This is a genomic window from Granulicella pectinivorans, from assembly GCF_900114625.1.
GTDB lineage: Bacteria > Acidobacteriota > Terriglobia > Terriglobales > Acidobacteriaceae > Edaphobacter > Edaphobacter pectinivorans.
The window spans coordinates 2,646,607-2,761,949 of record NZ_FOZL01000001.1 but is presented as its reverse complement, the minus strand read 5'-3'; the positions used below and the strand labels follow the sequence as shown (position 1 = coordinate 2,761,949).

Sequence of the window (115,343 nt, the reverse complement as noted above, 5' to 3'; positions counted from 1 at the left end):
CTTTGCATGCGGGATGCAGCATCGGGCAGCGGACGGAAGGCGTTATCTCTATGCGTATAACTGCAGCTCTACATGCGATGAGTTGTATGACCTCGAGAGCGTCGATGCAGTCAACCTGATCGATAGCCCATCCCACGCGACGGTGCGCAAGGAACTCATCAACCGCCTTGGCACTGCGTTGCAGGCCGATCCGCGCTGGGTTGGTTTTTGGGCGGAGTTTCGTCTGGCTCGTTTTGCCGACCTGCCCCAAGCAAAAGGCGATATGCAGCTCTTTACCGCACCGGTCTGATTCTCCCCTCCTTTGGAGCGCCTCCTATGACGTTGAAACACTTTGCGCCGGTTGCGCTTCTTCTGCTGGTGACGTGCAGTTTGCAGGCTAGGGTGAAGCGGGGTTCCTGGGGAACGATGGATGATGGACGTCCTATCGCGCTGTATACGCTCGAGGACGGACATATACGCGTGCAGCTTACCGACTATGGCGCAAGGATCGTGAGCATCGAGGCCCCGGATCGAGAGGGGCAGCGCACGGACGTGGTGCTCGGGTTCCACAACGCGGCGCAGTATCTGGCGGACCCGAAGGCGTACTTCGGAGCGACGATCGGGCGGTACGCGAACCGCCTTGCGGGTGGCACATTTGAGATAGACGGGCAGACCTGGCATGTGCCGATCAACAATAACGCCAACGCGATGCATGGTGGGCCTGAGGGCTTCAGCCGCAAACTATGGAAGGGCAAGGCCAACGGCAAGGGGAGCGTGGAATTCACGCTGCTGAGTCCCGATGGAGAGATGGGCTTTCCGGGCGCTCTGACCGTCCACGTACGTTACACGCTCATGGGTGGATCTCTGCGGATCGACTATACGGCGACGACGAGCAGGGCGACGGTAATCAACCTGACGAATCACACGTACTTCAACCTGGGCGGCGAGGCGAGTGGCAATGTTCTGGATGAGGAGCTTCAACTCAACGCCGACCGCTATACGCCGATTGGCACCGGGCTGATTCCCACGGGCGAAGTGCTTCGCGTGGACCAGACTCCTTTTGATTTCCGGGCAATGACGCCGATCGGAAGACGCATGGGAGGGCATCACGCTCAACTGGATTTGGCAGGTGGATATGACCACAACTTCGTCCTGCAGCCTGCCGGTGGGAAGCTGCGTAGGGCTGCGGAGGTGTTCGATCCCGGCAGTGGACGCACCTTGCAGGTATCGACCACGGAACCCGCGGTGCAGTTCTACTCCGGCAACTTCCTGAACGGATCGGTGAAGGGCTATAGCGGCAAGCCCTATGAGAAGCACGCCGGGTTTTGCCTGGAGACGCAGCACTATCCGGATTCACCGCACCATGCCAACTTTCCGACCACCACACTGCGGCCGGGAGAGGTGTTCCGATCGACGACGGTGTTCACGTTTGGGATACGGCCGAGATAGGCTTTGCCGCAGGAGACTTAGAGGCAATGACCACAGCGACCGACACGATCACGATGCCCATCCCCACCCACTCAACGCCGTGGAGAGTCTCGTGGAGCAGGAGCCAGCCAAGCAACACAGCGACGATGGGATTGATATAGGCGTAGGTCGCGGCAGCCGAGAGTCTTACATGGCGAAGAAGAAACATGTACGAGGTATAGCCCGCAATGGAGCCAAAGATGGCGAGGTAGAGCATCGCCAGCCATGCACCCCGCGTCCACTGCGAGGACCTCATGCCACCGGCGGCTATCCCGATCAACATGTTGATCGCACCGGCGATCAGCATCTGCCAGGAACTGAGAAGCAGGGGTGACGCAGACATCGGCATGCGGCGGGCGATGACCGAACCGACGGCCCAGGCGAACGCCGCAAGCAGAAGCGCGAGACACGCCAGTGTCGTCTCACTGGTAAGCGGTTGTCCGCGCATGCCGTGGCTGGTAAGGAGGGCGAGACCGGCAAATCCGGTAAGTGTGCCAATCCAGCCGCGGGCGTTCATGGTGCTCCCACCGGGCAGTAAGGCCTCCAACGCTGCCAGGAAGAGCGGGATAGAGGCGACAAACAAAGCCGTGAGACCGGCTGAGAGGACACGTCCGCCATAGCTGACGAGCGTGGTGTTGATGGTGAACATAAGCAGGCCGAGGAGCGTAACCTGACCCCACTCACGACCGGAGAGGGCTACTGAACGTCGGCGAAGAAGCAGGTATGCCATCGAGAGAACACCCGCGATCATATAGCGCAGTCCCGAGACAAAGGCTGGATGCAGGAGTTGCGTGACATACCGGATCGCGACGAAGGTGGATCCCCAGAGGATGTACACAGATCCAAACGCGAGAGAGATCTGAAGCCGCCTGCCTGTAAGCATGGATCATGATAACGGCAGGTTGGGCAGTTGACGGACGGCGCGGTATGCTGAAAGGGAAAGGCCTCTTTTGATGATTCTCCTTGACAGACGATGTTGCGAAGGCCGATAGTTCATTCGCCGCAATGTAATGCATTACAAGACTCACTCCCTGAGTTGATCGCAGGCCGAATGAAGACATCGGGCTAGCGGCGCACAGGGTTGAGTGCAGTCAGTAATGAAATGCATTACATCGCGAATGAATAAGGGATCGCTTCACTCCCCTCACGGCATGTGCAACCCGTTTTGGGCCCTCGATAGGCCATTTGATCTGGAGGATCGTATGCATCTGAAGAAACAGCTCATCTCCCTCGTACTGACCATCCTGCTCGCGATCTGCCCGGCCGTCCTCAGCGCTCAGAGCGGCACCTCATCCATTCAGGGCACTGTCGTCGACACCTCCGGCGCTGTGATTCCGGATGCCAGCGTCAGCCTGGTGAACACCTCGACCGGCGTAAAGCTGCAATCGACGTCGGACGCTTCGGGCAGCTACTCCTTCCCTTCCATCCCCCCGGGGCTCTACTCCATCGAGGTAGCCAGGGGTGGCTTCGCCTCGTACAAGGTGTCGAGCTTCAACGTGACGGTCGGACAGCACGCAACGCAGAACGCGAAGCTCGCAATTGCCTCTTCATCCGCGACCGTGGAGGTCGATGCCAGCGGTCTCGCGAACCTGCTGGATACGGAATCGAACGACCTTGGTACAGTGATCGGACCGCAGAGCGTGGAGCAGCTTCCTCTGAACGGACGTAACTTCCTGCAGCTTGGCCTGCTCTCAGGGGCCGCGCAGTCGAATGCGGGCGCTGCGAATGGTTCGGTCGCGCAGACCGGCCACCCGGGGATGTCGATCAACATCGCTGGCAATGAGCCGGACTACACGATGTACGTGGTCAACGGCCTGGAGACCGTGGGCAGTCGTGCAGGCAATACTTCGCTGAACCTGTCGACGGGATCCATCGATCAGTTCGAGGTGCACTATGGCTTCTTTATGCCGGATATGGGACCGAACCCCGGCATCGTCGATGTTGTAACAAAATCCGGCACAAACCACTATCACGGCGAGTTGTATGAGTTTGTTCGCACCAACCAGATGCAGGCTCGCAACTACTTTGGCATCACCTCGGCGGGCGTGCCCATTGCGCCAGGCAAGTATCACCAGAACCAGTTCGGCTTCGACTTCGGCGGACCCATCCTGAAGGGCAAGCTCTTCTTCTTCACCAACTACGAGGGCTACCGCCAGAACCAACAGGTACTGATCAACGCGCAGACACCGACGGCAGCGATGTTCGGCGGGGACTTTTCGGCGCTCTCCACACCGATCTTCGATCCCACCACGCTGAACACCACGACGGGCCAGCGCATGCAGTTCGCCGGCAACAAGATTCCCGCATCGCGCATCACCAGCACAGCGACGGGCCTGCTGAAGTACTATCTGCCGGGTGCCGGTCCGGTGCCTGCGGCCAACAATGTCGGTGGCAATGCTCCGTATCAGTTGAACTCCGACCAGTTCATGGGACGCATCGACTACAACGTGAATGAAAGGAACCAGGTCTTCGCACAGGGTAACTGGCTAAACTCGCCCGTCACCTCTCCGGGGCTCTTCCCCGGACAGGGTACGGCCTTCCCCCTCGATACGGAGTTGGTGAATCTGGGCTGGAATTGGTCGCTCAGTTCCAACAAGGTCAACGAGCTTCGCATGGGCGTGATTCGCGACTCCGTTTACGATCAGGGCATCTCCGTCAACGGCCTGCAGAACGCGCTGAACATTACCGGCACCGCCGACCAGAACGGTGTCCCCGGCATCGCGCTCGCCAACGGCTATTCCGGCTTCGGCACCTCCACCGGGCTCATCGGCAACATCGACAACGTGTACCAGATCCATGACGGGTTCAACTGGCTGCACGGGAAACACCAGATCAAGTTCGGATTCCAGATTGCTTACCTGCGCACGATCCAGTCGAGCGCCAATGCGAATGCGCGTGGCGTCTTCAACTTCAACGGCAACTTCACCGCGCAGACCAAGTCCAACGGCAGCGGCGGATTTGCAGTCGATTCGAGCATCGCCGCTGGCAATTCGTTTGCCGACTTCCTGCTTGGCGACCTGGCCAGCGGACAGTCCATCGGCATGCCGCGCACGCACTTCCGCTGGACGACGGCAGAGCCTTACATCCAGGACACCTGGAAGATCATGCCGAACTTCACCGCGAATATTGCGCTTGCCTGGTATGGGGCCACGCCACCCAACCCCAGCGGTCCCGACAAGAACCTGATCCACGGCTTCAACTTCACCGCAGGCCTCCCCACCTTCGCGGCACTCGGCCAGGTAAACCCCGAAGTCTTCCCCATGACCATGACAAACTGGGCTCCGCGCGCCGGATTCAGTTGGCAACCGCAGATGTTGAAGAACACCGTCCTTCGTGCCGGGTTCGGGCTTTACTACACGACACAGCAGGATGTGAACGCGCAGTACGCAATTGTGTCGCAGGTCATCACCATCAACAATGCAGTCTCGAACACGCAGCCTTACCCAACCTATGTGCTGGGAACCAATGCGCTTCCTTCGGTGACAGTCGGGCAGATCACGCAGACCCAGGCCAACGCCATCACCGGCCCGATCCAATACCTCAGCCAGACCCAGCGTTCTCCTTATGTCGAGCAGTGGAACGTCGATATCCAGCACACCTTCGGCAAGTATTTGATCGATGCGGCTTACCTGGGCAATGTCTCGCACCACCTTGCGCTCAACTACAACCCCTTCGACTGCTCCGCACCGGGGTCGCAGTACTGCCGCGATGCGAATAACCCGTATAACGGCAAGTACAGCTACATGCAGGAAGTCGACAGCATTGGCTACGGCAACTACAACGCGCTTCTGGTGAAGTTCCAAAGGCAGTTCTCGAAGGGCCTCAGCATCCTGGCAAACTACACGTACGAGAAGGCGATGGCCGCCGCGCAGCAGGGTTCGAACGGTACGGTTAACCAGCGTCGCAGTTGCCTGATCGCATGCGACTACGGCCTCACCACCTCGAATGTGCCGCAGTCGCTGGTTGTGAGCGCCGTGTGGGAACTGCCCGTAGGACGTGGACGTCACTTCGGCAGCAACATCAACCCGGTTCTGAATGCCGTCGTCGGAGGATGGGATATCGATGCCATCACCACGATGCAGAAGGGCAATCCATTCACAGTAAGCGCACCGAACAATACGGCATGGTCGCCTGGGCTGATTCGTGCGAACCAGTACTGCGGGGGAAGTGACCGGGCCAGCGGAAGCGTTCGCACCAATGGCCACTACTGGCTCACGCCTCTGGTCGCGGATGTGACGCAGAACTGCTATCGCGATCCCTCGACCGATCCCGTGAACCTCGTCAACGGCGCTCTGCCCGCTGGAGCACGTGCGGCCTTCGGCAACGCGGCCTTCGACAGCCTGACGGGGCCCGGACTCAACAACTGGGATGCCGGGATACACAAGTCGTTCTCGTTGTACCGCGAAACCAGGTTCACAATCCGCGGCGAATTCTTCAACGCATGGAACCATGCACAGTTCGCGAACCCCAACTCGAGCGTCTCGGCCGGCGCTTCCTTCGGAAAGATCACGGCAACGCAGCGCGATAACCGCGAGATCCAGCTCGGCGGAACGCTCAACTTCTGACGTTTCCTGAACAACACTCGAAACCAGGGGTGAGCCATGGCTCACCCCTTATCTTCTTGGGGGGACGACAGCGGTCGATTTGCGCACGATCAGCGTAGGGTGGACGACGTCGGAGTTCGCAACCATCCCATCACGCGTGGCCTGCAGCAGGCTGGCGAACGCATAGGCCGCAATCTCGCGCCGGGGAAGCTGAATGGTGGTCAACGGCGGCATCACCATACTGGCAATGGGAAGATCGTCGAAGCCGATGATCGACACGTCGGTAGGCACCGAGAGACCAGCATGCGAGGCAGCCTGCAGAGCCCCTACGGCCATCAGGTCGTTCGAGGTCAGCACCGCAGTCGGGCGCTCCTCGAGTGCCATCAGCTCCGCCATCGCACGCTCGCCCCCTTCCATGCGCATGTCTCCGGTGATCACCCACCCCTTGCGCACCGGAAGCTTCAAACGTTTCATCGCGAGACTCCATTCCTCACGTCGCCGCTTGGCTGAGCTAAGCGTAGAAGGCCCGGAGATGAAGCCGATGTCGGTATGGCCAAGTTCACGAAGATGCTCAAGAGCTTCGCGGAAGCCGGTTGCGTACTCCACAGGCACATTGCGGTAGCGGTCCTTGAATGCGGGCTGGTTCATCAGCACCAGAGGAACCCGCTCCGGAGCCATCTGGAGCGCTTCCAGATCGACCTCCGAGGTCATGACGGCGATGCCATCCACGCTGCGCTCCACCATGCGCCGGATACAGCTTTGCAGACGCTTGGGATCGTAGTTCGTGTGCATGAAGATGACATCGATTCCCTGCTGCGCGGCAAGAGCCTCGAAGGCATCGATCAGCTCGGGGAAGAATGGATTGTTGATGTCCGAGACGATCAACCCATACATGCGGGCTCTGCCAACACGCAGGCTTCGCGCGTGCGTGTTCGGCACATAGTTCATCTCGGCGATGACGTTGCGCACATGGGCCGATGTCTTCTCGCGCACACTGGGTGAATCGTTCAGCACACGGGACACCGTCGCTGTGGAGACCTTGGCGCGCTTGGCAACTTGTCGAATATCCATAAGGAGACAGGGACGGCTCCCCCAGTATAGAGCCCTCTTTAAACGATCGTTTCGGAGATCACCACGCGGTTTCTTCCCTCCTGCTTCGCTCGATATAGCATCCGGTCAGCCTCGCCGATGAGTACCTCCGGAACGAGGACGCGTTCGCTGTGTTCCGCGACCGTCGCACCGATGCTGATCGCGATTGCGAGAGAGCGTCCGCGCACCTGAATCGGCGTGGACGCAATGGTGGTCCGTACGCGTTCCGCGGCCTCGACGACCAGCAGATGGTCGCAATTGCGCAGCACGACAAGGAACTCTTCTCCACCGTAGCGACCGACGACATCGCCCGGGCGTACCGCGTTGTGCAGCCTGTCCGCAACCTCCCTGAGCACATCGTCTCCCACCAAGTGCCCGTAGGAATCGTTGACCGACTTGAAGTGATCGACATCGCACAGCAGCACCGCCACCGAACTCTGTTCACGATGCAGACGGCGCAGTTCGTAGCTCAAGGCAGCCTGCACGGCTCCACGATTCCACAAGCCGGTCAGCATATCGTGGGTCGCTTTGAAGCGCATCTCTTCCCGCGCCTCCACCAGCTTGTCTTCGAGCAGGAGAATGCGGTGGCCGGTCCGGAGTCGTGCCTTGAGTTCGCCGGCGTTACACGGCTTGGTCAGAAAGTCGTCCGCACCGGCCTCCAACGCCATCACAAGATCTTCTTTCGAGTCCTTGGAGGTCAGAAGCACAATGTAGATATAGGGGCGGTCGGCGTCTTTCCGGAGTTCGCGACAAACCTCAGGACCGTCCAGCTCTGGCATCATCCAATCCAGCAAAGCAAGCCGGGGGCCGTCGGGCGACTGCAGGTGCTGCATGGCATCATGCCCGTTGTCCGCAACCACGACTTCATATCCGGCGAGTACCAAAATCCGTTCCATCATCCGCACGGACATCAGGTCGTCGTCCGCGATCAAAATTCTCACGATTCAGGCTCCACACACAGAGCGTCCAAGGCTACCACGATCTTCTCAATCTCCATCTCCAGTTTACGCGCCGTCCCTTCGGCCTGCTCCAGGCTACCGGCGGTCGCCGCCTCTTCAATCTCGGTGGCGAGTTCCCTGCCGCGCGGCGCGGCCAGATTTGCCAGAGTTCCTTTCACCGTATGCGCGACACGCATCACGGCTTCAATCTGCCCCTGTGCAATCGCTTCGCGCAGCAGTCGCATCTGCTTCGGATAATCGTTTCGGAAGACCTGCACCAGTTCGGCCAGGAACTCACGATCATCGCCGATTCGCCCCATCAACTCCGATTCTTCCACCGTCTCCATCGCATCCTCCATAACAGCGGGCGCCGCAGGGCTGCTCACCATCCGCTTCTCCGCATAGCGGTCCAACAGCATGTCGAGTTCCTGGGGGCGGATCGGCTTCGAGAGATAGCCATCCATCCCCACCTCAATGCAGCGTTCCTGATCTTCTTTCATCACCATCGCCGTAAGAGCAACGATGGGCTGATGGCGACCGGTCGCCTGCTCCCCCGCACGAACCGCGACCGTGGCCTCGAACCCGCTCATCTCGGGCATCTGCAGGTCCATCAACACTAGGTCGTAGGAATTCTTCTGCAACGCTTCGACCGCGGCCCGACCGTTGCCGACCACCGTGACCGTATGACCGCGCCGTTCCAGCAGACGAACCGCAAGCCGCTGATTGACCTCGTTGTCTTCGGCGATTAACACGTTCATGCTTGCACGGGGGTCGCGGTCCTGCTGCAAGGTCTCGCGCGTAAGCACCGGTGGAGCGGCGATCTTTTCCACGGGAGCAAGCACACGCGTGATGGCCTGCTTGAGCTCAATCTGACGGATCGGCTTCAGCAGATACGCGGCGACTCCAAGCTGCTCGCAACGGACGACATCGCCCTTCTGGCCGCCGGAGGACAACATCATGATCGTAGCCGCCGAGCGGCTGTCCTCATGGATCTTCGTGATGAGGTCGAACCCATCCATCCTCGGCATGTGCATGTCGGTCAGGATGAGGTCGTACGACATGCCAAATCCCTGCGCCTCAGAGAGCTTGATCAACGCCTGCTCCGCATCTTCCGCAAGAGCGGTCCGCATACCCCAGTTGGTCAGAAGTCCATCGAGGATCCTGCGGTTCGTCCTGTTATCGTCGACCACCAACACACGCTTGCCGCGAAGAACATCCATAACGGACTCAGTCGACGCACGCACGGCCGCTGCCTCCGCGATGCCCAGCGTGACGACGAAGTGAAACTTCGAGCCCTTGCCAACCTCGCTCTCGACCCATATCTTTCCGCCCATCATCTCCACAAGGCGGCGCGAGATAGTCAGTCCCAGCCCCGTCCCGCCATACTCACGCGTGGTCGAGGTGTCGGCCTGGCTAAAGGATTCGAAGATCTTCTCTCGCTTCTCTTCGGGAATACCGATGCCGGTGTCGACCACCACGAAGTGCAGCTTGACCGTACCCTCCTGCGGGCCCTCTCCAGCGATCCGGGCGGAGACGGCCACCTCGCCCTTCGGCGTGAACTTGATCGCATTCCCCACCAGATTGATGAGCACCTGGCGAAGCCTTCCGGAATCGCCGAGATAGATCTCGGAGACTCCCTGTTCCACCTCGGAGAGGAGTTCCACGCCTTTCTCTTCAGCCTGGAGAACGAGCGTTCTCAGGGCAGACTCCATGCACTCGCGCAGATCGAACGCCACCGTCTCCAGCTCGACCTTTCCGGCTTCGATCTTCGAGAAGTCGAGCGTGTCGTTGATGACATTGAGCAAAGCGTCGGCGGAGTACTTCACGGTCTGCAGATACTCCCTCTGCTCCCGGGTCAGTTCCGTTTCAAGCGCCAGATCGGTCATACCGATCACACCGTTCAGCGGGGTGCGAATCTCGTGGCTCATATTGGCCAGAAACTCACTCTTGGCGCGATTCGCGGACTCGGCAGCCAGCTTCGCGGCCTCGCGCTCCTTCTCGACCACCTTGCGTGTGGTCACATCCTGCACAAAGGCGGAGAAGCGTTTCTCCTCGCCCCACAGGATGGGCGAAACAGCCATCTCCGCAGGAAACTCGCTTCCATCCTTCCGCAACCCGACGACCTCCACCCGGCCGAGATCCGTCTGCGTATCGCTCCAACGAAGGCGTTCCCTCAGTGGAAGCTCACCCGGGCCAACTGGCGTATCGAGCCGCAGGAACTCCTGCAACGAGCGCCCCAGGGCATCGCTCAGGGAGCAATGAAACGTCAGCTCCGACTGCGCGTTCCAGTTGGTGACGACAAAGTTCGTATCGAAGCCGATGAACGCATCGAAGGCTGTCTCCACGATCATGCGATACCGCTGTTCGCTCCGCTTCAAATGCAGGGACTGCGTATCGAACTTACGGTCCACAAACGCCGTGACAAAGACCAGCCCCAGCATGATAAGCGCAGTAAAAATAATGGCGACAAGCCCAAGGTCCGAGATGTTGATGGCGTGCTCGAACGAACGTAACGGCTCCTCCATGGGGGTAAACGTCACGGCTGCCATGCCGACGTAGTGCATCACAGGAATCGCGGCTCCCATGGCGAGCGCGCTCATGGTCTTACGTGTGCTGAACGAGCGTTTATACTCCCGCTGGGCAAAGGTCAGACGCAGGGCAACAAATGAGATAACGACCGCGAGCAGGATGCTGAGAAGGACGATCGCCAGGTTGTAGTGGTGCATCCCGGGCAAACGCATGGCGTCCATCCCGATATAGTGCATCCCCGCGATCCCGCTGCCCATGACAATGGCCCCGGAGATAGCCCCGATATTCCCCATGGACTCACGGCTGACCACCAGCAGCGCCACCCCCGAAGCAAACACCGCAGCCAGCAGCGAGAGCACCACCGTCGGCCAGTCGTACAGAACCGGCACCGGCAGGATGAAGGCCAGCATGCCCACGTAATGCATGGTCCATATCCCCATGCCCATCGCCATGGCGCCGCCACTTAGCCACGCCAGCCGCACCAAGCCACGCGAGGACGTCACACGGCCCGCGAGATCGAGGGCCGCATAGGCAGAGAGAATTGCGATCAAGACCGATACGGTCACCAAACGATAGTCGTAATGACCGACCATGGAACAGCCTCCAAACACCTTCGTGAAGGTTACTTTTGCTCGTCGCCGGCGGGAGTCATCCCGCATCCCGTGAGTGACCACACGGCACAATCCGTAAGGAGAATCTTCTCCTCATCTTTTGTACGAATCGGGGAATCGAACGCTGGGAAGAGAGTTCACGCGATGCAGAGGCCGGATATCCTGATTCCGACACTGCAAAGGTTACCAGAGTTACATCAGTTTGCGTAGAGAGTTTCTTTCACCCCATCGCCTAAGGAACGGGGCAGTCCTTCCGCCCTGTATCGGCCACGCTCGCGATCAACCATATACCGTCCTTGCGGACCATGTTGAACAGATCCGTTCCGCAATGATCCACCTTGCCGTCCACCAGAAACACGAAGGGCGCCCACACCACTGCCAGATCGTTGTCGATCCGCACAAGCGGATCATGGATGCGTTCTTCGATATGCGTGCTCCCCGGCTTTCCCACCCTCTCGGCGAAGGACTCGATCGTCATCTGGGTCGGTTTGCCATCGCGCATCAGCACCACCATCGCACCGGGAAGAGCCGTCTCCCTGATGGCCTCCGCGTCGCGCTTGCTCATCCCCTCGAACAGCGCCTTGACTGGCGCCAGCACCGCGTTTTCGCCCGGAACAGCCGCTTGCATGGGAATGGCCGCAAGGCCAATTGAAACTGCGCAGGAAAGAAGAAAACAAGAGAGGGAAGAAGAAGTCGTGGCCATCGCTCCAGATTGTAATTGAGCTCGGGGTCCATCTCCTGCAAATGTCGTCAGCCCGACAGATACACCCCCTGATGCACCTCACTATGGCTCGTATGTCGATGCCGCGAGCAAATCGTACCTGCGACCTATCTCATATTTAATCCAAATATTATTCATAAATAAATCCTCCGCGAAACGTACTCTCAAGTCGACACGGCACCAGATCCATCAAAAACATTGCACTCATATTTCCGTCTGTGCAAGGATGGTAGTCGCTTTGGCAAGGCTTACGCTGGCTGCACTGCCTGGCCTAGCCGTGATGATTAGTTCTTCTTCGTACAGAATGAGCCACGGACCGCAGTGAACGAGTAAGTTAGGAGAATCTCCATGCCGGAAGACAAGGCTCAGCCCATTAGCCCTCTGCGCAACTCACGCCGCAGGTTCTTGAAGAGCACCGTGGCCGCAGCCGCGACCGTTGGCTTCCCCACCATCCTGCCGTCTTACCTCTTTGGCCAGAACGCGCCATCGAACCGCATCAACATCGGCGCGATCGGGGTGGGACGCATCTCGCGCGGGCACGATCTCCCGGGAACATGGAAGTTCGATCAGGCCCAAATCATGGCGGTCTGCGACCTCGATGAAGGCCGAGTCGCCGCAGGCAGGACGTTACTAAACGGGGTCTACGCGAAGAAGACCGGCAAACCCTACACCGGCACAGCAGGCTACAGCGATTATCGCGAGTTGCTGGCGAACAAGGACATCGATGCGGTCATCATCTCCACGCCGGATCATCAGCATGCCCGTCTCGCCGTCGCCGCCGTGCACGCCGGCAAAGACGTCTACCTGCAGAAGCCCGCATCGCTGACCATCGCCGAAGGACGCGCCATGGTAAACGCCGTGCAGAAATCCGGGCGCATCCTCCAGATCGGCTCGCAGCAGCGATCCTGGAAGCAGTTCCGGCGCGCCTGCGAACTCGTCCGCAACGGTCGCATCGGGGAGATCACCCATGTGGAGATTGGCCTGCCGGGTGATCCTTCCGGGGGCGACCCAACCCCGATGCCCGTGCCGTATGGCTTCAACTACGACGCGTGGCTGGGCTCCACACCGGAGGTTCCCTACACGCTCGACCGCGTGATGCCAGTCAAGGGTTTCGACCGTCCTGGATGGCTTCGCTGCGAGCAGTTCGGTGCCGGCATGATCACCGGCTGGGGCGCTCACCACGTAGACACCGCGCACTGGGGAATGAATACAGAGCTGACCGGACCCGTCGAGGTATGGGGCGAGGCCGAGTTCCCGAAGAGTGGCCTGTGGGACGTGCATGGAGCCTTCAAAACGCATGCCATCTACGCCAACGGCATGACCATGACGATCAGTGGCGAGTTCCAGAACGGCATCAAGTTCTACGGGACCAAAGGATGGATCTTCGTCTGCCGCGATGAGCAGGCCACACCAACGGCCGCCGCGGGTCAAGCAGCCGCAGTCGTGCCCCTGGTCGCGAGCGATCCGAAGATCCTCGACAGCGTGATCGGCCCCAACGAGATTCATCTGTATTACAGCGAGGACCAGCACGGCAACTGGCTGGACTGCATCCGGTCGCGCAAGGAACCGATTGCGCCGGCAGAGATAGGACATCGCGCCTGCTCGACGTGCCTGATCCATCACATCGCGATGAAGACGAAACGCCGTCTTCACTGGGATCCCGCTGCGGAGCGATTCAAAAACGACGACGACGCCAACAGCCGCTTGAGCCGTCCGCAAAGAGTCCCCTACATCCTGCCTGTCTAGCGCGTCGGACTTTGCCTCTGATAGCCGGTGTGCCGCTGCAGCACGACGGCGGCAGCACCGAGCAGTCGTGCCGATTCCCCGTCGTTCAGCGCAACGATCTTCGGTGGAGCTCCCGTCAGCATGCGCTTCTTCACCTCTTCTTCAATGATGCGTCCCATCAGCTCCCAGCGGAGCGTGATGTCTCCCGCGAAGAGGATGATCTCGGGATTGAACGCAGCCGTGACCATGCGAAGTCCACGACCGATGGCGCGAGCCTGTGTCTCCATGGCCTTCTGCGCCTTCTCATTGCCACTGGCTTCCATGTTCATCAACTGCTCCACGGTGGGCACGGTCTCATGGGGAGAGCTCTCGTGGAAATAGCGCAGAGCGGCCCGTGAGGAGGCATACATCTCCCAGCAGCCCACCTCACCGCATGCGCACTTCGGTCCGGACTCCGAGATGGAGATATGGCCAAGTTCCCCCGCGCTCCCATTGGCTCCTTCCACCAGCGCGCCATTGAGCATCAGCGCTGCCCCTACGCCTTCCGAGATGGTGATGAGCACCGCGTTCCGCACGCCCTCCAGGCGACCGAACCACACCTCCGAGAGCATGCAGGCATTCGCAGCGTTCTCAAGCTCGATCTGGAGTTGCAGCTTCTTCTGCAACGCAGCGCGAATGTCGAAGCCGGCCCACGGCAGGTTGGGTGCTAGAGAGAGCTTCTGGGTCTTGCGGTCCACACGCCCGGGAAGACTGAGACCAACTCCCTCGCACGTCTTGTCCGGAAACTGCGCCCGTAGCTTCAGCATGCCTTCGGCGATTGCGTCGACGCCACGCTTCGGATCGCTGATCAGCGGAATGACAGTCCTGCTCAGAAAGCGTCCGTTGAGATCCACAATTGCCAGGATCGCGCGTGTTGGCCTCACGTCCGCTACCAGGATGACGAGATCGTCGTTCATCGAAAGCATCGTAGGCCGGCGACCGCGCGCTGTCTTCACAATCGAGCCTTCACGAATCCACCCTTCGGCGATCAGACGTTCGATAATGGAGGAGATCGTGGAGCGCTGCAACCCCGACCTGCGTGCGATCGCCACGCGTGAGATAGGCTGGTTGCGGCGCAAGACCTCCAGTACCAGGTCGCGGTTGTTGTCGCGGGAAGGTCCATTCTCGGTTACGGCGCGTGGTGCGGTCGATCTCTTCTTCATAGGAACGTTTGCCCAAAATCAGGGATGTGCATTCAAAGACTTCTATTTATTTCATATCTCAGACATAAATAGAAATCAATTTTCGGATTTACTCTGGATGCAGTGTTTTTTGGGCAGAAGGGACATGTGGCCGTGGTGCTTGCAGGGATGAAGGCGGTTGTCGTTGGAGGAACCTCCGGGATCGGGAAGGCTCTATCGCTAGGATTGGCAAGGGCCGGAGCGGATGTTGCCGCCACCTCCCGATCGCAGGAAGCAGTCGATGCGACGGCCGCCGAGATCTCCGCAACAGGTGTATCGGCGTTGCGGGTGGCAAGCGACATCTCCGACCGGCAGTCGCTGTTACGTCTCCGGGAACATGTTCTCGTGGAATTTGGATCGGTCGACATCCTAATTAATTCTGCAGGAATGACGAAGCGGATTCCAACCCTCGACATCGACGAAACACTCTGGCGTCAGATCATGGACGTCAATCTGACCGGTCCGCTGCGTACCTGCCAGATCTTCGGCGAGACGATGATCGAACAGGGCTTCGGCCGCATCATCAACATTGCATCGCTGGCCAGCACCGTCGCCTTCCAGGAGGTCGCAGCGTACGGAGCCAGCAAAGCTGGCCTTGCTGCGCTCACTCGATCGCTCGCCACCGAATGGGCGGAGTACGGCGTCACCGTCAATGCCATCGCACCGGGAATCTTCCCCACGGAATTGAACCGCAAGATCATCGACAGTCCACGCGGGCAGGAGTTGCTGATGCGTACTCCCATGAAACGCTTTGGCGACACCGACGAACTGATCTCGACCGCGGTCTATCTCGCCAGCCGCGAAACCAGCTTCACCACAGGCCAGGTCATCGCAGTCGACGGAGGTTTTCTGGCCAGCGGCGTCAATCAATAGGACCTATGAAGATCACATCCGCAAAACTCATCCTCTGCTCCCCAGACCGCAACTTCGTCACGCTGAAGATCGTGACGGACGAAGGCATCCATGGCCTTGGCGATGCGACGCTGAATGGCCGCGAACTGGCCGTGGCGTCCTACCTCACCGAACACGTCATCCCCTGCCTCATCGGACGCGATCCGTTCGACATCGAAGATATCTGGCAGTATCTCTACCGCGGCGCATACTGGCGGCGAGGGCCGGTCACGATGAGCGCCATCGCCGCGGTCGATGTCGCCCTGTGGGACATCAAGGCCAAGGCCCTGAACACACCTCTCTACAACCTGCTGGGTGGCAAGAGCCGGAACGGCGTGCTCGTCTACGCGCATGCCAACGGTGGCGACATCGCCGAGGCGGTTGATAGCGTGCAGAAGCACGTCGACCTCGGCTACCTCGCAGTGCGCGCCCAGAGCGGTGTGCCCGGCGTCGCCTCCAGCTACGGCGTGCCCAAGGCAGGCAAGCCATATGAGCCGGCCGAGCGTGGCCTGCCCAGCGAGAGTCTATGGTCCTCCGAGCGCTATCTCAACTTCGCGCCGAAGCTCTTCCAGGCCGTGCGCGACGCGTGCGGCGAAGACCTGCATCTGCTGCACGATGTCCATCACCGCCTTACCCCCATCGAAGCGGCACGGCTGGGCAAATCGCTCGAGCCCTACCATCTCTTCTGGATGGAAGACCCCACACCCGCGGAGAATCAGGACGCCTTTCGCCTCATCCGCGAACACACCGTAACACCCATCGCCACGGGAGAGGTCTTCAGCTCGTTCTGGGATGCGCATGACCTCATCCGCAACCAGTGGATTGACTATCTGCGTATGACCATCGTGCATGGAGGCGGCATCACGGCACTCAAGAAAGCCGCCGACTTCGCAGCCGTCTACCAGGTAAGAACTGGCTTCCACGGCGCCACCGATCTCTCACCCGTGACGATGGCGGCCGCCCTCCACTTCGGCCTCGCCATCGCGAACTTCGGCATCCAGGAACACATGCCGCACACCGCGCTCACCGATGAGGTTTTTCCCCACGCATACACCTTCCAGGCCGGCTACATGTACCCCGGCGATGGCCCCGGCCTCGGGGTGGAGATCGACGAAGAACTCGCCGCAAAGTATCCCTATCAGAGAGCCTATCTGCCCATCGCCCGCAAGCTCGACGGAACACTTACTGACTGGTAACTTCGCTCGTCTGGCCCAGACGCGGGACGAGCAGGTGCATGATGCCGAGCGCGATCAGATAGACCATGCTCGCCATCAGAAACACGAACAGTGGGTGGAGCGAGAAGCTGCGTTTGATGATCGCGGTGAAGATCGCTCCCCCCGCAGCGCCCATCGCTCCGCCGAAGCCGACAACCGTCGACACCGCGTTCGAAGGAAACATGTCTCCCGTGGTCGAAAAGAGGTTTGCCGACCATCCTTGGTGTGCAGCCGCCGCGAACGCGATCAGCAACGTAGCCGGCCATGGATTCGCGGGAAACAACGTTCCCAGATGTGGCACCAGCATGATCGGCATCACGCACACCGCCATGCCGAGCATCGTGAACTTGCGCGCTGCGTTGATGCTGAAGCCGCGATGCATCAGCACACCCGAGAGTCCGCCCCCGAAGATGGATCCGAACGATGAGATCACATAAACCGTCACCAGGAACCAGTACTGCGCGTGGAGTTCGAGGCCATAGGTCCGGTTGAGAAACTGCGGCAGGTAGAAGAGATAGAACCACCACACGCCATCGGTCAATCCCTTCCCGGTCGCGAAGGCCCACGCCTTCCGGCTGACGAGAAGCGCGAGGAAGCTCTGCTTCTCAACCGGCAGCGCGACGCGCTGTTGCGTGCGGAGGCTGGACTCCCTGCGTAGCCGCTGGTACGGAAAGAGCAGCCAGACGACCAGCCACATCACCCCAAAAGATCCCGTCGCCACAAAGGCGTAGCGCCAGCCGAACCTCGCCGTCACCCATGCGACCAGCAGAGGCGCAACCAAATAGGAAAAGTTGGAGCCCGAGTTGAAGATGCCCGTCGCGAGCGCGCGCTCCTCGGTTGGAAACCACTCAGACGTCGCCTTGATCGCGGCAGGAAAGTTTCCCGCCTCACCCAGCCCCAGGCAGATACGTGCAACGAAGAATCCCATGACGGACGTGACCAGCGAATGGCCGATCGACGCCGCAGCCCAGATCAGGATCGCAAGCGCGTACCCCTTCTTCGTGCCAAGCCGGTCGATCACCCGCCCCGACACGAGCAAACCGATACCGTACGCCAGTTGAAAGCAGATGACGATATTGCCGAAGTTATTGTCGAACACCGGCTGATGAAACCGGTCCGCCAGCGGGCTCCACCCCATGAAGGCAACGCCGTGCAGAGCGGGCTCCAGCAGAGAAAAGACGGAGCGATCCATGTAATTGGCCGTAGTCGCCAGAAAAAGCAGAAAGCAGACCACCCAGCGCATGCTTGAGGGGTCGCGAAGCTCACTGCCGAGAGAACGCGTGCGGTTGATCACCTGGTTCCTTTTGTGGTGCTTCTGCGTGCTAAGACTCGACGTCGTTTCAAACCGTCGAAATCGGAGATTCGTGTATTGGAACGTTCGAATCTATTTAGTTCGAATAGCACTCATAAATAAGATCGAGTGACGAAATTAGCTTCCATTATTCGTACTTATATACGTTTTTCGGCAAAATATATTCTTCCGGCAGGACGATCTTATTTCCTTGACAAGGATTTTTACAATCTCTATAGTTCGGCACGATTACAAATAGACCTGCCAGATGTAGCAGTCCTGAACGCCACCTTGACAACTGACACCACTTGGAGAGAACAGTGATGAATCCATTCCCAACGAACGCACGAAGCGGGTGGTCATACTATCCCACTCTGGCATTGCTTCTCCTTTCCCTCGTCTTTTCCGCCTCTACGGCCCATGCCCAGGCGCTCTACGGCTCCGTCACCGGAACCATCACCGACGCCAGCGGAGCAGTCATTCCCAATGCCGCCATCGTCCTGACCAACCAGGGCACCTCGGCGGTGCAGACCGTAACCACCGACGCGCAGGGCCTCTATACGGTCCGCAACCTGCTACCGGGAAGCTACTCCATCTCGCTGGCCCGAACCGGCAGCTTCGCCGGCTACCTGCAAAGAGATATTGCGATTGAGATCAACCGCGAGTCGCGCATCGATATCACGCTCCAGGCCGCATCCGTCACCACGGAGATCTCCGTCGGCACGTCTGCTCCCATGCTCCAAACCGAGACCGCGGAGGTCAACCACGAGATCTCCCAAACCCAGATCGCGGAGTTGCCTATCACCTCCACGCAGGGCCGCAACTATCAGGCGCTCTACACCCTTCTGCCCGGCGCGTCGGCCGTCGGCGAACAGAACTCTACCGCCTCCAATCCCTCGCGCGCCATGTCGGTCAACATGAATGGTGTCTCGTACAACACGAACACGACCCGCATCGACGGTGCGGTCAACTACTACGGCTGGCTGGCTTACCTGATCGCCTACGTCCCTCCCGCGGACTCCATCCAAAGCGTCAACATCGTGACCAACTCGTTCAACGCCGAGCAGGGCGTCGCGGGTGGCGCGTCCATTAACATCAGCATCAAGACCGGCACCCGCCAGTTCCACGGCGGTGCGTGGGAGTACAACCAGCTCTTCAACACCAACGCCCGCCCCTACACCACCAACACCGGCCAGGTTCCCAAGAACATCTTCAACCAGTTCGGCTTCTCGGTCGGAGGCCCGGTCTATCTGCCCAGGATCCTGACCGGCAAGAAAAAGCTCTTCTTCTTCGAAGCCTTCGAGCGCACCACCCGCCGCCAGTTGATCACCGGGCTCCAGAGCGTGCCCACGGTCGCCATGCTCAACGGCGACTTCTCCGCCATCGCGGGTAGCTTTCCGCTCCTCGCAGATCCTCAGCCCGGCGGCACCGGCGCCTATCTCGCCTCCGGATCCCGCCCGACCTTCCAGTCCGAGTACGGCTGCAACTGCATCCCCGCCTCCCGTCAGTCCGTCGCAGCCAAGACCATGCTCGCTCTTCTGCAGCCCATCTCGGCAACAATCACCAATCCCAACTACGCGAACCAGTTGAACAACGACTATACCGGTAGCGGAACGCTCGCCTATAACCGCAATACCAACGACACCAAGGTCACCTACATCCCCACCGAGAACACCAGCATCTTCGGTCGTTACTCCATCGAGCCCTTCACCGTCACCGACCCCCAGGAGCTCGGAGCCGCTGGAGGCGGAACCTTCGACGGTGGCCAGCCCGGGGCCGCGGCAGGACGCGTCCAGAACGTCGGACTCGGCATGAGCCACGTCATCACCCCGCATCTCCTCGTCGACGCCGACGCCGGATACACCCGCCAGGTCACCGGCGCGCAGTCCTCCATCGACATCGCCGCCGGCGACTACGGCACCGACAAACTCGGCATCCCCGGAACGAACGGATTCGGAATCAACTACGTCGGCCAGCCCTCCTTCACGCCGTCCGGCGGTTCCCAGTTCTCCGGCCTCGGCAACACCAACGGTGCAAATCCCTTCCTCTTCCGCGACAACCAGTTCACCGCCGATGTAAACGTGAGCTGGACCCTGGGTAAGCACGCCATGAAGGCCGGCGGCACCTGGTACCACTTCGATCTCAACCACTTCCAACCCAACGTCAATCCGCGCGGCGCCTTCACCTTCCTCGGCGGCATGACCACCAACACCAGCGGCGTCAACGCGTATGAGGCACTCGCCGACATGCTCCTCGGTCTGCCCAACAATGGCATCGGCACCGCCATCACCAAGGGCAATCAGCTCTTCAACCCCAATGCCGTCCGTTGGACCGAGACCGGGGTCTACGCGCAGGACCAGTGGGATGTCACTCCCAAGCTCACCCTCTCCTATGGTGCCCGGTACGAGTACTACCCAGTTCCCTACCGCGATAAGACCGGCATCTTCCGTCTCGATCCCAACCTCCCGCAGAGTGCCAACGTCATCATCGGCGGCCTCGGCGGTAACGCAAAAAGCACCGGCGTCGATGTAGGCTGGGGCCAGATCGTTCCCCGTGTCGGAGCCGTCTACCGTGTCAACGACAAACTCGTCGTCCGTTCCGGCTTCGGCATCACCACGGACCCTGAGAACCTGCGCTTCCTCCGCGACACCTACCCCATGGTTCTCATCCCCGCCTACATCGGCACTGGAACCAACACCATTGCGGTCGATTCGAACAACAACCCGCTGCCGCTCACGGTCGGTATCCCTGCGCTGGTCACGCCCAGCATCTCCAGCGGCTTCGTCTCGCTGCCCGTCACCACCACCACAAACACCATTCCCACCGTCATTCATCGCGGCTACATCGAGAGCTGGAACCTTTTCGTCCAGCACGATCTCGGTCGTGAGTTCGTCATGAATATCGGTTACGTCGGCACCCAGTCGGTCCGCCAGTTCACCAACTACACCCTGAACGCCGCGCCTCTGCCGGATGGCACCACCACCTGCATGGCCAATGGCCAGTACAACCCATCGTCGGTGTTCTACACCCATGGGCTGGGTTCGAACCCCTGCAACTTTGCCGCCAACCAGCTTCTCAACCAGCAGCACTGCACCACGGTCACCGCCGGCCCCACCTGCTACAACACCGCCGGCATCACCATGAACCGCCCGGTCGGCAGCTCGAACTACAACGGCCTGCAGGCCCAGCTAACCCGCAACGCCGGCCGTCTCGCGCAGTTCGGCGTCGTCTACACCTGGTCGCATGCCTTCGCCTTCGCCGAAAATGGTGCCGGCACAGGAAGCACCGGTCCTGCCTTCAGCTATCCCGGCTACTGGCAGCAGAACCGGGCCACAGCCAGCTACGACCGCACCAACAACTTCCAGTTCTGGAGCATCTATCACCTGCCCTTCGGCCGGGGACAGATGCTTGCCAGCCACGGAATCGCCAGCGCCATCCTCGGCGGCTTCCAGTTGAATGGGCAGCTCAGCCACGTCAGCGGAGCCCCCTTCTCGGTCAGCGCCAACTCCAACGTCCTCAACTCCAACGGCCAGCCCGAGTACGCCGACCTCATCGCCCCCTACAAGCAGCTCGGCGGCCACGCACGCCTCGCCGGCAGCCCGGTCGGCGGCCAGGCCTGGTTCGATCCAGCCTCCTTCGCAAGTCCGGTCGAGCCCACCAGCACCGTCAACCCCGCCACGGCGCTCCCGTCGCAGATCGTCGCTCCGCACTTCGGCAATACCCACCGCAACCAGTTCCGCGGACCGGGCGTCACCACCATCAACGCCAGCGTCTTCCGCTCCTTCCACGTCTACCACGAGAGCGACTTCCAGGTCCGCGTGGAAGCCTTCAACCTGCCCAACCATCCGCAGCTCACCACCAATCCCAACGCCACCGTCAACTCCGCAACCCCGGGTGTCCCCGCCACCACGGGCAACTTCGGCTATATCACCAGCTTCGGCAACACTCGCACCCTGCAGTTCAGCGGCCGCATCAGCTTCTAAACCAACCAACCACCCGGCCGGCAGTGCGCTTCCTGCGTGCTGCCGGCCTTTTGCATTCCAATCACCATCTCCCGGTAGACTGTTGCCCATGTCTTCCCGTCGCGATTTTCTCAAGCAGTCTCTCCTGCTCTCCTCCGCCGCTGCCATACCCCTGTCCATTCAGCGCGCCTTCGCCATCGCGCCCACGCCCGGCACCAGCTATCTCGACGCGGAACACATCGTCATCCTCATGCAGGAGAACCGCTCCTTCGACCACACCTTCGGCACTCTGCAGGGCGTGCGCGGCTTCAACGATCCGCGCGCCCTGCGCCTGCCCAACGGCAACTCCGTCTTCCTGCAATCGAACGCCGCCGGCGAAACCTACGCACCCTGGCGGCTCGACATCAACGACACCAAAGCCACCTGGACCGGCTCCCTGCCCCACAGCCGCGAAAGCCAGGTCGACGCATGGAACAACGGACACCACGACCGCTGGCTCGACGCCAAGCGCCCCCAACGCGAGTACGCCCACCTACCCTTCACCATGGGCCACTACACCCGCCAGGACCTGCCCTTCTACTACGCGCTCGCCGACGCCTTCACGATCTGTGACCAGAACTACTGCAGCGCCTCCACCAGCACCACCCCCAATCGTCTCGTCTTCTGGACAGGCACCATCCGCGACCCGAAGTCCAACGCTGCCTGCATCCGCAACTCCGAAGCCGACTTCGGAACGCTAAGCTGGACCACCTTCCCCGAACGCCTGCAACAGGCCGGTATCCCCTGGAAGGTCTACCAGAACGACCTCTCCGCCGCGGGCGGCAAGACCGGCGAAGAAGAGTCGTGGCTCGCCAACTTCACCGACAATCCCCTCGAGTTCTTCGCGCAGTACAACGTCCATCTCCACCCGAAGTACCCGCTCGCGCTCGAGGCCGAACTGGCCAGCCTTCACGAGAAGCCCGATCCCAAGGATGCCGCCCGCATCGCCCACCTCCAGTCCGAGTTGCGACGCACCCGGGAGAAGTTTTCGGACCTCCCCTCACCCGCACAGGACCTTCATCGACGCGCCTTCGCCAGCAACCCCGAGAATCAGCACCTGGAGACCGTCTCCTGCAACGAAGGCGGTGCCACCGAGCACATCACCGTCCCCGCAGGAGACGTCCTCAAGAACTTCCGCGACGACGTCCACTCCGGCAACCTGCCGCCCATCTCCTGGCTCGTCGCCCCCGAAAACTTCTCCGACCACCCCTCCGCCCCCTGGTACGGAGCCTGGTACGTGTCGGAGATCGTGGACATCCTCACAAAGAATCCCGAGGTCTGGCGCAAGACCATCTTCATCCTCACCTACGACGAAAACGACGGCTACTTCGACCACGCCCCGTCCTACGTCGCCGCCGATCCGAAGCGCCCGGAGACCGGTGGTGCCTCATCCGGCATCGACACCGGCTCCGAGTACATCCACGCCGCCGACGAGATCGCCCTCGGCGTCGACCCTGCCCATGCCCGCACCGGTCCCATCGGCCTCGGCTTTCGCGTCCCCATGATCGTCGCCTCGCCCTGGACGCGGGGTGGCTTCGTCAACTCGCAGCTCTTCGACCACACCTCCACCCTTCAGCTCCTCGAAAACTTCGTCCAGCACAAATACAACAAAACCGTCCGTGAGACCAACATCTCTCCATGGCGACGCGCTCTCTGCGGAGACCTCTCCTCCGTCTTCCGCCCCTACGACGCCGCTCCCTCCACCCTCCCGTTCCTAGCCCGCGATCCCTTCGTCGCCTCCATCCAGCGAGCCAGGGTGAAGCCCACGCCCACCGGCTACCGCTCCCTCAGCCCCGCTGAAATCGCCCACCCCACCGCGCATATCCCCCCGCAGGAGCCCGGCATCCGGCCCGCCTGCGCCATCCCCTACGACCTGCACGCGGAAGCCGTCCCCACCCCGGACCACATCACCCTCATCCTCCGCGCACACGCCGCCGGAGCCCCCTTTAATGTCTATCTCTACAACACGCACGACGGCATGGTAGCCGCCACCTACGCCGTCCAGTCCGGCACAAGCGTAACGAAATCCATCCCCCTTGCGCAGTTCCCCGGCGGAGCCTACGACATCGAGGTCCACGCCCCCAACGGCTTTCACCGCGCCTTCCGGGGCACCCCCAACAGCCCGAAGCTTACCGTCTCGTGCCGTCCCACCCATGGCAATCTGGAGCTCCATCTCCAGGGCACCAACCTCAGGATCACCGACAACGCCTACGGCACCCCGCCCCAAACCCTCAACAGCTCATCCCACCCCATAGTCCTCGACCTGAGCAAACAGCATGGCTGGTACGACCTCACCATCCAGTCCGGAGACACCATCCAAACCCTCGCAGGTCACATCGAGACCGGCAAACCGAGCTTCACCGATCCCCAGATGGGCAGATCCGTCTAACCCGTGCACGACGCAAAAAAGCGCCCACGGCCAGGCCGTGGGCACTTTCGTTTCTACAAGACGAAACTACTTCACTAGCTCTCCGGTAGGCGTCCGCACTTCGATCGGCCCAAGGTTCGTATCTTTCAGTCCCTGTTCGATCTTCGCCTTGTCGCCAACGGCCACGATGATGAGGTTAATCGGATGCACATCTTCCTTCGCCACCCGGATCACATCGGCCGCCGTCACCTTGCTGTACTTCTCCGGCAGCGTCGTGTAGTAGTCCAGCGGACGGTTGTAGAGAAAGATGCTCCCAAGAGCCCCAGCCGTCGCGGAGGTCGTCTCGAAGAGCGCCGGAATCGCATGCACGCGCGCATCCTTCGCCATCGTCAGCTCGGCGTCGGTCGGAGGAGCCGTCGGGAAGCGCGAGATCTCGTACATCAGCTCCTTCGCCGCAGGCCCGGTAATGTCCGTTCGGACCAGTCCACCCGCTAGGAACCCACCACCCTGCGCATAAAGCTGGTAGGCTGACTGCGCTCCGTACGTGTACCCATGCTCCTCACGCAGGTTCATATTGATGCGGCTGCCAAAGCTTCCGCCCAGCGTGTAGTTCATCACCTGGATCGCCTGCAGATCCGGCGTCGTGATCGGCACGCCCTGCCCGAACGCGAACAGTGCAGTCTGCGGAGCCCCCGGCTTGTCCACAATCACGATGTGCCGCTGCGGAGCAGCCGGTGCCGGAGCAAGCTTCACCCCAGCCCTCGCCGTACCCGTCCAGCCGCCGAAGTACTTCTCCGCCAGCCGCTTGGCCTCCGCCTCATTCACGTCGCCAACCAGCGTCAGGGCAGCATCGGCAGGCCCGTAGTGCTGCTTGTAGAACTCCACCAGGTCAGCCTTGCTCAGCGCCTTCACACTATCCAGCGTGCCCGTCGCAGAAGCCCCATACGGATGCTCGCCGTAGATCAACAGGGGTCCAACCCGCTGCGCGATCGCCTGTGGCGAATCCGCCACCTGCGAAATCGCCACCAAACGCTGCTTCTGCATACGGTCGAAGTCCTTGTCCGCGAACGCGGGATGCTGCATCACATCGGCCAGCAGTTCCAACCCCTGGTCCGCGTTGTTCGTCGTAACCGTCAGCGCGGCATCCATGCCGTCCATCGTGGTGCCAAGGTTGATCCGCGTGCCGATCTTCTCCTGCGCCTCCGCCAACTGCGTCAGGTCGCGCGTCGTCGTCGCCTCGCCCATCGTCGCGCCGGTCAGGCTGGCCAGCCCGGCCTTGGCGAACGGAGTGTTCTCGCTGCCCGCCCGCACCTCCACCTGCGCCGAAAGCACCGGCAGATTCTTATCCTCGACGAAGTAGACCTTCAGCCCATTCTTCAGCGTGAACGTCTTCGGCACCGGCAAGTGGAAGCTCAGTGCCGGCCCCGGAGCCGGAGGCGTCTTCCGCCACGCCTGCTCCGTCTCAAACGCCTCGCTGTACGGATTCACGATCTTCACATCCGCATCCGTATCCCCCGGGCTGCGCGGCACGTCGTTCAACTCCTTCTTGCCCGCCACCGTGTACACCACCACAGCCGAGTCCTTCGTAAAGTACTTCGCCGCCGCCGCCTTCGCACCCGACGCCGTCACCGCCTGCTGACTCGCGACATCCTTCACCAGATACCCCGGATCACCCGTGTACTGGTTGTACTGGTTCAGCGTGTCGGCCACTCCGCCAAAGCCGCCCAGCCGCTGTAACCCGGTAATCTTCCGCGTAAGGTGTACCGCCTTCGCCGCCGTCACCTCTTCCTCGGTCGGCCCGTCCGCCTGCAGCTTCGCAATCTCCGACCAGACCGTCGCCTCCAGATCCTCAAGCTTCACGCCCGGCTTCGCAATCACGTCGCACTCAGCGATGCCGGCCAGCTTCTCCGCATCCAACTGGCACGTCACCCGCTGCGCCACCTGTGTCTTGTAGACCAACGCCTGGTCCAGACGGCTTGCCTTCGCGCCGCCCAACGCAAACATAGCCACGTCCGCCTCATCCGATCCCGGCTGGAAAACACCCGGCGTCAGCCACGCAATGGTCAGCTCCGGCAGCTTCACCGTATCCGTTACCACGGCGCGCCTCTGGGCCGTAATCGCCGGAGTCTCTACATTCACCGGCGCCACGGCAGGCCCCTTCGGAATCGGCCCAAAGTACTTCGTCAGCAAAGCCTTCAGCTTCACCGGATCGAAGTCGCCCGCAATCGCGATGCTGGCATTATTCGGCGTGTAGAACTGCTGATGAAAGTCGCGAATATCGGCAATCCGCGCCGCTTCAATATCCGCGTGCGATCCGATCACATCCGCGTAGTACGGATGCTCCTTCGGGAACAGAAGCTGATACATCTTCTCGTTCGCGAGTTCATACGGCTGCCCCTCGCCCTGCCTCCGCTCATTGCGGACCACGTCGCGCTGGTTCGCCAACTTCACGCGGTCCAACCCCTCCATCAGGAACCCCATCCGGTCCGACTCCAGCCACAATCCCAGCTCCAACTGGTTCGCCGGAAGCGTCTCGAAGTAGTTCGTCCTGTCGAAGCTCGTCGTGCCGTTCACATCCGTAGCACCCGCGCCCTGCACAAACTTGATATGCGCCTTCTCCCCCACATGCTCCGACCCTTCGAACATCATGTGTTCAAACAGGTGTGCGAAACCTGTCCGGCCAGCCCTCTCGTTCAGCGGCCCCACGTGGTACCAGAGGTCGACCGCCACCAGCGGCAGACGATGATCTTCATGTGTAATGACGGTCAGCCCATTCGGCAGCGTGTACTTCTCAAACTTGATCTCAGGCAGCTTCAGCGGCTTCCCGGCCGGGGGAGCAGCCAAAACGATGGGAACCAGCGATACCGCCATCAACGCGGCAAGGAACGGACGAATCGTCATCAAAAACACCTCAGAAAAAGTTACGGGGACAGTCTCAGCATTCTAGATCAAGCGCCGTCGAATAAACATCCGACGCGATCGGGTCTCGAGCCACACACGACGCCCAGCATCCTTCCCGGAACCGAACGCATATATCGTAGGAAGTACATGAACGACCTCAAGCCGATCTCCCCCAGCGATCAACCGAAGCGCGTAGCCTCCTGGCTCGTCAGCCTCACCAGCATCGTCTTCATCGTTCTGCAAAGCGCATGTACCTTCGTCATGGCCGTCAGCGGCGTGCGCGTCATCATCGGCCTCAGCGCACTCGCCGCAGCCGCGGGCCTTCATCGTCCCGCGTGGGGCTTTCATCGCGATGCCGTGCGCATTCCCATGATGATCGTCGCGCTCCTGGGCTCGCTCATCAACCTCTATGTACTATGGCGCGTGCGCAGCCTGCGTACGCGGTCGTCGTCACAGTGGCGCATCGCACCCATCACCACGAAGCAGAAGTGGTCGGAGAGGCTTCAGATCACCCTCGCCATCATCACCCTCATCCTGGTCGCCGCCGAGTACACCACACACCTCATCATTCACGGCGCCTGAGAAACCTCACCATCCTCCGGCGCTGCCTCGTGCAACGCGAGCTCAAGCCGCGCATGCAGCCGCTCGCTATACCCCATCGGCAGTTCAAAGACGCGGTCGTCCGCCGTCAGGATCAGAATGTTGCGCGTTGAATCCAGAATCGCGGAACAGATCTCGCAATGCTCGAGATGCTTCTGCACACGCTCCCGCACCTCAGGGTCCAGCGTTCCATCCAGATAGTCGGAGATGTACGTCCAGACGTGCTTGCATGCTATGACCACTGGAACCACCTCCGCTTCGGATTCATCTGTTTCAACTGCGGTGCAAGCATCTTCTGCATCATCATCCTGGCCCGATGCAATCGGACCTTCGCCAGCGAAACGCTGATCTTCAGCAATTCCGCCACCTCTCCCGTATTCAGTTCCTCCACCTCTCGCAGCAGAAGCACCTCCCGATATGCCGCCGGCAGCGCGGCAATCGCATTCTGCAACACCAGCTTCAACTCCCCACGTTCCAACTCCTCCGAAGGAATCTCGCGCCAATCCCGCAGCAACGCCGGCGATACATGACCATCTTCATCCGCAGGCGTATCCAGCGACTCCGTCGGTGCCGCCTTGTTGCGGCGCAGCCGGCTCCGAGCCTCGTTCAGCGTGATGCTGATCAGCCAAGTCCCGAACTTTGCCTCACCACGAAAGGCGCTGAGATTGCGGAAGGCCTTCAGAAAGGCCTCCTGCGCGACGTCCTCCGCATCCGCTTCGTTATGCACGAACGACAGCGCCATGACATAGACACTGCGTTCGTACGGCCGGATCAGCCCATGAAAGAGCTGTGTCTGGCCGGCGAGGATCTGCGCGATCATGCGCTTTTCCTCCTGCAAGTCGGGGTGTTCTGCCATGGCTAAACAGCCTGCTCCTTCAACCAACGCTTCACGATCAAGGCATCCAGCGAAAACAAGCCGGCGCCAAAAATAAGTATAATGATCGAGGCAAAAAGAAACGTAAAGGGATCGGCTACATAAAACTTGCCCGGATCCGAAAAGATGGAAATGAGCGCTTCACGATCTGCCGTCCAGTACGCAACCATCATGTTCCCGACCATCAACACGCTGACGAGACGCGACCCCAGTCCAAGAAGAAGCAGGATGCCGCCGAAGAACTCCAGTCCCGCAACGAAGTGTGCGTTGAAGGCGGGAAATGGGATATTGAGGCTGGTGAAGAACCCCGTGATCTTCTCAAGGCTATGCAGTTTGCCCCAACCCGTCTGCGCGAACTGCCATCCCCAATAAAGCCGTATCGCAAGCAGCAGCGGCGACTGCAGACGCGAGGCAAATGCCACGAAACGTTCATACCCCTTGAGTAGTACTTCCATAAAACCTCTTTGCGCAGAATCTGCAGCGTTGCGAACGCTCATTAGAGGCTCGCGCCACACAAACGTTACAGCAAGAAAAACGGATCGTCGGAACGGCGAACGAACCCGCAATATCTGTAACCGGTTGTCGCTCTCCGCGTCCCATGTGCAGCCCGGAGGTCACGGCAATGCAATCGATTTGGCAACACAGTCTTCTCTCTCTCGTACTGGCGCAGATGCTCTCACTCGGCCTCCCCGCCCAGACCGCGACGCCACCACCACTCCTCGTCGAACTCTTCACCTCCGAAGGATGCTCAAGCTGTCCACCCGCCGATGCCCTGCTCCGCGAGATCAACGGCACACGAACTTCATCGGGGCAGTTGATCGTTGGCATCAGCGAACATGTCACCTACTGGAACTCCCTCGGTTGGGCTGATCCCTTCTCTGCATCGGTCTTCACCGAACGCCAGAATGCCTACGGCAACAAGTTCGGCCTCGACAGCGTCTACACACCGCAGATGGTCGTGAACGGTGCTCAACAGGTCGTCGGCAGCGATCGCAACGGACTCGCTCGCATCTTCAAGAAGGAGCTGGATCAGCCCATCCAACTCCAGGTTCACATCCTCTCGGCAAAGATCGTCGGCAACGCCGTGCTGGTCAGGTTTTCAACCACAGCGGAAGCACCAAATCCCAAGGGAGACATCGTCGCTGTACTGGCCGACGACACAGCCCGCTCCAGCGTAGCGCGCGGCGAGAACTCCGGACGCAACCTCACCCATGTCGCCGTGGCCCGCTCGATCACGCGCGTGTCCATGGCGAAGTCCACCGGCGAACAGGAGGTTCGTATCCCTCTTCCCTCTTCCTTTCGAGACTCCGAACAACATCATGTCATTCTCTTTGCGCAGGCTCCCGCACACGGTCGCGTGCTTGGCGTCGACTCCGCATCACTCGCTCGCCTCGACTGAGGAAGCTGACCTCAAACTTCGATCTCTCCGCTCCGCTCTCATCGCATGCATGAGGCGAGCGGAGAGCCCCCGGGCTCGTCAACTCCATCACCATGCATATGGTCGCGACACCATCCTCATACTCCGTTCGTCGCTGCCTCATAAAATTCTTTTCCACACCGTTTTAGTCTGTAACCAAACACCGCATTGCTGCTCCAACGTGCAGTCCGGTTAGGCTAAGAAAGACACGCTGACTTGTTGCAATGCAGTCCGCAACAAGGCAGCGTCTCCCGGATACGGAAGAGACTCGTAGCGACCCATCAACGTCCGGTGCACAGCGTGCGCGGCCCAACTCTAGAAAGGTTCATCTCCATGAAGAACTCCACAAAGTCTTTCGCTCTGGCCGCCGCATTCGCAGGCCTTCTCGGCGGCACCGCTGTCCGCGTGAACGCTCAGCCCACCCAGCCCACCAGCTCCACCGTTTCGGCTGGTGTCATGGTCGCACAGACTGCTCCGGACACCACCAAGCACTCCTGCAAGGGCAAGAACGATTGCAAGGGTCAGGGCGGCGGCGATGCCAAGCACGCTGGCAAAAATAGCTGCAAAGGCAAGGGCGCATGCGCCACCGACGGCTCCAAGAAGGCTTAGTCGTACCCACGGATGGAGGAGGCTTGAAGAGCGACTTCAAGCCTCCTCGCTTTGCCCTTCAGCATCAGTTCCGGAGACCACCATGCCTGCCAACCGATTCAATGGATTCACCGACTACGGGGTGGGCATTGGCCTCCGCGTTCCACACTACGATCACATCTTCCAGGAGAAACCCGTCGTCGACTGGTTCGAGATCATCTCCGAAAACTACATGGTCGATGGTGGCCGTCCGCTCAAGGTTCTCGATCGCATCCTCGAGCAATACCGCGTCGTGCAGCATGGCGTCTCCATGTACTTCGGCTCCGCGCAACCACTCGATCGCGAGCATCTCCGCCGCCTGAAAGACCTCACCAAACGCACCCGGACTCCATGGCTCTCCGACCATCTCTGCTGGGGCAGCGTCGATGGCCGCTACACCCACGATCTTCTACCGCTGCCCTACACCTGGGAGGCAGTCGAGACCACCGCGCAGCGCATCCGCGAGGTGCAGGACTACCTCGAGATCCCCATCGCCGTCGAGAACGTCAGCAGCTACGCGGAGTTCCACGAGTCTCAGATGTCCGAGTGGGAGTTTCTCAACGAAGTCGTCCACAAAGCCGACTGCGGCATCCTGCTCGACGTCAACAACATCTACGTCTCCTCAGAAAATCACGGCTTCGATCCCATGGACTACATCAACGCCGTCTCCGCCGATCGCGTCGCGCAGATCCACATGGCAGGCCACTCGAAGTTCGAAAAATACACGCTCGATACGCACGATCATCCCGTCCTCGATCCCGTATGGAACATGTACGCCCGCGCCCTGGAGCGCACTGGACCCACCGCCACGCTCCTTGAGTGGGACGACAACATCCCATCGTTCGAGGAGGTTCACAACGAAGCGCTCAAAGCCAATCGCTATCTCGATCCAACCAGCTCCTCCGCCACCATCCCCGCTTCGCAGCCCTTCGACGAGGCACGCACATGACTCTCCTCGAACTCCAACGCCGCATGTCCGCCGATGTTTGCCGTCCCCTGACCCCGCACATGGACATGCAGGCTGTCACCGCGGATGGAGCATCCGTCACGGCCATCGCACAGAGCTACATCAAGCCCAACGACCGGCTCACGTCCTTTGAGCGCCTGGAAATCTACAACCGCCAATACTGGTTCCGCGTCATCGCCGCTGTCTCGGAAGACTTCCCTGCGTTAGAGGCTGTCCTCGGCAGAAAGAAGTTCGACGTCCTCGTACTGGCCTACCTCAGGGAGAACCCCTCCACCTCCTTCACCTTGCGCAACCTCGGTGCCAGGCTACCGGCATGGCTGGCGGTGCATCCTGAGTTCGCTCCGCGCCGGCATGCGCTGATGGTCGACGTGGCAAAGCTCGAATGGGCCTACGTCGAATCGTACGATCGCGCCTCGCTCTCCCCACTGGTCGAGGAAGACTTCCGCGAACTCGACGACGACTCCACGCTCATGTTGCAGCCTCATCTTCAACTGCTGGAACTGAACTACCCCGTCGACGAGCTCGTCCTAGCCGTTCACAAGGCAACGCCCGAGTCCGACATCGTCAGCAACGCGGTCGCTGAACGCAGGGAATCCACGCGCATCCGCCTGCCGAAGATGCTGCGGTCGAAGGTCTATCTCGCAGTGCATCGCTTCGATAACTCCATCTACTATCGCCGCATCGAACGCGAGGCCTTCCTCATCCTCTCGGCTCTCTATGCGCAGGTGCCGCTGGGCGAAGCCCTCGCAAACGCATTCGAAGCCACCACGCTCTCTCCCGAGGAACAGGCGCAGAAAATTCAGGACTGCTTCGCCCATGCCGCGCAACTCGGCTGGTTCTGCCGTGAGCTCTACGACCGATCCAGGTCGGCCTGAGCAGGCATACGCCACCACTCACCCCTGGTTCGTTCCCATCTGTAAAGTGGCTGCGAGCGTGCCGCCCCCATCACGCGGCGGCGACGACCCCCACCTCATTCCCATCTACTTCCAGTACGGCCGCTACATGCTCATCGCCAGCTCCCGCCCCGGCATGCTCGCCGCAAACCTGCAAGGCATCTGGAACGAGTCCGTCGATCCGCCCTGGGGCTCCAAGTACACCATCAACATCAACACCCAGATGAACTACTGGCTCGCCAACCGCGCTAACCTGGCTGACCTCCACGCGCCCCTCTTCGATCTCCTCGAATCGACACAACAAGCCGGCGCCACCACCGCGCAAAAGTACTCTCCGGCTGCCACCCGTCTGCTGGCACGCAATGGACACACCCCACCCTCGAAAGCCAGGACCAAATCCACCGACGAACCGCTCGTCCCCACCAACGAAGCCGGCTGACATACCGGCCCACGGGTGCCCCACGCTTCGGCCTCATCGAAACGTGGATCGTAAAATTGGGATCAGGTACCTGATCCCATGCCCAAGCCGCCGCACCCGTTTCTCCTCGAGGCCCTTGATTCGCTCCACCCGCGCGTCAAGCCGATGTTCAGCGGCTATGCAATCTACATCGGAGAAAAGCTCGTAGCCTTCCTCCGCGATAAACCCCAATATCCCGAAGACAACGGCCTCTGGCTCGTCAGCTCTGACCACGATCTCCCCAGCCTCCGGGAAGAGTTTCCCATTCTGCGCCCCATCGCCCTGCTTGGAGGGAAGATCACCCACTGGGAGGTTCTCCCCCAGGACTCGACCGACTTCGAAGAATCGGCACTCCGCGCCGTCGAACTCATCCTCCGGCGCGACCCGCGCATAGGGAAAATTCCGCATCGACCCTCCAAAACACCGGCTAAATCGCGCGTCAAGCCCCCAGGATAGACATCCTCCACAAAACAAAGGAAATAGAGATGACCTACCAGTTCGACCTCAAAGCCTATACTGGAGCCATCGCACCAGAAAGAACGCATGGCACTCTGGACTTCCAACCGAAGTCCAAACCTAAACCGTGATCCAAGAATACTTTAGCCAAAAGGGGGGAGGGTCACGGCCCATCATGCGGTGCTCAGGAAAGTCCTAAGGCATCGAGGCCTCCTCGGCAATCCGTCCCTTCGCCATCCGCACCGCCATCCACATCGCGGCCTGCATGTTCTGGCTGTCCGCCTTGCCTTTACCCGCGATGTCGAACGCCGTGCCGTGATCCACCGACGTGCGAATGATCGGTATCCCCAGTGAGATGTTCACCGTCTTCTCAAAGTCGATCAGCTTCATCGGGATGTGCCCCTGGTCGTGATACATCGCCACAATCAGGTCGAACTCCTTCCGCACCCCGCGGATAAAGATCGCGTCCGGCGAGTGCGGCCCCGAACAATCGAAGCCCAACGCACGTGCCTCCTCCACCGCCGGAGCAATCACCTCCGAATCCTGCCGGCCAAACATGGTGTGCTCTCCCGCATGGGGATTCAGCCCACACACCCCAATCCGAGGCTCCCGCCCAAGCATCCACCGCACCGCCTCCGCACCCAGCTCAATCGTCCTGACGATCCTGTCCTTCTCCACCTTGCACGCCTGCTCCAGCGCAATATGCGTCGACACATGCACCGTGGCCAGCCGTTCGCTCGCCAGCAGCATGCGCGACTCCGTCGCCCCGCATAGTTGAGCAATAAACTCCGTATGGCCGGAAAACACCATGCCCGACATGCTCACCGCCTCTTTGTTCAGCGGCGCCGTCACCATCGCATCCGCCTCACCACTCAGACACATCCGCGTCGCACGCCTCACATAGTCGAGCGCAGCCAACCCATACTCTGCCCGGATCGCACCAAACGCAATCGCCTGCCCCGCCTCCAGCGACGTGCCATCGAGAAACGTCACACGCGGATCGACCACATCGCGATAGGCCATATCGACCGCTTCAAGCGCACCCGCATCCCCGACCACCATCCAGTCCGCCGCGTCCACCAGCTCCGGATCACGCAACGCCTTCAACGTAATCTCCGCGCCCACACCCGCCGGATCGCCAATCGTCACCACAATCCTAGGCCGTCTCATGCTGTCTCCTCTCACAAAACGCAAACGCATCCGCCAAGGAATCGCGATCCCCAAAGCCACCCGACTTCGTCACCACAAGGCATCCATCCGCAACGCCGCCTTCGATCACGCCCCAGGGAATGCCATCGCTCACAGCGCCGCCCAGCACCAGCCGCGACGCCCCCAGCACACGCAGCACAAAGGCCGCCGTGTCGCCACCCGTCAAAATCATCGCACCCGTATCCGTCTCGAAGAAGCAAGCCCTCACCGCATGCTCCGACCGCTCCTCGAACGTCAAATGATGCACCCATCGCCCGGGCGCGAGCTCTTCCTCGGCCAACCGAGCCACCTGCATCGCCGTCACCGGATGCTCGGTTCCAACAAACAACAACACCCTCCCAACACGCCCCGAAGGCACAGCAGACACACCACGCCGCAACCCCGCCAAAGCCTTCGCCAACCCCATCGAACCGCACCACAAGACAGCAGCATCGACACGCCGCCCAGCGCACACCAGACGCTCCAGATCTTCCTGCGTCACAGCGTCACAAAGCAGCAGCTTCATCCCCTCACCCACCGCAGCCGCAATCTGCCGGGCCATCTCATCGACAGCATCCACCCGCAACACACCAATGGCATGCCCCGGCGCAAACAACCCCTTCACCTCAATCTCCGTATCCTGCCCGGCAAAGTCCGTGACACGCAGGACACCGTCACGCACAACCCGCCCCGCCCCTGGAAACGAAGGAGCCACCAAAGCCACCGAAGCCCGTGAAGTCTCGAGCGCAGCCACGATCTCCGCACCAAACGCGCCGCGCCCCGCCGAATCGACCTTCTTGAACACCTTTCGTCCAGCACGCGATACAGCCTCGCGCACCACACGCATCGCCTCGTCCGATGCAAAATTCCGCGTCTCCGTCGAGAACGCCACGACATCGGCGCTCTCCACCGGCAAACCATCCAACGCCACGACAACACGTAATCCAGCCGCCGCGAACGCAGCACCGCTATCGCAGGCACCGGTCAGGTCATCCGCAACAATCGCCATCGGCTCCCGGGCCTCTGTGGTCACCGGGCACCCCGCCCATCATGCTCATCCAGAAACGACAGATACTGCTCCCAATCAAACGCCGTCACGTCATGCACGCCCGATCGCACGTGATACCCCACATCGCTTCCCCATGCATGCACCGCTACATCCACCGCCGGCATCTCCGTGACCGCCAGCCCTTGGTGACCAAGCAACGCGTACACCCTGCTCGCGCTCACCGCCGACAGAAACTCCCCCTTCGGATCCGACCACTCATCGCCCGCCGCACTCGCCACATACACCGGCCTCGGAGCCATCAGAGCCAACATGAGATTCCCATCTGCAGGAATCTCCTGATCCTTCCCCACCCACTGCGCATAGTTCGCACAGAACCAGTACGGAAACGAGTGTTGCAGGTGCTCCACCGACTCCCCAATCCCTCTCCGCTCCAGCGACTGACCACCCTTGCCCGACTCCGTCGAAAGCAACACCGCGATCCTCATATCCTGCGCCGCCGCCCAGTCCGCCGCCTTACCCAGACGGCTATGCCCCGTCACCGCAATCCTCTTCGCATCGACCGCCTTGTCCGAAATCAGATAGTCCACCGCCCTGCTCAAGCCCCACGCCCAGGCCCCGAGCGCACCCCAGTCATCTGCCGCAAACTCCGTCTGAAACAACCTCCGCACGCTGTACGCATCCGCATCCTTGAAGTCCGGCTCCAAATCCCCGTAGTAAGCGGTGGCGAGGCCATACCCGCGCTCCAGAATCATCCTCACCTGCCACTCCTTCATCTGGCTCCCGCGCGTCTTCTCCTCTGGAACAACATGCTCCAGCTTCAGCGCGGGCTTCGCCTTCACCCACACCATCGTCGGCTGAATCCCCGCATCATCGATCACCGTCTGGTTCCCACCGAAGTTCAGCCCAAGCACCACCGGCACCGGTCCCTTGGCATGCGACGGCAGATACACCAGCAACCGCATCTTCGGACCCGCATCCCCTTGTTCGCTGAAGTAGAGGTCCACCTGCTTCCGCACCGCAAGCCCACCCAGCGCATGAGCGTCCATCTCGATCACCTTCGCTCGCAACGGTACCTTCGCACTTTTCGGTGTCTTGCCGAAGACATTCTCCTCAAACAGTCCAACGATCTCCCTGCGCCGCACCCCCCACTGCGCCGCCGTCTTGACCGGTGTCCCATCCAGCATCACCAGCGGGTCCAGCATCGTGTAGGGAGGAATCTTCGCCTCGTCATAGTTATACCCAGGAACATGCTGCGCTCCCGCCGACAACACATATCCCAACAACAAAACTCCTGTCAGCACCTTCATCGCAGTCCTCCCGGCTTCACGCTATACCGTACATGCCACCACACCGGAAAGTCACCCACGCTCTCCGCCCGTCCGTCGTACCCGGTCTGTACCATGAAAGCCGGAGAAATCGTATTCTCCGCGACACGACACCGGCGCACACGATACTTTGATAACCATGTTCCGTCACATCCTGGCACTCTCCCTCCTGTCCATCGCCGCCTCCGCACAACAGCCCCTGACCACCGCGCAATGGATCCAGGCGCCTTTCAGCACCCCACGCGACGGAGCCGAACTCGACGGCTCGCACCCCATGCCCGTCTTCCGCCGCGCCTTCACAACCACGGGCACCGAAGCCACCCTCCACATCGCCGGTCTTGGCCAGTTCCAGGCCAGCATCGACGGCGTCCCCATCGGCCCCACCGGCCTCCACGAAGCCTGGACCGACTACCGCAAGACCATCCCCTACGAGACCTATCGCCTCTCCCTCAAGCCCGGCCCCCACACCCTCACAGTGCTCCTCGGCAACGGCATGTACAACGTGCAGAAGACCAGGGGCCGTTACACCAAGTTCGACGCCACCTTCGGCCCGCCAAAACTCATCGCCGAGTTGGTCGTTCGTACGAAAGACGGCCCCCAAACCATCCCAACCGACACCACCTGGCAAGCCGCACCCGGCCCCATCACCTTCAACTCCACCTACGGCGGCGAAGACTACGACGCCCGCATCACACCCACGGCATGGGCGGCCGCCGCCCTCACCGAATCCCCCGGGGGCGTCCTCATCGCAGCCCTTGCCCCGGAGGTCATCGTCCAGCACCGCTACGCCACCCCAACCGTTACCCACCCCACCCCCAACAAAACCGTCTACGACCTCGGCCAGAACATCGCCGGATGGCCTCACATCCAGGTCGAGGGTCCCGCCGGAGCCACCCTCCGCCTCACCCCCGGTGAACTTCTCAACCCCGACGGCACCGTATCCCAGCAAAGTTCCGGCTCACCCCAGTGGTACACCTACACCCTCCGTGGCGGCGCGCCCGAGGACTGGTCCCCCCGCTTCAGCTACTACGGCTTCCGCTACGTCCAGGCCGAATGGATCACCCACCCCGAAGCCCGCATCCTCCACCTCTCCGGCGAACAACTCAGCTCCAACTCACCCGTCACCGGCGCCTTCACCACCTCCGACCCGACCCTCAACGCCATCCACCACATCATCGTCGAGGCCATGCACAACAACGAGGCCACCGTCTTCACCGACTGCCCGCATCGTGAAAAACTAGGCTGGCTCGAAGAGACCCACCTCGTCTCCCCCGGTCTCCTCTTCAACAACGACGTCCATGCCCTCATGCGCGCCACCAGCCGCAACATGGCCGACGCCCAGAAACCCGACGGCATGGTCCCCACCATCGCCCCCGAGTACGTCGTCTTCGGCGAACATGGCTACGGCGTCTTCGACGACTCGCCCGAGTGGGGCTCCGCCTCCATCCTCGCCCCCTGGGTGACCTACCGCTTCTACGGCGACACCAACGACCTCGCCACTGCCTACCCCACCATGCAGGCCTACCTCAAATTCCTGCAGTCGAAGGCCGTCGACGGCATCGTCGCCTACGGCCTCGGCGACTGGTACGACATCGGCCCCGGAGGACCGGGTTTCGGGAAACAGACCACCCTCGGCGTCACCGGCACCCTGATGCTCTACGAAGACGCCGCCGTCATGCAGAAGATCGCGACCCTGCTCCACCACCCCGAAGACGCCGCCACCTACGCCGCGCTCGCCGAACGCGAGAAGCAAGCCTTCAACAAACGCTTCTGGAACGACCAGACCCAAACCTACGATCAGGGCAGCCAGACCGCCAACGCCATGCCGCTCGCTCTCGGCATCGTTCCCGAGGAGAAGCGCGCCGCTGTCCTCGCACACATCATCGCCGACATCCACGCTCACAACGATCACGTCACCACGGGTGAAGTCGGCTATCCCTACATGATGCGCGCCCTCATGCAAGCCAATCGCAGCGATGTCCTTCTCGCCATGCTCCTCCGCAAAGACGCCCCCAGCTACGCGTCGCAACTAGCCGCAGGCGCCACCGCCCTCACCGAGGCCTGGGACGCCAATCCCAAGTCCAGCCAGGATCACTTCATGCTCGGCGGTGCCGAGGAGTTCTTCTACCGCGGTCTCGCCGGCATCGACATCGATCTCTCCCGCCCGGAAAAGCTCATCCTTCACCCAGCCCTCCTCGCAGGCCTCAACGAGGTCACCGCAACCTACCTCTCTCCCATGGGCAGGATCGCCAGCACATGGAAGCGCACTCCCACACAAACCACGCTCACCGTCACCGTCCCCATCGCAACCACCGTCATCGTTCCCGCCCCGGAATCTGCCAACATCCACGCCCCTAAGGCAGACCTGATTCACCGCGAAGCCACTCAGGCCACGTATAAGGTCCAACCCGGCACCTACACCTTCCTCATCGCCCACTAAACAGAGTGCCCCGCACGGCAAGCGATACAGAGGCTCGCAGCCGTGCGTTTACAACCTACTTGACGCTCACAGTCAGTTGATAGGTCGCTGTGTGGGTGACGGTGCCGTCCGTCGCCGAGATGGTATACGTGTACGTGCCGGGGTAAGTCGGGCTCGCGTTCCTGTCGGGGAGCTTGCCGCTGCATCCAAGGTTCGCCGCCCCGAGAACGATCAGGAAGGCGAGCAGCAGCGGCAGCGTGCGCGCTTTGCGACGGCGCAAGAAAATCGATCCCGTAGAGAGCAATCCAAGCAGCAGAGAGCCCCCGTAGCCGATGACCGTGTACTGAGAAGTCGTCGTAATCGCCAGTGGCATGGTCGTCGCCGACGCAAGCGTAAGCGGCGTGGTCTGGGGCGTGCAGTTCGAGCCACCGGCGGTCGTAGTGCAGCCGAGAGCGATCTGGGCGGAGAAGCCACCAATCGGCGTCAGAGTAAGGGTGGGCGAGATGCCGTCGCCCGCGATGACGGAGCCCGAGGTAGGGGTGATGGCGATCGAAAAATCAACGCCATTCCCAGTCAGAGCGACAGTAAGAACGGGGTACTTGGTGTCGTTGGTGTCGATCGTAAGGCTTCCCGTGCGGACGCCGGTCGTCGTCGGGGTAAACGTAACGGAGACAATGCAGGTACTCGATCCGGCGATGATCGCCGCGCAGGTCGTGGTGTAGGCGAAGTCGCTGGTGATCTGCGTTGCCGTCAGAGAGATGGCCGCCGCCGTATAGTTCGTGACCGTGAAAGTCTGTGCGGCGGAGGTTGCGCCAAGGTCGACGTTGCCGAAGCTCAGCGAAGAGACAGAGGCCTCGACGTCCGCCACGCCGCGTCCAGAGAGCGTTGCGGTCAGGGTCGGGTTCGCGGAACTCGTCGACACGACACTGACGCTACCGGAGAGCGTGCCAAGGGCGGTCGGGGTGAACGTAACCGAGACGACGCAACTGCTGTTCGCCGCGATGGAGCCGGCGCAGGTGGTCGCGGAGACAGTAAAGTTGCCCGTTGTCGAAACCTTCGAAACGGTAAGTGGGATCGCGCTGGTGTTCGTCCAGGTGAAGCTCTGCGCCGCGGACGCGTTGCCAACGATTGTGTTCGGGTACGTGGCCGTGCTGGGCGAGAACGTCGCCGTGGTGGGCAGCCCCGTCCCGGTGAGGGCTGCCGTCAGGGTGGGGTTCGCAGTTGAGGAATCGGTCACAGTCAGGGCCCCCGTAAGGGTGCCGCTGCTGAGTGGCGCAAAGGCGACGGAGATCGTGCAGCTTGCTCCCGCGGCGAGCGTGGCCGGGCACGTGTTGGTCTGGGAGAAGTTGCCCGTGACCGCGATGGACTTGGTCGCGATCGCGATCGCGCTGGTGTTGGTGAAGGTAAAGGTCTTTGCCGTCGATGTGCCGCCGCCCGCATACACGCTGCCGAAGTCGGCGGACGCCGGGGTAAGAGTCGCGGTCGTGTCGACGCCATCTCCGGTGAGCGATACAGTGAGGGTCGGGTTGCTGGTGGAGTCGTTCGTGACGGTGAGGGTCGCCGTACGAGTACCGATCGCACTTGGCGTAAACGTCACCGAAATCGTGCAGGTCTGGCCCATCGCGACCGAGGTGCAGGGCGAAGTCTGGGTGAAGTCCCCGGCGTTCGTGCCGGAGACGGCGATGTTCGAGATCGTGACCGTGGAGGTGAAGGTCGTCGTGTTCGTAAAGTTAACTGTTTGTGTAGCAGAACCACCAAGATCGACATCGCCGAAGTGGATGGATGTGGGCGAGATCGAAGCCGTCGTCGGAACGGGCGGGATGAGGAACGCGACGACGAAGCCGTCATGCGGCGTAAGGCCCGCAGGCGTGCTGGAGCTGTTGGTGTTGATGGCAGCGAAGTCCGTGGTGAAGTGCGGCTGCGTGACGGTGGAGACATAGCTCGCCAGCGAGGCGCTTGCGGTCGAGTGATCGGTGACAGTGGCCGAGGCAAGAATGTGCTCGTAGACGACCGCATCGCCGCGCTCAATGAAGTTATAGCGCGAGGTCGCGGGGACAGACGTCACAAAGTCGGTAAGAGCTCCCGTCGTCTTAGTCGCAGAAGAAAGGCTGACGGCTGAAGCTGCCGCAGGCGACCCATCGACGATCCCGGTGACATCCACATAGCCGTCGTTGTACTCAAACGCATTCAGATTGCCGCTGACGATCACGTTCTGCCCAGCGGTCTGGTACGTCTGCACAAGGGCCGACAGATCGGCAGCCTGCGCAGCGCGGTGGGCCCGAATATCGGGGCCAAGTGTCGCGTCGCCGATGGTATCGCGCGGGGTAAAGTGAACGTTGATCACCGTAACGGGATAATTCTTGCCAACGCGCACAAACTCCGCCTGCAGCACCAGCGGAGGACGCTCCCAGAGCGTGGCCGACCCACCCGACGCTGTGGTGTAGGTAGAGGACTTCTCCACTTGTGTCACAGAATCCGTGACAAGTGTCGTAGCGTTGACGAGGAAGCCAAGGTTCAGGCTGTTCGCGTCGTTCCCCTGCACAAGATAGGGCTGATAGCTGACGCTGCCGAGCGTGTTGACCGAGGCTGCCAGGTCGGAGAGCGTCGTAAGATCCTGCACCTCCTGCACGGCGAGAATGTCGGGCTTGCCCAGCGAGTTGACGATGGCAAGCGACGCCTTCGCAAGCCTTCTCGAATAAGCCGGCGAGGTAAGTGCGACCGAGCCCGTGGTTGCTCCGGTAGTCGAATAGAAGCGGTTCAGGTCCAGCGTGCCGACATGGAAGTGCGTCGCATCCGCCGTAGCCGAGGTCGTCGTCGCCACCGTGCCGTTCACCGTGCAGACGCTGGTGGGAAAGATGAGCAGACGAGCATAGCCAAGCGTGTAGTCGATCAGCCCGATCCCGGCGGTCGCGCCAACCGTGATATTCGATCCCGTGGTGCAGGTGATGCTCTGCCCCACGGTAATGTCGACCGGCGATCCGCCAAAGGTGGTCGTGTCGATGAGAACACGCTGCGGGTTACCGGCCCAGGTGGCGACCGTCGCAGGGGCGGTCGAAGGCACATACTCGTCCCCTGCGATCCCGGCCGAACGGAAGATGTGATTGTTCGTCGTGGTGTTGGCGCTCAACGTCGCCCAGAACTGGCCATTGGATGTCTCCGTCGCGGAAGCCTCGGCCAGCGTTCCCGTCGCGGGTGCAATAGCGTAGAACGTAGCGCTCGTGGTCATCCCCGTGTACTTCAACGCATCGCCAAAGGCCGTCAGCACGCTCGAAACCGAGATGCTCTGGGTCATCGTGCCGCTGGTTGAGGTTACCGTGCATGACGTAGGCAGAATACCGGTACCGGGCGTCCCAGCGGCCGTAATGTCCGTCGCGACCACCGAGTTCGACAGCACCACCTGGCCCACGACGGTTACGGTCGCGCCAACCACGGCGCAGGCGGGGTTCAGACTCTTCATCCCGAACACAGGCATGCCCTCCGCGGTCAGGACAATCGAATCCCACGAGCCGCTCGGCTCCGAGATATAGACCGTGCCGGCGAAGTCGCCCGTACTCATCACGCCAACGACAATACCCGAGACTGAGACATTCTGCCCCGAGTAGGGCGAGTACGGCAGTGTCTTCGTCGTCGCCGTTCCGACCACGGGATTGCTGCCCGCCACCATGATGTCGTGAATCTGCACAGACGTCTGAGCATCGATGCCCGGAACGAGCATGCCCGCGCTCAGCAGCATAAAGAACGGAATGGCGATGCGGGCAGCAGGGTAAACGAGCGGCAAAATCCTTCCAAACTTCATGGGGCATTTCCTCAAACCGAGGGAGCGTCGGCGCAGTGGCGATGGTGTGGTTGCACCGGGGAAGACGCGGGAAAGCCTGAATCGGGGTTACAGGGGATGCGATTGTCCCATCGGCCGAACCCGGCACCGGAGAACAAGTCCGCGCAGGGCACCGTCCGGCAGGGCACTTCCTTCTTTCCTTGAGAAAAGATGTAACCCAAATCTCCATGAGTCCGCGTCCTTTGCTGCGAACATGCAAATCGCCATGGATGCATCTACTATTTATCCGGGATACCGGGTGACGATCATCAATGAACTCGACGACATCGACGCCCTGGTAGCGCAGTATTGGCCGAGGATCTTCCGCTACGTCTCGTTCTCGATCAACGACGCGGATCTCGCTCAGACCATTACGCAGGACTGTTTCCTCAAGGCCTTCAACGCGCGCACCTCGTTTCGCGGCGACTGCTCCGTGAATACGTGGCTGATCTCCATTGCGAACAACCTCATCCGCGATCAGGTGCGGCTGAAGAAGTTCCAGTTCTGGCGCAAGGCGCAGAACACCGCGCTGGACGTCACCGAGCTCGGCTCATTCCTCCCCTCGGGTGAGAGCTCAGCGGAGTCGCGGCTTCTGGCCAGGGAGCGCATGGAGCAGGTAAAGGTGGCCATCGACCAACTCTCCGTCAACCAGAGACGCGTCTTTTTGCTCCGCTTCTTTGAAGGAATGAATCTCGAGGAGATCTCGCAGTCGACCGGCATGCCCGTGAATACCGTGAAGACGCATCTTCTGCGCGGAACAAGCGCCGTTCGAGCGAAACTGGGAGGAAAGCTATGACGAACGCGACCCAACATCTGACCGACGAGCAGTTCGCCGAGTGCCTCTCCGGCGAGCCGCCAAGCCGCGAGACGCAATCTCACCTGGCCATGTGCGACGCCTGCCGGGGCGAGGTCGAGATCTTCTACGGAGCCGTCGGCGATTTCAGCGAAGCCGCTCTCGACTGGAGCAAATCCCAGCCCTCGGTCAGTCCGCGCGCGGTCGCTTCGCGCCCCTCCATGGCCGCTCCCCTGCGCTGGGCTCTCGCCGCCGTGCTGTTGCTGGCGGTTGGCGTGCCTGCGGCGCTGCACCGAGAACATGCCGAAACGGAGTCCGCCCCCGGCGACTCGCCCGCCCAGATTGCCCAGGACAACACCCTGCTGCAGTCCGTGGACGTCGCCCTCGCGGACAGCGATCCGTCCCCTTTTCGTGAGTACGGCATCGCGGACACGCCTCAGAAGAACTCGAAATCCCGGTTAGAATCGAGGAATCGATGAAATCCCGTCTCGCCCATCTCGCGCTGTGTTGCTCGGTGCTCCTGTCCGCCGGGACATGCGCCCATGCACAGGCTCCGGGTGGGGGACATCCACCGGGAGGCCCTCCCCCGGGCACGCGTCCACCGGGACCTCCTCCCGGTGCTCCACCCCCAGGCGGCAACGCCCCCGGATCAAATGCGCAGGGCTCCAATAATTCCGGCGCAGGCGCGTCTCCCCGGGCACAAAGCGTCACCAGCGGAAGCGGCGTGAAGCTCGGGCCTCCGGGACGCTGGTGGGACGACAAGACCGTGGTCCAGAACGTGGGCTTGAGCCGCATGCAGCAGAAGAAAATGGACGCCATCTTCAATGCGAACCGCGACGCGATCGTGCAGGCCTATCAGGCTTTCCAGAAGCAGCAGGCCGCGCTGAACACGCTTAGCAAGTCTCCCCAGGTCGACAAGGCTCAGATGTTCGCGGCGATCGACGCCGTGAATCAGGCGCGCGCCACCCTCGCGAAGGCCAACACGGAGATGTTGTTACAGATTCGGCAGCAGCTCGACCCGGCGCAGATCACGAAGCTCGAGAGCCTGCCTTAGTCGGTCGGCTTCGGGATCGGCTTGCCAAACTCCGCCTCACGCATGGCCCGGTCGATCAGCGAGTCCTTGTGCCGAACCGGAAATCCCTTCCAGACAAAGGTCACGCCCGTCGATACCGTATCGAGATGCAGCCGCAGACTGCGGTTGTACGAGCCCGACAATACCAGGTGAGAGGTCAACGGCATGTACAGCGACGTCGTAAAGCCGTTGTCTTCGGTCACCTTCCTCCCACTCACCACAGTTCGCGGCGGACCCCCCGGACGCGTAAGCGTCGTGTAGGTCTTCTGGTCGCCGATCGGAAGCTGTTCGTACGCCACGGACTGGAGCGAAATACTCCGCGGCAACCACGTAAGAAAGCCAACCTGAAACTGCGCCAGCGGCCCAAGCGAGCTATCGTCCTCCGTCACCAGGCGGTTGACGAGCCCCGCCGAGTCGCCTCCGCCGACATCGACCAGCAGCCCCGTCTGCCCGAAGTAGCGCTCGATCCGGTTGTCGACGTTGAAGGTGGCGCGTCCCGTACCCAGGCCGTCCGTATGATTCCCCGTCGGCAGGGTAAGCGCGATGGTGGCGATGTCTCGTACCGGCCCGGGGCTGAAGGTCGCATGGCCCTCAACCAGCATGTCGCCAAGATCCCCGTGTGTCGGCAACAGCCGATTGCTCGCCGTGGCGGTCGTGCTTTGGTTCGGCGTAAGCCGATAGGGGTAGATCGACATGCTCGCATCGGCCGAGTAGCGCGGCGTAAACGAGTAGCTGACCGCCGGCGTAGCCACGCTGTACCAGCCCGTAGAGGAGTCGTGTACCGCCGAAAAAGTAAGCCCCGCGTTCAATCCGGTCAGGATGTTCCCATAGGCCGAGACGTGCGATTGCGGGTCGATGCCCGGGGCACGCGCCGGAGGCTTGAGCGCAGACGTGTCGGTCTCCTGCCCCTGCAGCACGGGGACAGTGGCCACAGAAAGCGCCAGGCAAACGGAACACAGAAAAGCTGAAGCCAAACCCAGGTCTCCAGTGTCCAAGTTTACCCTCTGCGAGCCATCGAGATGAGGTCGCGCAAACGTATAAGATCACAGTGGCCGTACCTGCAAGACCATGAAGATCAGCCCAGCCCATCTCGCGTTCGAGACCAGCCTCTCGCAGGAGGCTTACCTGCGCATCCGCGACAAGATCCTCCGCGGCGAGATCCCCATGGGAGGCGTCCTCTCACGGCGCCAACTCGCGCAGGAGCTGGGCATGAGCTTTCTACCGGTCAACGAAGCCGTGCAACGCCTCGAAAGCGAAGGCCTCGTCGAGAGCCGTCCGCGCGTCGGCACACGCGTCCGCATCCCCACACCGGGCGACATCCGCGAGCGCTACATCATCCGCGAAGCGCTCGAAACCCAGTCCGCCCGGCTCTTCTGTCAGCGCGCCAGCGAGATCGAACGTAATAGCCTCATGGACATGGCGAAGCGCCTCGACGAAGAGGCCGCACGCGTCTCCCCCGACGCACAGGCCCAGTACGCCTTCCAGTCTTTCCATCTGCAGTTCCACATGCAAATCGCACACTGGGCCGGCAGCGAGCTTCTCTGCGAGATGCTCGAGCGCAACCAGCTTCTCGTCTTCAACTGGCTCTTCGACATCAATGCGGAGTCGTCCATGCCGCAGGGTTGGCACGTCGAGTTGACCGAGGTGTTGGTCGGGCACGATCCGGATGCGGCAAGCCTCGCCATGGGACGTCACATCCGCACCGGGATGAGCGATATCCAGGTAGCCATCACACGCCGCTTCAGCCCGAATCTCCCGCCGATCGGAAGGCTCGCACGCCCGGCACCTGCAAAGCCAGACGCCCGGCGTGCGAAGACCTAAGGCTTCGGCACAGGCTGAATGAAGTTCAGCAACCACACCCGATTGGGGTCCTCACTCTGCACGGCGAAACAAAGAGTGTGCGTCCCATGAACGGCCGCGAGCGGCTCTGCCGTAAGCGTCGTCACGCCATCCTTGCCGTAAGCGGGCGCAAGCCGAATCCGGGTAAGAAGATCTCCCTTGCAGCTATCCAGCCGCACCTCCAGCAGGCCATTCTCGGGATGTGCAACGGTAGGCATCACCATCGGCCTCTGTTGCGAACGGAAGATGTAGGGAATGCTTCCCACGCCAACCGATAAGCCCGCAAAACGGTCCAGCTCCGCGTCGCGATAGAGCCAGCAGGGGTGCGAGTACACAACGCGAAAGACCGGCCGTTCCGCATTGCGCGGCGGATCCTGCTCCATCTGGATCCCGGCCGAGCCATTGCAAGCATCGAGTTCGCGGCTATCCCGTCGCAGCGTGCTGGCCAGCGTAATGTGTCGTTCGATCGCCGTGCCCAGCGGCGTCGCGCCATCGAACGCCTGTGCACGCAGCGTAATCGGAAGCGCCAGCTGCTGCGCCCCACTCCACGCGGGCGAGGCCGTCGAAACCGGCTTCCCATCCAGCGTATAGCGAATGACGCCGATGCCGCCCTGCGTGGTGAGGTCGAGCGACGCCTTCTCCCCCACGGGCCGCGCCTTGTCGCGCACCTCGAAGACGCTCTGTGCGGGCACGACACCAAAGGCCTGGCTGCGTGCCATGTCGGCGGGCAGCCGATGCAGAAAGTCCGCAAAGTTCTTCCGCCCCGCAGGCGACCATCCAACCTCGGCCACAGCCGCCGCCCGCGGAAACAGCATGTGTTGGATACGATCCTCGGTCAAAATGTACTCGCTCCAGATCGATCCCTGAAGCCCCAGGATGTGCCCCTGCTCCTCGGCGGTCAGCGTACCCGGCGCAGGCTCGAAGTTGTAGACATCCGCAAGCGAATTCACCGGGTCCCGCCCCGGCGTTTCGTCCGTCGCATCGCTCTGCCTGTAGTTGAAGTAGAGCGGGCGGTTCGGCGTCAGGATCGCATCGTGCCCCAGATGCGCAGCCGAGACAGCGCCCTGCGTCCCCCTCCAGCTCATCACCGTGGCATCGGGAGAAAGTCCGCCCTCCAGAATCTCATCCCACCCCGCAAGCTTGCGCCCATGCGCGTTCAGAAACGTCTCGATGCGCTTCGTGAACCAGCTCTGCATCTCGTTCTCATCCTTCAGCCCAAGCTCCCTCATCTTCGCCTGCACCGCCGGATTCGACTTCCACTGCTCCTTCACAGCCTCATCGCCACCCACATGGATGTACTGGCTGGGAAACAGCTCCATCACCTCCGTCAGCACATTCTCGAGAAACGCAAACGTCGCATCGTTCACATGGAAGAGGTTCGGATAGATCCCCCAACCCACCGGCGTATCCTGCAACGGCGCGCCACTCCCAAACTCCGGATACGCCGCCAGCGCCGCCGAAGCGTGCCCCGGCATCTCGATCTCCGGCACAATCGTAATGCTGCGATCCCGCGCATAAGCCACAATGTGCCTGATCTGTTCCTGCGTAAAGAATCCGCCGTACCTTCCCGTGGGTGTCTTCGAACCCGGCTCCAGCGAAGGCATCGTCTGCTCGCGGAAGCCACCCACCGTGGTCAGTCGCGGATACCGCTTGATCTCCACCCGCCACCCCTGGTCGTCCGTCAGATGCCAGTGGAAGACATTCAGCTTGTGCCGCGCCATCTCATCGATCACCCGCAGAATGGCATCCTCGCTCTGCAGATGCCGCGCCGAATCGAGCATCAAACCACGCCACCGAAACCGCGGGCCATCCTCGATCTTCACCGCCGGAAGCACGCCATGGTCGCTATCGAGCATCTGCCACAGGCTCACCGTGCCATAAAAGAAACCCGCCTGACTCGCCGCTTCGATCCGGATGCGATGCGCATCGATATCGAGCGCGTAGCTCTCATCCGGCAAGCTGCCGTGTGCCGGACGCGTGGCGAACACAAGCGTCTCCTTGCCCTCCGCCACATGCCGCAGCGCAGGCCCATGCGTCTTCGCCAGCAGTTGCTCAAGGTACGCCACCGCCTCACGCGAGCCGTCATCCGTCAGCGCCGCGCTCACCGACAAGCCACGCGATACATTCAACGATCCCGCATGCAGGCTCACCTTGGCAGGTGCCGGAATAATCGGCAGCGTCGTCTGCCCAAGCAAAGGCTGAAACGACAACAGGGCAAGCGAGAGACGCACGATGCGATCGATCATCTTGATAGGTTCTCCTCGGATTCTTGCTGCATCACACGTCCACGCACCATCACGTCCTGCACCTGCAACGTGGTGTCGCCGGACCTCCAGCGAAACGTAATCAGATCGGCATCCGCACCCACGCGCAGCACGCCCCGCGCCCTCACGAACGCCCCGGGGTTCGACGTCGCCATCGTCAGTGCAGTCCCCAAAGAGAGCTCTGCGGCAACACGCGCCACGCCGTCCTTCAGCACAATCCCCGAACCGGCCAGCAGGTTGGAGCCACGCAGACGAATCGCTCCATCCGGACCGATGACCACCTCGCCTCCAACATCAGCCCGGTAAGCCCCCTCCGGACTTCCCGCCAGCGCCACCGCATCGGAGACAAGCACGCATCGCTCAAACCCCTTCGCACGCATCATGGCGCGCATCGTCGCAGCCGAGAGATGCGCTCCATCGGCAATGAAGCATGCCGACAGCCGATCTTCCGCAAGCTGCTCCCAGAGCGGGTTCGGATGCCTCGGCAGCTCCGCCGCAATGCCATTTCCCAGATGCGTCGAGAGCCGCGCTCCCGCCTCCGCAGCCGCACGAATCTGCTCACCCGTCGCATGCGTGTGCCCCAGCGAGACCACGATTCCCTGCCCCACCAACGCCCGCACGAACTCCGCCGAGCCCACCCAGTGCGGCGACAGCGTGACCATCCCGATCAGGTTGCCGCAACCCGCCTGCAGCAACGCGAACTCCTCTATCGATGGCGGACGAACATGCTCCACCGCATGCGCCCCGCGATAACCATCGAGCGGCGAGATGTGCGGCCCTTCCAGATGCACACACGGAATCGCATGACGCACCATCGCGTCGGCCGCCCGCGCCTCGGCAATCGTCTTCAAGCACGCAGCCATCTTCGCAACCGGAGCGGTAATGATCGTCGGCAGAAACGTGGTCGTTCCCAAACAAGCAAGCCGCCGCACCAACAGGCAAACGTCATGCACCGTACAGGCTTCGCTGTTCAGGTCGATGCCACTGTACCCATTCACCTGCAGATCCACGAGACCCGGTGCAATCCAGACATCCGCGTCGCACACCCCATGGCGAATGCCCGTCACGACACCCTCCGCGACCAGAATCTCCAACATCGCACCCGAGGCAGGATCGCGCCCGCAGATCGTCTCCATGACCGCTCTATTCCAATCCTGCGGCGGAGTCCGCGTCAAGATAAAGCCGGCACGAAGGATGCTTGCGAAGGATGGACGCAGGCGAATCCACCGCCACATCCCCCGTCAGCGCCCGCTGCACCGCGTCTCGCTTCAACGCCCCCGGCACGCAGCAGAAGAGGCTCGCGGCCCGCAGCAAACGAGGAATGGTCAACGTGATCGCATGCGTGGGCACATCGTCGATCGTTGCAAACAGCCCATCGTCCACCTGCTGCTGACGGCTTGCACGGTGCAACTCCACAACCTTCGCATCCAGAGACTCTGAGAATTCCGCCGGAGGATCGTTGAACGCAAGGTGGCCATTCGCCCCAATGCCCAGGCAAACAATATCCACCGGCTTCTCCGCCAGTAGCGCCGCATACGCCACCGCATCCTGCTGCGGATCGCTGCCCGGTTCCATCAACACCAACGAGCCGATCGGCACACGTTCGAAGAACGAACGGCGCAGCCAGTTGCCGAAGCGCTGCGGTGCATCTTCACGCAGGCCGATGTACTCATCCATATGGAACGCCTCAACGCGAGTCCAATCGACACCGTCGGCAGCGGCCAGCGCATCCAGCATCTCACCCTGGCTCGGCGCGGCTGCGAAGATCATGCGAACGGATGGCTGCGTACCGAGAAGCCTGCGCAGCTCCTCCGCGACCTGTGCGCCGGCGAGTGCGCCGAGCTCTGCGCGTGTGGGAAGAATATGCAGCATCTGGGACGGAAAGGCGGTAGTCATGGTGTAGTGGAAATCTCCTCGGAGGATAAGGGATAGGAGCCTTCGCTCGCCGCCATCGCGGTGAACAGCTCACGCGCACGCGGGCTCCGTGCAGGCCGTAAAAGCCCAACAACGACATAGGTGAAAAACGACAGGCACACGGGCCCGCCGACAGTGAACGCGAGACTCACGCCACCCGAAAAACGTTTTGTAACTGCAAACGTCACAATTCCAGCGATCCACGAAGCCATCGCGGCCGCTGCACCCGAGCGGCGAAACAGCGGAAGCATCCCCAGCAGCATCGGCACCGCGATCGGTCCGACCAGCGCGCCATACCAAAGCAGGATAAGACCCAGCACACCGCCCATATGGTTCGCAAACAACGCAATCACCATGCTGCCCGCAAGAAAGCTGAACGTACACAGCCGCGCGGCAAGCAGTTGGCGACGCTCGCCCTCCGTCCACCGCGCCGGCAGCAGGACAGGCGCAATGTCACGAATCACCACGGCAGCAATCGCGTTCGCATCCGACGAGGTCATCGCCATGGAGTGCGCGAACAAACCAGCCAGCACAAGCCCCACCATCCCTGCGGGAAGATAGCTCTGCGCCAGCAGCGCATAGCTGTTCGAGGGGTCCGCAAGATGCGGCAGAAGAATCGGCGCCGCCCACATCGGATAAAACAGCACCAGCGGCCACACCAGGTAGAGCGCCGCCGAAAGCTGCGCGGAACGCCGTGCCGAGGTCTCATCCGGAGAAGCAAGAAAACGCTGCGCCAGGCTCCACGTGCCGCCGTTGTACGAGAGCAGATTGATCAACAAATACGCACCCGCGAACGCAGGGGTATACGGCCCGTGAAACAGTTGATGATGGCTCGCCGGCAGCCACGCCCACATGCTTCCCAGCGCACCGGCACCACCCAGATGCGCAAGCACCACCACAAACATCGCAATCCCAGAGACCAGTTGAATCACGAACTGGCTCAGGTCCGTCGCCGCATCCGCCCACAGACCACCCATCACGGAGTACACCAGCGTCACACCGCCGGTTAGCAGCACGCCCCACCGCAGATCCACATGCGCGAACATCTGCAGCAGCAGCGCCGACGCCGTCCACTTCGCACCCACGTCGAAGATCTTCAGCAGCGAACCGCTGCACGCAAGACACATCTGCGTCGGCACGTTGTAACGCGCGGCCAGGTACTCAAGCGGCGAGATCATCCCCGTCCGCACTCGCAGCCGCACCCAGCGCGGAGCAAACACAAACGACCCCAGCAGCAGCGACACCACGATCGTGCACGCCCACCAGATATAGAGACTGAAGCCCTCCGTGTACGCAAGCGCCGCGTACCCCACAAAGACCGCCGAGCTGTATCCGGACATATGGTGCGAGATACCCGCCAGCCACCACGGCATCTTGCCGCCAGCTGTAAAAAAATCCCGCGCGTTATGCACCCGCCGCCGGATCACAAACCCGACAACGAGCATCAGCAGGAAGTACGCCGAGATGGCCAGCCAGTCGAGGAGATGCACGTTCTTCCTTGTCAACGAGGTCTGTTGCGTGATCGTTCAGGGATCGTCCACATACTGATATAGCAGTACAAATCAATTCGCGCAACAGACATACCGCAAAAAAAGGCGTGAAAAGAGAGTAGTCCCCCTTTCAACGCCTCGGTTGGAAGCTCAACCCTCCCTCGTCAATCAGTCGCAGCGCTGAACTCCACGTAGTCCACGCCGGCATACTCGCGATAGTCCCGGCTCTGCCTGCTCCGCGTATCCAAAGCCCCAGGATCTGCCGCCTGCAATCCTCCGGCGTGCAACTCCTCGCGCATATCCGGCACACCACGCAACGTCATCACATCGCCCGGCCTGACAGCCACCCCATGGACCGTGAACCGCGTGGACGTCTGTCCATCCAGGTTGGGATCGAACTGCGCCGGCGGCAACTGATCGTCGGCCTTCCACGACGCAACCACCACATCATGGATCGAAAGCTCGAATCGCGACACCCCCTTCCAGGTATCGAAATACTGCACCGCGATATCGTAGCGTCCCTGCCTCTGCGTCAGCGTGCTGCGTAGCGTGCATCCCTCCGCCACATGGCACACCATCGCCTTGCCACCAGACGCCGTCTCCCACGGCGTCACGTCCTGGCTCACATACCCGGTCGCCGTCATCGCCTCAGCTTCAATCCGCCCCGGATGATGCCCCACGCGGCCAGCCGCGTCGGCGATGCCCGAGATCCGATGAAACCAGTCGTCGATCGCGTCCCGCCACACAATCGCATGCCCCGCCTGAAACGCAAACAGCCTGCTCACCTGTGCAAACCGCTCATCGTCCACGCGGCCCTTCAGCGTGTCCCAACGCGCTCCATACATTCCAGCTTCCCGCGCAGCCGCATAGTGCGTGTCATAGATCGATTGAATCAGCGTCTTGCCGCTATGCAGCCTGTAATCATAGGGAACATGATGGAAGAAAAGCAGCAGCTCATCCGGGCATGTCGCCAGCGACTCATAGTGTTCCGCAAGCGCCTTCGGATACTGCTGAAGATAGCCCGAGCCCGCTGCCGTGCGATCCATGCCGATTCCGTCCTTCTCCCCACGAAACCACTGCCCCCATCCATTGCGCTCCGCAGACTCGATCCCAGGCCCAAAGTGATAGCCAAGAATATTCGTCAGCGTCCCCATGCCATTGGGCCCGGTGTATCCCTCATACACCTGCCAGCTTCCCAACTGCAGCGCGTCGATCACGCCATCCACCTTAGGATCGTTACCCCACGTTAGCCGCGTCCAGCCATCGATGATCTCCGCCAGCGGCTCATCGGGATTCCACGCCAGCTTGCCGAACCCATACAGGTTCGCCATGGCCATCGGATGGTGCAGCCAGTTCTCCTCCATCCCCACGTTCGTCACTGAGATGAAGCCTCCCGGACGAGGCCTCCCATCCGCCAGCGGAAAGCTGCGCCCCGTCACGATCTCCTTCACCGGAGTGTGCCGATCATCCGCACGCATATCCGTGTCCAGTACCCACTTCCACATGCTCGGCAGCCACACCATGTGCCTCTGCTGCCCCGTATACTCCTGTGCCGTCTGCAACTCAATGGCTACGTTCGTATGGTGCAGCGCCGCGAACAAAGGGCTCACCGGCTCCCGCGCCTGAAAGTCGATCGGCCCTTCCTTGATCTGGATGATGACGTTGCCGTCGAACTGTCCATCGAACTTCGAGAAGTTATCGACACCAGCCCGAGCCCGATCCGCTTTGGGATCGCGCCAGTCCAGATGGTTGTTATAAACAAACCCCCGGTACAACACCACACCGTGGTGTGGCGCCAGCGCGCGAGCCAGCATATTCGCCGCATCGGCAGGTGCACGCCCATACTGCGAAGGCCCCTTCCGCCCCTCTGAATCCGCCTTGACCGTAAAGCCCCCAAGATCGGGAATCGCGGCATAGAGCTCATCGACCTTGGCCTTCCACCACGCGATCACCAGAGGATCGAGCGGGTCGAACGTAGCAAGTCCACCCACCGTCTGCGGAGCCGTCAGGTCGACACTCAACGCAAGCTTCACCCCCCACGGACGAAACGCATCCGCCAAACGAGCGAACTCACGAATATGCTCCGTAGTCAGCAGATCGAGATCCGCGTTGACGTTGTTGACATTGCAACCGTTGATCCCAACCGAAGCAAGAATGCGCGCATACGCAGCAGCTTTCGTCAGATCCGCACGCACATGCCCGCTCTCAAAGAAGATCGACGGCCCCGCATACCCGCGCTCGATCGTGCCGTTCATGTTGTCCCACTCATCGCTCCAGCGAATCGGAGAGGACGCACTCTGCACCTCGCGCGACGGAATCGCACGCTCGATCCCCACCTCTTCCAGCAGATGAAACACGCCATACATCTCCGCCTGCACCGTATCGCCTTCAATCGACACGCCACCCGAAGAGGAGGTGATGCGGTAGCGGTCCACGCCGTCGCTCGAGGCCGAGCGCGAAATCACAATGGCACCGCCGCTCGCCCGCCCCACAGCGCCAGCAGACACCGTAAATGGCCGCCCAAGCATCGACGACAACCCACGCCGCAGCTCCTCGCCCGCCGTCTTCTCCACCAGCGAGTCCCCCGTCACCACAATCTTGGATGGCAGCCGCTGATACTGCGCCCCGGAGACGGGAGCATAGCGCAGCCACGCCGCGGATCCATCCTCTGCAACGCACAGACTCGACCCCATCAAAAGCAGTGCCAGACATCCTTGACCGACGCGTGCGAACATCCAGCGGCTCCTTGTCATCATCCAAAACTCGTCCTGGCAGCCCACTATCTCTGTTTGGAAAACAGCGGCAGCGGAACCGCCTCACCCATACGCGCATAACCCGCCGGTCCCGGATGAAGATGGTCCCCACTATCGAACGCAGGCGCAAGATGCCCCGCACGCGCCGGATCGGACACAGCAGCATCGAAGTCGATGACGCCATCAAAAGCCTGCGAGGTGCGTATCCATTGATTCAGAGCCACGCGATCCGCCTCGGCCCGCGCATCGGGGTGATAATAGTCCGATCCCAGGTAAGGCGTCAAAGTGCCCCCGTAAACACGAATGCCATGCGCATGGGCCCGCGTAATCATCTGTAAAAATGCGCCCTCCAGCTCCTCCACAAGGCTCACATGACGCGAAACCGGCTGCGGATCTTCACGCGACAGCGTGCCAAGATCGTTGATCCCCTCAAGCAGAATCAGCGAACGAACGCCAGCCACACTCAGCACATCGCGGTCGAAGCGCGAAAGCGCGCTCGGCCCAAGTCCATCCGCGAGAATCCGATTCCCCCCAATCCCCTCGTTCACCACCCCAAACCCAAGCGGAGCCAGCCTGTGCGCCAACACATCCGGCCATCGATCGTTCGCGTCATCCGTCGCTCCATGCCCATCCGTGATGGAGTCCCCCAGCACCACCACCGCGCCACGCGATCCATGAGTCGCCACCTCCACGCCCGCCAGGAAATACCAGTGCACAAACGTGCGCGGACTCGGCAGTCGCACATCCCCGGCATGCTCGCCCGCCGCAAGAAAAGACGTAGCCCGCGCTCCCGCATGAAATGTAACCGATTCTGGAGCATATTCGATCAGCATCGTCACCACCACATCCGACAGCGGCTTCAGCGGCATCGCAATCGCATCGGACACATACTCCGCCCCCGCCGGAATCGAGATCGTCGTCGCCCCATGGCACCGCACAACCTCGTTCGACCCCGACACAATCGTCCCAGGCCCAACACCCGCCCGCGCAACCGACACCGACTGCAACACCAGAGGCCTCTCCCCAAAGACATTCGAGAGACGAAGCCGGAACCTCTCTCCACCCAGCGAAACATGCACAACCTGCCTGAGCGTCGCATGGTCCATCGCATGACTGGGAAAAAGATCGGCCCCCACCGGCTTCAACTGCGACGATCCCCACGTCGTCACCCACTGCTCCGGCGCAGCCGCGTCCGCAGGTGCCCCCATCGCAACCAGCACGAGAACCACAACGGCGCAAGCATAGAGTGTCTTACCGCCCATGACGTCCCCCCGTATACAAGACAACGCGATAAATCCTGGTCTGGTGAGCGGCCATGCTAAGCTGCCGCCCCTGGTTGCTCTGGTCCCCGTTGAGCCTGCGCTGCACCATCCATTTGCCATCCACCAGCCCAACCTCCTCGATGCTGCCAAGGCCCGCGATGCGGTCGTCCACATCCGGATCCCGCGTGAACGTCACCGTCAGCCCGCGCCCCGCGATGAAGAACTCCGTAGCCGAAGACTGGACCACAATCATCGCACCGTCTTCCGTCAGCAGGCGCATAGAAGTCCATCGCCGGTGCCGCCGCAACATACACCTGCAAAGAATACGGATGGAAGTCGCGGGGTCGTAGATCGTCGTGCCCGTCGACGAAAAATCCCCGCTACGCATCGCCATCGTCGGCAGCGAAAGTGTTCCGTTGATCGCCCGAAGGGGATCTGCTGTTGCAGTTGCCTGTCTCTATCCGTCTTTCATCTCTACGATCCCCAATCCTCGCCCTCGAAACCCAGTCCCAAAAACCATAAAAGCAAAACACTCCATCGATTCACCATCCCAATGTCCACGTTTTCCAGACAAAAACCCACGTTCTACGCTCCCAAAAGTTCCTGGTGAATCATTGGCTTTTTCGCATCGCCCACCCCTAACCCCTTTAGAACACCACGATACGGACGCAACGGAAATTGCACCCAAAATGGGCACACCCGGCCACTTCTCAAGAGCAGAGGTCCAACCTCTCACCAAAGCCAGACAAGCCTCACTCTGCGCATCCCACAGCGCAACCCATCCACACCCGGCCTCCGGTCACGAATCGCCCCACCCAGCCTCCTCACCTGCATAGAGAAACGTTTCGCTTAATCCAACCGACAACGCCCCACCCCGAATCCCAGAGCCAGAAAACCTAAACAGCGCCCATCCAAACCATCTCACTCAACGAAACGTTTTTATATTCGGTTGACGATCGAGAGCAGCCCTCCTTATAGTCAGGTCGAGCCTCGTCCCTATCTCGAAGTCCCCATCGGAGCACCGTGACCCCTCGAATCCTGCCCATCCTCGCCTTCGCCTTCTCCACCCTCTACGCGCAGGACACCCGTCACGTCACCGAACCTGTCATCCCAACCGTCTGCACCGTCCTCAAGGCGCAGCTCCAAGCCCAATCCAACGCCCTGGCGGACGCCGATGAAGCCAAACTCGACAGCGAGCGCATTCAAAAGGCGATGGACGCCTGCGAACCGGGCAAAGCCGTGGCCCTCCGCCCCGACGGCCCGAACAACGCCTTCCTCAGCGGCCCCCTCGAACTCCGCGCCGGCGTCACCCTCCTCGTCGAAAAGGGTGTCACCCTTTACGCCTCGCGCGACCCCAAACTCTTCGACACCACCCCCGGCGGCTGCGGAACCTCCGGCCCCGAAAGTCGTCCCTGCCGCCCCCTCATCAGCGCCAAAGACGTCAAAAACGCAGCCATCATGGGCGACGGCACCATCGACGGACGAGGCGGCAGCCAACTCATCGGCAAATCCTATAGCTGGTGGCAGCAGTCCCGTGCCGCCGAGCCCACCAACACCAAATACTCCGCCCCGCGCCTCCTCGTTGCCTCCCACGCCGACGGCCTCACCCTCTATCGCATCCGCCTCCACAACTCGCCCAACTTCCACGTCGCCGTCAACACCACCGACGGCTTCACCGTCTGGGGCGTCCATCTCCTCACCCCCACCGTCCGCGGCACCGATGCCCGCAACACCGACGGCATCGATCCCGGCTCCTCCCAGAACATCACCATCACCAGGAGCTGGATCGACAACGGCGACGACAACATCGCCATCAAGGCATCCGTCCATCACATGAGTGTCCTCGACAACCACTTCTACAGCGGACACGGCATGTCCATGGGCTCCGAGGCCCGCGACGAAGGCGACATCCTCGTCGACACCCTCACCCTCGACCACACCACCAGCGGCATCCGCATCAAGAGCAACGTGCAGCGCGGCGGTATCGTCCTCAACATCACCTACCGCAACCTCTGCATGCGCGACGTGGCCGTCCCCCTCTCCATCAGCCCCTTCTACAACGGCCAGACCACCGACGGCATCGACGACCTCGGCATGAAGGGCACCTTCACCCCCGACTACAAGGGCATTCACCTCGAAAATATCCTGAGCCTCACGCCCGGCATCGTCCAGATCGCCGGCCTCGACGCCGATCACCCCACCGAGATCTCCCTCGACGGTGTCGAAATTCGCGGCATCACCCCCGCTCAGGTCCACGCCCGCAACAGCATCGTCACGGTCGGCCCCAAAGGCGCAAACTTCACCTTCCAGGGCCCCGGAGTCACCGCTCCCGCGAACGCCAAGCTCCACACCACCTTCACCTGCAGCCCCAAACTCTTCGTCCCGTATCAGGACTAGGCAGTTGTTTTTGCCGTTGCTTCTAGGTACCCCAAGCCTTCAGCCTTGGGTCTCACAACGAGCCACAATCGGCAGAGGATTCGTCAACACGATCCAAAGGATTCCTATGCGAACCGCTCTCCTCATCACCGTCCTCTCCACCGCCACCCTCGCCCAACAGCCCCTCAAACGGATCACTGTGGGGCCCAGGGCCGACTTCCAAACGATGCAGCAGGCCATCGCGCACGCCCCCGCCGAGGGCGCAATTCTCCGCATCGCCCCAGGCACCTATCGGGAAAAGCTCCACATCTCCACACCCAACATCCATCTCGTCGGTACCGGCAAGACCCCGCAAGACGTAGTCCTCAGTTGGAACGACTCCGCCCGCTCGGCGGGTGGCACCGGCAAATCCGGCTCCGTCACCGTCGACGCCGACGGCTTCCAGGCCGAGAACCTCACCATCGAAAACACCTGGGAGAAGGAGAACACCCGCTCCGAAGAGGGTTCGCAGGCCGTAGCCCTCCTCATGAGTTCCGACCGCGCCATCCTCGACCGGGTCCGCCTTCTCGCCGCACAGGACACCCTCTACGCCAACAGCCGCACCTGCCACGACGCCCTCCCCAAAGACGGCACCGCACCCCCGGCCGGCCAGCCGCCCTGTGACGCCTCCCGCGAATACTTCCGCGACTGCTACATCGAGGGCCACGTCGACTACATCTTCGGCGACGCCAAGGCTGTCTTCGACCACACCGAACTCCACCCCATCCAGAACAACAACGTCATGTTCACGGCCCAAAGCAGGCACTTCCCCGAGGAGGATTCCGGCTACTTCTTCCTCCACACCCGCATCACCGGACAGCTCAAGGACGCCAAAATCATCTTCGGCCGCCCCTGGCGCGACTTCTCCACCGTCCTCTTCTACGACACTGAGATCGAGCCCACCATCAGCCCCGACGGCTGGTCCGAGTGGGGCGGCCGCCTCAAGACCGCCGACTACCGCGAATACAAGTCGCACGGTCCAGGCGTCAACGGAGGCCATCGCATCGTCGCCTACCCTGCCCTCTCCCCCGCGGACGAGAAGCGCCTGACGCCCGCAACCCTCCTCGCCGGCCACGACGGATGGAACCCGGTCGCCGAAGCCGACGCCCTGCGCCGTCTCGTCTCGACGCGATAAACGCACACACCTGTGGAAAAATCCGCCAACTGGTCCATCCAGTGACACACCGCCGCACGCCAGAAAACCCCGCCAATTTCAAACGAGAGCAGCAGAAAGGAGTGCGTGGCGCTCCTTTCCGCCCCACCGAATTGGCCCAAATCAGCATCTGCACATGTGTCTCAGAGACCTCTCCAGCCTTCGGAATGAACGCCGGAAAAGGAAAATAAAAAGCGAATCTACCGCCGGAATTTTCCATCTTTTATCGAAACGCTTCGATAGATAAGAAAACCCGCCTTTACTCAAAAAAATCCCAGATATTCACACACGTCAGCGAACCGTTTCTTACGTTTTACAGGGAAAAAGAAACGTTGAAAATTACCTATTGACGATGCTGTTTTTCAGCCGCTACTATTCGGCCACTCTCAACTCATGAGGCCGATCCGCACGGGCGCACCTCTCCCCGACGCTTTTGCCCAAGAGCAGTGGTCTTACCTGTCAACTTCTTAGGAGTCCTTATGACGTTTCGCAAATCCATCTTCAGCATCCTGCTCACCGCCGGCTTAACCCGGCGCGCGGCACAGTGCTCCATGCTTCTTGCGCTTGCCGCAGTCAGCGCGACCGCTGGCGCGCAGTTGTCCGGAAAGGGCACCATCAACGGTCGTGTCCTTGACTCCACCGGCGCCGCCCTCCCCGATTCGGTCGTCACCATTACCGACAACTCCACGAACAAGAAGCTCACCATCAAGTCCAGCGGTGCCGGCGACTACACCTTCTCGCTCGACCCGGGCAAGTACACCATCACCGCCTCGCACGATGGCTTCAAGACCGTCGTGCAGGACAACGTGAACGTAAACGCGCTCCAGACCTTCTCGGTGGACGTCACGCTCCCCAACGGCGCGACGACCGAGGAAGTCACCGTCACCGACGCTCCTCCCAGCCTTGAGACCTCGAACGCCACCCTCGGCGTCACCATCGAGCAGGAGCAGTACGCAGCCCTCCCGCTCATCCAGGATGGCGGCGGACAGCGCCGTGCCACCGATTTCGCCTCGCTTCTGCCTGGCGTCAGTTCGCAGACCACCAACGGCAACCAGACCACCAACGCCGGCATCGTCAACGGCGGCGGCAGCCGTGGTGCCGTCTCGGCCATTTACATCAACGGCGTCCCCATCACCTCGGTCGCCGGCGAAGGCGATCCCCGCTTCGTCTGGAGCTCGATGGCCGTCGACGCAATTGAACAGTTCCAGGTTCAGACGGTCGGTTACTCCGCCATCTACGAGGGCCAGGGCGTTCAGAACTACGTCGTCAAGCGCGGGACCAACAAGATCCACGGCACCGTCTACGACTACTTCCGCGATACCGGCCTTGATACCTGGGGCTTCCAGAAGGCGACCAATCCCGTCTCCGGACTTCCGCAGAAGCCCATGGAGCACCAGCATGAGTACGGACTCTTCGTCGGTCTTCCCATCATCAAGGACAAGCTCTTCGTCTTCGGTGGATACGAAGGCTACCGCTTCTCCCGCCAGGTCCCCTATGCGCTGATGACCATTCCCACCCTGCGCATGCGTACGGGCGACTTTGGAGAAACGGGCGTCCCCCTCATCTACGATCCCAACTCGACGCTTCTTTCCGCCAACGGCAAGGCCTACACCCGGACGGCATTTATGAACAACGTCATCCCGGCCTCGCGCCTCTCCGCAGCGGCCTTGAAGATGGAGTCGTATCTTCCGCAGCCGATCAACAACCTCATCAGCAACAACTACCTGGTGAACTACAAGACCGGTCTCAGCAACTGGACGACCACCAACCGGGTCGACTACACCATCAACCAGAAGCAGGCTCTCTCAGTCGTCCTTGCCTGGGGACGCCAGGCAACCACAGCTCCTGCGGCCGTCAGCATCTCTTCGACCAGCAACGGCATGCCGCCCCCGTACATCTCCACCCAGCAGTTCTCGCCGAAGACCAAGGTCTTCCTCATCGAGCACACGTACTCCATCACCTCCCGCCTGACCAACCAGTTGAAGTACGGTTATGGCCGCTATGACGGTCCGGGTTACAACCAGGACATCGGTCCGAACTTTGGCGCTGCCGCCAACGGCATCTCCGGCCTTCCCGCCGGACAGGCTCAGACGTCCTTCCCAACCGTCACCTTCACCGGCAACACCAACATCAATCGCTGGGGTGGATACTCCAGCAACCGTCCCGTCGCAAGCGGCTACGTCCTCGTCGACAACCTGCAGTGGGTCAAGGGTAGCCACTCCTTTACCTTCGGCGGCCAGGTCGCCTGGATGCAGTACAACTACCTCGTCAATGCCACTGGCGTAAATCCTCTGCAGTTGACGTTCAACAGCACGGCAACTGCCACGTTCAACGCCGGCACCACAACCGCCACCCCCACCACTGGTCAGGCCTACGCGAGCTATATGCTCGGCGCCGTCCAGAGTGGCGGCTTCACCCTCTCTTCGGTTCCTGAGACCGGTGGACGCTTCCGTCCCATCTCGCCCTACGTGCAGGACAACTGGAAGGTCAACTCCAAGCTCACGCTCGATCTCGGTCTCCGCTACGACTATTACCCCTCCTACCGCGAGGTGAAGAACCGCTTCTCCTACTTCGACCCCAATGCCACCAACCCTCTCACCGGCTCCAAGGGTGCGGTTGCTTTCGGCGGCTCCGGTGCCGGAACCTGCAATTGCAGCAGTCCGGTCAACGGCAGCGCTTCCTGGAAGGAACTCAGCCCGCGCATCGGCTTTGCCTTCACCCCCGATCCGAAGACGGTCGTACGCGGCAGCTACAGCATTCTCTCCACCCACGGAAATGCCAATGGCGGCTCGGCCACATCCCGCCAGGGATCCGGCCTGCAGGGCTACAGCACTACCCCTGGCACCAGCTTCATTCAGCCGACCGCGGGCCAGGTGGGTTCTCAGTATTGGAGCCTCGATACCCCCTACCCGGCCTACGCTGCTCCGCCAAACCTCGACCCCGGCATCGGCACCTACTACACCACCGCTGCCTCGACCGCTGCTCAGACCCCCACCTTCGCCGATCCCAACCTCGGCAAGCGGGCACCGCAGTTCATCAACTGGAACCTGGGCATCCAGCGCGAGTTGAGCCCGAGCACAACCCTCACCATGAGCTACGTTGGTTCGCAGGGCCATTTCCTGCAGCCTGACAGCCTCAACGGCCGTGGCTACTACACCAACGCCCTCGATCCGAAGTACCTCACCCTCGGCACCCAGCTCAGCAACCCGGCAACCGGAGGATCGGGCCCGGCCAACCTTGCTGCTGCCGGCATCACCAGCCTTCCCTACGCCACCTTCGGCGGCGTGGGCAACCCCAGCATCTCGCAGTTGCTCAGGCCCTTCCCGCAGTATTCGAGCATCAGCGACGCTTACGGCTTCGTCGGCAACACCCGTTTCCACGCCCTGCAGATCTACGTCACCAAGCGTCTGACCAACGGGCTCACCTTCATGACCAACTATCAGTGGGCCCGCTCCATCGACAACAACGGGAGCTTCCGCTCAGGCTACGACATCCCTGCTGCGGCCTCGGCCGATGGAAAGTTCCACGCAGCACGTTCGCTCGACAAGAGCCTCTCGCTTGGCGATCAGCGTCATAAGTTCGTCGTAACGGGTGCTTATAACCTGCCCTTCGGCACCGGAAAGCTCGGTGGCGGAAACCGTTACACCCGCGCAGCCTTCGGCGGCTTCAAGCTGTCGGGCATCTTCAACGCCTATTCCGGAGCTCCTCTCTCCATCGTGATGAACTCCTGCAATACCAACCCGGCGCAGAACGTCTGCTACCCGATCCGCAATCCCAACTACGTTGGCAACGGTCGCGTGCTCGGTGCAAGCAACCGGCCACGCACCGCTGCTGAGTCCGGTTCCGTTCAGTTTCTGGATCCGAACGCTTTCCTGTCGACGGCACAGACCCCGAACTACGTCTTCAGCACCACCGCTCGCACCGCGGCCTACTCGGGCCTCTTCCAGCCGCCAAACTACAAGCTGGATATGAGCCTGCGTCGCGCCTTTGCCATTCCCACCGGTGGCCTTCACGAAGGAACCAGGTTCGTGATCGAAGCCGACTATTTCAACGTCACCAACCACACGCACTTCGTCTACAGCCAGGCCAACGCCGTGATCAGCAGCTTTGGCACCTCCAGCTACGGAACGATGTCGCCCGATACCAACGCGCCCACCAACCGCGCCTTGCAGCTCGCGGCACGCATCGAGTTCTAACTCAAACCACAACCCCAAAAGCCGCCGGCGATCCTGCCGGCGGCTTTTCCTTCCCCTGAACTATTCGCTCACCGCAGCCTGAACAACTCTTCCCCGGAGAAAAAGCACGATGAATCGTCGGTCCTTCCTCAGCAGCAGTGCCCTTCTCAGCGCTTCGTGCGCCCTCAACACCGCGCCCCTCGCCGCCGAGGCCACCGACGCACCTCTGCTGACCTCCACCACGCGTAGCGTGCGCTACAGCGACACAGAGATGCTCATCCCCGACGAGGGATGGCACCTCTGGCCCGACCGCGCCGCCACCTGGAAGGACGACACCATCTACCTGCCCGAGGACGTCCAACTCGCCACGCTTCCAGTGAATCCTCCCACCGGCGGATGGTCAGCCCTTGCGCCGTCGCAAGGCCTCGACGTCACCCTCCCAGCCACGGTCGAGCAGTTCTTCTGGGGCATCAACGGCTTCTTCCCCTTCAAGGACGAGTACAAGTTCGAGACCACCGACCACGAGGTCAAGAACGGCGCCTACTACGGTGTGTCCTGGTGGTGGCGCGACATCACCCTGCCGAAGACCTTCTCCGGTAAGCGCACTCTTCTGCACATCCGCGGAGCCCGCCAGCGCGCCGAGGTCTACCTCAATCAGAAGCTCGTCGGCTATTCCATCATGGAGGAGCTTCCCTTCGAGTGCGATCTCACCGCCGCCATTCTCCCGGGACAGCGCAACCAGCTCGCCATCCGCATCACCAACCCCGGCGGCCGTCTCGACTGGGTCGACGGCAATCGTCTCGCCTGGGGCGGCATCGAGTTCCAGAAGAGTCATGGCTTCGGCGGCATTGATCGCGGCATGGTCCTCAGCGCGCACAACGACCTCCGCATCGCCGATAGCTGGGCCCTGAACACCCCCACCCCGCGCCAGATCACCGCACACGCCTCCCTTGAAAACACCGGCACCGCACCGGCTCACGGCATCGTTCGCTTTTCCGTCGTGGATCCCGGCAGCAAGACCATCCTGACCACCACCGACGTCCCCGCCACCATCGCCCCCGGCGAGCCCCAGGAGCTCCACACCACCCTCACCGCCGCCTCCGCGAAGATCTGGGACCTCGACACTCCACACGTCTATCGCCTGCGCACCCAGTGGATCGACACCGCCAGGAAGCCCACCGCCGTCCGCGACGTCGACTTCGGCTTCCGCTGGATCGCCACCGAAGGCATCGGCACCAAGGCCATCTTCCGCCTCAACGGACGCCGCATCCGTATTTACACCTCCATCTCCTGGGGGTTCTGGGCGCTCAACGGCCTCTTCCCATTGCTTGCCCTCTCCGAGAAAGAGGTCCGCGTCGCCAAGGAGAAGTTCAACCTCAACACCCTCAACTTCCACCGCAACCTCGGCAAAGAAGACGTCCTCTATGTGCAGGATCGGCTCGGCCTCATGCGTTGCCTTGAACCGGGTGGAGGTGCGCAGGGCTTTACTCCCGCGTCCCAGGGCCACCAGAGCGCACGACGCTATATGCAGGCCAAGATCACCGGCATGATCCGCGCCTTCCGCAGCCATCCATCGGTCGTCCACTACATCATCCAGAACGAGACCACGCTCGACCCGCAGAGCCCCGACCTCGCCGAACTCTTCCACCGGATGCAGGCCGAAGACCCCAGCCGCACCATCGTCGGCAACGACGGCTTCGTCATGCGCGCCCCGCAAGCGTGGACCGAGCCCTACCAGTCCGAGATCCACAAATCGAAGGGTAAAGCCACCCTCGAAGGCGGAGCCGGAGGCTGGTGGGTCGACCATACCGGCCACTTCTCCGACGTCTGGCAGGACGCCTACTATGTCAACAAGACCGACTTCTACTTCTACACCCCCGTCAAAGCCGAGATCACCGAATGGGGCGAGATGAAGGGCGCTGCCTCCATCGACAACCACACCAGCATCCTCCGCGAAATCAACCTCCACGGAGGCCACAGCTACGACAAGCTCGACCACGAGCAGCAGCTCGCGGCCTACGATGCTTTCCTTGACGCATGGGGCTTCCGCAAGGCCTTCCCCACCGCCGAAAAGCTCTTCCTCTCTATCGGACGCCGCGCGTACGAGACCTGGGGACAGTTCATGGAGAACGTTCGCATCTGCGACGAGAACGACATGGCCGCGATCAGCGGATGGGAGTCCACCGCCATGGAGAACCACTCCGGCCTCGTCGACAACTTCCGCGACCTCAAGTCCGACCCAGCCCCCATCTTCAACGCCCTGCGCCCCATCCGTCCCGTCGCCAAGCAGAAGCAGATCGTCCTTTTCACCAGCGACCACGCCACCTTCGACACCTGGCTCCTCAACGACACCAACGCTCCCGTCGCCGGCACACTGCAACTCACGGTGGAGAGCCCCAAAGGCAGCATCGCAGAGGTAGCCACCTACCCCGCCCCGGCCTTCGTTGCCGATCAGCTCTCCTATCTCCTTCAGGAAGAGGTGAAGACGCCTCCACTCAGCATCCCCGGCACCTGGAAGGTCCGGCTCGCGCTCTCCACTCATCCGGACGTGACGCACGAGACCGCCCTCCTCGTCGTCGATCCGACCCCCGCGAACTTCCGCCCGCTCCGCGTGGGCCTTGCCCGCGTCTCACCACAGCTTGAGGCCACCCTCGGCCAGATCGAGCACCTCACCCTGGAAGCCTTTCAACCCGGTGCAAAGTACGACGTGATCGTAGGCTCCGGCGGCTCCTCGGACGCCTCCAAAGATCTCGCCACGGATGCCGAAGGGGCCTACAAGCCGGGCTCCGGGCCGCTCCCCGAGTTCACCCTTCCGGACGAGGTTATGGTCGCGGTCCGCGCCGGCACACCGCTCCTTGCCATCACACCCACCGATGGCCAGTCCATCGGCGTCGCCAAACAACTTGCCGCCCTCGGAGCCTTCACGTTCCACGGCATGGTCGGAGCCTCCCGCGCCTCGTGGATGGGCTCCTGGTACTTTATCCGCCAGCATCCGCTCTACGACGGCATGCCCGTCGACCAGGCAATGAGCATCCACTACCAGGTCAAGGGCGGCGGCTCCAATGGCTGGATGGTCGACGGCCCATCCGTCGAGATCCCCTGCGCCTACGCCCGCGATCACGACCGCAACCTCGGAGCCGGAACCTTCACCGCGAGGGTTGGCGCTACGCCCATCGTCATGCATCGCATCGTCGACATGCACCCCGTTCTGCTGCGGCGCTGGCTCGCCAACACCCTCACATGGCTCTCTCTGCAAGGGGTATGGAAAGGCTGATTTCGCCTTTCCATACCCTTTCAGGTAAGCTGGCTTCCTCCCCCAAATCCTCAGGAGATCAAGCGTTGCCCACGCCAAAGAAGCAGGCTTTACCGATAAAGTCGAGGCGGACAAGCCGTATCAAGATCCAGGACGTAGCCCGTCTCGCGCAGGTCTCGCTCAGCACCGTCTCGGGTGTCCTCAACGAGAAAGAGAACGTGCGCCCCGAGACCCGGCAGCGCGTCCTCGACGTCATCGAGCAGCTCGGCTACACCCCCAATCTCTTCGCCAGCAACCTCGCCCGTCGCAGCACCAAGCTCATCGGCATCATCGTCTCCGACCTCCTCAACCCTTTTTTCGCCGAGATCGCCAAAGCCCTCGACACCCAGGCCCGCGACAAGGGCTACGAGACCTTCCTCACCTCCACCAGCTTTCATCCTGAGCAGCAATGTACAGCCGTTCGCCAGATGCTCTCCCTCCGCGTCGCCGGCGTTGCCATGATGACCTCCGAGAACGATCCCGAGGCCTTCGCCCTGCTCAAGACCAGCGGCACACCCACCGTCTATCTCGACAACAACCACGTAGCCCCCCGCATCGGCACCGTCCGCGTGGACAAGCGTCACGGCATGTTCGTCGCCGTGCAGCACCTCCTCGAACTCGGCCACCGCAAGATCCTCCTCATCAAGAACTCGCAGCAGGGCACCTTCGATCCCCCCATGCTCTCGCACCTCGAACGCCAGATCGGCTTCGAAGAAGCGCTCCATCAATACGATCCCAAAGAGATGGACGTCCACATCGTGGACGAGCCCGGCGAACCTGCCGCTGCAGGCCTGCGCGCCGTCGAGCGCGCCCTCAAGCAGTACCAGTTCACCGCCGTCGTCGCCATCAACGATCTCGTAGCCCTCGGAGCCTTCCGCGGCCTGCAGGCCGCCGGCCTCGCCATCCCCCAGGATGTCTCCGTCGTCGGCTTCGACAACACCTACCTCTGCGAGTTCCTCCACCCGCCGCTCACCACCGTTGCCACACCGCGTATCGACCTGGCCAGCAGCGTCCTCGCGATGCTCTTCTCCCACATCGCCGGCGAGTCCTTCTCACGCGAAACGCTCCTGCCTGCCAGCATCGTCGTCCGCCAATCCACCGGCCGCCCCCGCAGCTAGCTCCTACTCGGCCCGTAAGGCATCCACCGGGTCCACCGTGGCCGCTCGCCGCGAAGGCAGGTAGCAAGCCAGATACGCCGTCACCACCACGCACGCCGTGATGCTGATATACGTCACAGGATCGACCGGACTCACATGGAACAGCAGCGAAGACATCAACCGCATCGTCACAAACGCCGCCACCAACCCACACACAATCCCGATCCCGGTCAGCATCAACCCCTGGTTCACGAACATCGCCGTCAGCTCTCGCCGCTGCGCCCCGAGCGCCATCCGTATCCCAATCTCGCGCGTTCTCTGCGAGACCGAATACGACACCACGCCATAGATTCCGACAATCCCCAACAGCAGCGCCATACTCCCCGCCACACACAGCATCACCAGCGTGAACGACGTCCGTGCCATCGACTTCGTAAACAACTCGCCCACCGTCGTCTGCTCTGCCAGCGGAACCTCGGGATTCACCGACCACACCTTGTCCTGAATCTCCTTCATGAACATCTGCGACCCAGCCCGCGGGCTGCGCACCACAAACGCGATCCCGCGATGAATCATCTGCTTCGATCCCTCGAAGTTGTTCCCCACCTGCGGCCAATAAACCGTAGTCGGCGCTGGCTTGTCGACGCCATCGTCATGCACATCCTCGGCGACCCCAACGATCTCGCGCCAGTCATCCGTACTCGCCACCCGGATCCGCTTTCCCAGCGCTCCCTGTGCATCCCGCCAGTACTGACGCGCGAAGTTCTCGGAGATGATCGCCACCGGCCGGCTCTGCTCCAGGTCCGTCCACGTCAGATCCCTGCCCGCCATCAGACGCGTGCCCATCGTGCCAAATACCCCAGGGGTAATGAACTTGAACCGCCTGATCGCGGGCATCTCCCCCTCTTTCATCACATGGTCCTCCGCATACAGGACGTCGTTGCTGTCTCTGCCGTCCATCGGAACAGCGCTGACCGCCGCTACCGACGTCACCCCGGGAATCGACGCGATCTTCTCCGTGATGTCGCGCTCCATGCGTACCAGCCGCTCACGCTGGCTATCCGGCACCTGCGTCTCCGGAATGTAGAAGCGGAACGCCTGCAACGAGTTCGGCGCATCGAACCCGGGCGACACCTGCATCAAAGCCCGAAACGTGCGAATCATCAACCCCGAGCAGATCAGCAATACCAGCGCCAGCGCCACCTGCACCACCACCAGCGCCTTCCGCGCGCGATGCCTCTCCCTGCTCTGGCTCAGCGCCCGCCCGCCTTCGCGCAGGCCCCCGTTCACGTTGCGCCCCGTGTACTTCATCACCGGGATCAGCCCGATCAGAAGACTCGTCAACAAAGCCAGTCCAAAGGTAAACAGCAGAACCGGCAGATCGATCCCTATCTCATGAATCCGAGGCAGGCCGGTGGGCGCAATCGCCACCAGCGCCTTCAGCGCCCCAAACGCCAGCAGCAGCCCGATCAGGCTTCCCGTGGCGCCCAGCACCATACTCTCAAACAGCAGGTCGCCCACAATCCGTCCACGCCCCGCACCGAGCGCCGAACGAACCGACAACTCCTGCCGCCTGCCCTCCACTCGCACCAGCAGCAGGTTCGCCACATTCGCGCAGGCCACGAGGAGCACCAGGGCAATCGACCCCATCAGCACCCACAACACCTTACCGACATCCCCAATCACATCCTGCTTCAAAGGCCGCAGATTCGGCGAGATCCGCGCCTTCTCAAAGAGGCTCGCGCTGAACCCTTCCGGCGCCGGGAACGTCCGGAGTACCACCGGCAGAAGACGCGCCATATCCGCGCTCGCCTGCTCCATCGTCACGCCTGGCTTCAGCCGGGCGATCGCCTTCTGGCTGAAGTTCCCCAGCTTGATCTTGTTCCGGTCCCATTGAAACGGCTCGACGATCGATACATTCGGCTGGTCTAGAAATTGAAATCCTTGCGGCAGAATCCCGATCACCTCGCGCAGCTTCCCATCCACCATCAGCGACCGTCCCACCGCAGACGGCGCACCTCCAAACTTCTTCTGCCAGTACCCATAGGAGATCAGAATCGTATCCGGCGACCCCGGAGAATCGTCCTTCTGCGTAAACAGCCGCCCAGCCGCCGGCGTCACGCCCAACAGGGGCAGCGTGCCCTGCGTCACATCCAGCCCTCTCACATGCTCAGGCTGCCCATCGCCTGTCACGTCCATCGAATCGTTGTCGTACACGCCAATGTCCACAAGCGTCGTGTTCTGCTCGCGGTCGATCATGTAGATCGACGGCGACATGTTCAGCTCCTTCAGACCGATCCCCGGCGCCGTATGCCACACCCCGATCAACTGCTCCGCATGCGGATACGGCAGCGGCTTCAGCAGCACGCCCTCCACCACGCTGAAGATCACCGTATTCGCACCCACGCCGATCGCCAGCGTCAGCAACGTGATCGTCGTAAACAGCGGCGCACGGCCAAGCCTGCGCAGAACCTGCCGGATCTGATCGAAAAACACCATGGGCCAAGTCTCCGAATCGATGCATGAAGGTGCGACTGGAGAGACACATTCCAGCCCGTGACCACTCATACGCAGATCATCCGAGGTTCGTTCAAAAAATAATCGACACCCCTTGACACCCTACCCATAGGTAAACTAGGTATAGAAGTATGCCGAAGAAATCCGACCTCATGCCGGGCACCCTGGACATGCTCATCCTCAAGACCCTCTCCCGCGGCCCCCAGCACGGCTACGGCCTGGCGCTCTCCATCAAGCGCCTCTCCGACGAGGTCCTCACCGTCGAAGAAGGCTCGCTTTACCCAGCCTTGCAGCGCGCTCTCCTGCAAGGCTGGGTCAAGGCCGAATGGAAGATGACCGAAACCAATCGCCGCGCGCGCTTCTACACCATCACCGCCGTCGGACGAAAGCAGCTCAGCAAAGAGATCTCGCAGTTCGAACAGATGATCGCAGCCATCGGCCGCATCCTGCAGGACCCCACGGAGGCACAATGAGCGTCCTGAAGAAGTTTCAGATCCTGCTTCGCCGCAAGCAGTTCCAGAGTGAGCTCGAAGAAGAGATGGCCTTCCATCGCAACGCCGCCGCCCAGGAACTCCAGGAAGAAGGCGTAAGCCCCACCGCCGCCCGGCGCACCGCCAATATCCGGTTCGGCAACACCACCCGCCACATCGAAGCGAGCAATCAGGTGGTTGGCTTCAGCATCGAAACCGTCCTGCAGGACCTTCGCTTCGCCATCCGCCAGCTTCGCCGCAATCCTGGCTTCGCGGCTACCGCCGTCCTCACCCTCGCCCTCGGGGTCGCCGCAGCCGTCACCATCTTCGCTTTCGTCGATGCAGCCCTCATCAAGCCGCTGCCCTATACCCAGCCAAGCCGCCTCGCGCAGCTCTTTGAAAGCAACCAGACCGGCCCCCGCTTCCATCTCTCCTACCTCGATTACCTCGACTGGAAGCATCTCAACAAGGTCTTCTCCTCCATCGATATCTACAGCCCCGAAGATTTCCTCCTCGATGCTCCCGGTGGCGTCCAGCACTCCCAGGGCGCGCACGTCAGCGACGGCTTCTTCCGCACTCTCGGCGTCAATCCCATTCTGGGCCGCGACTTTCATGCCGGCGAAGATCTCCCCAAAGCCCCCCGCACAGCCCTGCTCAGCTACTCGGCTTGGCAGAACCGCTTCGCAGCAAAGCCCGACGTGCTCGGCCGCACCATCAGCCTCAACGGCACGCTCTACACCATCATCGGCGTCCTCCCCCGCGACTTCCACTTCGCCCCGGCGCGCGCCGCGGAGTTCTGGGTGCCCATCGACACCGGCGGCAACTGCGCCAAGCAGAGAGGCTGCCACGACTTCTACGGTGTCGGCCGCCTGAACGCCGGCGTCACCCTCCCCACCGCCCTCGCCGACATGAAGTCCATCGCTCTTCAGCTCGAGAGGGTATACCCCGACACCAACCGCAACCGCGGAGCCAACGTCCTCGCGCTCTCCGACGTCATCCTCGGCGACATCCGGCCCATCCTCATCGTCCTCCTCGCCGGCGCTGCCCTCCTTCTGCTGATCGCCTGCGTCAACGTCGCGAGCCTCCTCCTCGTCCGCTCCGAAGGCCGCCGTCAGGAGATGGCCCTCCGCGGAGCCCTCGGAGCCTCACGCCACCGCCTCATCCGTCAATTCATCACCGAAGGCGTCCTTCTCGTCTGCGCCGCAAGCTCCATCGGCATCGCCCTGGCCTTCGTCGTCATGCACCTTCTCCTCAAGCTCATCCCGGTCGACCGCCTCATGTCGATGCCCTACCTCGCGCACATCGGCCTCAATCTCCACGTCGCCGTCTTCGCCTCAGCCATCGTCGTCCTTGCTGCCGCCATCTTCTCCCTCACTCCACTCGTTCGCCTTCCGCTTTCCGGCTCCCAGGGCTTGCGCGACGATAGCCGCGGCTCTGGCAGCACGCTCTGGCGGCGCTTCGGGGCCAACCTCGTCATCCTCGAACTCTCCATCGCCACCATCCTCCTCGTGGGAGCCGGTCTCCTCGTGCAGAGCTCCATCCGCCTCCTTCACGTCGACACCGGCCTCCAACCCGAGAACCTCTCCATGCTCCGTGTCGCCGGCCCCAAAGCCCGCTACGGCAAGGACGATCAGGCCATCGCCCTTGAGCGTCAGGTCATCGATCGCCTCTCCCACCTGCCCGGCGTCCAGTCCGTCACCGTCTCCAACGACCTCCCCATCGGCGATGGTGACGGACTCAGCTCCGTGACCATCTACGGCCTTCCCGACGACAAGGAACACGAGGTCAACACCCGCGAGGTCGGCTCCAACTACTTCTCCACCCTCGGAGCCCGCCTCATCAAGGGACGTTTCTTCACCGACGCCGAAGACTCCACCCGCCCCCGCGTCGCCGTCGTCAACCAGCTCCTCGCCTCCCGCCTCTTCCCCGGCAAGGAAGCGATCGGCCAGCGCATCCTCTGGAACAACAACGAAAAGCCCTTCGAGATCGTCGGCATCGTCGATGACATCAAGGAAGGCCCCCTCGACGTCGCCACGCGCCCCGTCATGTACACCTCTTACCTGCAGATTCCCGACAACAACTTCTACGCCATAGCCCGTACCGCACAGGACCCTCACGATCTTCTCCCCGCCCTCAGCCAGGCCATCCACCAGATCGACCCCGGCCTCGGTGCCTTCGACGAGGCGACCATGACCGACCACATCCACGACTCACCCTCTGCCTATCTCCACCGCGTCTCCGCATGGCTCGTTGGCGGCTTCGCGGCCGTGGCTCTTCTCCTCGGAGTCGTCGGTCTCTACGGAGTCGTCGCCTTCTCCGTCAGCCGCCGCACACGCGAGATCGGCATGCGCATGGCCCTCGGGGCACCCCGCGCCTCCGTGTACCGCCTCATCCTCACCGAAGCCGGACATCTCGCCGCAGGCGGAATCGTCCTCGGCCTTCTCGGGTCCCTGGCCGCAGCCACACTGTTACAGAGTCTTCTCTTCGGCATCCACTCCTGGGACCCCGCCACGCTCCTCACCGTAGCCGCGCTGCTGGGCTCCGCCACCCTGCTCGCCAGCTACATCCCCGCCCGGCGAGCCGCCTCCGTCAACCCCGTGGAAGCCCTCCGCGCCGAATAGTGCCGCAAAACCGGGTGCCTCACATCTTGCCTCTGAGATGTGGGGTCTCGCCACAGCCTCAAAGCCATCACTTCCACCCGCCACCCAAAGCCGCGTACACCTGCACCAGCGAAGCCGCCTCCGACTCCTGTGCCTGCGCCAGCAACAGCTGTGCCGCGTAGAGATCCGTATCGGTCGTCAGCACCTCCAGGTAACTCGTATTTCCACCCGAGTACCGCAGCCGCGCCAGCCTCACCGCATCCGCCGCCGACTTCACCTGCTCCGCCTCTTCCTCCCGCTGCAGCCGCGTCTCCTTGTATGTCACCAGCGAATCCGAAACATCCCGCAGAGCATTCAGAATCGTCTTTTGATACGCCAGCAGCACCTCCTGCTCCTGCGCCTTCGACAGCCGGTAGTTGCTCCGTATCCGCCCTCCATCGAAGATCGGCTCCGACAAGGACCCAGCAGCCTGCCAATACGCGTTCCCGCTCGTTGCAATCGCATGCAACTGGTTGCTCGCCGCGCCTCCCATGCTTGTCAAAGCAATCTGCGGAAAATACAACGCACGAGCCGCGCCAATCCGCGCATTCGCCGCCACCAGCTTCGCCTCCGCCTGTTGCACGTCCGGACGCCGCTCCAGCAACTGCGAAGGAATGCCCACCGCTATCTCCAGCGGGTGTGGCTGCGCCTCGACCGCCAGCCCACGCGCAACGTCGCTCGGCGGATGCCCCAGCAACACGCTGATTGCATTCTCCTCGATCGTGATCTGCCTGCGCAGATCCGGCACATTTGCCTGGGCAGCATGCAGCAACTCCTCCGCCTGCCGCACATCCGCCAGCGATCCAGCGCCATGCTCTTCAAGAGCCTGCGTCAACTTCAAAGAGTCCTCCCGCGCCTTGACGGTATTCTGGGTCACGGTCATCTGCGCATCCAGCCGGCGCAGCTCGAAGTAAGCCTCCGCCACCGACTGAATCAACCCAATGCGCGTGGCCCGTTGCCCCCACTCGCTCGCCACAAGCTCCGCCCGGGCCGCCTCCGTCTGCCGTCGATAGAGCCCCCAGAAGTCGAGGTTCCACGCCGCCGAAGCACTGAGTCCACCACCCCGATAGAACGAGTTCGCCGGGCTCCCATCGTTCTTCGTTCCCGCAAGGTTCGAAGGAATCTGCAACGCGTTATAACTTCCGCCCGCGCTTACGGAAGGCATCTGTTGCGAACGCGTCACACCCACCTGGGCCTGCGCCTCAAGCACGCGCTGCGCCGCGATCCGCAGGTCCAGGTTATTCGCCAGAGCTTCTTTCACCAGCCCTTGCAGCACAGCATCCTGAAAGACCGAACTCCACGGCTCATCCGCAATCGCAGCGGAAGCATCCGATGCAGCCGCAACGTCCGGAGCCTGCCGATAGCTCACCGGTACATTCACAGCCGGTCTCCTGTAGTTCGGTCCAACCGTGCAACCCATCATCAGCAGAGCAAGCAGGGCCAGCAACAACCCGTCGACAAACCGTACCGCATGTCTCTCAACCATATCGAAACCCTTCCTGACAACAATCACAATCGCTCAACGAATTTCGACACTCTGTCCGTCATGCAGCAGGTCGCTCGGACTCGCCACCAGCGTGTCGTTGACCTGGATGCCGCGGAGAATCTCCACCTGGGTACCCATATCGCGACCAATCGTCACCGGCACAAAGTGGACAATCTTGTCCTCACCCACCGTCACCACATGCATCCCACTGTGATCGATCACCAGCGAGCTCGTAGGCACAATCAACGAGTTCCTCGGTTCCGCCAGCGTGAACTTCACCTGCGCGTACATCCCAGGCAACAACGATCCATCGCGGTTGTCCACCTGCACCTCGGTCCGCATCGTGCGCGCCGCGCTGTCCAGGGAGGCCGCGCTTCGCACCACGGTTCCCGCGTACAAGTGCCCAAGTCTCTCCTTCACATCGATCACAGCCTTCTGCCCATCCTGGATATTCACCGCCTGCGACTGAGGCACATCCACCTGGATCCGCAGCGTTCCGCTTTGCGCAATGTTGAACAAGGGCTTGCCCACCGACGCACTCCCGGTTGCAACCAGGTCGCCCTTCTCCACATTGCGCGCCGTAATCACGCCATCGAACGGTGCAACAATCCGCTCGAAACCACGCATCTGTTCCAGTCGAGACACGTTCGCACGATTCGCCGTGACGTTCGCCTGCGCCGCCGTAATGTTGGCCTCAGCGGCTGAAACATCCGCCATCCGCGCGTTGTGCGCCTGCACCGCCTCATCCACAATCTGCTGCGAGATGGCATGCTGCTGTCCAAGCGGCAGATCTCGCTCCTTCGTCAAACGCGCCAGCTCCGCATTGGCCTTGGCCTGCTCCCGCGAAGCCCTCGCCTGTTCCAGCGACGCCTCCGACTGCGCCAGCGTAGCCCGTGCCTGTAACAACTGCTGATCGACCTCGGGGGAAGCAATCACCGCAAGCACCTGCCCCGCACGTACCTTCGAACCAATGTCCACGGTCCGCCGCTCCAGATACCCCTCGGTCCGCGCATAGATCGCAGCCGTATACAACGGCTCGATATTGCCCGGCAACATCAACTCCGAGGTCGGCTCACCCAGCTTTGCATGCAGGGTCGTCACCACTGGATGCGTCACAGGAGACTCCCGCACCGCAGCCAGCGCCTCACGGTTTCGCGCCAACCGCGGTACGGCACCAACAGCCACGAGAGCCGCAACGAGCGCTCCTACCGCCGCCAGCCTGACCGCCACGCGTGGCCCTGTCGTTTTCTTCACTTCTGGAACAGTCATCTGCGTCATATCGCCTCCTGGGTCTTGCCCGTAGTGCTTCCGTGAATCAGTGTGAACATCAAAGGAACGAAGAAGAGTGTTGCGAACGTAGCCACGCTCAGCCCCCCAATCACCGCGCGAGCCAGCGGTGCATTTTGCTCTCCGCCCTCGCCGATACCGAGCGCCATCGGCAACATGCCAATCACCATCGCGAACGCCGTCATGATAATGGGACGCAACCGCGTGAACCCGGCCGTCACCGCTGCTTCATAAGCATCCACACCCTTCGCCCGCAGTTCGTTCGCAAAGGTAACCAGCAGAATTGAGTTCGCGGTCGCCACGCCGATCGACATGATCGCACCCATCAGGCTAGGCACGTTGAACGTGGTCTGCGTAAGAAACAGAGCCCACACGATTCCCGTGAAAGCCCCGGGCAGCGCGCAGATGATGATGAACGGATCCAGCCAGCTCTGATAGTTCACCACCATCAGCAGGTAGACCAGCATCGCCGCAAACGCCAGCCCCAGCCCAAGGCGGTTGAACGCCTCGTTCATGCTCTCCACCTGCCCGCGCACCACGATCTTCGTCCCCGGAGGCAGAGCCTTGCTCTCCTCCTTCACAATGCGGTTGATCCTTGCCGCCACCGATCCAAGATCGGCGTTCTGTGTGTTCGCGTAGACATCGAAGACCGGAGCACCGTTATGGTGGTTGACCACCACAGGCATCACCGCCGGCGACAGCGTAGCCATGTTCCCCAGCACCTCGGTCCGGTTGCTGATGGTGTGGATCGGGATCGGCGTATTCTCAAGCTGGTTGATCGAGTCGATGCTGTACTGCGGCGTCTGCGCAGCAACGGTATACGTAATTCCCATCTTCGGATCGAGCCAGAAGTTGGGCTGCACCGCCGCACTCGAACTCAGCGAGATATAAAGCGAGTTCGCCACGTCCTGTTGCGTCAGCCCAAACTGCGCCGCCCTCACGCGATCGATATCCAGATGCAGATCCGGTGCATCCACCACCTGGTGCATATGCACATCCACCGCACCCTGCACCGTGGCAACGCGCTCCCGCAAGCGCCGAGCAATCTCATAGTTCGCCGGATCGTACCCCTGCACCTGCACATCGATCGGAGCAGGCAAACCGAAGTTCAGAATCTGCGTCACCATATCCGCCGGCTGAAAGAAGAACGTCAGGTCCGGAAACTGCTCCTGCAGCTTCGTCCTCATCTCCTTCATGTACTTCTCCGTCGGCCCATGGTGCTTGGCATTCAACGCAATCAACACCTCGCCATCCGCGCTGCTGATCGTCGCGCCATCGCCGAACGCATAGTTGAACGTCTCCGGCGTCAGCCCGATGTTATCCATGATCAGTTCGACCTCATCAGCCGGAATGATCGTACGAATCTGCTCCTCCACCTGGCTGAACAGCACCTTCGTCGTCTCGATCCGCGTCCCCGGTTGCGCCCGGATATGTAACTTGATCTGTCCCGCATCGACCGCCGGAAAGAAGTCCCGCCCAACAAAAGGCAGCAGCACGAACGCCGAAGCCATGATCGCAATCGATGCCATCATCGCGGGCTTACGATGCTCCAAAACCACATGCAGAGCCCGCGTGTAACGCTCCTGCACCCAGAAGTACCCCTCGTTGAAGCGATCGTTGATCCGCCCGAAGAAACCACGCTGCTCCGTCACATCGCCGCTTCCTTCGAAGTGATGCTCCGCACCCAGCATGAAGTTCACCAGCACCGGAACCAGGGTTCTCGACAGCACATACGAGGCCAGCATTGCGAATACCACGGCCAACGCCATCGGCGTGAACAGGAACTTCGCAGGTCCCGTAAGAAACACCACCGACACAAACACAATGCAGATCGTCAGCGTGGAAACCAGCGTAGGTGTAGCAATCTCGGATGCTCCAATCAACACCGCCTCACGCAGCGGCTGCGTCCCCATATGCCGATGGATATTCTCGATCGTCACCGTAGCGTCATCCACCAGGATGCCGATCGCCAACGCCAGCCCGCCCAGCGTCATCGTGTTCATCGTCTCGCCCATCGCGCTCAGCACAATAATCGAGCTAAGGATCGACAACGGAATCGAGATCGCGATAATCAGCGTGCTCCGCCAGCTTCCCAGGAACAGCAGAATCATCAACGCCGTAAGACTCGCCGCAATCACGCCTTCACGCAGCACGCCCACAATCGAGGCCTTCACAAAGATCGACTGATCGAACAGTTCCGTGATCTTCAAACCCTTCGGAGCCGCAGCCCTCGAGCCCGGCAGCACATCGTTCTTGATCTGGTTGACGATATCCAGCGTCGATACCGAACCCGTCTTCATAATGGTTAGCAGCGCCGCAGGCTTCCCATTCGCACGCGCCACGTTCTGCTGCACCGACCAGCCGTCCCGCACATGCGCCACGTCCCGCATATAGACCAGCGATCCATTCACCGTCTTGATCGGTACATCGTTCAACAACAGCGCATCGGACGGGCTTGAGTTCGTACTCACCGTATACTCACGCGTCCCCACCTTCGCCGTCCCGGAAGGCAGCGTCACGTTCTGCGCATTGATCGCAGCCGTCACATCGATCGGCGTAATTCCCTTCGCAAGCAGTGCATTCTGATCCAGATCCACCATGATCTGCCGTGCCACGCCACCATACGGCGTCGGCAGCAGCGTGCCCGGAACAGTCGTCAACTGTTGCCGCACACGGAACAAACCGTAGTCATAGATCTCCGACTCCGACAACGTATCGCTCGAAAGCGAAAGCTGAATAATCGGCACGGTCGACGCACTAAACCGCAGAATCCACGGAGGGTTCACCCCCGATGGCATACGAAACCGGATCGAGTTCACCGCGGCGCCGACCTGCGACATCGCCGCATCGATCCTCACCTGCGGCTGAAACGAGATCTTGATTACGCTCGCACCACTCGTCGTCTGCGAGTCGATCGACTTCACATCGTTCACCACCGCCATGACGAATTCACTGAACGTAGTGACCCGCTGCTCCATCTCCTTCGCCGGCAAACCCGAGTACGACCAGATCACCGTCACCACCGGAATGTCGATGTTCGGAAAGATATCCGTAGGCGTAGTCGCCACCGACGAGAACCCAAGCACCAGAATCAGGATGGAAGCTACAATAAACGTGTAAGGTTTGTTCAGCGCGAGTTTGACAATCCACATATCGATCTCTCCAGCACGGGCTCGCAAGGGCCGGCAACTACTTAGATAGATATCGAATTAGTTGGATTCAAAAATCCTCGGTACGCTTCCAAACCAAGGTTGGAGCATCACATACACGATGGCGAAGTTAACCGATTTGACCGACAGCGACGTAGCGCAGATTGGCAAAGCCCTCGGCGACCCCAACCGCCTCGAAATCTACACCCAGATCGCCCAGTGCGATGAACTCTGGTGCGGCGACATGTGTGCCAAGCACACCATCTCCGCGCCCACCCTCTCACACCACCTCAAAGTCCTCACCGACCTCGGACTCATCGCCTCCCGCAAGGAAGGGCTCAACGTCTACTATCGGGTCATCCCCGAAAAGTTCGCAGCCTACCTCAAGTATCTCGTATCCATTGGGCCAAAGTCGCCGCGCTAGCGTCTCTTCACCATCCGCTTCACCCCCGCATACTGCTGCAGAATAAAGCTGTCCGTCATGCCCGCAATATAGTCCGCCACCACCCGCGCATGTCCCTCGGTCACAACCTCGTCGATATACCCCTGCGGCAGCTCTTCGACATCCTCCATCCAGAAGTCGAACAACGCCGTCACCACCTCTTCCGCCTTGTCGTGCTCCAGTTCCAACTCCCGGCATGAATAGAGCGTGTCGTACAAGTACCGTTTCTCTTCGAGACGCTCGGCTTCCGCATGCTCCGAGAAGACCGAAAGCCTCACCGGATGCTCCCGAATCTCCGCCAGCGAGGTAGCCCCAATCGCCTCGACGCCATCCCGCGTCGTCTTGATCAGGTCATCCACCAGTGTGTTCTGCATCAGTTGCAAAGCCTCGTTGAAGAGAAACTTCTCCTCCACCCCGACATGCTGCTTCTCCACTTCAGCATAGCTCCTGCCCAGAATTCCCACATGCTCCCGGATATGTCCAATCTCCAGCAGCCCTGACTCCACACCATCATCCAGGTCCGCCGTCAGATACGCGATTTCATCCGCCAGGTCGATCAACTGCGCCTCCAGCGGTGGCCTCTTGTCCAGCATGTACTCCGCCAGCTCCGGATACTTCGTCGGATCGTAGTCCCGCGAGTGCTTGATGATCCCCTCGCGCACTCCCAGCGTCAGATTCAGCCCCCGATGCGCGGCATACCTCTGCTCAAAGTGCACCACGATCCGCAGCGCATGCAGGTTATGGTCGAAGCTCAATCCATGCCGCCGCAAACAGGCATGCAACGCCCTCTCCCCCGCATGACCAAACGGTGGATGCCCAATATCGTGGACCAGCGCCAGCGCCTCCGCCAGGTCTTCATTCAGCCCCAGCGCCGAGGCGACATTCCGCGCAATCTGCGCCACTTCCATGGTGTGCGTCAGCCGCGAACGGAAGTGATCCGAAGCCCTGCTCGTAAACACCTGCGTCTTCCCCGCCAGCCGCCGAAACGCCCGCGACTGCACAATCCTCTCGCGGTCCCGCTGAAACGCCGTCCGAAACGCCCTTGCCGGCGCCGGAAACGTACGCGCCAGCAGCGAATCCCCGCTGCCCTCCACCACCGCGCACTCTCTCAATTCGCCCTCTGTCATATGCCCCATCCTACCCAATCACTCGATAGCCTCCAACCCGGCCAGCTCCCGGGCCCGCACAAATACCCCTGCAAACATTCCTTCATTCAGCCGCCCGGTATTCGTATTCCGCAGCGACGGATGATACGAGCCCAGCAGCCAGAGCCCGTTGGGCAGCAGATACTCCGCCTCATGACCGAAGACATATGCCGACTTGCGCTCAATCACCCCCCTCTCATGCAGATGCCGCAGATACCCGTCCCATGCAATCTTCCCCAGGCAAACCACCACCTTCACCCGCGTCAACAGATCGATCTCCGCCGTCAGATGCCCGGAACAGTTCCTCTGTTCCTCCGGTGTCGGCTTGTCCCCCGGCGGAGCGCACCGCACCACCGACCCGATCCATGCGTCCTTCAGCTTCAGCCCATCCGTCCGCGAGGTCGCCAGCGCCTGACTCGCAAAACCCAGCTCATGCAGCACCGGATACATAAAGTACCCCGCGCCATCCCCCGTAAACGGCCTCCCCGTCCGGTTCGCCCCATGCGCCCCCGGAGCCAGCCCCAGAATCAGCACCTTCGCCCCGTAGTCCCCAAATCCCGGCACCGGCCGTGCCCAGTACACCTGGTCCATGTACGCACGCCGCTTCACCTCGCCGATCTTCGCGCAGTACTCCCGCAGCCGCGGACAACGCTCGCACCCCACCATCGCTTCCCGAACGGCCTTCCGAACCAGCACCGGAGGCAAACGTCGACTTGAACCCGAATCCATCCTCATCTCTCAACCTTATTCCAAAGAGGATAAAGAACTTCCAGCCCACCAACGTGCCCGCTCTCCACCCGCGACACGAACATTCCGCACAGGTATCATGGGAAGTGGTATAAATCCCCTCGGCGGTTCCATTGGAAGATCCAAGACTCAGCAGAATGTACCTGAAGCTTTTCATCGAAGGATTCGAGAGAAGATTCGGCGGAAAAGGCAAGAGCGGCGGATTCTTCCGCTCCTTCACCGTCACTGGCTTCATCATCATTCTCCTTGTCGTAGGCTCCGGCGTCGCTTACATCATGGCTGGCCGCGGTAACGTCCGAAAGATCAAGCGCCACCTGCGTACCCCGCAGCACACCGACCCCGCAGCCATGCGGCCTGGCGGTCAGGATCCCCTCGTCCTCTCCCGCCCCCAGACGCCAAACGCCACCGAGCCTGAGTTCCTCTCCGCCACCTTCCTCCCCGGCCGCGGGTTCAATGTCCTCCAGATCAACGCCTTCATCCCCGGACTCGGCGAAATCGGCCTCCTCAACTCCCCCGACCTCGCCGACGCGGCCCGCGCCATGAGCGGCGTCGAGGAAGACAGCGAAGGTCAGGCCTCCCTCCTCGACGGTGCCGCATTCCTCGTGCCATGGGCCGGACGCCTCTCCGGAGTCCCCTCCATCGACGGCAAGAGCGCCTCGATTCCCTGGAAAGGCACCGTCCTCAACCTGCCCGCCAACAGCATCGAGACTCAAACCCCAGCCGCCTTCGGCGGTCTGCTCCTCAACGAGCCCTCCACCAGTGTCACCGACCAGGCCGAACCCGATGGAGCCTCCGCCCGGGCCGTATTCTCCTCCTCCGACGTCGACGACGAGTGGCCATCCAACCAGGAAACCACCATCGCCGTTCATCTCACCGGCCACGCCGTCGAGATGAACGTCAGCGTCAGAAACACCGGCACATCCCCCCTTCCGGTCGGAATCGGATGGGCTCCCCGCTTCGCCATCCATGGCGGCGATCGCTCCCGGACGACACTCCGTCTTCCCGCCACCATGCGCACCGAGCAGCGCGATGCACACTCCGGCATGCCCAACGGCCTCATCCGCCCCATCTCGGGCACCGAATACGACTTCTCCCCACGCAATGGAGCCCCACTTGGCGACCTTGCCCTCTCCGACACCTTCGTTCACCTCAAGTCTTCGCCCCAGGACTCCGTCATCGAACTCCGCGACCCGCTGGCCAAATACGGCATCCGCATCACACCCCTCTCCTCCTCCATCAAGGCCATCCACGTCTTCTCCCCTGCCGGATCCGACTTCGTCTCCATCTCTCCGCAAACCAACTACGACGACCCCTGGGGCCGCGAGTGGTCCGAGACCGAGGACACCGGCATCGCCGTCCTCAGCCCCGGCCAGACTCTGGAGTGGAAGATCCGCCTCGAACTCTTCCTGCTCCCTCCCACCAAATAACCCCTTTGACTCGTTCCTGCTGTTCACCCCCATCGCAGAACCTGCTGTCGTCATTGTCTGAACGCATCTGTCTTTCAACCCGGGGAGCCCCGCTTTGCGTCGATAAGCCGGCCGGGTTCCCCCACCGATACCCCCTCACGTTTGACCCTCCCCATCCAACGAAATACAGTAGTATGTGGGACGCCTGCCGTGGGCGCTGCCTTCAGCCTTCGTCGAGCGACCTGCCAAAAGCAGCAGCCTCCGGGGTAGGATCAGGTGGCCTGTGATGCGGCAGAACCAGAACATCCCCTTGGAAGGCACTGCATTGACCCCGACTGAAACCACCGAAGAGAAGAACCTGGCTGAACAGACGCCATCGACTGAGCTCGAACACACCCACGATCACGCGGATCACCAGGGCCACGATCATGAGGGTCACGACCACGCCGGCCACAACCATGGTCCGTCCCTGAACCCCGCCCTCATCAAGGAGATCTCCGTCGAGGTCCCCGCCGATGAAGTGTCGAAGGCCTTCAAGTCCGTCATCAAGCGCTACCAGAAGATCGCTCGCATCCCTGGCTTCCGCATCGGCAAAGTGCCCGAGACCGTCATCAAGTCGCGTTTCATGAAGGAGATCCGTCAGGAGATCCTCGAAACCCTCGTCTCCGACCGCTTCCGCCAGGCCATCGAGGCACAGGACATCAATCCCGTCTCGCAGCCCCAGATCACCAGCATGAACCTCTTCGACGGCCAGCCCCTCACCTTTACGGCTGTCTTTGAAACCCTGCCCACCATCGACATCTCCGGCTACGACTCCGTCTCGGTCACCCGTCCCGATGTCACCGTCACCGACGAAGAATACGCCGCCGAGCTTGACCGCGCCCTCGAGCCCCACGCCACCGTCGAGACGGTCGACGAGGACCGCGCTCTGGTCGACGGCGACTGGGCCGAGATCGGCTTCACCGGCAACATCAAGCCACTCGCCCAAGTCGTTGGCGAAGAGCCCGCGCCGACTGAGCCCATCACCGGCGAAGACGTTCTCATCGAGATCGGCGGCAAGAACACCCTCGCCGCCTTCAACGATGCCCTCCGTGGCACCAGGGCCGGTCAGGAGCTCGAGTTCGAAGTCTCCTACCCCGCCGACTTCGGCGAGCCCCGCCTCGCCAACCAGACCGTCTCCTACGACGTGCAGGTCAAGGCCATCAAGAAGAAGACCTTCCCGGAGCGCGATGAAGAGTTCGCCAAGCAGCTCGGCAACTACGAGAGCTTCGCCGACTTCGAAACCAAGCTTCGCGAGCAGGTTGCCGACCGCAAGAAGGACGCCCTCGAGAACCGCGCCAAGGAGGTCATGCTCGAAGAGCTCATCGGCCGCTTCACCTTCGAGGTTCCCGAGACCTTCGTGCAGCAGCAGGTGGACGCCCGCCTCGACCGCGGTCTCCGCGCCCTCGCCCAGCAAGGCATGAAGGCCGAGGACATGCGTAAACTCGACTTCAACCGCCTCCGCGAAGCCCAGCGTGACCAGGCCGTGAATGAAGTGAAGGCTTCGCTCATCCTCGATCGCATCGCCGACGCCGAGAAGGTCGAAGTCGATCAGGAAGAGGTCGACCGCGAGCTCCTCATCATGTCCATCCAGGGTCGTGAGCCGCTCGAGTCCCTCCGCGAGCGCATGCAGAAGGATGGAGCCATCGACCGCATGAAGGAACAGATGCGTCGCGAGAAGACCGGCACCGTCCTCTACGAAAAACTAGCCTCGTAACCCACAGGGGATTCTCCGCTAAGCTCTTCTCAGCAAGAGTGCGGCGAGAATCCCCGTTTGTTTTGCCTCCAAAGCTGCTCAGCCATCATCTGTTGCTTAACCGAAGTCGGAGAAAAGAGAGCGCCATGGGATACATGCCATTCGTCGTCGAGCAGACCAGCCGTGGAGAACGCAGCTATGACATCTATAGCCGCCTCCTTCGCGACAACATCATCTTCCTGGGCACGCCCATCGATGACAGCGTAGCCAACGTCATCATCGCCCAACTGCTCTTCCTCTCGAGCGAAGATCCCGACAAGGACATCCAGCTCTACATCAACTCGCCCGGTGGCTCCATCACCGCGGGCCTCGCCATCTACGACACCATGCAGTGGATCAAGAACGACGTCATGACCTTCTGCATCGGTCAGGCCGCCTCCATGGGAGCTTTCCTGCTGATGGCAGGCAAGAAGGGCAAGCGTTTCGCCCTGCCCAACTCCCGCATCCTCATCCACCAGCCCTCCATGGGCGGTCTCTCCGGACAGGCGACGGACATCGACATCCACGCACGCGAGATCCTTCGCATCCGCGAGATCACCAACACCCTCATGGCCAAGAGCACCGGTCAGGCCCTCTCCCAGATCGAGCGCGACGTAGAGCGCGACTTCATCATGACCGCCCCCCAGGCCCGCGAGTACGGCATCATCGACGACATCATCGACCGCCCCCGCACCTAAAATCAACCGCACCACCGCAAACGGCGCGGCTTCGGTCGCGCCGTTGTTCGTCATCTCGCCGTTGCGCTTTTGGTTGTCATCTCCAAAGGAGATCTGCTGCCGCAAACTCCCGCAAATCGTGATCCCACCACGGTACTTCCGTGAGTCACCCCACCCGCGTCCGGAACCCGCACCCCCAACGGGTGTAAACTTGTACTTCAGAGTACGCGGCCCGCAAGAAGGAGCATCACTGCATCTATGAAAACCTCACGTGGTTCAGACGAGTCCTTACGTTGTTCCTTCTGCCACAAATCGCAGGACGCCGTAGCCAAGCTCATCTCCTCGCCCTCCGACTACCCGCGCGCCTATATCTGCGATGAGTGCGTCGCCGTCTGCAACTCCATCCTCGAAGACGACCGCTCGGAAGCCACCCCCGGTGCCGCACCCGCTGCCCTGCCCAAGCCGCAGGAGGTCAAAGCCTTCCTCGATGAGTACGTCATCGGCCAGGATCAGACCAAGAAGAAGCTCGCCGTGGCCGTCTACAACCACTACAAGCGCATCCAGATGAACAAGACGCGCGGCAACGATGTCGAGCTTGCCAAGTCCAACATTCTCCTCGTGGGCCCCACCGGCTCCGGCAAGACCCTCCTCGCCCAGACGATGGCGAAGATGCTCGACGTTCCCTTCGCGATCGTCGATGCCACCACCCTCACCGAAGCCGGCTACGTCGGCGAAGATGTCGAAAACATCATTCTGAAGCTCCTCCAGGCCGCCGACGGAGACGTCAATCGCGCCCAGCAAGGCATCATCTACATCGATGAGATCGACAAGATCGGCCGCAAGGATGAGAACCCCTCCATCACCCGCGATGTCAGCGGCGAAGGCGTCCAGCAGGCCCTCCTCAAGCTCCTCGAAGGCACCATCGCCAACGTCCCGCCCCAGGGCGGACGCAAGCATCCGCACCAGGAGTTCACCGTCGTCGACACGACCAACATCCTCTTCATCTGCGGCGGAGCCTTCGTCGGTCTTGAAAAGGTCATCGGCCGCCGCGTGGGCAAGAAGGCTCTCGGTTTCAAGGCTCCCCTCGACCCCGTCGCCGGCCCCGAGGTCACTCCCATCCGCGCCCAGCGCGATGCGGAACTCCTCCGTCAGGCCGAGCCCCAGGATCTCCTCAAGTACGGCCTTATCCCCGAGTTCGTAGGCCGTCTGCCCGTCCTCGGCATCCTCGAAGAGCTCGACGAGGCCGCCCTCATCGACATCCTCACCCGCCCCAAGAACGCGATCCTCAAGCAGTACATCAAGCTCTTCGACTACGAAGGCGTCAAGGTCACCTTCTCCGACGAAGCCGCCCGTGAGATCGCCCGCGAGGCGCTCCAGCGCAAGGTCGGAGCGCGCGGCCTCCGCATGATCCTCGAAGAACTCATGCTCGACCTCATGTACTACGTCCCCGGCAACAAGAAGGTCAAGGACCTCACCATCACCGCGGAGATGGTGAAGAAGCACGCCCTCACCCTCCCGATGCTCCTCGAAAAAGCCGGTTAAAAAAAGAATTGCAACGAAAAGAGGCGGCTCCAATCGGAGCCGCCTCTTCCATGTGGGTCATAAACCAGGGTGACCCACAACCTGCCCTGAGCTTGTCGAATGGGTCTCGCCTTTGAGGTGTGGGTTCCACACTCCTATAGCTTCGCAATCTCCGCATACGCCGATTCCACCGCAAGCTTGGCCACATCTCCGCCGCGCGCCAGCCCTTCCGCACGCACCACGGTCACATCCGTAATTCCCAGGAACCCAAGCACACCCTTCAGATACTTCTCCTGAAAGTCCATCGGCGCGTACGGAGATCCTTCCCCATACTGACCGCCCCGTGTCGAAACGAGAATGACCTTCTTCGCCCCGCAAAGCCCCTTCGGACCCTCCGATGTATACGAGAACGTCTTCCCCGCCACACAGATCAGATCAACCCACGCCTTCAACTGGCTGGGAATCCCGAAGTTGTACATCGGCGCGCCGATCACGATCAGGTCCGAAGCCAAAAACTCCGCAAGAATCTCCTCGCCCGTCGTCAGTTCCAGCTTTTCGGCGTCTGTCACCGGCACAAAATCCGCGCCATGCACGCGCAGCACAGCCGTATAGTGGCTTAACGGCTCGCCCACCAGGTCGCGATAGACCACCTCGGCCCCCGGGTTGCTCTTCACAAGCTGCTCCGTGGTCGCTTTGCTCAAAGGCCGGCTAACGGACTGCGCGCCGGTCACGCTCGAATCGAGATGCAGAATCTTCATGATGTTCCTTCCTCATCGGGCTGACTCACCGAACCGCCAGCCTCAAGAGTTACTATAAGTAAGCGCTCGGCTTTTCGGAAGTAGGCACTTTCCAGTAAGTACGCACCGCCAGGTAACCGCCCCGCAGGAGATCACCGCCATGCAGCTTCAATTCACCGCCCAGCACGTCGCCGAAGCCACCGATTACGAAGAGATCAAGGTAGGCTGCAGTATGGGCGGACTCCTCGAGGTGCTCACCCGCCCCTGGACCCTGCACATCCTCTGGCTCCTCAGCCGCAACGGCCCCATGCGCTTCGGAGCGCTCCGGCGGGCCGTAGAGGGCATCTCCGCCCGCCTCCTCACCGTCCGCCTACGCACGCTCGAAGAGCGCGGCTTCGTCGAGCGCAGCGTCCGCCCCACCAATCCCCCCGAGGTCACCTACATCCCCACCCCACGCCTCGCCGACATGAATCTCTTCATGGAGCAGCTCCATAAGCTCTCCGACAAATGGCAAGCTGAGGATGTCCTCAAACACACCAAGCCCCATGTCTCCTAAATGTGGCAGTTGCTTTTGCGCTCTCCGGCGCTTCCCCTTTCGGCGAAGTCTGTCGTGTGGAAAGAGCTTTCATTCCCCAAAGCTCATCATCGCCTGGGTGGTGCTCTGATCGAAGACGATATAGTGCGGAGTCCAGCAATCTGTCCGCTTTGTCGCCACATAAGTGCCACAAAGCTCACATTGCAGGTTGGGTCCGTCACATCCATCTAAGCCGCAGCAACCATTGAGGCGGCGACTGTCGTCCGTCAATTTCATGTGCTGTCCGTCGGCAATATTTGCGATATAGTTCCCCGCTCTATCGTCATGATCAAAGACCTTTTCCGCCAGCATCGAAGTTCCACAGTCGAGGAAGTTCTCCTCTACGGCTTCATTACGGGTATCGAACGGAACCATCTTCAGTTCCCCGGTCAGTCGCGTCGAGCAGCGTCGGCAGATCAGGTGCATGGCATCCTCCATCTACTTGAGTATCTCGCTAAAGATCGTTTCGAACAGCCTGCCAGATTCGGTTGTCATCTCACAAGACGATCTGCGGTTTCCGGCATCTTCTTCCTATCACCCTTGCCCCCACCCTTCCCCATCCCGCAAGATAAAGTTCCATGCTCAACCCGATCCGCGTCGCCCTCACCACCCTCCTCTTCCTCGCCCGGGTAGCCACCGCCCAGCTCTCCACCGGCAACCCCGCCACCAACCCCGTCCCCCGCACCGAGTCCTGGTGGGTCGCCCGCCACCACGACAAACTCACCGAAGCCCAGCTCGGCAACGTCGACCTCCTCTTCGTCGGCGACTCCATCACCCAGAACTACGAAAAGCCCGGCCCGGCTCCCAACGAGGTCTTCCTCCCAATCTGGCAAACCTACTTCGCTCCTCACCGCGCCATGAACCTCGGCTTCTCCGGCGATGAGACCGCTCACGTCCTCTGGCGCCTCCAGAACGGCGAAGTCCAAGGGCTCAACCCAAAGAACATCGTTCTCCTCATCGGCACCAACAACACCGGACGCGGCCAGACCGCTCCCCAGGTCACCGAAGGCATCATCGCCTGCGTCGAGGAGCTCCACCGCCTCATGCCCGCCGCGAAGATTCTCCTCCTCAACATCCTCCCCACCGCCATCACCGAGCTCAAGTCCAGCAAAGACGCCACCATCAACACCAACATCGACGCCCACTACGCTTCGTCCCCGTACGTGCGCACCCTGGACCTCGCCCACCTCTTCCTCAAGAACGGCGTAGTGGATCCCACCCTCTTCTACGACCCCGAGCTCCAGCCATCCAGGGCACCGCTCCACCCCAACACCGCGGGCCAGCGCCGCATGGCCGAAGCCGTCTCCCACGCCCTCTACCCAACTCCCTGACCGTTGCCACCGGGATTGCCTTCTCCCATTGCGTATGTTTTTGATAAGGCCTTCACCTTTGGTATGAGCGTGGGGCTTCAGCCGCACGCTCATACCAAGCAAACAATGGGCTTTAGCCCAGCGCCTTTCGATCACCCGCCGGGACAACCCCAATGGCACTCATAGCCCAGTCCCATATTTTCACCCCAACAAAACTCCCGTACCCCCTTTCCCGAGCACGGCTCCCCCGAACGCTTTACAATCACTCAAACGCCGCGCGACCCGCTTGCATCGTTGCCCGGCGCTGAACGTCTAATCTCAGGAGATTTATGCCGACTAAAACGAAAGACATTCTGAGCCCCGACGTTCGCAAGCTTCCCATGATGCCCATCCGCGACATGGTCATCTTCCCGCACATGATGACGCCCTTCGTCGTCGGTCGCGAATCCAGCGTCCGCGCCCTCGAAGAAGCGCTCACCGGCGATCGCCGCATCTTCCTCGCCACCCAGCACGACGCCTCCGTCGATGAGCCTTCCGCATCGGACATCTACGAAACCGGCACCATCGGCAACATCGTCCAGTCCGTCAAAATGCCCGACGGCAACATCAAGGTCCTCGTCGAAGGCGTCGAGCGCGCCCGAGCGACTGAAGTCAACGATCTCGACGGCTTCTTCGTCGCCACCCTCCAGACCGGGGCTCTCCAGCTTGAGCTCACCCCGCAGGTCGAAACCCTCGTCCAGCGCGTCCACACCCTCTACGAGCAGTACGCCAAGCTCCAGCAGTCCCTCAACCACGAGACAGCCAACGCTGACGCCCGCACCGACGAGCCCGCGAAGCTGGCCGACAAGATCGCCGCCTCCCTCCAGCTCTCCATCGACGAAAAGCAGAAGCTCCTCGACGTCTTCGACCCCGAAGCCCGCCTCAACATGGTGGCCGATGTCCTCGACGTAGCCATCGAAAAGCTCAACATGGACCGCACCATCCAGTCGCGCGTCAAGCGCCAGATGGAGAAGGCTCAGAAAGAGTACTACCTCAACGAAAAGATCAAGGCCATCCAGAAGGAGCTGGGCCGCGGCGAGAAGTCCGAGTTCGACGAACTCAAGAAAAAGATCGAGTCCGCCGGCATGCCCAAGGACGTCCTCGAAAAGTCCATGCAGGAGCTCAAAAAGCTCGAGGCCATGCCTCCCATGTCCGCCGAGTCCACCGTCTCCCGCAACTACCTCGACTGGCTCCTCGCCGTGCCATGGAAGAAGCGTTCCAAGGAGATTCGTTCCATCGAGCACGCCGAAGAGATCCTCAACCAGGATCACTACGGCCTCGAAAAAGTGAAGGAACGCATCCTCGAGTTCCTCGCCGTCCGCCAGCTCGTCAAGAACCCCAAGGGCTCCATCCTCTGCTTCGTCGGGCCACCGGGCGTCGGCAAGACCTCCCTCGGCATGTCCATCGCCAAGGCCACCGGACGCCGCTTCGTCCGCATGTCCCTCGGCGGCGTCCGCGACGAGGCCGAGATCCGCGGTCATCGCCGCACCTACATCGGCGCGCTCCCCGGCCAGGTCATCCAGTCCATGAAGAAGGCTGGCACCAAGAATCCCGTCTTCATGCTCGACGAGATCGACAAGATGGCCTCGGACTTCCGCGGCGACCCAGCCAGTGCCCTGCTCGAAGTCCTCGACCCCGAGCAGAACACCGCCTTCCAGGACCACTACCTCGACGTCGAATACGACCTCTCGCAGATCCTCTTCGTCGCCACCGCCAACGTCCTCCACACCATCCCCGGTCCCCTGCAGGACCGCATGGAGATCCTCCGCCTCCACGGCTACACCGAAGTCGAAAAGCTCGAGATCGCCAAGCAGTACCTCGTCAAGAAGCAGCGCGAAGGCACCGGACTCACCGAAGCCCAGATCATCTTCGAAGATGGAGCACTGAAGGGCATCATCCGTGGCTACACCCGCGAGGCCGGCGTCCGTAACCTCGAGCGCGAGATCGGCAACGTCTGCCGCAAGGTAGCCCGCCGCGTCGTCAAGAACGGCCCCGAGCATACCGAAACCATCACCGCCGAGAACCTCGAATCCATCCTCGGTGTAGCCAAGTTCCGCGACTCCGTCCTCAACGAAAAGTCAGAAATCGGCCTAGTCAACGGCCTCGCCTGGACCGAAGTCGGCGGCACCACCCTCCAGGTCGAAGTCCAGGTCCTCGATGGCAAGGGCAAGCTCACCATCACCGGCCAGCTCGGCGACGTCATGCAGGAATCTGCGCAGGCGGCTCTCTCCTACATCCGTTCCCGCGCACGCCACCTCGGCCTCGAGAAGGACTTCTACCGCCACCTCGACATTCACGTCCATGTTCCCGAAGGCGCCATCCCCAAGGACGGCCCCTCAGCCGGCATCACCCTTGCCACCGGCCTCGCCTCGGCGCTCACCAAGATTCCGGTGCGCCGCGACGTAGCCATGACCGGAGAGATCACCCTCCGCGGCAAGGTCCTGCCCATCGGTGGTCTCAAGGAGAAGCTCCTTGCCGCGCATCGCCTCGGCATCTTCGAAGCCATCCTTCCGGAAGAGAACCGCCGCGACTATGCCGATCTGCCCGAGCTCATCAAGTCCACCATGAAGCTCCACTTCGTCGAGGAGATGGATCAGGTCCTGCAGCTCGCCCTCGAAGGCAAGCTTCCCGAGCTGACGGAAGACATCCCTGAGGCCCTCGCCGCCGTCGTCCCCGTCCTTCCCGTCCCTCACCAACCCACCGCGCATCAGTAAAGGAAGTCCAGCGCAAATGAAAAGGCCGAACCCGCAAGGGTTCGGCCTTTTCATCGTCCAAATCGCTTCAGGCCCGGCGTCCAGAAACAAAGTGCATGATGATCGAGATCACCGCGAAGATCAGCAGCAGGTGGATGAACAAGCTGGAAACATGCATCAGCGTGAAGCCGCCCAACCACAAAACCACCAGAACCACCGCAAGAATAAGAAACATTGGAAGTCATCCTTTTCGTACTGAAATGTCACCGCATACCCCTTACTGAGAGGTCAAAACAGCTCCATCCGTTGCACCCTCTCTTGAAAACATCCACATTTCTCGTTCCATCCCAATCCCAAACGGAAAAATCCCACCTCTCCGTGCAGAGAGGTGGGATCGAGGACTACGGGAGCTGGCCCAGGGTTCCGGCAGAAGAAGCCGCAGCGATGGGTTGAATGGTTGGCGCGGCGAAGGACACAATCTCCGTCAGCTTGCCGGTGACCGAATTCGTGACCCACACATTCCCAGAGACATCGATGGCCGCACCGTTTACACCGCTGAACCCTGCGTTCTGAGCTCCCGCACTGCTTCCCGAGCCGCCCGTGTTCGAGGCGCCTCCCTGCGAAAGCCGCAGAACGCTATCGGGCAGCGTGCTCCCGGAACCGGCACAACCGACGCGGCAGTTTGGAATTACCACTTGGTTCGTACCGTCGATAGCGATGACCGTGGGCTTGAAGAGCCCCAACGAAGTATAGGGACTTCCACTGCCGTTGCTCCCGTTGAAGAACTCGATCTTGCTCAACGAGTTGGACGCTACGTTAGGCATCCATATCTCGTTCGACGAGTTGATCGCGATACCCTGCGGCTGGTTCAGCCCCGCCGGCGTGAAGTTATTTAAGAAGTCGCCGTTGGTATCGAACTGCAAAAGATTGTTTCCGCCGCTCCCGGCAAACCAGATGTTGCCGATGTTATCGACGGCAACCCCATACGTACCACCAATGTAATAGGGTCCGCCATTGATGACATTGCCGCCCGGGTTCAGCTCGACGATAGCTCCCGCAGCCGCTGCCGTGGCCCAGATCTCTCCGGAGTTATCGACCGCAATACCGTTGAACGTGTTCGTCCCATATGTTCCAGACGCAAACGTGACGGGAAAGCCCGACTGAACCGCTCCGGTGGCAAGCGACATCTTCGTCAATTGATCCAAGGTATGGGTACTACCCGCCACAGCCTGATTGAGGCTGTAAAGATACGAGCTGGCCGCGTCGATCGCCAGGCCTTTGGTGTTGTGAATTCCGGCATTCGAATACGAGTGGAGAAACGTGCCATCCGGTCCGTATTCGACGATTGAGTCTGTCGCCGTCGGGGTCACGCAGGACTGGCAGTTCGCCATCCAGAGGTTGCCGGAAGCGTCGATCACAACCGCGCTCGGTTGCGCCACCCCAATCGAGGGGGAATACGTGATACCAAGCGAAAAATCGTTTGGCGCAGCGCCCAGGGTGGGCTGAAACGGAGCCGTCGCCGCCGCATCGGAATACAGAGCCGCGGTCTGCGATCCAGGGAAAGCCGCAATATTGAGCGCGGCGCCCAGAACCGTCGTCGGTGTTCCCGAGGCTGTCGAGGTCTGCGAGAACAAAGTGCTGCACGCCGAGCTGGCGCTACCACCGGAGTTCACACACGGAGCGATGATGTTCGCCAGCGTGTTGAGTGTCGCTTGCGGTGCGACCGCATTACCGCCAGGTGTCACAGCCAGCGCCGCGCCTGTCGACGAGTTGACCAGGTTCGCGACCGTGGCGAAAGCTCGCTTCAAACCTGTGACATTGCTCGCCGGCGCACCCACATGCGTCCCATCGACCATGAACTGGTTCAACGCGAAGGCCATCGCCACCGTCGTCACTTCATTCATACTCGTAAACGTTGCCGAGTTGATGGTGGAGCACGAACCAAGCGCCGCCGTCAGCACACTCGCCGAGTTGTTCGGGCCTCCCTGAAGACCCGTCGGGTTCCCCCCCATAGCCAGCAGATACACCTGTGTAGACGGAGTTGGGCAGGTAGCCGTACCGGCATAGTTGAAACCACCGCTGCTGTTGGTGGTCACGTACGTCCCAATGGAATCGTTTGCCGTTCCAGGATCGCCCGAGTGGAGCAGCGATGTGGACGCACTCCCATAAGTGCCCGTCGTGTTGGCCGCCATCAGATACACATGCGCGCCTTGAATCGGCTGCTGACCACCATGCACCGATCCCGCGGGAATCGAAGTTTCGAGGCTGCTTGGCACAGCGGTCCCGGTGACACCCGCGCAGCCGGCAAGAAAAAGAGTCGATAGCGAACACAAGCCCAGAATCGCGTACTGAAGGGCGAACAGGAAATTAAATCGACGCATCGAAAACTCCGCAGAAATACAGAAGATGACGCAGCCATGAAGCATGCGTATGGGGGCCGGGGCTAATAGTATCAACGTTGTCTGGGTTCTGTCCCCGTGTTCGCGACATCTCCCCGAAAAGCCTCACTTCGCAAGACCAAAGTGGAACACGCGGAGGTTCAGAAAGACACTCCTCACAAAGAAAATGGGCCCCGGGGAAGCTTCCGGGGCCCATATCGAACAGAAGAGTGATCTAACAACCACCAGCGATCGAAGGAATCAGCATAACCTCATCCCCATCCTGGAACGCATAGCCATCGCCGCCCAGAAACCGGATGTCCTCATCGTTCACATACACGTTGATGAACTTCCGCAGCTTCCCGTCTTCATCCTTGATCTGCGTCCCGAGCGCCGGATAGCTGGCATCGATCTCGGTCAACAGTCCAGGCAAATTGGAAGCGCTCGAAGCGAAGTTCTTCGTACCATCCGTATGCCGCGTAAACGCGGTCGGCAACAAAACCTTAAAGCTCACGTACTCCTCCAGCCAAAGCAAGTTCTGGTTCTACTTCCGAAGCTCCTTCGAGCTCCTTCAAATACGCATCGAAATCAGCCATCCGCGGCCGAATCGCACGCCCAACCTCGTACCGGTCGGCAATCGCATCGGTCGTCTTCAGACCGTTGCCCGTGATGCAGATCACCGTCGTCTCATCCGGAGAGATCCTGCCATGCGCATACAGCCGGGCCGCAACCGCCGTGGTCACACCACCCGCCGTCTCCGTAAAGATGCCTTCCGTCTCCGCAAGCTCCTGAATCCCGCTCACAATCTCGACGTCCGAGACATCCTCGGCCCATCCGCCCGTCTCCAGAATCATCTTCGAAGCGATCGGCCCATCCGCTGGATTCCCGATCGCCAGCGACCGCGCAATCGTGTTCGGCTTCTGCGGAATCATCTCCGAATCCGTCTTCACCGCAACTGAAATCGGCGAGCACCCGGTAGCCTGCGCACCGAAGAACTTCACCGGCTTGTCTTCCACCAGCCCCAGGTACACAAGCTCCTTGAACGCCTTCCGGATCTTCCGGATCAGCGACCCGCCCGCCATCGGAACCACAACGTTATCCGGCAGCCGCCACCCAAGCTGCTCCGCAATCTCGAACCCAACCGTCTTCGAACCCTCCGCGTAGTACGGCCGCAGATTCACGTTCACCAGGCCCCAGTTGTACTCATCCGCGATCAGCGTGCACAGCCGGTTCACATGGTCGTAGTTCCCATCGATCCGGATCAACTGCGCGCCATACACCAGCGTATTCAGAATCTTTGCAGGCTCCAGATCCGCCGGCACCAGGATCGAAGCCTTGATCCCCAGCCGAGCCGCCTGCGCCGCCACCGAATTCGCCAGATTTCCCGTCGACGAGCACCCAACGGTCGTAAAACCAAACTTCTGCGCATTCGCCAGCGCCACCGAAACCACGCGATCCTTGAACGAAAGCGTCGGGAAGCACACCGCGTCGTTCTTCACATACAGGTTGTTCGCGCCAATCCGCTTGCCCAGACGATTCGCCTTCACCAGCGGCGTAAAGCCCACCGGCAGATCCGGCTGGAACCCATCCGGAATCGGCAAAAGCCGCTTGTACCGCCAGATATTCGCCGGTCCCGCCGCAATCGACTCCCGCGTAAACTCACCGCGCGCCGCATCCAGGTCGTACACAATCTCGAGCGGAGCAAAGCAATCCGGGCAACCGGAGATGGCGCGATTGCCAAAACGCTTGCCGCACTCATTGCACTTCAACTCATACGCCGAACACGAATACTCCATCAGCTCTCCCGATGCAGCGAGGGATCTCTGGACGTGCTCTCAATTGGAAGAAGGGGGGAGAAAACGGGGGGTTGCAGCTCATACGGAACTGCGTGCTCCGAATCTCATGTTCCCCGTACCTTGTCACCAAGGCTTCCAGGAGAGAGTTGACACCGGTACTAACAATCTGTCCGGTTGTCGTGGCGTCTCAGGGCTCGTCCCTCAACCACTCTGCATGAAATTCAAATCTGCCGAAGCAGACTGGAATACATCGTTTGTAGCACACCTTCAACCGCCACCGCAAATCCAGCCACGCCTGTCGCGTTGCGGGTGCTCCCACTGTCGGCCGGCCGCTGGCCTGTCCTTGCCGTTGTTCCTTTGGCTGTCATCCACCAAGGGGATCTGCTTCTGTCATTGCTTCTGCATTTAAGGCAAGTCCCGTCCTTAGACCCAACGATCCAACCCACCAACAACACGCGCTTCAGCCCTCGGGTAGAGCGTTCTTCTCTCGCCCATCAGTGGTTACCCCCACGCACCGGATCTCTTCCACCACCAGGAAGTCCTCCCCGGCAAAGCACCACAGCAACCTGCCGCGAGGCCTTACGCCCCCAGAATGTCCTTCACCCCATCCACAAACGCCTTCGGGTCGAACTCACTCCGCACGATCTCATCCGGGCAATCCGTCAAAATCGCCACCCGCCAGTTGCACACGAACGCCACCGTCTGCTCATGCTTCGCCGTCTTGATCTCCGAGCAGAGCCGCTCCGCCTCCGCGACCCCATCCTCTTCCACATCGATCAGCACCAGCTCGTACGTCTTCGCAAAGAACATCGACAACCCGTCCCCAGCCTCCAGCGTCGAGTCCACCTCAAACCCCGACATCCGCAGAATCTGGTCACGCAGCGGCCTCAGCATCTCCCGCCTGCAGATATGCAGAATCGACTTCTTGATCGAGCTTCCATTCGCTTCCGTGCCAACTGACAAAAGTGTCCTCGCTTCCAGACCGTCTAACCATTGGACACACATCCTCGCCAATCGACGCGTTTTCGTCGCCAAACCGCGGAGGAGCGCCACTTGGAGTCTAACGAACCGCTACCCAAGCGGTCTATCGGCATCTCCGCCACGCCGCAATGGCGCTAAACGACGCAGCTCCACCCAGAGCTCATGACGCGAGAGTTTTGCAAAAAATACCGGCCACGAAACTCAAAGTAGATTCTCCCCAGCCTCGGCCGCCGCCGCCCGTAAGAACTCCCCCATCACCCTCACCCGTTCTTCCATCATGCTCCGCGTGGAAGCCAGCCGCACCTCCGCCGGCAGGGTCGAAAGCGCTTTCTGCAAGCTCCTGGCAGCGTCGGTGAACGTATGAAACCGCGTGTCCTTCCCTACCTTGCAGACGGTCCTCAGAATCCCCACCGCACCCAACTGCTCCAGAATGTCCGCGTCCCGCAGAATCACCCCTTCCAGCGTCTGCGGATCGCCCGTCGGCTGATGCGTCGCAATCGCCTGCACCACACCCGCAATCTTCTCCTCGGGAAACCCCATCCCCCCAAGAATCCCCGGCGTCTTCTCCACCGCATAGGCGGTGTTGTCCCAGGCCGCCAGAGCCACCGGATCCTCCGGACGATGACCCACGAACACCCCCAGGTCATGCAGCCAGCAGGCCGCGAACACGACATCGTCGTCGTATTCCAATCCCTTGCCTATCTCCAGAGTCAAAGCATAAAGACGAGGCTGGTGACCGAACTTCTCAACCGGCTGAGCCTCCCGCCGGATGTATTCCACCACACCTTCGCGCCAACTCCCCATAGCCCCACCTTCAAAGCGCAGACCATACCCGTCGCGGAACCAACCCCAGGCCCGTCGACATCAATAGACGGCGAAAGACCGGACTGCATCAGGACACGGCTTTCGATCCGGACTGGTTACAGAAGGGCATCGCTGCTGCATCCGCGGCGCAGGAAACGGCCCAAAAAACTAACGCAACTGATCCGCAAGATCCCGATTGCTTCCCGGTTCCAGCGGCATCGCCGGCTGAATCCCCACCAGCAGATCTTCCTTCCGCATCACCAGCGTCGTCGCGTTCAGCGAAGCCAGCTCAAACCCATGCCCATGCGTAATCGCATCGGTCGGGCAAGCCTCAACGCAGTAGCCGCAGAAGATGCAGCGGTTGTAGTCGATGTTGTAGACCTTCGCGTACCGCTCCGCCGAAGAGATCCGTACTTCCTCGGTATTCTCGGCAGCCTCGATATAAATGCAGTTCGAAGGGCAGGCCGCCGCACACAGAAAGCAGGCAACACACTTCTCCAGCCCGTTATCGTCCCTCTGCAACTGGTGCTTTCCGCGGAACCGCTCCTGAAACTTCGCGCCGCGCATCGGCCCTTTGCCGTCAGGATAGTTTTCAACTTCCGTCGGCTGAAACATCTGCCCAAACGTAATGGACATTCCCTTGGCAATGGCGGCTACATCGCGAATCTTGGACATACCTTCGAGTATACAAGGGACCACACACAGAAAAAGTATCGTCATTCTGAGCGAAGCGAAGAATCCCCGTATTTTGTGTCCGCGCCGAAATCATAAGCCGCTCGAAGCGTGTCTCTCTTCCTTCAAGCCCTCCAAAATCATCAAAACCCGCGATACCATCAATCCCATGAAGACCCTCCGCCTCACTCTTCTATCCGCTCTCCTCCTCGCCCCGCTCGCTCAGGCGCAAATGGACCACGCCTCCAGGCCCAAGGGCACTCCCTCCACCACGCTCACGGTCACCGCCGCCGGCAAGACCACCACCTACTCCCCCGCCGACCTCGCCGCGCTCCCCCAGAAGACCGTCAAGGTCGCGAACGCCCACACTCACACCGACCAGACCTACACCGGCCCCCTCCTTACCGATCTCCTCGCCAAATCCGGCGCAGACACCGGCAAGCCGCTCCTCCGCACCTACATCAAGGCCCTTGGCACCGACAAATACTGGGTCCTCTACTCCGGAATCGAGATCGACCCCGCATCCCACCTCGGCGACACCATCGTAGCCCTCACCCTCGACGGCCAGCCCCTCACCGAAAACGGAGCCTTCCAGCTCGTCTCCTCGGACGACAAAAAGCCCCAGCGCTGGGTCCGCAACCTCACCGCCCTCACCGTCGTCCTTCCCGAATGACTCTCAACAAAATCTCGCAAAACCAGTTCATTCCGGTTCTATAATCGTCTTCTCCACCGGCATCAAAGTCCTCCGGCGCGAAAGGTGATCCAATGTCACCCGCACGAACAGCACGAGGCCGACACCTGGCAGCCAGGTTCTTCCACCTGTCGCTCCTCGCCTTGATGCTCGCCTTCGGACTCCACGCCCGCCTCAGCCAGTACCTGCCCGAAGCCGCCTTCCACCCCACCCCGCTCGCCCTTTACGATCAGGACGCACAAAGCAGCAAGCTTCTCTGCGCCTCGCTCAGCCACGGCCTCCGCCGCCCCATGGCACCCGCTCTGCTTAACATCGAGCGCCCGCCCCAGCTTCCCCCCAGAATCATCCCTGCCCGCCGGAATCGCCAGCTCGGCAGATCCATACTCCCCGCCCTCCCCTTCTACTCCGCTCCTCTCTTCTTCCGTCCCCCTCCCTACCTCCTCGCCTGACGCACCTACGGGAACCACACACCCTGCCTCTCATCGAGCAGGGCGATCCGTCACGCAGCCATCACCGCGTCCTGAGGAGGACCCATCATGAACATCCTGTTTTTCTTAGTCGGTATCTGCGCCACCTTCGGCCTTATCGCTCTCATCATCGGCATCCGGCACGAAAACGAGGAGCAGCGTCGCTCCCGTAACCACACCCGTCTGCTCTGCTCCTTCAGCAGCATCCTCGCTCTTGCAATCCTCTGCCCGCACGCCCTCGCCCAGCAGGTCGTCCACGCCATGGGCGGAACCGTCACCGCCATCGACGCCAAAGCCCTCACCCTCACCATCCAGTCGGACCAGGGCTACACTACCCGCTTCCAGGCACTGCCCAAGGCCAACGCCATGCTCGACAAGCAGATCGTTGCCCTCAGCTCACCCGCCGACCAGCTCGCCAAGGTCGGCGACCACGTCGTCGTCCTCTACATCGGCGACAACACCGTACTCTCTGCCCTGGCGATCGAAAATCTCGGCCCAGCCCCCACCGCCCAGCACGACGGCACCGTCGCAGGCTTCGATCGCCATAGCCACGGCGTCACCCTCAAAGGAGAACCCAACGCCCTCACCCTCTCCGAAAAGACCGTCGTCGACACCCCCGACGGCGTCACCACCGGCCTCAAGTACAAACCCAGCAAAGGCGACCACATCCAGATCAAGTCCGCCCAGGGAGCCCAGGAAGCCCTCTTCCTCTCCGTAGCCACCTAGCCCCGACAGGCCGGCACGCCAGTCCATGGCGCGCCGGCCCACCCCTCCCATGGGTCTATCATCTCCTCATCACCACCGGAGCCCACCATCACCATCCAGGAACAGTTCGGCCAGATCGACATCTACCTCTTCGACCAGATCCTCCGCGGCAACATCACCCCGGCCATGCGCATCCTCGACGCCGGATGCGGCTACGGACGCAACCTCGTCTACCTCCTCCGCGAAGGTGCCGACATCCACGCCCTCGATCAGAACCCCGAGGCCGTCACCCACGTCCGCGAGCTTGCCCTGTCCTTACGCTGCCCCCTCCCGGCAGCCAACTTCGCCGTCGCTCCCATTGAGGCGATGCCCTTCCCCAACGACTTCGCGGACGCAGTCCTCTGCAACTCCGTCCTGCACTTCGCCCGCGACGAGGACCACTTCCGCGCCATGCTCGCCGAGCTCTGGCGCACCCTCGCGCCCGGCGGCCTCCTCTTCATCCGCCTCGGCTCCCGCATCGGTATGGACTTCGAGCGCGTCGGCCCCAACATCTTCCGCACCGGCGACGGCTCCGACTGGTTCCTCGTCGACGAAGACATGCTCCTCGACCTCACCGAAGAGCTCAACGCCATTCAGGTCGACCCCCTCAAAACCACCGTCGTCCAGGACTACCGCTGCATGACCACATGGGTCCTACGCAAACGCCCCACCAACCCAGAAGGAGCCGCATAGCCTAAAGCCAACAGCCAAGCAGCAAAAAAGTTCGCTTACGAACCGAACCGGGGATACCAACCCTGATCCGCGATAAGGCCGATCCACACCTGGTCGAGTCTCCCCACCCTGCCTGTCTAAGCAATCGAGCCCCTACCAAGACTCATCCTCCCTGAACAAAAGCCCGCCCACAGTCACCAAGACGACCTGTCTGATTCCCTATTCGATTCGCCATCAATCCAGGAACATGCCTCAAGGGAAGAGCGTTTCCCGGGAGTGATCTACGGAACTGCGTATAGCCTGCGATGATTGAGAATGCAGTCGTGCTTGCGGCATCAGATCTTTTGGCAAGCCTTCGCATCGTCGGTTACCGACTGCGAAAAGTTACTCATCGCACATGAGGAAGGCGCATGGGGGGGGTAGTGACGCGCCAGACGAAATGCGGAAATTAGCACCAGATTATTTATGGAGGACCTTTGAATCTTCAACTATTTCGCGCGTCCGTCGACCAAACGCCATCGGGCATGCATGCGATTATGCATCTTCCAGCAGACTTATATGCCTATGTCGGTCTAGACTTCCAGGGGCCTTATCAGCAGACCAAGGTGATCGAGGCCCTTTCGGTGCGTCTTCGAAACGCCTTTACCAGCGGACAAGGAGAAGTTCGAGACATTTGCCGGAAGCTACAAACAGATCTCATTCGAGAACATGTTCTAGAAGAAACTCCTCTTGATCCCTACTTCAAGATCTTGAGTCAAATCAAAGACGCTGTCCGAGCACCTGAACGGTCGTCGACGGCGGTCGAAGGGGATTGGCGGCTCGCAATTCAGAGCGCACAGGACCTCATCGAGATCAACAATCACGGAGAGATCGACCATCGATTGATTTACAAGAGAGAGTTTGCTGTAGCGGACGCAGCAAAATTGCTCCGAGAGCAAGGCTACGAAATTCAACTCGAGCCGGGAATCTTGGCTTTAAATTGGCGCGCGGAGCGGTCCTTAATTCGCAAAATCGAGAAACTCATTACCCAACTGGGCGCTGTTGAAGTCATTGCCAAGATTTTTGAGGAACTCGCGCCGCTCTACGATCCGCAAATGGGTCGCTATCATTTGGTGCTGCCTATGTCCGGTCTGGGGGGAGGGCCTCCGCAAGTTCCATGGGGGTATTTCCTTCAACTCGCTGTGAAGCACGTCAACGAAAAGTTTCCCGACGGCAGACGTGACTTCCAGACGCATTGGCCGCTGCTCCTTAGCCTCCTAACAGCCTATGCCGCTGTCGTTGACGTGCAACCCTACTATCCACCTGCGCTCACAAACTTCGATGCCGCGAGCCTTTTGAAATTCTTTCGCGAGCAGGCCGTATACGACTCGATGTTTCGTTTTTTGCAGTTGAGGTCTTCGGATATTTTGAAGCTTAGTCGAGGGGCTTTGAGCTTCCTCGAGTTTGAGGCCTCGACGCCCTTCGGTTGGACACTCGACGAAGCATTTATGTTGATTGACTACCTTATTGATCCTGTTCGCGACAGAAGGGGGCCGCTTGTCGTGACAGAAAGCGAGTTGAGTAACGCGTTATCGAACATTCCGCAGGAACACCTCACCACGATCTTGCGGGATGTCTTGGCCCACCCAATGGAGGGGCCAAATCAGCGATTCTCTCATCCGCTGGACGCCCCTACGCCCGATGACAAACTGAAAGGGGCTGATTTCTATCTGAGGCCTCTCATTCCATTGGGGAACGGTCGCTACCTGATTGCCGAAAGAGCGGTTTGCGGTTGGGGATACATCGAAGCCCTATTTTCCGCTCTGCGACCTAACCATAAACAGTTCGATGACAAGGTCGGAGTAGCTATCGAAGGATTTATCAAGGCGGAATTCGAGTTCCACGGCGTGCCGACGATGAGCGGCGATTATGATCTGCAAGGCGAGCATGGCGAGTGCGATCTAGTCCTTGACACTCCCGACATTTTGATTCTCATGGAGATGAAGAAAAAGGCTCTTACGCGTCGCGCGCGCGCAGGTGTTGACGTTGACCTTCTCCTAGATCTTGCGGGGAGTTTGTTGGCCGCGCTTGCCCAAGCCGGTTGGCACGAGCTTCGCATAAAGTCGGCTGGCTCGTTAGAACTAGCCAGCGAAGGCTCCTCTCAGACGCTACCTCTTGACGGCCGAAAGATAGAAAAGATCGCGGTAGGCATGACGGACTTCGGAAGCTTTCAAGACCGATCCATGCTCGCGAAGTTTCTGGAATCGACACTAAATGCCAACTTCGGTGCGCGCGAGTCCATTTATGACAAGAAATTCCAGTCCATCAATAGTTCCCTTCAGGAGATTCGAGACCAGTACACCTCGAATCATCAGGGAGAAACGGAAGTCCATCAGCCTTTTTTTAATTGCTGGTTTATGAGCATTCCTCAAATCCTCGCCATGCTCGATGGTGTGGCAGACGCAGATGGCTTCAAGAAGACTCTGTGGAATTGCAGGCATCTGACGACCGGAACCTCTGATCTTTATTTCGAGATATCGAAGATGAGACGATTAGGCTTAAGTGCCTAGGACTCCACCGTCACACCAGGTCGGCAGCTGATTATCATCAGCCTATCGATATCGCTAATCATCGAAATCTGAGAAGTGATCGCGATGTGAGTATATAGACGCATTAGTAACGATATGTCGGCTTGTCGGAACTTGGTCACCACTGGCGGGAACGGCGTTTATGGATACTTATGCGGCTGATAATGAGTAAATCGATGTCAATGAGTGCATTAGCCCGTTATCCCTAACTAAACTTTCGCTGCTCGAAAGGTACGTGCCCGGCCTTACTAACTGAGATAGCGCCATGCCGGGATAAGGACAGCAATTTCTGCGGCCAGCAGTATTGGCATGGCATAACGATAGACGACGTGTATGCTGCGCTCCTTCCAGAGATCGCGGGCGACGCCAATGGCGATGAGGAGGTCCGTGCCAGCGTAGAAGAAGTGTCCTGGCAGGTAACTTCCAGGGAAGCGTGCGAAGGCCGCATTTGTGAGCATGGCCGTGCCGATGAGCAGCAGCCGCCGGTGATAGGCGGGACGTTTCCGCCAAAGGATGGCTAGGGAGACCGGGATGCCGAAGCCCGCCATACTCAGTACGCCGACCATTTCGAGGGCAAATGGCGCGGGCTGATGGAAGGTGGCCCAAAGTCCCATGATGACGACCAGTACAGCGTCAGCAGCGCCAAACCATCCAAGCAGCCGGTGCAGACGGATGTGGCGCAACCGGATCAAGGCGGCTTGCGCGACCATAAAGAGCATCCAGGCGTAGAAGACCGCGCCGTGGATGCTGAGCAGCATGATGTCCCGAACCGGGCGCTGAGTATGCAGCAGACCGGGGCCAAGAGTGTTACTGAACCCATAGGTGACGAGCGCCAGCATCATGACCGACATGGCGAGATAGAATCTGCGCGGTGTCGTTGCTGTGGCCTTCGGTGCGTTCGTAGTCATGGCTATCGTCAGGGCGTAAACTCAGGCGTCTTTGCAGGTGATTGTAATGCTAGGCCAACAGCAATGCGTATACTGGCCAAATAATCGTGCAAGCCCGAACTGCCGCATTCATCTTTATTCCCATAGGCTGACCCTGGAAGGAGTAGTGATCATCATGACCATTGACCCGCGTCGGTCGGGAATCTTCTGTTGGCGAGGCTGCAAGTTCGCCCTTATTTTGTGCCTATCGCTGCTTGCGCCGTGTGGCCTAGTCGCAGAGAGCATGATCTCGGGGACTTTGAAGGTCGATGGGGCAAGCCGAACCTATTTGCTCCATCGACCGACTGGTACTCAGAGCGGCAAAGCTCTTCCGCTGGTGCTTGTATTTCATGGCGCGGGCGTGACCCCGGGACTGATGGCAGATGTGACCCAGTTGAATCAGTGGGCGGATAGGACAGGTTTCATCGTGGCCTACCCTGAGGGGCTTGAGCAACACTGGAACACAGGCCAAACAGCGGCGGGCGGGCCCAACGATGTTGCGTTTATCACGGCATTGATCGCCAACATTGAGAGCACCTACGTGATCGATACCCATCGAGTGATGGCGGCAGGCATATCCAATGGGGCCGAGTTCGCACAGGAACTGGGATGTAGCAGAGACCTTCGATTCAGCGCCATTCTGGCGGTGTCTGGAACACTGCAAGAGGAGGCAGTGAAGCATTGCGTTCCAAATCATCCCGTCCGGATGATCGAGATGCACGGCACCGATGATCCGATCGTCCCCTACCTCGGTGGCCACGTGGCCGCACCTGGGAGCCCCGTTCTAATATCGGTAGCGGACGATCTGCTGCTGTGGGCGCGCATCGACGGCTGCTCTGCTGAGCCGCACACTGAGCCACTGCCGGACCGTGTAGAAGACGGTATGCACGTCGAGCGGATGAGCTTCCAAGGCTGTGCAGCGGGCGGCGAGGTGACCCACTATCGCATCGTTGGCGGTGGTCATACATGGCCTGGAAGTGCTCCCGAACCAAAGTTCCTTGGTCGCACAACCCAGCAAATCTCCGCCAGCGAACTTGTAGCCCAACTTGTCTTAGCTTCTAGGAAGAATTAGCTGAGGGTTGGTCTGATCAGAGAAACGGGGGTAACCCTGCTGGCGTGGACATTCATGGCGTCGTTGGCTCGAAGGGCTGCGGAGCCGACCTCGATACAGAGTCCTACCCAAACGGATCTCCCCAATTCAGGAGCGATAATCGAACCAATCGCCCGACGACCCGGCAATTCTCACCACAAAAACACCACAGTCTGTCCACGTTTCCCATGCTTTGGACCACGTTTTACCGCACCTAAAACTACAGGTAAACCCCGAAGAAAACCCTATCTAACCCGAAGAAAACCCTAAAACTCACCATAAAACCCCACAAATGCCGAAGATCGTTTCTTTTCAAAGACTTGCCTGTTAACCAATGCGTTAACTCAACTCTGGTACTGGTCCAACCAATAGCTCCAGCGCGCCCCGCTCTTTGAGCTGACCGGCGACGTACTGACCAAGCTCGATTGGGTCCGCGGAGTGGCTCGCCTCGGTCTCAACCTGAATCATCGTATCTCCGTCCGGAGCGACGACTTGCGCGTACATCTTGAAGCCCTCGCTGGTCGGCTCGCAGTACGCGCCTACTGGAAGCGAGCATCCGCCACCCAGCACATCCAGCACTGCCCTCTCCGCCTCAACCGAAAACCGCGTGTGCGGATGGTTGAAAAACCCAATCGATTGAGCAATATACTGCGTCCGCTCGTTCTCGACAGCCAGCATCTCGAGCGCCAGAGCTCCCTGCCCCGGAGCCGGACAAACCTCCGTCGGATCGAACCGCTGGTGGACCCACTCGGCCCTCTTCAACCGATCCAGACCGGCCGCCGCCAGCACCAGCGCATCGCACTTCCCCTCCGCCAGCTTCTTCAGGCGGGTGTCGATGTTGCCTCGGATTTCTGCGAACTGCAGGTCGGGCCGAAGGGCCAGAAGCTGTGCCCGCCGCCGCGGACTGGTCGTACCAACCGTGGCATTGTCGGGCAGAGTGTGCAGCGCCCAGTACTGCTCGCAGACAAACACATCCCGAGCATCCCCCCGCTTGGGAATCGCCGCGATTTTGAACTGGGGAGCCAATGTCGTCGGCAGATCTTTCAGAGAATGCACCGCCAGGTCGATCCGGCCCTCTTCGAGGGCTTCCTCGATCTCCTTGATAAAGATGCCTTTCCCGTCAACGCCCGCAGGCACGACGAAGCCCGGCTGCTGCATACGGTCGCCGGTGGTGCGGATGATCTCGATCTCGGTCTGGTAGCCTGCGTCGCGGAGCGCGTACGAAATGTGGTTCGCCTGCCAAAGCGCCAGTTGCGAGCCCCTGGAACCGATGCGAATGGGTGTTTGTTTCATAACCTACAGAATACGGCACGGCCGCGGTCACCGTGCTTGGTCTTGCCAAGGGTCATGAAATTGAGGCACAATCTCGCCGCACAGGACAGACCAATTTTCTCGTCGGGACCGACTCCTGCACGTCCGCCATTCCGAGGTAAGCCGCCTTGAATCAGAAACTTATTATCTTATTTGCCGTTTCGGTCTTTAGCCTTCACATAGCTTCCGCACAAATCAAGGGGGCGGGAGTTGTCCAGCCACCTCGTCCGGAGGAGCCAGGTCTCCTCTTCTATCTCTCGGGCGACAAAGGCGCAACGGCGGACTATGCCGCCAACGGCAAACCGGCCCCCAACTTCCTCGAAGATGTGAAGGTGCTTCCAAATGGCGGAGCGAAGGGAGGCTATCTCCAGTGCGGAAATGACCAACTGCTCAGTTATTGGGCGCCCGGCAATATCTACGCGCAGCGAGGCACGCTCAGCTTCTTCTGGCGCTCTCGCGATGCCGTGGGAAGTACTGAATTTCCGGTCTTTCGCGTGGGATATGGCGACCACTCCAGTTGGGACACGGTGTGGCTGCGCATGGACTACAACGGCCATGGCTTCGATGCGTTTGTCACCGACATCAACCTGCATCGCACGCGCGTTTCGTACACGATGAAGCCGTTTCCGAAGCCGGACGAGTGGGTGCATCTTGCCCTGAGCTGGGATGAGAAGACGGGCATCCGGTTCTACGTGGATGGCAAGATGGTCGCGCAGAAGGCTGCGACGGGCATGTTCGATGCAACGCTCGATCAGTTCGGTCCGCACTCGCGACTGATCGGACCAACGGGCGTCGAGGCTTCGTATAACTACGATCGCGGCGGCGATCTCGATGAGCTTCGCATCTACGACCGCGCGCTGAGCGACGACAACATCGCCACACTGGCCAAGGGCGATGCGCCCTCGAAGGTACCGCAGATTGCCAATGGATTCGCGGATGCGGCGACTCAGAAGGACTGGTGGTTTCGTTATGGATGGAATCGCACGAACGATCTTCCCGAGGCGATTCATTCTTCTTCGACCGTCGTGCGCAAGGTCGAGATTCACGATGTGTACGACCTTGGCCGCTGGTGGTGGCGCGCGACCGATGGCATCCGCGAGACCACGTGGCCCGGGGTGTATAACCGCTCGCGGCTCGAAGGGCGGTTCGATTATTTCCAGCTTCCGGACTGGGATACATATGCGCTCTCCGGCAAGGACGTGACCTTCAACATGCCCAACGAGGCGTGGAATCACATCGAGATCGAAGGCGGAGCATGGGGCAAGATGGCTCTGCTTGGCCGCGACATCGACACCGCGAAGAATACGGATGCGATGCTGTTCGAAAGGCCCAAAGGACAGGAGCGTACGTTCTATAGCGCGCCCAAGCCCATCGTCGGCGAGAAGCTGCGCTTCACAAACGTGGAACAAGAGGAGCCCATTGGGGAGCTGGGCGCGTATTACGTCCATGCGGGCCGTGAGCCGAGCGGCATCGATGTGTTGAGGTACAAGCTGACCGGCTCCATCGTGCCCGATAATCCTTCGTTGCAGGAGACCGTGAACTGGGTCAACGGCCGCTTCCCTGCAGATGAGCGTATGACGATGGTGGCCATGCCGGCGGGCGCTCCGGGCAGGAAGAGAACGAAGCCGCAGAGCGGTCTGCCCATCGTTCAAATCATGATTCCGGCCGACTTCCGCGATATGCCTCCGGAGACCGGCAAAGGCTACACCTACACGTGGGATAACATGCCGGGCGGCCTCGATGGCATTGCGATCGACCTGCCTGCGTTGCACCTGAAGCCCACGCATGGCGAGTACATTCCGATGAACATCCAGGTGAAGGACCCGCTGTGGCCCATGCGCGACATGATGGACTTCAGCTTCTCGGTGAAGCCCGGAGAACCGCATACCCTATGGCTCGACACGCGCGACCGCATCCTGCCCAACGATAAGAGTCTGTATCTCACTTTGGCCTCAGCATCGCCGGAGTTCGGGCCCGATGCGCTGGAGGGTGCGGAGATCCGGCTGATCTTCAAACCCAGGAAAGACGCGCTTCCGGAGCATGTCGCCGACCGCTTCACGCAGGTGCGCGACAACTACTCCAACATGGTTGAGGAGAATGTCACCTCGAAGCGCCTGAACCAGTTCAACCGCTACTATGCCGACATTACCGATCTTCTGCGCGTCGACCCCGATCACAAAGAGGGCTTGAACTACTGGCACGAGATGAACAAGGAGCAGGCTCGTCCGCCGTTCCTGATGCCTACAGCTCCTCCGGGCACGCCAACGTGGGCGTATCTGCAGACGATGGATCTCGGCCTGTTGAAGAAGCAGGTGAACTGGTGGATCGACAACCGTCAGATCGCGGATGGCGAGTTCGGCGGCGGGTTGTCGGACGACAGCGACTACATGAACTGGTGGGTGGGCACGGCGATGATGGGCGTCGATCCGGAGAAGCTGCGTGTGTCGCAGTCGCGCGTGCTGGAGGCCAGCTACGTGAACGGCATGTGGAGCAACGGCCTTGCGGCGGCGCAGTACGATGAACTGCATGCGTATGAAGACGGCATCAACCTGCTGGGGCAGGCGATGCAGTTGAACTTTGGCAGCCCGCGCGAGATCGAGCGCGCGATGAAGACGGCCAAGCGGCTGGAGTGGCTAACGGGCGTCAACAAGGCCGGCAATCGGCTGATCAAGTCGAGTTACTACTCGGGGGACAAGATGTCGACCGAGGGCGTGTGGGGATGGTCGAAGGCGAACTCGTTCTTCGTCGTGCATCCGGCGTTGTCGCTGGTGCTGTTCAACGGCATGCCGGAGACGAAGAAGATGATGCTGGAGATGGCGGACGGCCTGCTCGCGCATCGCAAGCTGGAGAAGAACGGGAAATACTCCATCCGCACGACGATCAACTGGGAGACGGACGAGGACAAGCCCGGCAAGGGGCCGGGACCGTGGTTCATCTTCTGGTCGGCGTACCGGTGGACGGGCGACAAGAAGTATCTTCAACCCTTCGAGGATGAGGGCGCAAACTCTCTGCGGCTGATCAACTCGAACGCGCTCGATATGCTTCAGGTGCGCGATACGTGGGGCAAGGAGATAGTCGCTGAGCTACCCTCGGCCACGCTGGTGCAGCAGGAGCCCACGGAGCATCTGGCGTGGCAGGAGACGGGCGACACGGGCTACCTGAACACGTTGTATGGCTCGCAGATCCAGACAGCGACCGAGAAGGCGTTCATGAACACTGAGGGCAGCCTGTGGATCGACCGCATCTACTTCAACCATGCGGAGTTGCAAAGGGCGCGGCTTGGCGGCGTGGCGCTGCTGCGCAATAACCTGTATCCGGGAAATGCGGTGAGCTGGACGTTCGACGCACCCGCGAATGAACAGAGCGTGGGCATCCTGATTCCGAACGCGACCCCCGACCACATGACGATTACCGCGTACAACCTGGACCAGACGACGGTGACGGCGCGGATGACGGGCTGGGAGGTCGATCCGGGGCAGTGGGAGATCACGCAGGACGGCAAGACGCGCACCGAGACGTTTGAGCGCAGCAAGGCGCTGGCGTTCACGTTTGCGCCGCACCAGACGAGCACGATCGAGATGAAGATGGTCAGCAAGGGCGTGCCGTACTGGTCGCGTCCCGATCTCGGCATCGATCCGGAGGATGTGAAGGTCGCGGGCGGAACGATGAAGGTGACGGTGCATTCGCTTGGTTCGGTGGATGCCCCGGCGGCTACGCTGGTGCTGCGGGACAGGACTGGCAAGGAGCTGGCGCGGGCTGCAATTCCGGCGATCAAGGCTCCTACCGACCTGCTTCCGAAGACGGCGGTGGTGTCGCTTCCCTACGCGAAGGGCGGCAGCGTAACGATCGAAATGAAGGGCGATTTGCCGGAGATTACGGAGCTGAATAACCGGGTCGGACTGGACTAGAGGTCCGACCAAGTCGCCGGGACCGGGCTGTTTTGGTCAAACCAATGCCTTGAAAATCGCCGAAGAGATACTCCCGCAAGTTATTGAAAAGAATAAACTTTGGCATTTATGGGGCTTCTCTGGTGGAAGTCGGCGTTTCTTCGGGTTTTATGCCGGTTTCTTCGGCATTTACCTGTAGTTTTCGGGCCGGCACACCGTGGAGAAATGGATGGATAACGTGGCCAAAATATGGTTTTGGACGTTATCTGGATAACGCTTAGCCGAGGTTGCGTTTGCTGGGGTCGCGGAGGGCGGTGAGCTGAGGGTGGAGGAGCTTGGCGGTGAGGGAGCGGGTCATCGCCTCGACCACTTCCCTCTGGGCGGGGGTCAGGTCGCCGAGCTTGGACTCGATGCGGCCGAGTTCGCCGAGACGGATGATCTCGGCGCTTTGCTGGAGGGCCTTGATGGCGGGGACGGCGTCGAGGGACTGGATGCGCTGCTGGTAACGGTCGACTTCACCGGAGACGATGGTCTCGGCGGCGGCGGCTTCGCGGGAGCGGTCGGCGAGGTTGGCGGCGGCGGTCTGCTGGAGGTCGTCGATGTCGTAGACGAAGCAGCCCTCGACCTTGTTCATGTCGGGGTCGACGTCGCGGGGGACGGCGATATCGATGAAGAACATGGGACGGTTGCGGCGACGGTCGAGGAACTGGCGGCCGTGGGCGCGGGTGAAGATTTTGTCGGGGGCACCGGTGGAGGTGATGACGATGTCGGCGCGATGGGCGTGCGCGTAGAGATCCTCAAAGGGCAGGATCTCGGCGGTGACGGGCTTCTCGCCGATGGACGCGGTGATGGTGGCAGCGATCTTTTCGGCGCGGGCGTAGGTGCGGTTGGAGACGAGGATGGAGGCTGCGCCCTGCTGGATGAGATGGCGGGCTGCCAGCTCGGACATTTTGCCGGCTCCAACGAGGAGGATCGTCTTTCCTGATAACGACCCGAAGATCTTCCGGGCCAGGTCGACCGCTACGCTGGCGATGGACACGGAGGAGGAGCCTACCTGGGTTTCGGTGCGGACGCGCTTGGCTACCGTGAAGGCGCGCTGGAGGAGGCCTTCGAGGTTGCTGGCGACGGCTCCGACCTCGCGGGCCACGGTGTAGGACTCTTTGACCTGGCCGAGGATCTGGGGCTCGCCGACGACCATGGAGTCGAGGGAGCTGGCTACGCGGAAGAGATGTCGGACGGCCTCGCGCTCGCGGAACTCGTAGAGGTGCGGGCGGATGGTGGCGGCGGGGACGGCGAAGTACTCGTCGAGGAAGCGGAGGAGGTCTGGGGTGTCCTGCTGGAGGGTGAGGAGCTCGACGCGGTTGCAGGTGGAGAGGATGAGGCCTTCGCGGATGCCGGGCTGGTGGAGCAGGGTGCGCGTGGCGTCGGCGAGGCGACCGGCGGGGATGGCGAGGCGCTCGCGGACCTCGATGGGGGCGGTGGTGTGGTTGATGCCGAGGAGGACGAGGTTCTGGCTCATACGCCACCAAACTTGTGGACGGCGGAGAACTGGTTGGCGGCCCAGACGGTGACGACGACGAAGAAGACGAAGGTGGAGAGATAGACGGCGCGGCGTCCGCGGAGGCCGGAGATGCGGCGGATGTGGATCATGCCAACGTAGGCGAGCCACATGGCGAAGGAGAGAAGGACCTTGGGGTCGATGAAGAAGGCGGGGCCGACGGTGGTGGCGGCGACGGCGGATCCGATGAGGAGGCCGGCGGTCATGCAGGGGAGGCCGAAGAGGAGGGTCTTGAGGGCGATCTGGTCGATGGTGTCGAGGGGCGGGAGCTTCACGCGCGGGAGGAGGTGGGATTTCGCCTTGAGGCGGCGCTCCTGCACCAGGTAGAGGAGCGAGGCCAGGAGGGAGAGGATGAGGCAGGCGTATCCAGCGAGGAGCAGGATGACGTGGAGGAAGATCCAGTTGGAGTGGGCGAGGGCGAGGTTCTCGTGGCTGGGGCGGAAGGCCGGGACGACCGTCAGGAGGACGACGATGGGCAGGATGAAGATGCCGAGGGAGACGGTCTTATAGCGCCAGTAAACGAGCAGGAAGGCGAGCGCGAGGAGGAGGGCGAGGAGTCCCTGGGTCTCGTGCGTGTCGACGGGGAGGGCGTGGTGCGCGGCATTCATGCTCTCCGAGAAGGAGACGAAGTGGAAGAGCAGGGCGGCGATGGTGGCGGGGACGGCGACGTGACGCCAGCGGGGGCGATCGTACAGGGCCGCGGGCAACACCGCGAGGGACGCTATGCCGTAGAGGAGAACCGCGACTCTGAGCCAGAGGAGGGACATAAGAGAGATGGCCATATCGTCTTGAGAGGCGAATATGGGCAAAAGTTAAGTATAGCGGGTGCGCGGGTGGCTGTCCCAGCGGCGCAGTACCCCACCCCGCGCGCCATGACCGCGCCAGGGTGGGGCAGACCGGTCGTGATGGGCTACGCGAGGCCGTTGAGGGTGGCGAGAGCTTCGGCGGGCAGGTCGAGGTTGGCGGCTTGCAGATTCTCGCGGAGGTGGACGAGAGATGAGGTGCCGGGTATGAGGAGAATGTTGGGCGAACGGTGGAGGAGCCAGGCGAGGGCAACCTGCATGGGGGTGGCTTCGAGGGACTTTGCTACCTCATCGACCGTGGAGGACTGGAGCGGGGTGAAGCCGCCGAG

The 115,343-nt window shown here is 61.1% G+C and carries 85 protein-coding genes and 1 riboswitch (2 of these 86 only partly in view); of the genes, 42 read left to right on the top strand and 43 right to left on the bottom strand.

Annotation, left to right across the window (positions count from 1 at the left end):
- Together BM400_RS10930 and BM400_RS10925 are read left to right on the top strand one after the other, a co-directional pair.
- Positions 1–289: the 3' portion of a sulfatase-like hydrolase/transferase gene (locus BM400_RS10930; protein ID WP_089839196.1), read on the top strand. Its footprint begins 1,418 nt before the window's first position; only the last 289 of its 1,707 coding nucleotides appear in the window; its start codon lies off the left edge, out of view; the stop codon is at positions 287–289.
- Positions 290–315: 26 nt separating this feature from the next.
- On the top strand, positions 316–1,428 hold the full coding sequence (locus BM400_RS10925; RefSeq protein ID WP_089839195.1) for an aldose epimerase family protein: 1,113 nt from the start codon (positions 316–318) through the stop codon (positions 1,426–1,428).
- Here BM400_RS10925 and BM400_RS10920 read toward each other — a convergent pair.
- Positions 1,403–2,329: an EamA family transporter gene (locus BM400_RS10920; RefSeq protein WP_089839194.1), complete on the bottom strand. Its 927-nt coding sequence runs from the start codon at positions 2,327–2,329 to the stop codon at positions 1,403–1,405. The genes BM400_RS10925 and BM400_RS10920 overlap by 26 nt on opposite strands.
- Positions 2,330–2,648: 319 nt before the next feature.
- Here BM400_RS10920 and BM400_RS10915 point away from each other — a divergent pair, with 319 nt between their 5' ends.
- Positions 2,649–6,011: a TonB-dependent receptor gene (locus tag BM400_RS10915; RefSeq protein ID WP_175528977.1), complete on the top strand. Its 3,363-nt coding sequence runs from the start codon at positions 2,649–2,651 to the stop codon at positions 6,009–6,011.
- Between the two features lie 48 nt (positions 6,012–6,059).
- Here the strand turns inward: BM400_RS10915 and BM400_RS10910 are convergent, their stop codons facing one another.
- From BM400_RS10910 to BM400_RS10895, 4 genes are all read right to left on the bottom strand, one after another.
- Positions 6,060–7,061: a LacI family DNA-binding transcriptional regulator gene (locus tag BM400_RS10910; protein WP_089839192.1), complete on the bottom strand. Its 1,002-nt coding sequence runs from the start codon at positions 7,059–7,061 to the stop codon at positions 6,060–6,062.
- Between the two features lie 38 nt (positions 7,062–7,099).
- The gene (locus BM400_RS10905) at positions 7,100–8,020 is read right to left on the bottom strand and encodes a GGDEF domain-containing response regulator (protein WP_217644104.1); all 921 of its coding nucleotides are present in this window, start codon (positions 8,018–8,020) and stop codon (positions 7,100–7,102) included.
- Positions 8,017–11,139, bottom strand: coding sequence for a response regulator (locus BM400_RS10900; protein ID WP_175528976.1), 3,123 nt, complete (start codon positions 11,137–11,139; stop codon positions 8,017–8,019). The genes BM400_RS10905 and BM400_RS10900 overlap by 4 nt, the downstream gene beginning before the upstream one ends.
- A gap of 250 nt (positions 11,140–11,389) precedes the next feature.
- Positions 11,390–11,785, bottom strand: coding sequence for a nuclear transport factor 2 family protein (locus tag BM400_RS10895; protein ID WP_245781816.1), 396 nt, complete (start codon positions 11,783–11,785; stop codon positions 11,390–11,392).
- 441 nt (positions 11,786–12,226) lie between these two features.
- Between BM400_RS10895 and BM400_RS10890 the strand changes: the two genes are divergently transcribed.
- Complete coding sequence (locus tag BM400_RS10890) at positions 12,227–13,624, top strand: Gfo/Idh/MocA family protein (RefSeq protein ID WP_089839189.1); 1,398 nt, start codon at positions 12,227–12,229, stop codon at positions 13,622–13,624.
- Here BM400_RS10890 and BM400_RS10885 read toward each other — a convergent pair.
- Positions 13,621–14,805 (bottom strand): ROK family transcriptional regulator, encoded by a 1,185-nt coding sequence (locus tag BM400_RS10885; protein WP_089839188.1) that lies wholly within the window; start codon positions 14,803–14,805, stop codon positions 13,621–13,623. The genes BM400_RS10890 and BM400_RS10885 overlap by 4 nt on opposite strands.
- Positions 14,806–14,952: 147 nt before the next feature.
- On the opposite strand from BM400_RS10885, the gene BM400_RS10880 reads away from it, so the two are divergent.
- Together BM400_RS10880 and manD are read left to right on the top strand one after the other, a co-directional pair.
- Entirely contained in the window at positions 14,953–15,696 is a 744-nt protein-coding gene (locus BM400_RS10880; protein ID WP_089841758.1) for an SDR family NAD(P)-dependent oxidoreductase, read from the top strand.
- 5 nt (positions 15,697–15,701) lie between these two features.
- A complete protein-coding gene (manD, locus tag BM400_RS10875; RefSeq protein WP_089839187.1) occupies positions 15,702–16,910 on the top strand; it encodes a D-mannonate dehydratase ManD in 1,209 nt (402 codons plus the stop codon).
- Here manD and BM400_RS10870 read toward each other — a convergent pair.
- On the bottom strand, positions 16,897–18,222 hold the full coding sequence (locus BM400_RS10870) for an MFS transporter (RefSeq protein ID WP_245781815.1): 1,326 nt from the start codon (positions 18,220–18,222) through the stop codon (positions 16,897–16,899). The two genes, manD and BM400_RS10870, sit on opposite strands and share 14 nt — an antisense overlap.
- A gap of 377 nt (positions 18,223–18,599) precedes the next feature.
- On the opposite strand from BM400_RS10870, the gene BM400_RS10865 reads away from it, so the two are divergent.
- The gene (locus BM400_RS10865; RefSeq protein ID WP_175528975.1) at positions 18,600–22,202 is read left to right on the top strand and encodes a TonB-dependent receptor; all 3,603 of its coding nucleotides are present in this window, start codon (positions 18,600–18,602) and stop codon (positions 22,200–22,202) included.
- 88 nt (positions 22,203–22,290) lie between these two features.
- Positions 22,291–24,609: a phosphocholine-specific phospholipase C gene (locus BM400_RS10860; protein WP_089839185.1), complete on the top strand. Its 2,319-nt coding sequence runs from the start codon at positions 22,291–22,293 to the stop codon at positions 24,607–24,609.
- 66 nt (positions 24,610–24,675) lie between these two features.
- Here the strand turns inward: BM400_RS10860 and BM400_RS10855 are convergent, their stop codons facing one another.
- Positions 24,676–27,489, bottom strand: a complete 2,814-nt coding sequence (locus BM400_RS10855; protein WP_089839184.1) for a M16 family metallopeptidase — start codon at positions 27,487–27,489, stop codon at positions 24,676–24,678.
- A gap of 147 nt (positions 27,490–27,636) precedes the next feature.
- Here BM400_RS10855 and BM400_RS10850 point away from each other — a divergent pair, with 147 nt between their 5' ends.
- A complete protein-coding gene (locus BM400_RS10850) occupies positions 27,637–28,071 on the top strand; it encodes a hypothetical protein (protein ID WP_089839183.1) in 435 nt (144 codons plus the stop codon).
- On the opposite strand, the gene BM400_RS10845 is transcribed toward BM400_RS10850, so the two are convergent.
- The 3 genes from BM400_RS10845 to BM400_RS10835 are packed head-to-tail and all read right to left on the bottom strand — an operon-like array spanning position 28,059 to position 29,460.
- Positions 28,059–28,331, bottom strand: a complete 273-nt coding sequence (locus BM400_RS10845) for a zf-HC2 domain-containing protein (protein ID WP_089839182.1) — start codon at positions 28,329–28,331, stop codon at positions 28,059–28,061. The genes BM400_RS10850 and BM400_RS10845 overlap by 13 nt on opposite strands.
- Positions 28,322–28,945 (bottom strand): sigma-70 family RNA polymerase sigma factor, encoded by a 624-nt coding sequence (locus BM400_RS10840; RefSeq protein ID WP_089839181.1) that lies wholly within the window; start codon positions 28,943–28,945, stop codon positions 28,322–28,324. Before BM400_RS10840 ends, BM400_RS10845 begins: the two co-directional genes overlap by 10 nt.
- Positions 28,946–28,947: 2 nt before the next feature.
- Positions 28,948–29,460, bottom strand: a complete 513-nt coding sequence (locus tag BM400_RS10835; RefSeq protein ID WP_245781814.1) for a DoxX family protein — start codon at positions 29,458–29,460, stop codon at positions 28,948–28,950.
- 125 nt (positions 29,461–29,585) lie between these two features.
- Here BM400_RS10835 and BM400_RS10830 point away from each other — a divergent pair, with 125 nt between their 5' ends.
- The 6 genes from BM400_RS10830 to BM400_RS21670 all read left to right on the top strand — a co-directional run bounded on the left by BM400_RS10830 (position 29,586) and on the right by BM400_RS21670 (position 33,780).
- Positions 29,586–30,362: a DUF1223 domain-containing protein gene (locus BM400_RS10830; protein WP_089839179.1), complete on the top strand. Its 777-nt coding sequence runs from the start codon at positions 29,586–29,588 to the stop codon at positions 30,360–30,362.
- Positions 30,363–30,713: 351 nt separating this feature from the next.
- Positions 30,714–30,989 carry a hypothetical protein gene (locus BM400_RS10825; RefSeq protein ID WP_089839178.1) on the top strand — a complete coding sequence of 92 codons (276 nt, stop codon included), beginning with the start codon at positions 30,714–30,716 and terminating at the stop codon, positions 30,987–30,989.
- Positions 30,990–31,071: 82 nt separating this feature from the next.
- Positions 31,072–31,956: an MNIO family bufferin maturase gene (gene bufB / locus BM400_RS10820; RefSeq protein WP_089839177.1), complete on the top strand. Its 885-nt coding sequence runs from the start codon at positions 31,072–31,074 to the stop codon at positions 31,954–31,956.
- On the top strand, positions 31,953–32,849 hold the full coding sequence (locus tag BM400_RS10815) for an HvfC/BufC N-terminal domain-containing protein (protein ID WP_089839176.1): 897 nt from the start codon (positions 31,953–31,955) through the stop codon (positions 32,847–32,849). The genes bufB and BM400_RS10815 overlap by 4 nt, the downstream gene beginning before the upstream one ends.
- A 58-nt stretch (positions 32,850–32,907) precedes the next feature.
- Complete coding sequence (locus tag BM400_RS22055) at positions 32,908–33,306, top strand: glycosyl hydrolase family 95 catalytic domain-containing protein (protein ID WP_175528974.1); 399 nt, start codon at positions 32,908–32,910, stop codon at positions 33,304–33,306.
- Between the two features lie 78 nt (positions 33,307–33,384).
- On the top strand, positions 33,385–33,780 hold the full coding sequence (locus BM400_RS21670) for a hypothetical protein (protein ID WP_141223886.1): 396 nt from the start codon (positions 33,385–33,387) through the stop codon (positions 33,778–33,780).
- A 195-nt stretch (positions 33,781–33,975) separates the two neighbouring features.
- On the opposite strand, the gene pdxA is transcribed toward BM400_RS21670, so the two are convergent.
- From pdxA to BM400_RS10790, 3 genes are read right to left on the bottom strand one after another with little or no spacing between them, the layout of a single operon-like run.
- Positions 33,976–34,950: a 4-hydroxythreonine-4-phosphate dehydrogenase PdxA gene (gene pdxA / locus BM400_RS10800; RefSeq protein WP_245781813.1), complete on the bottom strand. Its 975-nt coding sequence runs from the start codon at positions 34,948–34,950 to the stop codon at positions 33,976–33,978.
- A complete protein-coding gene (locus BM400_RS21665) occupies positions 34,937–36,001 on the bottom strand; it encodes a four-carbon acid sugar kinase family protein (protein ID WP_141223885.1) in 1,065 nt (354 codons plus the stop codon). The genes pdxA and BM400_RS21665 overlap by 14 nt, the downstream gene beginning before the upstream one ends.
- Positions 35,998–37,284, bottom strand: a complete 1,287-nt coding sequence (locus BM400_RS10790) for a glucuronyl esterase domain-containing protein (RefSeq protein ID WP_089839172.1) — start codon at positions 37,282–37,284, stop codon at positions 35,998–36,000. The genes BM400_RS21665 and BM400_RS10790 overlap by 4 nt, the downstream gene beginning before the upstream one ends.
- 157 nt (positions 37,285–37,441) lie before the next feature.
- Here BM400_RS10790 and BM400_RS10785 point away from each other — a divergent pair, with 157 nt between their 5' ends.
- Positions 37,442–39,742: a family 78 glycoside hydrolase catalytic domain gene (locus BM400_RS10785; protein WP_089839171.1), complete on the top strand. Its 2,301-nt coding sequence runs from the start codon at positions 37,442–37,444 to the stop codon at positions 39,740–39,742.
- Between the two features lie 55 nt (positions 39,743–39,797).
- Here BM400_RS10785 and BM400_RS10780 read toward each other — a convergent pair whose 3' ends face one another.
- Positions 39,798–43,517, bottom strand: a complete 3,720-nt coding sequence (locus BM400_RS10780; protein WP_089839170.1) for a choice-of-anchor D domain-containing protein — start codon at positions 43,515–43,517, stop codon at positions 39,798–39,800.
- Between the two features lie 232 nt (positions 43,518–43,749).
- On the opposite strand from BM400_RS10780, the gene BM400_RS10775 reads away from it, so the two are divergent.
- From BM400_RS10775 to BM400_RS21660, 3 genes are read left to right on the top strand one after another with little or no spacing between them, the layout of a single operon-like run.
- A complete protein-coding gene (locus BM400_RS10775; protein ID WP_089839169.1) occupies positions 43,750–44,331 on the top strand; it encodes an RNA polymerase sigma factor in 582 nt (193 codons plus the stop codon).
- Complete coding sequence (locus BM400_RS10770; RefSeq protein WP_089839168.1) at positions 44,328–44,807, top strand: hypothetical protein; 480 nt, start codon at positions 44,328–44,330, stop codon at positions 44,805–44,807. Before BM400_RS10775 ends, BM400_RS10770 begins: the two co-directional genes overlap by 4 nt.
- Positions 44,804–45,382, top strand: a complete 579-nt coding sequence (locus BM400_RS21660; protein ID WP_141223884.1) for a Spy/CpxP family protein refolding chaperone — start codon at positions 44,804–44,806, stop codon at positions 45,380–45,382. The genes BM400_RS10770 and BM400_RS21660 overlap by 4 nt, the downstream gene beginning before the upstream one ends.
- Here BM400_RS21660 and BM400_RS10760 read toward each other — a convergent pair.
- The gene (locus tag BM400_RS10760) at positions 45,379–46,332 is read right to left on the bottom strand and encodes a hypothetical protein (RefSeq protein WP_141223883.1); all 954 of its coding nucleotides are present in this window, start codon (positions 46,330–46,332) and stop codon (positions 45,379–45,381) included. The two genes, BM400_RS21660 and BM400_RS10760, sit on opposite strands and share 4 nt — an antisense overlap.
- Before the next feature lie 136 nt (positions 46,333–46,468).
- On the opposite strand from BM400_RS10760, the gene BM400_RS10755 reads away from it, so the two are divergent.
- Entirely contained in the window at positions 46,469–47,221 is a 753-nt protein-coding gene (locus BM400_RS10755) for a GntR family transcriptional regulator (protein ID WP_089839165.1), read from the top strand.
- Here the strand turns inward: BM400_RS10755 and BM400_RS10750 are convergent.
- From BM400_RS10750 to BM400_RS10720, 7 genes are all read right to left on the bottom strand, one after another.
- Complete coding sequence (locus tag BM400_RS10750) at positions 47,218–49,485, bottom strand: family 20 glycosylhydrolase (protein ID WP_089839164.1); 2,268 nt, start codon at positions 49,483–49,485, stop codon at positions 47,218–47,220. The two genes, BM400_RS10755 and BM400_RS10750, sit on opposite strands and share 4 nt — an antisense overlap.
- Positions 49,482–50,639 carry an N-acetylglucosamine-6-phosphate deacetylase gene (locus BM400_RS10745; protein WP_089839163.1) on the bottom strand — a complete coding sequence of 386 codons (1,158 nt, stop codon included), beginning with the start codon at positions 50,637–50,639 and terminating at the stop codon, positions 49,482–49,484. Before BM400_RS10745 ends, BM400_RS10750 begins: the two co-directional genes overlap by 4 nt.
- A gap of 7 nt (positions 50,640–50,646) precedes the next feature.
- Entirely contained in the window at positions 50,647–51,399 is a 753-nt protein-coding gene (locus tag BM400_RS10740; protein ID WP_089839162.1) for a 6-phosphogluconolactonase, read from the bottom strand.
- Positions 51,396–52,907, bottom strand: coding sequence for a sodium:solute symporter family protein (locus BM400_RS10735; RefSeq protein ID WP_089839161.1), 1,512 nt, complete (start codon positions 52,905–52,907; stop codon positions 51,396–51,398). The genes BM400_RS10740 and BM400_RS10735 overlap by 4 nt, the downstream gene beginning before the upstream one ends.
- Before the next feature lie 164 nt (positions 52,908–53,071).
- The gene (locus tag BM400_RS10730; protein WP_089839160.1) at positions 53,072–55,642 is read right to left on the bottom strand and encodes an alpha-glucuronidase family glycosyl hydrolase; all 2,571 of its coding nucleotides are present in this window, start codon (positions 55,640–55,642) and stop codon (positions 53,072–53,074) included.
- Positions 55,643–55,686: 44 nt separating this feature from the next.
- Entirely contained in the window at positions 55,687–56,922 is a 1,236-nt protein-coding gene (locus tag BM400_RS10725) for an SGNH/GDSL hydrolase family protein (protein ID WP_089839159.1), read from the bottom strand.
- Positions 56,912–57,316: a DUF5597 domain-containing protein gene (locus tag BM400_RS10720; protein WP_089839158.1), complete on the bottom strand. Its 405-nt coding sequence runs from the start codon at positions 57,314–57,316 to the stop codon at positions 56,912–56,914. The genes BM400_RS10725 and BM400_RS10720 overlap by 11 nt, the downstream gene beginning before the upstream one ends.
- 629 nt (positions 57,317–57,945) lie before the next feature.
- Between BM400_RS10720 and BM400_RS10715 the strand changes: the two genes are divergently transcribed.
- The 5 genes from BM400_RS10715 (at position 57,946) to BM400_RS10695 (ending at position 69,075) form a co-directional block, all read left to right on the top strand.
- Positions 57,946–59,319, top strand: a complete 1,374-nt coding sequence (locus BM400_RS10715) for a glycoside hydrolase family 28 protein (RefSeq protein ID WP_089839157.1) — start codon at positions 57,946–57,948, stop codon at positions 59,317–59,319.
- A gap of 106 nt (positions 59,320–59,425) precedes the next feature.
- On the top strand, positions 59,426–60,472 hold the full coding sequence (locus BM400_RS10710; RefSeq protein ID WP_089839156.1) for a pectinesterase family protein: 1,047 nt from the start codon (positions 59,426–59,428) through the stop codon (positions 60,470–60,472).
- Between the two features lie 497 nt (positions 60,473–60,969).
- Positions 60,970–64,686 (top strand): TonB-dependent receptor, encoded by a 3,717-nt coding sequence (locus BM400_RS10705; protein ID WP_245781812.1) that lies wholly within the window; start codon positions 60,970–60,972, stop codon positions 64,684–64,686.
- A gap of 109 nt (positions 64,687–64,795) precedes the next feature.
- Positions 64,796–67,939, top strand: a complete 3,144-nt coding sequence (locus tag BM400_RS10700) for a glycoside hydrolase family 2 protein (RefSeq protein WP_089839155.1) — start codon at positions 64,796–64,798, stop codon at positions 67,937–67,939.
- 65 nt (positions 67,940–68,004) lie between these two features.
- The gene (locus tag BM400_RS10695; RefSeq protein WP_175528973.1) at positions 68,005–69,075 is read left to right on the top strand and encodes a LacI family DNA-binding transcriptional regulator; all 1,071 of its coding nucleotides are present in this window, start codon (positions 68,005–68,007) and stop codon (positions 69,073–69,075) included.
- Between the two features lie 3 nt (positions 69,076–69,078).
- Here the strand turns inward: BM400_RS10695 and BM400_RS10690 are convergent, their stop codons facing one another.
- Entirely contained in the window at positions 69,079–71,553 is a 2,475-nt protein-coding gene (locus BM400_RS10690; protein ID WP_089839153.1) for an ABC transporter permease, read from the bottom strand.
- A 149-nt stretch (positions 71,554–71,702) separates the two neighbouring features.
- On the opposite strand from BM400_RS10690, the gene BM400_RS10685 reads away from it, so the two are divergent.
- Together BM400_RS10685 and BM400_RS10680 are read left to right on the top strand one after the other, a co-directional pair.
- Positions 71,703–72,044, top strand: coding sequence for a PadR family transcriptional regulator (locus tag BM400_RS10685; RefSeq protein WP_089839152.1), 342 nt, complete (start codon positions 71,703–71,705; stop codon positions 72,042–72,044).
- Complete coding sequence (locus BM400_RS10680; protein WP_089839151.1) at positions 72,041–74,662, top strand: ABC transporter permease; 2,622 nt, start codon at positions 72,041–72,043, stop codon at positions 74,660–74,662. The genes BM400_RS10685 and BM400_RS10680 overlap by 4 nt, the downstream gene beginning before the upstream one ends.
- Before the next feature lie 67 nt (positions 74,663–74,729).
- Here BM400_RS10680 and BM400_RS10675 read toward each other — a convergent pair whose 3' ends face one another.
- The 3 genes from BM400_RS10675 to BM400_RS10665 are packed head-to-tail and all read right to left on the bottom strand — an operon-like array spanning position 74,730 to position 80,605.
- Positions 74,730–76,166 carry an efflux transporter outer membrane subunit gene (locus BM400_RS10675; protein ID WP_089839150.1) on the bottom strand — a complete coding sequence of 479 codons (1,437 nt, stop codon included), beginning with the start codon at positions 76,164–76,166 and terminating at the stop codon, positions 74,730–74,732.
- Between the two features lie 33 nt (positions 76,167–76,199).
- Positions 76,200–77,444, bottom strand: a complete 1,245-nt coding sequence (locus tag BM400_RS10670) for an efflux RND transporter periplasmic adaptor subunit (protein ID WP_089839149.1) — start codon at positions 77,442–77,444, stop codon at positions 76,200–76,202.
- The gene (locus BM400_RS10665) at positions 77,441–80,605 is read right to left on the bottom strand and encodes an efflux RND transporter permease subunit (RefSeq protein WP_089839148.1); all 3,165 of its coding nucleotides are present in this window, start codon (positions 80,603–80,605) and stop codon (positions 77,441–77,443) included. Before BM400_RS10665 ends, BM400_RS10670 begins: the two co-directional genes overlap by 4 nt.
- 118 nt (positions 80,606–80,723) lie before the next feature.
- Here BM400_RS10665 and BM400_RS10660 point away from each other — a divergent pair, with 118 nt between their 5' ends.
- Complete coding sequence (locus tag BM400_RS10660) at positions 80,724–81,026, top strand: ArsR/SmtB family transcription factor (protein WP_089839147.1); 303 nt, start codon at positions 80,724–80,726, stop codon at positions 81,024–81,026.
- Here the strand turns inward: BM400_RS10660 and dgt are convergent.
- Together dgt and BM400_RS10650 are read right to left on the bottom strand one after the other, a co-directional pair.
- Entirely contained in the window at positions 81,023–82,171 is a 1,149-nt protein-coding gene (gene dgt, locus BM400_RS10655) for a dGTP triphosphohydrolase (RefSeq protein WP_089839146.1), read from the bottom strand. The genes BM400_RS10660 and dgt overlap by 4 nt on opposite strands.
- Before the next feature lie 18 nt (positions 82,172–82,189).
- A complete protein-coding gene (locus BM400_RS10650; RefSeq protein ID WP_281245497.1) occupies positions 82,190–82,924 on the bottom strand; it encodes a uracil-DNA glycosylase in 735 nt (244 codons plus the stop codon).
- 149 nt (positions 82,925–83,073) lie between these two features.
- Here BM400_RS10650 and BM400_RS10645 point away from each other — a divergent pair, with 149 nt between their 5' ends.
- The 4 genes from BM400_RS10645 to clpX all read left to right on the top strand — a co-directional run bounded on the left by BM400_RS10645 (position 83,074) and on the right by clpX (position 88,335).
- A complete protein-coding gene (locus BM400_RS10645) occupies positions 83,074–84,363 on the top strand; it encodes an aldose epimerase family protein (protein ID WP_089839145.1) in 1,290 nt (429 codons plus the stop codon).
- Positions 84,364–84,628: 265 nt separating this feature from the next.
- Complete coding sequence (tig, locus tag BM400_RS10640) at positions 84,629–86,098, top strand: trigger factor (protein ID WP_089839144.1); 1,470 nt, start codon at positions 84,629–84,631, stop codon at positions 86,096–86,098.
- Positions 86,099–86,190: 92 nt separating this feature from the next.
- Complete coding sequence (clpP, locus tag BM400_RS10635) at positions 86,191–86,814, top strand: ATP-dependent Clp endopeptidase proteolytic subunit ClpP (protein WP_281245496.1); 624 nt, start codon at positions 86,191–86,193, stop codon at positions 86,812–86,814.
- Between the two features lie 237 nt (positions 86,815–87,051).
- The gene (clpX, locus tag BM400_RS10630) at positions 87,052–88,335 is read left to right on the top strand and encodes an ATP-dependent Clp protease ATP-binding subunit ClpX (protein ID WP_089839142.1); all 1,284 of its coding nucleotides are present in this window, start codon (positions 87,052–87,054) and stop codon (positions 88,333–88,335) included.
- A 134-nt stretch (positions 88,336–88,469) separates the two neighbouring features.
- On the opposite strand, the gene BM400_RS10625 is transcribed toward clpX, so the two are convergent.
- Positions 88,470–89,072 carry an FMN-dependent NADH-azoreductase gene (locus BM400_RS10625; protein ID WP_089839141.1) on the bottom strand — a complete coding sequence of 201 codons (603 nt, stop codon included), beginning with the start codon at positions 89,070–89,072 and terminating at the stop codon, positions 88,470–88,472.
- Positions 89,073–89,211: 139 nt separating this feature from the next.
- Between BM400_RS10625 and BM400_RS10620 the strand changes: the two genes are divergently transcribed.
- Complete coding sequence (locus tag BM400_RS10620; protein WP_217644103.1) at positions 89,212–89,607, top strand: winged helix-turn-helix transcriptional regulator; 396 nt, start codon at positions 89,212–89,214, stop codon at positions 89,605–89,607.
- 69 nt (positions 89,608–89,676) lie between these two features.
- Here BM400_RS10620 and BM400_RS10615 read toward each other — a convergent pair whose 3' ends face one another.
- Positions 89,677–90,063: a hypothetical protein gene (locus BM400_RS10615; protein WP_089839140.1), complete on the bottom strand. Its 387-nt coding sequence runs from the start codon at positions 90,061–90,063 to the stop codon at positions 89,677–89,679.
- A gap of 140 nt (positions 90,064–90,203) precedes the next feature.
- Between BM400_RS10615 and BM400_RS10610 the strand changes: the two genes are divergently transcribed.
- Together BM400_RS10610 and lon are read left to right on the top strand one after the other, a co-directional pair.
- On the top strand, positions 90,204–90,956 hold the full coding sequence (locus BM400_RS10610) for a GDSL-type esterase/lipase family protein (protein ID WP_089839139.1): 753 nt from the start codon (positions 90,204–90,206) through the stop codon (positions 90,954–90,956).
- Positions 90,957–91,264: 308 nt separating this feature from the next.
- Positions 91,265–93,688, top strand: a complete 2,424-nt coding sequence (gene lon, locus BM400_RS10605; RefSeq protein WP_089839138.1) for an endopeptidase La — start codon at positions 91,265–91,267, stop codon at positions 93,686–93,688.
- A 67-nt stretch (positions 93,689–93,755) separates the two neighbouring features.
- Here the strand turns inward: lon and BM400_RS21655 are convergent, their stop codons facing one another.
- The 7 genes from BM400_RS21655 to nuoI all read right to left on the bottom strand — a co-directional run bounded on the left by BM400_RS21655 (position 93,756) and on the right by nuoI (position 100,301).
- On the bottom strand, positions 93,756–93,902 hold the full coding sequence (locus BM400_RS21655; protein ID WP_141223880.1) for a lmo0937 family membrane protein: 147 nt from the start codon (positions 93,900–93,902) through the stop codon (positions 93,756–93,758).
- Between the two features lie 166 nt (positions 93,903–94,068).
- Positions 94,069–96,048 carry an NHL repeat-containing protein gene (locus tag BM400_RS10600; RefSeq protein ID WP_141223879.1) on the bottom strand — a complete coding sequence of 660 codons (1,980 nt, stop codon included), beginning with the start codon at positions 96,046–96,048 and terminating at the stop codon, positions 94,069–94,071.
- 232 nt (positions 96,049–96,280) lie between these two features.
- On the bottom strand, positions 96,281–96,559 hold the full coding sequence (locus tag BM400_RS10595) for a MoaD/ThiS family protein (RefSeq protein ID WP_089839136.1): 279 nt from the start codon (positions 96,557–96,559) through the stop codon (positions 96,281–96,283).
- Complete coding sequence (gene thrC, locus BM400_RS10590) at positions 96,549–97,841, bottom strand: threonine synthase (protein WP_089839135.1); 1,293 nt, start codon at positions 97,839–97,841, stop codon at positions 96,549–96,551. The genes BM400_RS10595 and thrC overlap by 11 nt, the downstream gene beginning before the upstream one ends.
- A gap of 101 nt (positions 97,842–97,942) precedes the next feature.
- A riboswitch (SAM riboswitch) is annotated at positions 97,943–98,062 on the bottom strand.
- Positions 98,063–98,420: 358 nt separating this feature from the next.
- Positions 98,421–98,804: a response regulator transcription factor gene (locus tag BM400_RS10585; RefSeq protein WP_089839134.1), complete on the bottom strand. Its 384-nt coding sequence runs from the start codon at positions 98,802–98,804 to the stop codon at positions 98,421–98,423.
- 219 nt (positions 98,805–99,023) lie between these two features.
- Positions 99,024–99,626, bottom strand: a complete 603-nt coding sequence (locus BM400_RS10580) for an HD domain-containing protein (RefSeq protein ID WP_089839133.1) — start codon at positions 99,624–99,626, stop codon at positions 99,024–99,026.
- Positions 99,627–99,794: 168 nt separating this feature from the next.
- Positions 99,795–100,301, bottom strand: a complete 507-nt coding sequence (gene nuoI / locus BM400_RS10575; protein ID WP_089839131.1) for an NADH-quinone oxidoreductase subunit NuoI — start codon at positions 100,299–100,301, stop codon at positions 99,795–99,797.
- Between the two features lie 166 nt (positions 100,302–100,467).
- Here nuoI and BM400_RS10570 point away from each other — a divergent pair, with 166 nt between their 5' ends.
- From BM400_RS10570 to BM400_RS10550, 5 genes are all read left to right on the top strand, one after another.
- Positions 100,468–100,971, top strand: a complete 504-nt coding sequence (locus BM400_RS10570; protein WP_141223878.1) for a molybdopterin-binding protein — start codon at positions 100,468–100,470, stop codon at positions 100,969–100,971.
- A gap of 92 nt (positions 100,972–101,063) precedes the next feature.
- Complete coding sequence (locus tag BM400_RS21650) at positions 101,064–101,438, top strand: hypothetical protein (protein ID WP_141223877.1); 375 nt, start codon at positions 101,064–101,066, stop codon at positions 101,436–101,438.
- Positions 101,439–101,525: 87 nt separating this feature from the next.
- Positions 101,526–102,182, top strand: a complete 657-nt coding sequence (locus BM400_RS10560; RefSeq protein ID WP_089839125.1) for a hypothetical protein — start codon at positions 101,526–101,528, stop codon at positions 102,180–102,182.
- Positions 102,183–102,347: 165 nt separating this feature from the next.
- Positions 102,348–102,893, top strand: a complete 546-nt coding sequence (locus BM400_RS10555; RefSeq protein ID WP_089839123.1) for a class I SAM-dependent methyltransferase — start codon at positions 102,348–102,350, stop codon at positions 102,891–102,893.
- Between the two features lie 455 nt (positions 102,894–103,348).
- A complete protein-coding gene (locus tag BM400_RS10550; protein ID WP_089839121.1) occupies positions 103,349–105,421 on the top strand; it encodes a hypothetical protein in 2,073 nt (690 codons plus the stop codon).
- Between the two features lie 266 nt (positions 105,422–105,687).
- Here BM400_RS10550 and BM400_RS10545 read toward each other — a convergent pair whose 3' ends face one another.
- The gene (locus tag BM400_RS10545) at positions 105,688–106,347 is read right to left on the bottom strand and encodes a hypothetical protein (RefSeq protein ID WP_089839120.1); all 660 of its coding nucleotides are present in this window, start codon (positions 106,345–106,347) and stop codon (positions 105,688–105,690) included.
- Between the two features lie 154 nt (positions 106,348–106,501).
- On the opposite strand from BM400_RS10545, the gene BM400_RS10540 reads away from it, so the two are divergent.
- Positions 106,502–107,437: a CE1 family esterase gene (locus BM400_RS10540; RefSeq protein WP_175528972.1), complete on the top strand. Its 936-nt coding sequence runs from the start codon at positions 106,502–106,504 to the stop codon at positions 107,435–107,437.
- 357 nt (positions 107,438–107,794) lie between these two features.
- Here the strand turns inward: BM400_RS10540 and hemC are convergent, their stop codons facing one another.
- Positions 107,795–108,748, bottom strand: a complete 954-nt coding sequence (gene hemC, locus BM400_RS10535) for a hydroxymethylbilane synthase (RefSeq protein ID WP_089839116.1) — start codon at positions 108,746–108,748, stop codon at positions 107,795–107,797.
- Between the two features lie 146 nt (positions 108,749–108,894).
- On the opposite strand from hemC, the gene BM400_RS10530 reads away from it, so the two are divergent.
- Positions 108,895–112,674, top strand: a complete 3,780-nt coding sequence (locus BM400_RS10530) for a LamG domain-containing protein (protein WP_245781811.1) — start codon at positions 108,895–108,897, stop codon at positions 112,672–112,674.
- 256 nt (positions 112,675–112,930) lie between these two features.
- Here BM400_RS10530 and hemA read toward each other — a convergent pair whose 3' ends face one another.
- The 3 genes from hemA to BM400_RS10515 form a co-directional block, all read right to left on the bottom strand.
- Positions 112,931–114,172 carry a glutamyl-tRNA reductase gene (gene hemA / locus BM400_RS10525; RefSeq protein ID WP_089839115.1) on the bottom strand — a complete coding sequence of 414 codons (1,242 nt, stop codon included), beginning with the start codon at positions 114,170–114,172 and terminating at the stop codon, positions 112,931–112,933.
- On the bottom strand, positions 114,169–114,993 hold the full coding sequence (locus BM400_RS10520) for a cytochrome C assembly family protein (RefSeq protein WP_342714578.1): 825 nt from the start codon (positions 114,991–114,993) through the stop codon (positions 114,169–114,171). Before BM400_RS10520 ends, hemA begins: the two co-directional genes overlap by 4 nt.
- A gap of 128 nt (positions 114,994–115,121) precedes the next feature.
- Positions 115,122–115,343 carry the final stretch of an aldo/keto reductase family oxidoreductase gene (locus BM400_RS10515; protein WP_089839113.1) on the bottom strand. The gene runs 636 nt beyond the window's last position, so only the last 222 of its 858 coding nucleotides appear in the window; its start codon lies beyond the right edge, outside the window — the gene reads right to left on this strand; the stop codon is at positions 115,122–115,124.

Coding starts and splice junctions, on each gene's coding strand:
- BM400_RS10750 (WP_089839164.1), bottom strand. CDS start 49,485: ATGATCGATCGCATCGTGCGTCTCTCGCTTGCCCTGTTGTCGTTTCAG.
- BM400_RS21660 (WP_141223884.1), top strand. CDS start 44,804: ATGAAATCCCGTCTCGCCCATCTCGCGCTGTGTTGCTCGGTGCTCCTG.
- BM400_RS10540 (WP_175528972.1), top strand. CDS start 106,502: ATGACCATTGACCCGCGTCGGTCGGGAATCTTCTGTTGGCGAGGCTGC.
- BM400_RS10775 (WP_089839169.1), top strand. CDS start 43,750: ATGCAAATCGCCATGGATGCATCTACTATTTATCCGGGATACCGGGTG.
- hemA (WP_089839115.1), bottom strand. CDS start 114,172: ATGAGCCAGAACCTCGTCCTCCTCGGCATCAACCACACCACCGCCCCC.
- BM400_RS10600 (WP_141223879.1), bottom strand. CDS start 96,048: ATGCGTCGATTTAATTTCCTGTTCGCCCTTCAGTACGCGATTCTGGGC.
- BM400_RS10665 (WP_089839148.1), bottom strand. CDS start 80,605: ATGTGGATTGTCAAACTCGCGCTGAACAAACCTTACACGTTTATTGTA.
- BM400_RS10520 (WP_342714578.1), bottom strand. CDS start 114,993: ATGGCCATCTCTCTTATGTCCCTCCTCTGGCTCAGAGTCGCGGTTCTC.
- BM400_RS10700 (WP_089839155.1), top strand. CDS start 64,796: ATGAATCGTCGGTCCTTCCTCAGCAGCAGTGCCCTTCTCAGCGCTTCG.
- BM400_RS10920 (WP_089839194.1), bottom strand. CDS start 2,329: ATGCTTACAGGCAGGCGGCTTCAGATCTCTCTCGCGTTTGGATCTGTG.
- BM400_RS10610 (WP_089839139.1), top strand. CDS start 90,204: ATGCTCAACCCGATCCGCGTCGCCCTCACCACCCTCCTCTTCCTCGCC.
- BM400_RS10850 (WP_089839183.1), top strand. CDS start 27,637: ATGAACGACCTCAAGCCGATCTCCCCCAGCGATCAACCGAAGCGCGTA.
- BM400_RS10615 (WP_089839140.1), bottom strand. CDS start 90,063: ATGGAGGATGCCATGCACCTGATCTGCCGACGCTGCTCGACGCGACTG.
- BM400_RS10720 (WP_089839158.1), bottom strand. CDS start 57,316: ATGGCGATGCGTAGCGGGGATTTTTCGTCGACGGGCACGACGATCTAC.
- BM400_RS10660 (WP_089839147.1), top strand. CDS start 80,724: ATGGCGAAGTTAACCGATTTGACCGACAGCGACGTAGCGCAGATTGGC.
- BM400_RS10785 (WP_089839171.1), top strand. CDS start 37,442: ATGTTCCGTCACATCCTGGCACTCTCCCTCCTGTCCATCGCCGCCTCC.
- tig (WP_089839144.1), top strand. CDS start 84,629: ATGCGGCAGAACCAGAACATCCCCTTGGAAGGCACTGCATTGACCCCG.
- hemC (WP_089839116.1), bottom strand. CDS start 108,748: ATGAAACAAACACCCATTCGCATCGGTTCCAGGGGCTCGCAACTGGCG.
- BM400_RS10670 (WP_089839149.1), bottom strand. CDS start 77,444: ATGACGCAGATGACTGTTCCAGAAGTGAAGAAAACGACAGGGCCACGC.
- BM400_RS10860 (WP_089839185.1), top strand. CDS start 22,291: ATGTCTTCCCGTCGCGATTTTCTCAAGCAGTCTCTCCTGCTCTCCTCC.
- nuoI (WP_089839131.1), bottom strand. CDS start 100,301: ATGTCCAAGATTCGCGATGTAGCCGCCATTGCCAAGGGAATGTCCATT.
- BM400_RS10705 (WP_245781812.1), top strand. CDS start 60,970: ATGACGTTTCGCAAATCCATCTTCAGCATCCTGCTCACCGCCGGCTTA.
- BM400_RS10815 (WP_089839176.1), top strand. CDS start 31,953: ATGACTCTCCTCGAACTCCAACGCCGCATGTCCGCCGATGTTTGCCGT.
- BM400_RS10725 (WP_089839159.1), bottom strand. CDS start 56,922: ATGGGCGGTAAGACACTCTATGCTTGCGCCGTTGTGGTTCTCGTGCTG.
- BM400_RS10555 (WP_089839123.1), top strand. CDS start 102,348: ATGCGCATCCTCGACGCCGGATGCGGCTACGGACGCAACCTCGTCTAC.
- BM400_RS10900 (WP_175528976.1), bottom strand. CDS start 11,139: ATGGTCGGTCATTACGACTATCGTTTGGTGACCGTATCGGTCTTGATC.
- BM400_RS10780 (WP_089839170.1), bottom strand. CDS start 43,517: ATGAAGTTTGGAAGGATTTTGCCGCTCGTTTACCCTGCTGCCCGCATC.
- BM400_RS10710 (WP_089839156.1), top strand. CDS start 59,426: ATGCGAACCGCTCTCCTCATCACCGTCCTCTCCACCGCCACCCTCGCC.
- BM400_RS10915 (WP_175528977.1), top strand. CDS start 2,649: ATGCATCTGAAGAAACAGCTCATCTCCCTCGTACTGACCATCCTGCTC.
- BM400_RS10910 (WP_089839192.1), bottom strand. CDS start 7,061: ATGGATATTCGACAAGTTGCCAAGCGCGCCAAGGTCTCCACAGCGACG.
- BM400_RS10835 (WP_245781814.1), bottom strand. CDS start 29,460: ATGAGCGTTCGCAACGCTGCAGATTCTGCGCAAAGAGGTTTTATGGAA.
- clpX (WP_089839142.1), top strand. CDS start 87,052: ATGAAAACCTCACGTGGTTCAGACGAGTCCTTACGTTGTTCCTTCTGC.
- BM400_RS10560 (WP_089839125.1), top strand. CDS start 101,526: ATGAACATCCTGTTTTTCTTAGTCGGTATCTGCGCCACCTTCGGCCTT.
- thrC (WP_089839135.1), bottom strand. CDS start 97,841: ATGGAGTATTCGTGTTCGGCGTATGAGTTGAAGTGCAATGAGTGCGGC.
- BM400_RS10740 (WP_089839162.1), bottom strand. CDS start 51,399: ATGACTACCGCCTTTCCGTCCCAGATGCTGCATATTCTTCCCACACGC.
- bufB (WP_089839177.1), top strand. CDS start 31,072: ATGCCTGCCAACCGATTCAATGGATTCACCGACTACGGGGTGGGCATT.
- BM400_RS10730 (WP_089839160.1), bottom strand. CDS start 55,642: ATGTTCGCACGCGTCGGTCAAGGATGTCTGGCACTGCTTTTGATGGGG.
- BM400_RS10580 (WP_089839133.1), bottom strand. CDS start 99,626: ATGGGGAGTTGGCGCGAAGGTGTGGTGGAATACATCCGGCGGGAGGCT.
- BM400_RS10675 (WP_089839150.1), bottom strand. CDS start 76,166: ATGGTTGAGAGACATGCGGTACGGTTTGTCGACGGGTTGTTGCTGGCC.
- BM400_RS10890 (WP_089839189.1), top strand. CDS start 12,227: ATGCCGGAAGACAAGGCTCAGCCCATTAGCCCTCTGCGCAACTCACGC.
- BM400_RS10650 (WP_281245497.1), bottom strand. CDS start 82,924: ATGAGGATGGATTCGGGTTCAAGTCGACGTTTGCCTCCGGTGCTGGTT.
- BM400_RS10790 (WP_089839172.1), bottom strand. CDS start 37,284: ATGAAGGTGCTGACAGGAGTTTTGTTGTTGGGATATGTGTTGTCGGCG.
- BM400_RS10755 (WP_089839165.1), top strand. CDS start 46,469: ATGAAGATCAGCCCAGCCCATCTCGCGTTCGAGACCAGCCTCTCGCAG.
- BM400_RS10680 (WP_089839151.1), top strand. CDS start 72,041: ATGAGCGTCCTGAAGAAGTTTCAGATCCTGCTTCGCCGCAAGCAGTTC.
- BM400_RS10685 (WP_089839152.1), top strand. CDS start 71,703: ATGCCGAAGAAATCCGACCTCATGCCGGGCACCCTGGACATGCTCATC.
- BM400_RS10895 (WP_245781816.1), bottom strand. CDS start 11,785: ATGCAAGCGGCTGTTCCGGGCGAAAACGCGGTGCTGGCGCCAGTCAAG.
- dgt (WP_089839146.1), bottom strand. CDS start 82,171: ATGACAGAGGGCGAATTGAGAGAGTGCGCGGTGGTGGAGGGCAGCGGG.
- BM400_RS10925 (WP_089839195.1), top strand. CDS start 316: ATGACGTTGAAACACTTTGCGCCGGTTGCGCTTCTTCTGCTGGTGACG.
- manD (WP_089839187.1), top strand. CDS start 15,702: ATGAAGATCACATCCGCAAAACTCATCCTCTGCTCCCCAGACCGCAAC.
- BM400_RS10690 (WP_089839153.1), bottom strand. CDS start 71,553: ATGGTGTTTTTCGATCAGATCCGGCAGGTTCTGCGCAGGCTTGGCCGT.
- BM400_RS10620 (WP_217644103.1), top strand. CDS start 89,212: ATGCAGCTTCAATTCACCGCCCAGCACGTCGCCGAAGCCACCGATTAC.
- BM400_RS10645 (WP_089839145.1), top strand. CDS start 83,074: ATGTACCTGAAGCTTTTCATCGAAGGATTCGAGAGAAGATTCGGCGGA.
- BM400_RS10880 (WP_089841758.1), top strand. CDS start 14,953: ATGAAGGCGGTTGTCGTTGGAGGAACCTCCGGGATCGGGAAGGCTCTA.
- BM400_RS10885 (WP_089839188.1), bottom strand. CDS start 14,805: ATGAAGAAGAGATCGACCGCACCACGCGCCGTAACCGAGAATGGACCT.
- BM400_RS10825 (WP_089839178.1), top strand. CDS start 30,714: ATGAAGAACTCCACAAAGTCTTTCGCTCTGGCCGCCGCATTCGCAGGC.
- BM400_RS10855 (WP_089839184.1), bottom strand. CDS start 27,489: ATGACGATTCGTCCGTTCCTTGCCGCGTTGATGGCGGTATCGCTGGTT.
- BM400_RS10625 (WP_089839141.1), bottom strand. CDS start 89,072: ATGAAGATTCTGCATCTCGATTCGAGCGTGACCGGCGCGCAGTCCGTT.
- BM400_RS21655 (WP_141223880.1), bottom strand. CDS start 93,902: ATGTTTCTTATTCTTGCGGTGGTTCTGGTGGTTTTGTGGTTGGGCGGC.
- BM400_RS10545 (WP_089839120.1), bottom strand. CDS start 106,347: ATGACTACGAACGCACCGAAGGCCACAGCAACGACACCGCGCAGATTC.
- lon (WP_089839138.1), top strand. CDS start 91,265: ATGCCGACTAAAACGAAAGACATTCTGAGCCCCGACGTTCGCAAGCTT.
- BM400_RS10770 (WP_089839168.1), top strand. CDS start 44,328: ATGACGAACGCGACCCAACATCTGACCGACGAGCAGTTCGCCGAGTGC.
- BM400_RS10570 (WP_141223878.1), top strand. CDS start 100,468: ATGAAGACCCTCCGCCTCACTCTTCTATCCGCTCTCCTCCTCGCCCCG.
- BM400_RS10840 (WP_089839181.1), bottom strand. CDS start 28,945: ATGGCAGAACACCCCGACTTGCAGGAGGAAAAGCGCATGATCGCGCAG.
- BM400_RS10745 (WP_089839163.1), bottom strand. CDS start 50,639: ATGGAGACGATCTGCGGGCGCGATCCTGCCTCGGGTGCGATGTTGGAG.
- BM400_RS21650 (WP_141223877.1), top strand. CDS start 101,064: ATGTCACCCGCACGAACAGCACGAGGCCGACACCTGGCAGCCAGGTTC.
- BM400_RS10830 (WP_089839179.1), top strand. CDS start 29,586: ATGCAATCGATTTGGCAACACAGTCTTCTCTCTCTCGTACTGGCGCAG.
- BM400_RS21670 (WP_141223886.1), top strand. CDS start 33,385: ATGCCCAAGCCGCCGCACCCGTTTCTCCTCGAGGCCCTTGATTCGCTC.
- pdxA (WP_245781813.1), bottom strand. CDS start 34,950: ATGAGACGGCCTAGGATTGTGGTGACGATTGGCGATCCGGCGGGTGTG.